General features: G+C 70.7%; 106 protein-coding genes and 1 pseudogene (2 of these 107 only partly in view). 59 read left to right on the top strand and 48 right to left on the bottom strand.

What is annotated here, in order from left to right:
* From ACWD35_RS19300 to ACWD35_RS19270, 7 genes are all read left to right on the top strand, one after another.
* Positions 1 to 610: the final stretch of a M20 family metallopeptidase gene (locus tag ACWD35_RS19300; RefSeq protein ID WP_451352462.1), read on the top strand. Its footprint begins 632 nt before the window's first position; only the last 610 of its 1,242 coding nucleotides appear in the window; its start codon lies beyond the left edge, outside the window; it ends in the stop codon at positions 608 to 610.
* A 311-nt stretch (positions 611 to 921) separates the two neighbouring features.
* On the top strand, positions 922 to 1,974 hold the full coding sequence (locus ACWD35_RS19295) for a BMP family lipoprotein (RefSeq protein WP_451352461.1): 1,053 nt from the start codon (positions 922 to 924) through the stop codon (positions 1,972 to 1,974).
* A gap of 165 nt (positions 1,975 to 2,139) precedes the next feature.
* Complete coding sequence (locus tag ACWD35_RS19290) at positions 2,140 to 3,699, top strand: ABC transporter ATP-binding protein (protein ID WP_451352577.1); 1,560 nt, start codon at positions 2,140 to 2,142, stop codon at positions 3,697 to 3,699.
* Positions 3,696 to 4,823, top strand: coding sequence for an ABC transporter permease (locus ACWD35_RS19285; protein WP_451352460.1), 1,128 nt, complete (start codon positions 3,696 to 3,698; stop codon positions 4,821 to 4,823). The genes ACWD35_RS19290 and ACWD35_RS19285 overlap by 4 nt, the downstream gene beginning before the upstream one ends.
* Positions 4,823 to 6,109: an ABC transporter permease gene (locus ACWD35_RS19280; RefSeq protein ID WP_451352459.1), complete on the top strand. Its 1,287-nt coding sequence runs from the start codon at positions 4,823 to 4,825 to the stop codon at positions 6,107 to 6,109. The genes ACWD35_RS19285 and ACWD35_RS19280 overlap by 1 nt, the downstream gene beginning before the upstream one ends.
* Positions 6,106 to 6,510 (top strand): cytidine deaminase, encoded by a 405-nt coding sequence (locus ACWD35_RS19275; protein ID WP_451352458.1) that lies wholly within the window; start codon positions 6,106 to 6,108, stop codon positions 6,508 to 6,510. The genes ACWD35_RS19280 and ACWD35_RS19275 overlap by 4 nt, the downstream gene beginning before the upstream one ends.
* A gap of 84 nt (positions 6,511 to 6,594) precedes the next feature.
* Positions 6,595 to 7,878, top strand: coding sequence for a thymidine phosphorylase (locus ACWD35_RS19270; RefSeq protein WP_451352457.1), 1,284 nt, complete (start codon positions 6,595 to 6,597; stop codon positions 7,876 to 7,878).
* A gap of 85 nt (positions 7,879 to 7,963) precedes the next feature.
* Here ACWD35_RS19270 and ACWD35_RS19265 read toward each other — a convergent pair whose 3' ends face one another.
* Together ACWD35_RS19265 and ACWD35_RS19260 are read right to left on the bottom strand one after the other, a co-directional pair.
* Positions 7,964 to 8,884, bottom strand: coding sequence for an AEC family transporter (locus ACWD35_RS19265; protein WP_451352456.1), 921 nt, complete (start codon positions 8,882 to 8,884; stop codon positions 7,964 to 7,966).
* A 60-nt stretch (positions 8,885 to 8,944) separates the two neighbouring features.
* Complete coding sequence (locus ACWD35_RS19260) at positions 8,945 to 9,574, bottom strand: hypothetical protein (RefSeq protein WP_451352455.1); 630 nt, start codon at positions 9,572 to 9,574, stop codon at positions 8,945 to 8,947.
* A 92-nt stretch (positions 9,575 to 9,666) separates the two neighbouring features.
* Between ACWD35_RS19260 and ACWD35_RS19255 the strand changes: the two genes are divergently transcribed.
* Entirely contained in the window at positions 9,667 to 10,053 is a 387-nt protein-coding gene (locus tag ACWD35_RS19255; RefSeq protein WP_451352454.1) for an STAS domain-containing protein, read from the top strand.
* On the opposite strand, the gene ACWD35_RS19250 is transcribed toward ACWD35_RS19255, so the two are convergent.
* Positions 9,937 to 10,950, bottom strand: a complete 1,014-nt coding sequence (locus tag ACWD35_RS19250; protein WP_451352453.1) for a sigma-70 family RNA polymerase sigma factor — start codon at positions 10,948 to 10,950, stop codon at positions 9,937 to 9,939. The genes ACWD35_RS19255 and ACWD35_RS19250 overlap by 117 nt on opposite strands.
* Before the next feature lie 200 nt (positions 10,951 to 11,150).
* A complete protein-coding gene (locus ACWD35_RS19245; RefSeq protein ID WP_451352452.1) occupies positions 11,151 to 12,452 on the bottom strand; it encodes an MFS transporter in 1,302 nt (433 codons plus the stop codon).
* Positions 12,453 to 12,515: 63 nt separating this feature from the next.
* On the opposite strand from ACWD35_RS19245, the gene ACWD35_RS19240 reads away from it, so the two are divergent.
* Positions 12,516 to 13,475, top strand: coding sequence for a LysR family transcriptional regulator (locus ACWD35_RS19240; protein ID WP_451352451.1), 960 nt, complete (start codon positions 12,516 to 12,518; stop codon positions 13,473 to 13,475).
* Here ACWD35_RS19240 and ACWD35_RS19235 read toward each other — a convergent pair.
* Entirely contained in the window at positions 13,472 to 14,236 is a 765-nt protein-coding gene (locus tag ACWD35_RS19235) for an alpha/beta hydrolase (RefSeq protein WP_451352450.1), read from the bottom strand. The two genes, ACWD35_RS19240 and ACWD35_RS19235, sit on opposite strands and share 4 nt — an antisense overlap.
* Positions 14,237 to 14,369: 133 nt before the next feature.
* Here ACWD35_RS19235 and ACWD35_RS19230 point away from each other — a divergent pair, with 133 nt between their 5' ends.
* Together ACWD35_RS19230 and ACWD35_RS19225 are read left to right on the top strand one after the other, a co-directional pair.
* Positions 14,370 to 15,545 carry an adenosine deaminase gene (locus tag ACWD35_RS19230; RefSeq protein WP_451352449.1) on the top strand — a complete coding sequence of 392 codons (1,176 nt, stop codon included), beginning with the start codon at positions 14,370 to 14,372 and terminating at the stop codon, positions 15,543 to 15,545.
* A gap of 149 nt (positions 15,546 to 15,694) precedes the next feature.
* Positions 15,695 to 16,051, top strand: a complete 357-nt coding sequence (locus ACWD35_RS19225) for an ATP-binding protein (protein WP_451352448.1) — start codon at positions 15,695 to 15,697, stop codon at positions 16,049 to 16,051.
* 78 nt (positions 16,052 to 16,129) lie between these two features.
* Here ACWD35_RS19225 and ACWD35_RS19220 read toward each other — a convergent pair whose 3' ends face one another.
* The 5 genes from ACWD35_RS19220 to afsQ1 all read right to left on the bottom strand — a co-directional run bounded on the left by ACWD35_RS19220 (position 16,130) and on the right by afsQ1 (position 19,987).
* Positions 16,130 to 16,333 carry a PspC domain-containing protein gene (locus ACWD35_RS19220; protein WP_451352447.1) on the bottom strand — a complete coding sequence of 68 codons (204 nt, stop codon included), beginning with the start codon at positions 16,331 to 16,333 and terminating at the stop codon, positions 16,130 to 16,132.
* A gap of 112 nt (positions 16,334 to 16,445) precedes the next feature.
* Positions 16,446 to 17,021, bottom strand: coding sequence for a VanZ family protein (locus ACWD35_RS19215; protein ID WP_451352446.1), 576 nt, complete (start codon positions 17,019 to 17,021; stop codon positions 16,446 to 16,448).
* 68 nt (positions 17,022 to 17,089) lie between these two features.
* Complete coding sequence (locus ACWD35_RS19210) at positions 17,090 to 17,710, bottom strand: hypothetical protein (RefSeq protein WP_451352445.1); 621 nt, start codon at positions 17,708 to 17,710, stop codon at positions 17,090 to 17,092.
* On the bottom strand, positions 17,700 to 19,313 hold the full coding sequence (locus ACWD35_RS19205; RefSeq protein WP_451352444.1) for an ATP-binding protein: 1,614 nt from the start codon (positions 19,311 to 19,313) through the stop codon (positions 17,700 to 17,702). Before ACWD35_RS19205 ends, ACWD35_RS19210 begins: the two co-directional genes overlap by 11 nt.
* Complete coding sequence (gene afsQ1 / locus ACWD35_RS19200) at positions 19,310 to 19,987, bottom strand: two-component system response regulator AfsQ1 (RefSeq protein WP_451352443.1); 678 nt, start codon at positions 19,985 to 19,987, stop codon at positions 19,310 to 19,312. The genes ACWD35_RS19205 and afsQ1 overlap by 4 nt, the downstream gene beginning before the upstream one ends.
* Positions 19,988 to 20,235: 248 nt before the next feature.
* Here afsQ1 and ACWD35_RS19195 point away from each other — a divergent pair, with 248 nt between their 5' ends.
* Positions 20,236 to 20,973: a SigE family RNA polymerase sigma factor gene (locus tag ACWD35_RS19195; protein ID WP_451352442.1), complete on the top strand. Its 738-nt coding sequence runs from the start codon at positions 20,236 to 20,238 to the stop codon at positions 20,971 to 20,973.
* A gap of 244 nt (positions 20,974 to 21,217) precedes the next feature.
* On the opposite strand, the gene ACWD35_RS19190 is transcribed toward ACWD35_RS19195, so the two are convergent.
* The gene (locus ACWD35_RS19190; RefSeq protein ID WP_451352441.1) at positions 21,218 to 21,862 is read right to left on the bottom strand and encodes a uridine kinase family protein; all 645 of its coding nucleotides are present in this window, start codon (positions 21,860 to 21,862) and stop codon (positions 21,218 to 21,220) included.
* Between the two features lie 127 nt (positions 21,863 to 21,989).
* On the opposite strand from ACWD35_RS19190, the gene ACWD35_RS19185 reads away from it, so the two are divergent.
* Positions 21,990 to 22,415, top strand: coding sequence for a hypothetical protein (locus ACWD35_RS19185; RefSeq protein WP_451352440.1), 426 nt, complete (start codon positions 21,990 to 21,992; stop codon positions 22,413 to 22,415).
* Between the two features lie 102 nt (positions 22,416 to 22,517).
* Here ACWD35_RS19185 and ACWD35_RS19180 read toward each other — a convergent pair whose 3' ends face one another.
* The 3 genes from ACWD35_RS19180 to deoC are packed head-to-tail and all read right to left on the bottom strand — an operon-like array spanning position 22,518 to position 25,817.
* On the bottom strand, positions 22,518 to 23,423 hold the full coding sequence (locus ACWD35_RS19180) for an aldehyde dehydrogenase family protein (RefSeq protein WP_451352439.1): 906 nt from the start codon (positions 23,421 to 23,423) through the stop codon (positions 22,518 to 22,520).
* Positions 23,416 to 24,852 carry an aldehyde dehydrogenase family protein gene (locus ACWD35_RS19175; RefSeq protein WP_451352438.1) on the bottom strand — a complete coding sequence of 479 codons (1,437 nt, stop codon included), beginning with the start codon at positions 24,850 to 24,852 and terminating at the stop codon, positions 23,416 to 23,418. The genes ACWD35_RS19180 and ACWD35_RS19175 overlap by 8 nt, the downstream gene beginning before the upstream one ends.
* A 5-nt stretch (positions 24,853 to 24,857) precedes the next feature.
* A complete protein-coding gene (gene deoC / locus ACWD35_RS19170; protein ID WP_451352576.1) occupies positions 24,858 to 25,817 on the bottom strand; it encodes a deoxyribose-phosphate aldolase in 960 nt (319 codons plus the stop codon).
* Positions 25,818 to 25,930: 113 nt separating this feature from the next.
* On the opposite strand from deoC, the gene ACWD35_RS19165 reads away from it, so the two are divergent.
* Positions 25,931 to 26,620, top strand: coding sequence for a PH domain-containing protein (locus ACWD35_RS19165; protein WP_451352437.1), 690 nt, complete (start codon positions 25,931 to 25,933; stop codon positions 26,618 to 26,620).
* Between the two features lie 74 nt (positions 26,621 to 26,694).
* Here the strand turns inward: ACWD35_RS19165 and ACWD35_RS19160 are convergent, their stop codons facing one another.
* The 3 genes from ACWD35_RS19160 to ACWD35_RS19150 form a co-directional block, all read right to left on the bottom strand.
* Positions 26,695 to 28,326 carry a phospho-sugar mutase gene (locus ACWD35_RS19160; protein WP_451352436.1) on the bottom strand — a complete coding sequence of 544 codons (1,632 nt, stop codon included), beginning with the start codon at positions 28,324 to 28,326 and terminating at the stop codon, positions 26,695 to 26,697.
* A gap of 66 nt (positions 28,327 to 28,392) precedes the next feature.
* Positions 28,393 to 29,217 carry a purine-nucleoside phosphorylase gene (locus ACWD35_RS19155; protein WP_451352435.1) on the bottom strand — a complete coding sequence of 275 codons (825 nt, stop codon included), beginning with the start codon at positions 29,215 to 29,217 and terminating at the stop codon, positions 28,393 to 28,395.
* A 130-nt stretch (positions 29,218 to 29,347) separates the two neighbouring features.
* On the bottom strand, positions 29,348 to 29,785 hold the full coding sequence (locus tag ACWD35_RS19150; RefSeq protein WP_451352434.1) for a gamma-glutamylcyclotransferase: 438 nt from the start codon (positions 29,783 to 29,785) through the stop codon (positions 29,348 to 29,350).
* Between the two features lie 86 nt (positions 29,786 to 29,871).
* Here ACWD35_RS19150 and ACWD35_RS19145 point away from each other — a divergent pair, with 86 nt between their 5' ends.
* Entirely contained in the window at positions 29,872 to 31,320 is a 1,449-nt protein-coding gene (locus ACWD35_RS19145) for an NAD(P)H-quinone dehydrogenase (RefSeq protein ID WP_451352433.1), read from the top strand.
* A 204-nt stretch (positions 31,321 to 31,524) separates the two neighbouring features.
* Entirely contained in the window at positions 31,525 to 32,430 is a 906-nt protein-coding gene (locus tag ACWD35_RS19140; protein WP_451352432.1) for a DeoR/GlpR family DNA-binding transcription regulator, read from the top strand.
* Positions 32,431 to 32,530: 100 nt separating this feature from the next.
* Here ACWD35_RS19140 and ACWD35_RS19135 read toward each other — a convergent pair whose 3' ends face one another.
* Positions 32,531 to 34,303, bottom strand: coding sequence for an acetyl/propionyl/methylcrotonyl-CoA carboxylase subunit alpha (locus ACWD35_RS19135; protein ID WP_451352431.1), 1,773 nt, complete (start codon positions 34,301 to 34,303; stop codon positions 32,531 to 32,533).
* 375 nt (positions 34,304 to 34,678) lie between these two features.
* Here ACWD35_RS19135 and ACWD35_RS19130 point away from each other — a divergent pair, with 375 nt between their 5' ends.
* Entirely contained in the window at positions 34,679 to 35,287 is a 609-nt protein-coding gene (locus ACWD35_RS19130) for a hypothetical protein (RefSeq protein WP_451352430.1), read from the top strand.
* Here ACWD35_RS19130 and ACWD35_RS19125 read toward each other — a convergent pair.
* The 4 genes from ACWD35_RS19125 to ACWD35_RS19110 are packed head-to-tail and all read right to left on the bottom strand — an operon-like array spanning position 35,259 to position 37,926.
* Positions 35,259 to 35,876: a Maf family protein gene (locus ACWD35_RS19125; RefSeq protein WP_451352429.1), complete on the bottom strand. Its 618-nt coding sequence runs from the start codon at positions 35,874 to 35,876 to the stop codon at positions 35,259 to 35,261. The genes ACWD35_RS19130 and ACWD35_RS19125 overlap by 29 nt on opposite strands.
* A gap of 26 nt (positions 35,877 to 35,902) precedes the next feature.
* Positions 35,903 to 36,031 carry a morphogenic membrane protein MmpB gene (gene mmpB / locus ACWD35_RS19120; RefSeq protein WP_451352428.1) on the bottom strand — a complete coding sequence of 43 codons (129 nt, stop codon included), beginning with the start codon at positions 36,029 to 36,031 and terminating at the stop codon, positions 35,903 to 35,905.
* A 47-nt stretch (positions 36,032 to 36,078) separates the two neighbouring features.
* Positions 36,079 to 36,288 carry an acyl-CoA carboxylase epsilon subunit gene (locus ACWD35_RS19115; RefSeq protein ID WP_451352427.1) on the bottom strand — a complete coding sequence of 70 codons (210 nt, stop codon included), beginning with the start codon at positions 36,286 to 36,288 and terminating at the stop codon, positions 36,079 to 36,081.
* 42 nt (positions 36,289 to 36,330) lie between these two features.
* Positions 36,331 to 37,926, bottom strand: a complete 1,596-nt coding sequence (locus ACWD35_RS19110; RefSeq protein ID WP_451352426.1) for an acyl-CoA carboxylase subunit beta — start codon at positions 37,924 to 37,926, stop codon at positions 36,331 to 36,333.
* Positions 37,927 to 38,037: 111 nt separating this feature from the next.
* On the opposite strand from ACWD35_RS19110, the gene ACWD35_RS19105 reads away from it, so the two are divergent.
* Both ACWD35_RS19105 and ACWD35_RS19100 read left to right on the top strand, forming a co-directional pair.
* The gene (locus ACWD35_RS19105) at positions 38,038 to 38,898 is read left to right on the top strand and encodes a biotin--[acetyl-CoA-carboxylase] ligase (protein ID WP_451352425.1); all 861 of its coding nucleotides are present in this window, start codon (positions 38,038 to 38,040) and stop codon (positions 38,896 to 38,898) included.
* Between the two features lie 263 nt (positions 38,899 to 39,161).
* A complete protein-coding gene (locus ACWD35_RS19100; protein WP_451352424.1) occupies positions 39,162 to 40,268 on the top strand; it encodes an adenylate/guanylate cyclase domain-containing protein in 1,107 nt (368 codons plus the stop codon).
* Positions 40,269 to 40,275: 7 nt separating this feature from the next.
* On the opposite strand, the gene ACWD35_RS19095 is transcribed toward ACWD35_RS19100, so the two are convergent.
* Positions 40,276 to 40,896 carry a hypothetical protein gene (locus tag ACWD35_RS19095; RefSeq protein WP_451352423.1) on the bottom strand — a complete coding sequence of 207 codons (621 nt, stop codon included), beginning with the start codon at positions 40,894 to 40,896 and terminating at the stop codon, positions 40,276 to 40,278.
* Between the two features lie 201 nt (positions 40,897 to 41,097).
* Here ACWD35_RS19095 and ACWD35_RS19090 point away from each other — a divergent pair, with 201 nt between their 5' ends.
* The 3 genes from ACWD35_RS19090 to hutH all read left to right on the top strand — a co-directional run bounded on the left by ACWD35_RS19090 (position 41,098) and on the right by hutH (position 44,801).
* Entirely contained in the window at positions 41,098 to 41,892 is a 795-nt protein-coding gene (locus tag ACWD35_RS19090) for an enoyl-CoA hydratase/isomerase family protein (RefSeq protein ID WP_451352422.1), read from the top strand.
* 79 nt (positions 41,893 to 41,971) lie between these two features.
* The gene (locus ACWD35_RS19085; protein ID WP_451352421.1) at positions 41,972 to 43,114 is read left to right on the top strand and encodes a diguanylate cyclase domain-containing protein; all 1,143 of its coding nucleotides are present in this window, start codon (positions 41,972 to 41,974) and stop codon (positions 43,112 to 43,114) included.
* Between the two features lie 148 nt (positions 43,115 to 43,262).
* Complete coding sequence (gene hutH / locus ACWD35_RS19080; protein ID WP_451352575.1) at positions 43,263 to 44,801, top strand: histidine ammonia-lyase; 1,539 nt, start codon at positions 43,263 to 43,265, stop codon at positions 44,799 to 44,801.
* Positions 44,802 to 44,907: 106 nt separating this feature from the next.
* On the opposite strand, the gene ACWD35_RS19075 is transcribed toward hutH, so the two are convergent.
* On the bottom strand, positions 44,908 to 45,234 hold the full coding sequence (locus tag ACWD35_RS19075; protein WP_451352420.1) for an LPXTG cell wall anchor domain-containing protein: 327 nt from the start codon (positions 45,232 to 45,234) through the stop codon (positions 44,908 to 44,910).
* A 109-nt stretch (positions 45,235 to 45,343) separates the two neighbouring features.
* Between ACWD35_RS19075 and ACWD35_RS19070 the strand changes: the two genes are divergently transcribed.
* The 7 genes and pseudogenes from ACWD35_RS19070 to ACWD35_RS19040 all read left to right on the top strand — a co-directional run bounded on the left by ACWD35_RS19070 (position 45,344) and on the right by ACWD35_RS19040 (position 53,374).
* Positions 45,344 to 45,688, top strand: a complete 345-nt coding sequence (locus tag ACWD35_RS19070) for a hypothetical protein (protein WP_451352419.1) — start codon at positions 45,344 to 45,346, stop codon at positions 45,686 to 45,688.
* A 214-nt stretch (positions 45,689 to 45,902) separates the two neighbouring features.
* On the top strand, positions 45,903 to 47,150 hold the full coding sequence (locus tag ACWD35_RS19065) for a L,D-transpeptidase (RefSeq protein WP_451352418.1): 1,248 nt from the start codon (positions 45,903 to 45,905) through the stop codon (positions 47,148 to 47,150).
* 335 nt (positions 47,151 to 47,485) lie between these two features.
* Positions 47,486 to 47,803: pseudogene (locus ACWD35_RS19060) on the top strand (RNA-guided endonuclease TnpB family protein); the annotation flags it as partial.
* Between the two features lie 115 nt (positions 47,804 to 47,918).
* The gene (locus ACWD35_RS19055; RefSeq protein ID WP_451352574.1) at positions 47,919 to 48,260 is read left to right on the top strand and encodes a zinc ribbon domain-containing protein; all 342 of its coding nucleotides are present in this window, start codon (positions 47,919 to 47,921) and stop codon (positions 48,258 to 48,260) included.
* A gap of 387 nt (positions 48,261 to 48,647) precedes the next feature.
* Positions 48,648 to 51,953, top strand: a complete 3,306-nt coding sequence (locus ACWD35_RS19050) for a S8 family peptidase (RefSeq protein ID WP_451352573.1) — start codon at positions 48,648 to 48,650, stop codon at positions 51,951 to 51,953.
* A 91-nt stretch (positions 51,954 to 52,044) separates the two neighbouring features.
* The gene (locus ACWD35_RS19045; protein WP_451352417.1) at positions 52,045 to 52,815 is read left to right on the top strand and encodes a globin domain-containing protein; all 771 of its coding nucleotides are present in this window, start codon (positions 52,045 to 52,047) and stop codon (positions 52,813 to 52,815) included.
* Between the two features lie 46 nt (positions 52,816 to 52,861).
* A complete protein-coding gene (locus ACWD35_RS19040; protein ID WP_451352416.1) occupies positions 52,862 to 53,374 on the top strand; it encodes a hypothetical protein in 513 nt (170 codons plus the stop codon).
* Here ACWD35_RS19040 and ACWD35_RS19035 read toward each other — a convergent pair.
* The gene (locus ACWD35_RS19035; RefSeq protein ID WP_451352415.1) at positions 53,371 to 54,270 is read right to left on the bottom strand and encodes a helix-turn-helix domain-containing protein; all 900 of its coding nucleotides are present in this window, start codon (positions 54,268 to 54,270) and stop codon (positions 53,371 to 53,373) included. The genes ACWD35_RS19040 and ACWD35_RS19035 overlap by 4 nt on opposite strands.
* Positions 54,271 to 54,474: 204 nt before the next feature.
* Between ACWD35_RS19035 and ACWD35_RS19030 the strand changes: the two genes are divergently transcribed.
* Positions 54,475 to 55,515 (top strand): NAD(P)-dependent alcohol dehydrogenase, encoded by a 1,041-nt coding sequence (locus tag ACWD35_RS19030; RefSeq protein WP_451352414.1) that lies wholly within the window; start codon positions 54,475 to 54,477, stop codon positions 55,513 to 55,515.
* Positions 55,516 to 55,581: 66 nt separating this feature from the next.
* On the opposite strand, the gene ACWD35_RS19025 is transcribed toward ACWD35_RS19030, so the two are convergent.
* From ACWD35_RS19025 to ACWD35_RS19000, 6 genes are all read right to left on the bottom strand, one after another.
* Positions 55,582 to 56,307, bottom strand: a complete 726-nt coding sequence (locus ACWD35_RS19025; RefSeq protein ID WP_451352413.1) for a hypothetical protein — start codon at positions 56,305 to 56,307, stop codon at positions 55,582 to 55,584.
* Positions 56,308 to 56,430: 123 nt separating this feature from the next.
* Positions 56,431 to 59,052, bottom strand: coding sequence for an amino acid permease (locus tag ACWD35_RS19020; RefSeq protein WP_451352412.1), 2,622 nt, complete (start codon positions 59,050 to 59,052; stop codon positions 56,431 to 56,433).
* A gap of 156 nt (positions 59,053 to 59,208) precedes the next feature.
* The gene (locus ACWD35_RS19015) at positions 59,209 to 59,688 is read right to left on the bottom strand and encodes a DUF6114 domain-containing protein (protein WP_451352411.1); all 480 of its coding nucleotides are present in this window, start codon (positions 59,686 to 59,688) and stop codon (positions 59,209 to 59,211) included.
* 86 nt (positions 59,689 to 59,774) lie between these two features.
* Positions 59,775 to 60,416, bottom strand: coding sequence for a DUF6230 family protein (locus ACWD35_RS19010; protein WP_451352410.1), 642 nt, complete (start codon positions 60,414 to 60,416; stop codon positions 59,775 to 59,777).
* Between the two features lie 139 nt (positions 60,417 to 60,555).
* A complete protein-coding gene (locus ACWD35_RS19005) occupies positions 60,556 to 62,985 on the bottom strand; it encodes a SpoIIE family protein phosphatase (protein WP_451352409.1) in 2,430 nt (809 codons plus the stop codon).
* A gap of 202 nt (positions 62,986 to 63,187) precedes the next feature.
* Entirely contained in the window at positions 63,188 to 64,306 is a 1,119-nt protein-coding gene (locus tag ACWD35_RS19000; protein ID WP_451352408.1) for a hypothetical protein, read from the bottom strand.
* Positions 64,307 to 64,471: 165 nt separating this feature from the next.
* On the opposite strand from ACWD35_RS19000, the gene ACWD35_RS18995 reads away from it, so the two are divergent.
* A complete protein-coding gene (locus ACWD35_RS18995) occupies positions 64,472 to 65,626 on the top strand; it encodes a cystathionine gamma-synthase (RefSeq protein ID WP_451352407.1) in 1,155 nt (384 codons plus the stop codon).
* A gap of 47 nt (positions 65,627 to 65,673) precedes the next feature.
* Here the strand turns inward: ACWD35_RS18995 and ACWD35_RS18990 are convergent, their stop codons facing one another.
* From ACWD35_RS18990 to ACWD35_RS18980, 3 genes are all read right to left on the bottom strand, one after another.
* A complete protein-coding gene (locus ACWD35_RS18990; protein ID WP_451352406.1) occupies positions 65,674 to 65,922 on the bottom strand; it encodes a hypothetical protein in 249 nt (82 codons plus the stop codon).
* Between the two features lie 25 nt (positions 65,923 to 65,947).
* Positions 65,948 to 66,451 (bottom strand): sigma factor-like helix-turn-helix DNA-binding protein, encoded by a 504-nt coding sequence (locus ACWD35_RS18985; RefSeq protein ID WP_451352405.1) that lies wholly within the window; start codon positions 66,449 to 66,451, stop codon positions 65,948 to 65,950.
* 130 nt (positions 66,452 to 66,581) lie between these two features.
* A complete protein-coding gene (locus ACWD35_RS18980) occupies positions 66,582 to 67,088 on the bottom strand; it encodes a MarR family winged helix-turn-helix transcriptional regulator (protein ID WP_451352572.1) in 507 nt (168 codons plus the stop codon).
* 163 nt (positions 67,089 to 67,251) lie between these two features.
* Between ACWD35_RS18980 and ilvA the strand changes: the two genes are divergently transcribed.
* The 3 genes from ilvA (at position 67,252) to ACWD35_RS18965 (ending at position 70,570) form a co-directional block, all read left to right on the top strand.
* Positions 67,252 to 68,481 carry a threonine ammonia-lyase gene (ilvA, locus tag ACWD35_RS18975; RefSeq protein ID WP_451352404.1) on the top strand — a complete coding sequence of 410 codons (1,230 nt, stop codon included), beginning with the start codon at positions 67,252 to 67,254 and terminating at the stop codon, positions 68,479 to 68,481.
* A gap of 194 nt (positions 68,482 to 68,675) precedes the next feature.
* On the top strand, positions 68,676 to 69,704 hold the full coding sequence (locus ACWD35_RS18970) for an ATP-binding cassette domain-containing protein (RefSeq protein ID WP_451352403.1): 1,029 nt from the start codon (positions 68,676 to 68,678) through the stop codon (positions 69,702 to 69,704).
* Positions 69,701 to 70,570: an ABC transporter permease gene (locus ACWD35_RS18965; protein ID WP_451352402.1), complete on the top strand. Its 870-nt coding sequence runs from the start codon at positions 69,701 to 69,703 to the stop codon at positions 70,568 to 70,570. The genes ACWD35_RS18970 and ACWD35_RS18965 overlap by 4 nt, the downstream gene beginning before the upstream one ends.
* Positions 70,571 to 70,649: 79 nt before the next feature.
* Here the strand turns inward: ACWD35_RS18965 and greA are convergent, their stop codons facing one another.
* Both greA and ACWD35_RS18955 read right to left on the bottom strand, forming a co-directional pair.
* Positions 70,650 to 71,150 carry a transcription elongation factor GreA gene (gene greA, locus ACWD35_RS18960; protein WP_451352401.1) on the bottom strand — a complete coding sequence of 167 codons (501 nt, stop codon included), beginning with the start codon at positions 71,148 to 71,150 and terminating at the stop codon, positions 70,650 to 70,652.
* Between the two features lie 200 nt (positions 71,151 to 71,350).
* Positions 71,351 to 71,749, bottom strand: a complete 399-nt coding sequence (locus tag ACWD35_RS18955; RefSeq protein WP_451352400.1) for a DUF4307 domain-containing protein — start codon at positions 71,747 to 71,749, stop codon at positions 71,351 to 71,353.
* Positions 71,750 to 71,897: 148 nt separating this feature from the next.
* Here ACWD35_RS18955 and mca point away from each other — a divergent pair, with 148 nt between their 5' ends.
* Positions 71,898 to 72,779, top strand: a complete 882-nt coding sequence (mca, locus tag ACWD35_RS18950; protein WP_451352399.1) for a mycothiol conjugate amidase Mca — start codon at positions 71,898 to 71,900, stop codon at positions 72,777 to 72,779.
* 1 nt (position 72,780) lies between these two features.
* A complete protein-coding gene (locus tag ACWD35_RS18945; protein ID WP_451352398.1) occupies positions 72,781 to 73,017 on the top strand; it encodes a hypothetical protein in 237 nt (78 codons plus the stop codon).
* 9 nt (positions 73,018 to 73,026) lie between these two features.
* Here ACWD35_RS18945 and ACWD35_RS18940 read toward each other — a convergent pair whose 3' ends face one another.
* Entirely contained in the window at positions 73,027 to 76,230 is a 3,204-nt protein-coding gene (locus ACWD35_RS18940) for a tetratricopeptide repeat protein (protein WP_451352397.1), read from the bottom strand.
* A gap of 76 nt (positions 76,231 to 76,306) precedes the next feature.
* Positions 76,307 to 76,738, bottom strand: a complete 432-nt coding sequence (locus tag ACWD35_RS18935; protein ID WP_451352396.1) for a hypothetical protein — start codon at positions 76,736 to 76,738, stop codon at positions 76,307 to 76,309.
* 174 nt (positions 76,739 to 76,912) lie between these two features.
* On the opposite strand from ACWD35_RS18935, the gene ACWD35_RS18930 reads away from it, so the two are divergent.
* The 10 genes from ACWD35_RS18930 (at position 76,913) to ACWD35_RS18885 (ending at position 90,346) form a co-directional block, all read left to right on the top strand.
* Positions 76,913 to 77,503, top strand: a complete 591-nt coding sequence (locus tag ACWD35_RS18930; protein WP_451352395.1) for an ArsR/SmtB family transcription factor — start codon at positions 76,913 to 76,915, stop codon at positions 77,501 to 77,503.
* On the top strand, positions 77,484 to 79,511 hold the full coding sequence (locus tag ACWD35_RS18925; RefSeq protein ID WP_451352394.1) for a thioredoxin domain-containing protein: 2,028 nt from the start codon (positions 77,484 to 77,486) through the stop codon (positions 79,509 to 79,511). Before ACWD35_RS18930 ends, ACWD35_RS18925 begins: the two co-directional genes overlap by 20 nt.
* 107 nt (positions 79,512 to 79,618) lie before the next feature.
* Positions 79,619 to 80,350, top strand: coding sequence for a Mut7-C RNAse domain-containing protein (locus tag ACWD35_RS18920; protein ID WP_451352393.1), 732 nt, complete (start codon positions 79,619 to 79,621; stop codon positions 80,348 to 80,350).
* Positions 80,351 to 80,860: 510 nt separating this feature from the next.
* Positions 80,861 to 81,748 (top strand): 2-dehydropantoate 2-reductase N-terminal domain-containing protein, encoded by an 888-nt coding sequence (locus ACWD35_RS18915; RefSeq protein ID WP_451352392.1) that lies wholly within the window; start codon positions 80,861 to 80,863, stop codon positions 81,746 to 81,748.
* 114 nt (positions 81,749 to 81,862) lie between these two features.
* Complete coding sequence (locus ACWD35_RS18910) at positions 81,863 to 83,092, top strand: glycosyltransferase (protein ID WP_451352391.1); 1,230 nt, start codon at positions 81,863 to 81,865, stop codon at positions 83,090 to 83,092.
* Complete coding sequence (locus ACWD35_RS18905) at positions 83,089 to 84,915, top strand: right-handed parallel beta-helix repeat-containing protein (RefSeq protein ID WP_451352390.1); 1,827 nt, start codon at positions 83,089 to 83,091, stop codon at positions 84,913 to 84,915. The genes ACWD35_RS18910 and ACWD35_RS18905 overlap by 4 nt, the downstream gene beginning before the upstream one ends.
* A 253-nt stretch (positions 84,916 to 85,168) precedes the next feature.
* Positions 85,169 to 87,208 carry a right-handed parallel beta-helix repeat-containing protein gene (locus tag ACWD35_RS18900; RefSeq protein ID WP_451352389.1) on the top strand — a complete coding sequence of 680 codons (2,040 nt, stop codon included), beginning with the start codon at positions 85,169 to 85,171 and terminating at the stop codon, positions 87,206 to 87,208.
* An 80-nt stretch (positions 87,209 to 87,288) separates the two neighbouring features.
* Positions 87,289 to 88,164 carry a polysaccharide lyase gene (locus tag ACWD35_RS18895; RefSeq protein ID WP_451352388.1) on the top strand — a complete coding sequence of 292 codons (876 nt, stop codon included), beginning with the start codon at positions 87,289 to 87,291 and terminating at the stop codon, positions 88,162 to 88,164.
* Between the two features lie 27 nt (positions 88,165 to 88,191).
* On the top strand, positions 88,192 to 88,956 hold the full coding sequence (locus tag ACWD35_RS18890) for a nucleotidyltransferase family protein (RefSeq protein ID WP_451352387.1): 765 nt from the start codon (positions 88,192 to 88,194) through the stop codon (positions 88,954 to 88,956).
* A 40-nt stretch (positions 88,957 to 88,996) separates the two neighbouring features.
* Positions 88,997 to 90,346: a phosphomannomutase/phosphoglucomutase gene (locus tag ACWD35_RS18885; protein WP_451352386.1), complete on the top strand. Its 1,350-nt coding sequence runs from the start codon at positions 88,997 to 88,999 to the stop codon at positions 90,344 to 90,346.
* A 51-nt stretch (positions 90,347 to 90,397) separates the two neighbouring features.
* Here ACWD35_RS18885 and trhA read toward each other — a convergent pair whose 3' ends face one another.
* The gene (trhA, locus tag ACWD35_RS18880) at positions 90,398 to 91,081 is read right to left on the bottom strand and encodes a PAQR family membrane homeostasis protein TrhA (RefSeq protein WP_451352385.1); all 684 of its coding nucleotides are present in this window, start codon (positions 91,079 to 91,081) and stop codon (positions 90,398 to 90,400) included.
* 290 nt (positions 91,082 to 91,371) lie between these two features.
* Between trhA and ACWD35_RS18875 the strand changes: the two genes are divergently transcribed.
* A complete protein-coding gene (locus ACWD35_RS18875) occupies positions 91,372 to 93,195 on the top strand; it encodes a phosphoenolpyruvate carboxykinase (GTP) (protein WP_451352384.1) in 1,824 nt (607 codons plus the stop codon).
* 147 nt (positions 93,196 to 93,342) lie between these two features.
* Here ACWD35_RS18875 and ACWD35_RS18870 read toward each other — a convergent pair whose 3' ends face one another.
* Positions 93,343 to 93,777 (bottom strand): GtrA family protein, encoded by a 435-nt coding sequence (locus ACWD35_RS18870; RefSeq protein ID WP_451352383.1) that lies wholly within the window; start codon positions 93,775 to 93,777, stop codon positions 93,343 to 93,345.
* Positions 93,778 to 93,905: 128 nt separating this feature from the next.
* Here ACWD35_RS18870 and ACWD35_RS18865 point away from each other — a divergent pair, with 128 nt between their 5' ends.
* Positions 93,906 to 94,931 (top strand): glycosyltransferase family 2 protein, encoded by a 1,026-nt coding sequence (locus tag ACWD35_RS18865; protein ID WP_451352382.1) that lies wholly within the window; start codon positions 93,906 to 93,908, stop codon positions 94,929 to 94,931.
* A gap of 90 nt (positions 94,932 to 95,021) precedes the next feature.
* On the opposite strand, the gene ACWD35_RS18860 is transcribed toward ACWD35_RS18865, so the two are convergent.
* Positions 95,022 to 96,302 (bottom strand): hypothetical protein, encoded by a 1,281-nt coding sequence (locus tag ACWD35_RS18860; protein WP_451352381.1) that lies wholly within the window; start codon positions 96,300 to 96,302, stop codon positions 95,022 to 95,024.
* A 137-nt stretch (positions 96,303 to 96,439) separates the two neighbouring features.
* Here ACWD35_RS18860 and rfbA point away from each other — a divergent pair, with 137 nt between their 5' ends.
* From rfbA to rfbD, 5 genes are all read left to right on the top strand, one after another.
* Entirely contained in the window at positions 96,440 to 97,369 is a 930-nt protein-coding gene (rfbA, locus tag ACWD35_RS18855; RefSeq protein WP_451352380.1) for a glucose-1-phosphate thymidylyltransferase RfbA, read from the top strand.
* Positions 97,370 to 97,400: 31 nt separating this feature from the next.
* Positions 97,401 to 98,045 carry a dTDP-4-dehydrorhamnose 3,5-epimerase family protein gene (locus tag ACWD35_RS18850; protein ID WP_451352379.1) on the top strand — a complete coding sequence of 215 codons (645 nt, stop codon included), beginning with the start codon at positions 97,401 to 97,403 and terminating at the stop codon, positions 98,043 to 98,045.
* 210 nt (positions 98,046 to 98,255) lie between these two features.
* A complete protein-coding gene (locus ACWD35_RS18845; protein WP_451352378.1) occupies positions 98,256 to 98,894 on the top strand; it encodes a hypothetical protein in 639 nt (212 codons plus the stop codon).
* A gap of 271 nt (positions 98,895 to 99,165) precedes the next feature.
* Positions 99,166 to 100,140, top strand: coding sequence for a dTDP-glucose 4,6-dehydratase (gene rfbB, locus ACWD35_RS18840; protein WP_451352377.1), 975 nt, complete (start codon positions 99,166 to 99,168; stop codon positions 100,138 to 100,140).
* Complete coding sequence (gene rfbD / locus ACWD35_RS18835) at positions 100,137 to 101,048, top strand: dTDP-4-dehydrorhamnose reductase (protein WP_451352376.1); 912 nt, start codon at positions 100,137 to 100,139, stop codon at positions 101,046 to 101,048. Before rfbB ends, rfbD begins: the two co-directional genes overlap by 4 nt.
* A gap of 54 nt (positions 101,049 to 101,102) precedes the next feature.
* Here rfbD and ACWD35_RS18830 read toward each other — a convergent pair whose 3' ends face one another.
* Positions 101,103 to 101,552 carry a tetratricopeptide repeat protein gene (locus tag ACWD35_RS18830; RefSeq protein ID WP_451352375.1) on the bottom strand — a complete coding sequence of 150 codons (450 nt, stop codon included), beginning with the start codon at positions 101,550 to 101,552 and terminating at the stop codon, positions 101,103 to 101,105.
* A 445-nt stretch (positions 101,553 to 101,997) separates the two neighbouring features.
* Between ACWD35_RS18830 and ACWD35_RS18825 the strand changes: the two genes are divergently transcribed.
* Positions 101,998 to 102,309, top strand: coding sequence for a hypothetical protein (locus ACWD35_RS18825; protein ID WP_451352374.1), 312 nt, complete (start codon positions 101,998 to 102,000; stop codon positions 102,307 to 102,309).
* 80 nt (positions 102,310 to 102,389) lie between these two features.
* Here ACWD35_RS18825 and ACWD35_RS18820 read toward each other — a convergent pair whose 3' ends face one another.
* The 4 genes from ACWD35_RS18820 to ACWD35_RS18805 all read right to left on the bottom strand — a co-directional run bounded on the left by ACWD35_RS18820 (position 102,390) and on the right by ACWD35_RS18805 (position 106,261).
* A complete protein-coding gene (locus ACWD35_RS18820) occupies positions 102,390 to 103,664 on the bottom strand; it encodes a glycosyltransferase (protein ID WP_451352373.1) in 1,275 nt (424 codons plus the stop codon).
* 52 nt (positions 103,665 to 103,716) lie between these two features.
* A complete protein-coding gene (locus ACWD35_RS18815) occupies positions 103,717 to 104,271 on the bottom strand; it encodes a tetratricopeptide repeat protein (protein WP_451352372.1) in 555 nt (184 codons plus the stop codon).
* Positions 104,272 to 104,523: 252 nt separating this feature from the next.
* On the bottom strand, positions 104,524 to 104,946 hold the full coding sequence (locus tag ACWD35_RS18810) for an SCO4983 family protein (RefSeq protein ID WP_451352371.1): 423 nt from the start codon (positions 104,944 to 104,946) through the stop codon (positions 104,524 to 104,526).
* A 103-nt stretch (positions 104,947 to 105,049) separates the two neighbouring features.
* A complete protein-coding gene (locus ACWD35_RS18805; protein ID WP_451352370.1) occupies positions 105,050 to 106,261 on the bottom strand; it encodes a pyridoxal phosphate-dependent aminotransferase in 1,212 nt (403 codons plus the stop codon).
* Between the two features lie 126 nt (positions 106,262 to 106,387).
* Here ACWD35_RS18805 and ACWD35_RS18800 point away from each other — a divergent pair, with 126 nt between their 5' ends.
* Positions 106,388 to 107,122, top strand: coding sequence for a hypothetical protein (locus ACWD35_RS18800; protein WP_451352369.1), 735 nt, complete (start codon positions 106,388 to 106,390; stop codon positions 107,120 to 107,122).
* Positions 107,123 to 107,305: 183 nt separating this feature from the next.
* Positions 107,306 to 108,181, top strand: a complete 876-nt coding sequence (locus ACWD35_RS18795; RefSeq protein WP_451352368.1) for a S1 family peptidase — start codon at positions 107,306 to 107,308, stop codon at positions 108,179 to 108,181.
* Positions 108,182 to 108,204: 23 nt separating this feature from the next.
* Here the strand turns inward: ACWD35_RS18795 and ACWD35_RS18790 are convergent, their stop codons facing one another.
* Together ACWD35_RS18790 and ACWD35_RS18785 are read right to left on the bottom strand one after the other, a co-directional pair.
* Positions 108,205 to 109,815 (bottom strand): N-acyl-D-amino-acid deacylase family protein, encoded by a 1,611-nt coding sequence (locus ACWD35_RS18790; RefSeq protein WP_451352367.1) that lies wholly within the window; start codon positions 109,813 to 109,815, stop codon positions 108,205 to 108,207.
* Between the two features lie 7 nt (positions 109,816 to 109,822).
* Positions 109,823 to 111,088, bottom strand: a complete 1,266-nt coding sequence (locus ACWD35_RS18785; protein WP_451352366.1) for an alanine racemase — start codon at positions 111,086 to 111,088, stop codon at positions 109,823 to 109,825.
* Between the two features lie 199 nt (positions 111,089 to 111,287).
* Here ACWD35_RS18785 and ACWD35_RS18780 point away from each other — a divergent pair, with 199 nt between their 5' ends.
* The 3 genes from ACWD35_RS18780 to ACWD35_RS18770 form a co-directional block, all read left to right on the top strand.
* Positions 111,288 to 112,061, top strand: a complete 774-nt coding sequence (locus tag ACWD35_RS18780; protein ID WP_451352365.1) for an IclR family transcriptional regulator — start codon at positions 111,288 to 111,290, stop codon at positions 112,059 to 112,061.
* Positions 112,062 to 112,472: a RidA family protein gene (locus ACWD35_RS18775; protein WP_451352364.1), complete on the top strand. Its 411-nt coding sequence runs from the start codon at positions 112,062 to 112,064 to the stop codon at positions 112,470 to 112,472.
* Positions 112,473 to 112,536: 64 nt separating this feature from the next.
* On the top strand, positions 112,537 to 112,987 hold the 5' portion of the coding sequence (locus ACWD35_RS18770; RefSeq protein WP_451352363.1) for a hypothetical protein. It continues 122 nt past the right edge of the window; 451 of the gene's 573 nt are visible here — the first part of the coding sequence; the start codon lies at positions 112,537 to 112,539; its stop codon lies beyond the right edge, outside the window.

Below are 112,987 nucleotides of genomic sequence, written 5' to 3'. Positions count from 1 at the left end.
CGACGGGCCCGGCGGGCACACCGCCCGGCCCCACCTGACCACCGACCTGGTCACCGCTGCCGCCCGTGTCGCCGTCGACGTGCCCGCGGTGATCGCCCGCCGGGTCGACACCCGCGCCGGTCTCGCCGTCACCTGGGGGCGGATCGAGTCGGGGCACGCCCCGAACGTGATCCCGCAGCACGCCGAGCTGTCCGGGACGGTGCGCTGCCTGGACCTGGACGCCTGGCGGCAGGCGCCGGACCTCGTGCACGCCGCGATCGACGAGGTCGCGACCCTGCACCGGGCCAAGTCCGAGATCAACTACGTGCGGGGCGTGCCGCCCGTCGTCAACGAACGCGAGTCCACCGAGCTGCTGCGCCGCGCGATGGTCGCCCGGCGCGGCATGCACTCCGTCGAGAGCACCGAGCAGAGCCTCGGCGGCGAGGACTTCTCCTGGTACCTGGAGCGGGTGCCGGGGGCCATGGCCCGGCTCGGCGTGCGGCGGCCCGGTGAACGGACCGTGCGCGATCTGCACCAGGGCGACTTCGACGCCGACGAGCGCGCGATCACGGTCGGGGTGGAGCTGTTCACCGCGGCGGCCCTCCTGGAGGCGGACTCGGCGCAGCTGTGAGCGGGCGGCCCTGCGGGGCCGTTGCTCGCTCTGACCTGGAGGTCCCTGCGGAGTCATTCCCCTGTCTGGCGCAACAGACCCTCCAGCCATTCCCACACCGTGCGCACCAGTGCCGTGTCAGGCCGAAGATCCCGAGTTCAGCCGCTGTTTGCCTCGAATAGATAACGGCTTTGCGAGAGGTGTTTTTCTGACATCTACGCGCGTTACGATTCCGCGAAGCCGACGCCGCCGGGGCGTTTCGGCTCGAGCACTGGCATGGTGCTCACATCAAGCGCCGACATGGCGCTCAGGTCAGGTGAAGGAGCCTTCCCGTGCGCCGGGTAGCCAAGCTTTCTGCTGCGTGTATCGCGACCGCAGCCCTCGCCGTGACTGCCACTGCCTGTGGCAGCACCTCCTCGGACAACACCAAGCCGTCGGCCTCGGGCGGCGGCAAGGGTGTCAAGATCGGTCTGGCCTTCGACGTCGGCGGCCGTGGTGACCGGTCCTTCAACGACTCCGCCGCGCGCGGTGCCGACCAGGCCAAGAAGGAGTTCGGCGGCGACATCAAGGAGCTGACCGCCAAGACCTCGGACACCGAGGCCGACCGCGAGCAGCGCCTGTCGGACCTGGCGGACGCCGGCTACAACCCCGTCATCGGCGTCGGCTTCTCCTACGCCGCCTCCATGACCAAGGTCGCCGCGAAGTACCCGAAGGTCAGCTTCGGCATCGTCGACTCGGTCGTGGACGCCAAGAACGTCGACAGCATCACGTTCACCGAGGAGCAGGGCTCCTACCTGGCGGGTGTCGCCGCGGCGCTGAAGTCCAAGGACCACCACGTCGGCTTCATCGGCGGTGTCGACGTCCCGCTGATCAAGAAGTTCGAGGCGGGTTACGTCCAGGGCGCCAAGGCCACCGACCCGAAGATCAAGATCGACACCCAGTACCTGAGCCACGGCTCGGACATGTCCGGCTTCGCCAGCCCCGACAAGGGCAAGGAAGCCGCGCAGGGCATGCTGGACAACGGCGCCGACGTCATCTACACGGCGGCCGGCTCCTCCGGCAACGGTGCGATCGAGGCCGTCAGCGGCAAGAAGGGCGCCTGGGCCATCGGCGTCGACTCGGACCAGTACAACATCCCGGGTCTGGCCAAGTACAAGAACGCGATCCTGACCTCGATGGTCAAGAACGTGGACGTCGGTGTCTACGACTTCATCAAGTCCGTCCACGACGGCAAGCCGCTGACCGGCGTCAACGCCTACTCGCTCGGCAAGGGCGGTGTGTCGCTCGCCACTAGTGGTGGCTTCATTGCCGACATCCAGGGCAAGCTGGACGCAGCGAAGAAGCAGATCGTCGACGGCACCATCAAGGTCAAGACCACCCCGTGACCTGATGGGTCCGCTCGGACCCCGGCTCGGCGCGGGGGCCTCGCAGCCCCCTCGCCGAGCCATAACAATGTGTCAACTCTACGCGTGTAGCGTGGAGTTGCCGCGCTAGCGTCGCCGACGCCCAGCCCCCTCCCCGCAGCCCCTTTTCCCCGAGGAGAGTGCGCCATCAACGCGTCCAGCCCTCCCGCTGCCGTCGAACTGCGCGGCATCACCAAGCGCTTCCCCGGTGTCGTTGCCAACCGCGACATCGACATCACCGTCCGCACCGGCACCGTGCACGCCCTGTGCGGTGAGAACGGCGCCGGCAAGTCCACCCTGATGAAGATCCTCTACGGCATGCAGCAGCCGGACGAGGGCACCATCACCGTGAACGGCGAACGGGTCACCTTCCACAACCCCGGCGATGCCATCGCGCGCGGCATCGGCATGGTGCACCAGCACTTCATGCTGGCCGACAACCTCACCGTGCTGGAGAACGTCGTCCTCGGCGCGGAGAAGCTGTACGGCATCGGCGCCAAGGCCCGCGCGAAGATCAAGGAGATCTCCGACGCGTACGGCCTGAACGTCCGGCCCGACGTGCTCGTCGAGCAGCTCGGCGTCGCCGACCGCCAGCGCGTGGAGATCCTCAAGGTCCTCTACCGCGGTGCCAAGACCCTCATCCTGGACGAGCCCACCGCCGTCCTGGTGCCGCAGGAGGTCGACGCGCTCTTCGACAACCTGCGCGAGCTGAAGGCCGAGGGGCTCACCGTCATCTTCATCTCCCACAAGCTGGGCGAGGTGCTGTCGGTCGCCGACGAGATCACCGTCATCCGGCGCGGCACCACCGTCGGCACCGCCGAGCCGCGGTCCACCACGCCCAAGCAGCTGGCCGAGATGATGGTCGGCAGCGAACTGCCCACGCCGGAGACCGAGGAGTCCACGGTCACGGACGTCCCGATGCTGAAGCTGGCCGGGGTGCACCTGGCGCAGACCGACCTCGACGGCATCGAGCGCATCATCCTCGACGAGATCTCCCTCACCATCCACAAGGGCGAGGTCCTCGGCATCGCCGGTGTGGAGGGCAACGGCCAGTCCGAGCTGGTCGAGGCGATCATGGGCATGCGCCACCCGGACACCGGTGTCATCACCCTCGACGGCACCGACATCTCCCGCGCCGCCACCCGCCACCGCCGCGAGGCCGGCATCGGCTACATCCCCGAGGACCGCCACCGCCACGGCCTGCTCCTCGAAGCGCCGCTGTGGGAGAACCGCATCCTCGGCCATGTCACCGAGAAGCCGAACTCGCGCGGCGGACTGCTCGACCTCAAGGCCGCCCGCACCGACACCGAGCGCATCGTCGAGGCCTACGACGTCCGCACGCCCGGCATCGAGGTGACCGCTGCCTCGCTGTCCGGCGGCAACCAGCAGAAGCTCATCGTCGGCCGCGAGATGAGCCACAACCCCAAGGTCCTCATCGCCGCCCACCCCACCCGTGGCGTGGACGTCGGCGCGCAGGCCGCGATCTGGGACTACATCCGCGAGGCCCGCCGCGAGGGCCTGGCCGTGCTGCTGATCTCGGCCGACCTGGACGAGCTGATCGGGCTCTCCGACACCCTGCGGGTGATGTACCGCGGCCGTCTGGTCGCCGACGCCGACCCCGCCACGATCACCCCCGAAGAGCTGGGCTCCGCCATGACGGGTGCGGCCTCCGGCCACCTGGAGCACACAGAGGACGACGAGCGATGAACAAGCTGACCTCACGGATCGACAAGGAGCGGCTGTTCCTCGGGATCGCCGCGCCGCTGCTGGCGATCGTCGCCGCGCTCGTCGTCACCACTCTGGTGATACTCGCGACCGGCAAGAACCCCGGCGACGCCTTCAGCGACATGACGACCTACGGCTTCGCCAGCGACAGCCAGGTCTACATCCTGAACAAGGCGACGACGTACTACCTTGCCGGTGTCGCGGTGGCCATCGGCTTCCGTATGAACCTGTTCAACATCGGTGTCGACGGCCAGTACCGGCTCGCCGCGTTCATCGCCGCGGTCCTCGGCGGCGCACTGACCGCGCCCGGCTGGATCTCCATCCCGCTGATCATCCTGTGCGCCATGGCGACCGGTGCCCTGTGGGCGGCCATCGCCGGCATCCTCAAGGTGACCCGGGGCGTCAGCGAGGTCATCTCGACCATCATGCTGAACTCGATCGCCACCGCGATCATCGCCTACCTGCTGCAGCCCGGACGGCTCGCCGAGCTCTCGCAGGGCGGCACCGTCATCTCCACCAAGCCGCTGCCGTCGTCGTCGTACTTCTTCAGCATCGACACGGGCCCGGCCGGCGAGCTGTGGGGCTTCATCGTCGTCGCCGCGCTCGTCGGCATCGCGTACTGGTTCGTGCTCGGCCGCACCCGGTTCGGCTTCGACCTGCGCACCGTCGGCCAGTCCGAGACCGCCGCCTCCGCGAGCGGTGTGTCGGTGAAGAAGATGGTCGCGACCAGCATGATCATCTCGGGTGCGGTGGCCGGTCTCGTCGGTATGCCGACCCTCCTCAACGACAGCCACCAGTTCAGCAACGACTTCCCGGCGGGCATCGGCTTCACCGGCATCGCCATCGCGCTGCTCGGCCGCAACCACCCGATCGGCATCGCGCTCGGCGCCCTCCTGTGGGGCTTCCTGGAGCGCACCACCAACCACCTGGAATTCCAGGGTTACGACAAGGAAATCCTCGGCGTCATCCAGGGCGTCATCGTCCTGTGCGTCGTCATCGCCTACGAGGTCGTGCGCCGCTACGGCCTGAAGCGCCAGCAGCAGAAGGTCGGCGCCGAACTCGCCGCCCAGGCCGCCGCTCCGAACGGGAAGCAGGAGGTGGCGTGATGACTGCCACGATGACCGACGCGCCGCCGCCCGCGGCGCCCAAGGCGGATTCCGCCGCGAAGGCCTCCGGCCGCTCGCTCGGCCAGATCCTCATACTCGTAGCCGGGGCCCTGCTGCTCCTGGCCGCGGTCCGCGTGATCACCGACGCGAACCAGCTCGACTCCGCCGGACAGGTGAGCGCCGCCATCGGCCTCGCCGTGCCGATCGGTCTCGCCGGTCTCGCCGGCCTGTGGTCCGAGCGCTCCGGCGTGGTCAACATCGGCCTCGAAGGCATGATGATCCTCGGCACCTTCGGCGCCGGCTGGATCGGCTGGCAGACCAACCCCTGGCTCGGCCTGCTGTGCGGCATCGGGTTCGGTGTCCTCGGCGGCCTGGTGCACGCCGTCGCGACCGTCACCTTCGGTGTCGACCACATCGTCTCCGGTGTCGCGGTCAACCTGCTCGCGCTCGGCGCGACCCAGTACCTGGCCAAGCTGTTCTTCGCCGGCGGCAAGGCGGCGGACGCGGGCGGCAACCCCAAGCAGTCCCCGCCCGTGGACTCGCTGCCCGACGTCACCGTCCCGGGTCTGTCGGACGGCCTGTCCTCCATCGAGAAGCACCACTGGTTCCTGGTCTCCGACCTCGCGGGCATCCTCGGCGGTCTGGTCACCAACCTGTCCGTGGTGACGATCCTGGCCGCGCTGCTGTTCGTCGGCACCTGGTGGGTCCTGTGGCGGACCCCGTTCGGTCTGCGGCTGCGCTCCTGCGGTGAGAACCCGACCGCGGCGGAGTCCCTCGGCGTCAACGTCTACAAGTACAAGTACGCGGCCGTGGCCGTCTCCGGCGGCCTCGCCGGCCTCGGCGGCGCCTTCCTGGCGCTGGTCACCTCGCACACGTACCTGGAGGGCCAGACCGGCGGGCGCGGCTACATCGGCCTCGCTGCCATGATCTTCGGCAACTGGCGCCCCGGCGGCCTCGCGATGGGCGCGGGCCTGTTCGGTTACTCCGACGCGCTCCAGCTGCGCAACGGCGGCGTGACCGTCCACGCCCTGCTGCTCCTCCTGGTCGTCCTCCTCGCGGGGCTGGCCGGCTGGAAGCTGTACAAGAAGGCCCTGTGGCAGGGCGTCATCAGCGCCGTCATGGCCGCGCTCGTGCTGGTCTGGTACCTGTTCACGGACGAGGTCCCGAGCGACTTCGTCGGCGCCACCCCGTACGTCGTCACCCTGCTCGTGCTGTCGCTCTCCGCGCAGCGCCTGCGGATGCCGAAGGCGGACGGCATGCGGTACCGGAAGGGTCAGGGCAAGTGACGACGCCGGCCGCCGAGTTCGACTGGGAGACGCTGCGGGCCCAGGCGCGGGAGGCGATGTCCCACGCCTACGCCCCCTACTCCGGCTTCCCGGTCGGCGTGGCGGCCCTGGTCGACGACGGGCGCACGGTCTCCGGCTGCAACGTCGAGAACGCCTCGTACGGGCTCGGCCTGTGCGCCGAGTGCGGGCTGGTCTCGGAGCTGCAGCGCTCGGGCGGCGGCCGGCTGACGCACTTCACCTGCGTCGACGGCACCGGCGGCCTGCTGGTCCCGTGCGGTCGCTGCCGCCAGCTGCTCTACGAGTTCGGCGGCCCCGACCTGCTCCTGGACACCCCCGCGGGCGTCCTCCCGCTCTCCGAGATGCTGCCCCAGGCCTTCGGCCCGGACCATCTCGCCAAGTAACTCCCGTACGGCCCTCCTGACCCGCTCAGGAGGGCCGTACACCTTCGCACCACCTTCGCACCTCCCGGAAGGAAGCCATCAGCCATGGCCATGGACGCCATCTCCGTCATCCGCACCAAGCGGGACCGCGGTGAGCTGACCGACGCGCAGATCGACTGGGTCATCGACGCCTACACCCGCGGCGAGGTCGCCGACGAGCAGATGTCTGCGCTCGCCATGGCGATCCTGCTCAACGGCATGAACCGCCGTGAGATCGCCCGCTGGACGGCGGCCATGATCGCCTCCGGCGAGCGCATGGACTTCTCGTCCCTGTCCCGCCCGACGGCGGACAAGCACTCGACGGGCGGCGTGGGCGACAAGATCACCCTGCCGCTGGCGCCGCTCGTGGCCGCGTGCGGGGCTGCCGTCCCGCAGCTCTCGGGCCGGGGCCTCGGCCACACGGGCGGCACGCTGGACAAGCTGGAGTCGATCCCGGGCTGGCGCGCCCTGCTCTCCAACGAGGAGATGCTGTCCGTGCTGGACGGCGTCGGCGCGGTGATCTGCGCGGCCGGTGACGGCCTGGCCCCCGCCGACAAGAAGCTCTACGCCCTGCGTGACGTGACCGGCACGGTCGAGGCGATCCCGCTGATCGCGTCCTCGATCATGTCGAAGAAGATCGCGGAGGGCACGGGCAGTCTGGTCCTGGACGTGAAGGTGGGCACGGGAGCCTTCATGAAGACGATCGAGGACGCCCGTGAGCTGGCGTCGACGATGGTCGGCCTCGGCACGGACCACGGGGTGAAGACGGTCGCGCTCCTCACGGACATGTCCACCCCGCTCGGCCTCACGGCGGGCAACGCCCTGGAGGTCCGCGAGTCGGTCGAGGTCCTGGCCGGCGGCGGCCCCGCGGACGTGGTGGAACTGACCATCGCCCTGGCCCGCGAGATGCTGGACGCGGCGGGCGTGAAGGACGCCGACCCGGCGAAGGCCCTGTCCGACGGCTCGGCGATGGACGTCTGGCGCCGCATGATCGCGGCCCAGGGCGGCGACCCCGACGCCGTGCTCCCCACGTCGAAGGAACAGCACGTGATCAAGGCGCCGTCCTCGGGTGTCCTGACCCGCCTGGACGCCTACGACATCGGCATCGCCGCCTGGCGCCTGGGCGCAGGCCGCGCCCGCAAGGAGGACCCGGTGCAGGCGGCGGCCGGCGTGGAGATGCACGCCAAGCCGGGCGACACCGTGACGGAGGGCCAGCCCCTCCTCACCCTCCACACGGACACCCCCGAACGCTTTGACTACGCCCTCCAGGCGGTCGAGGGTTCGTACGACATCGCGGCCGAGGGGACCGAGTTCACGGCTACGCCGGTGGTGCTGGAGCGTATTGCCTGACCTGCAGTTTCCTCTTGCGGGTGAACGGGATCGGTGGACCTCCGCCGGTCCCGTTCGGCATGTTGGCCGGGTCTGCGGCTGACCCTCACCCCAACACCGTCGCCACCCCCACCAGTACCGGCACCGAGACCACCGTCGACAGCAGGATCGACTCGCGGGCCAGGGACCTGGCCACTCGGTAGCGGCTGGCGTAGGTGAAGAGGTTCTGGGCGGAGGGGAGGGCCGAGGTGACCACGACGTCGCGGAGGGGGGCGCCGTGCAGGCCGAAGAGGGCCGTTGCCAGGGCCCAGGCCGTGGCCGGCTGGCCCAGGGACTTCAACGCCACCGAGAGCAGGACCAGTTGACGGTCCCGCCCGGGGCTGAGGGGCGCGTTGCCGTGCAACGACATGCCGAAGGCGAGCAGGGCTGCCGGCACGGACATGTTGCCGATAAGGGTGACGGGGGCCATCACCGGGCCGGGGACCCGTAGGCCCGCCGCCGACACCACGACGCCCGCGAGGGAGCCCATCGCCACCGGATTGCGCAAAGGCGTCAGCAGGCGCTGCCACACCGTGGCCTTCTCGCCCATGCCGGACAGGTCCAGGATCGTCACGGCGACGGGCGCGACCAGGACGACCTGGAAGAGCAGCACCGGTGCCACCAGGGACGCGTCGCCCAGCACGTACGCGGCGATCGGGATGCCGAGGTTGCCCGAGTTGACGTAACCGGAGCACAGGGCGCCGATCGTGGTGCGGCCCACCCCCCAGCCCCGTACCGCGCCGACGGCCACGAACACCCCGGAGACCGCCGCCGTGCTCAGCGCCGTCACCACCAGGCGGCTGGAGAACAGCACCGCGAGGTCGGCCTTGGCCAGGGTCGTGAAGAGCAGTGCCGGTGTCGCCACCGAGAAGGCCAGCCCGGTCAGCACCTCCTGGCCCTGACCGCCGAGCGAACCGCGCCGCCCGAGCACATACCCCACCCCGATGACGACGGCGATCACCGCGAACCCGCTCAGTACCCCCTCCACGGGATCCAACCCTCCGGCCGACCCGGGGTACGGGTCAATGTGATCTCGGTCGGAGTTGCCTCAGCCGCGCAGCCGCAACGGCAGTTGCTGGGGCGGGAGCGGGACCTCTCCCGCATCGTCGATGGGGGTGCCCTTGGGCACGCGAGTGCATTCCGAGCGGGCGGACACTTCGAGGCGGTCACCCGGGTCGGCGGCCAGGCGAACGGTCGCGCCGCCTTCCGGCGGGGTCGCCGCCAGGTCGATGTCCCCGCCGAGGGTCTTGTACGTGGTGACGTGCCAGCCCCGCTCCTCCAGCGTGCCCCGGGCCCGCCGCAGCGCCGCCTGCCCCGCCTGCGCGGTGACGCCCTTCAGGGCCCACTCGGTGCGTACGACGACCACACCGGGCACGCTCGGCGGCGCCGCGTCACTTATCTGGTCGCCGAAGTGGCTCAGGCCGCGGTAGTAGCACTCGCCCTCTTCCGCCGCCCGGCCGGTCCCGGACCACTCGGTGTCCAGCCGCGCCTCCGGCAGGCCGAGGGCGTCGTAGGTCTCCTGGGTGCTCTCGTCCAACTGCTGTGCGGTGGCGGCCGGATCGGCGACCGGGAAGGGCTCGCCCGTCCAGAGCAACCACGCCTGCCGCCCCAGCCAGAGGGACACCGCCGCGGCCCCGGTCACGGCCAGGACCCTCACCGCCATGCGCGTTCTCGTCATGCACAGCATCCTGCGCCGCGCGGCACGGGCAGGACCTGAGCGCTCGTACTCAGCCGGAGTACTCAAGCGAGAGCGGACCGCGCGGGGCTTCGATGAGTTCCGCCCGCCCCGCCGGTCTACCGCCCGTGGACACCAAGAAACCTGCTGTGCTCGTGCTGCCCGGCCCCGTCGACCGGGACGAGGTGCCGAGGCTGTGTGCCTCCGCGCGGGCGCTGCTGGAGGCGGGAGGGGCCGGGGTGGTGGTGTGCGACGTGGGCCGGCTCCGGCCGCCCGGGCTGGCGGCGGTCGATCTGCTGGCGCGGCTGCAGCTGGCCGCCCGCCGGGCCGGCGGGCGGATACGGCTGCGTGATCCCGACCCGGCGCTACTCGCCCTGCTCGACCTCGTCGGCCTCACCTTCGAGGTGGAGGGGCAGGCCGAACAGGGGGAACCAGCGCTGGGTGTCGAGGAAGAAGTGGAAACCGGTGATCCGGCCGCCTGAGATCTCCAGCACCTGAACCGCCCAGGGCGTGAAACCGCCCTTCTCCTCGTCCGGCTTGTAGTGCGCGAAGCCCGGCAGGCCGTTCGCCTGGACCGACAGCAGACGGGAACCGGCGCAGGAGGCACCGAGGGTGGTCATGAAGCCGGTGATGTCGGACGTGCCGCGCAGCCACAGGTCGAACGGCGGCATCGTCATGATGGCGTCCTCGTGGAGCAGGGCCGTCAGCGCCGTCATGTCATAGCCCTCGAAGGCCTTGACGTACCGCTCCAGCAGCTTCTGCTGCTCCTCGTCCAGCGGGTCGGACACCGCGCCCTCGGCGCCCTGGTCCGCGCGCTCCGCGAGCGTCGCCCGCGCCCGCTGCAGCGCGCTGTTGACCGAGGCGACCGAGGTGTCGAGCAGCTCGGCGACCTCGCTCGCCTTCCACGCCAGCACCTCGCGCAGGATCAGCACCGCCCGCTGCTTGGGCGGCAGTTGCTGGAGCGCGGCCATGAAGGCGAGCCGGATCGACTCCTTGGCGACCGCCGCCTCCGCCGGGTCCTCCACCGAGGGCAGCACGCGCGCGTCCGGCACCGGCTCCAGCCAGGTGTTGTCCGGGCGGGGGGCGAGCGCGGCCTGGGCGAGCGGGGTCGACTCCGTCAGGTCCATCGGCCTCGCCCGCTTGTTGCCCGCCGTCAGCATGTCCAGGCACACGTTCGTCGCGATCCGGTACAGCCATGAGCGCAGGCTGGAACGGCCTTCGAACTTCTCGTAGTTGCGCCAGGCCCGCACCAGGGTGTCCTGCACCGCGTCCTCGGCCTCGAAGGAGGAGCCGAGCATCCGGTAGCAGTAACCGGTCAGCTCGGTACGGTGCTTCTCCAGTGCGACTTCGAGGTCCGCCGTCGCCGTGCCGTTGCCCATCGTCCACTCACCCCTGTGGCCGTTCCGTTCGCGCGCTTGTGCGCCCCAGTAATCGGGAAGGTACAGCGGCTCACTGACAATGGCCCGGGGAGTGCGAAAGAGCGCAGCTCAGAGCGGTCCGGTTCAGTTTCTTACGGACCTGAACGGATGCCGCAGGGCGCGCGGTCCGGTGAACCGCGCGCCCCAGCGAACCGGCTTCCTCAGTGCGCCGGCACCGGTTCCCGGCGGGCCGCCACCCGGGCCGCCCGGGAGCCGAGCACCGTGATCGTGACGACGCCGAGGACCGCGAGCAGTCCGACGCCGACCGTGCCCGACCAGCCGCTCGCGTGGAAGGCCATCGCGCCCACCGTGCTGCCCGCGCTGGAGCCGATGTAGTACGTCGACTGGTAGAGCGCCGCGGCCTGGGCGCGGCCGTGCGTGGCCGTCTTGCTGACTGCCGAGGAGGCGACCGCGTGACCCGCGAAGAAGCCCGCCGTGATCAGGACCAGGCCCAGCAGGACCAGCGGGAGGGAGTCGGCCAGGGAGAGGAGCAGGCCCGCCGCCGTCGTGCCGCCCGCCAGGTACAGGGCGCCCCGGCGGCCGAGGCGGCCCACCAGGCGGCCCGCCGTCGACGCCGAGACCGTGCCGACCAGGTAGACCAGGAAGATCGAGCCGACGATGCCCTGCGGCAGCCCGAACGGCTCTTCCGTCAGCCGGTACCCGATCACCGTGTACACGCCGCCGAACACCGTCATGAACAGCGCGCCGATCGCGTACAGACGGCGCAGCAGCGGGTCGGAGAGGTGGTCGCGGACCGTGCCGAGCAGGACGCGCGGGCGCAGCGAACCGGCCCTGAAGTGCTGCGGGGCGGGCAGCAGCAGCCGGAAGGCCACCGCACAGACCACCGCGACCACGCCGATCACGCCGACCGCGACCCGCCAGCCCCACTCCTGCGCCACCCAGCCGGTGATCACCCGGCCGCTCATCCCGCCGACGCTGTTGCCCGCGACGAACAGGCCGATCGCCGTGACCAGCGCCTTCGGCCGGACCTCCTCGGCCAGGTACGCCGTCGCCGAAGCCGGCAGACCGGCCAGCGCCGCGCCCTGCACCGCCCGCAGCACCACCAGGGCGCCGATGGACGGAGCGAACGGCACCAGCAGGCCTACGGCCACCGCGACCGCCAGCGAACCCGTCATCACCGTACGGCGGCCGAAGCGCTCCGACAGGGCGCTCATCGGCAGCACGCACAGCGCCAGACCGCCGGTCGCGGCGGCCACCGTCCAGCTCGCCTCGCCCGCCGCGACCCCGAACTCCCCGGAGATCAGCGGCAGCAGGGCCTGCGTGGAGTAGAGGAGGGCGAAGGTCGCGACACCGGCGAGGAAGAGGGCGAAGCTCATCCGGCGGTAGCCGGGGCCGCCCGGAGTCATGCGCGAGTCGGACGCGAGGTCGGACACGGCGTCGGAGGAACGGACGGGCACAACGGCGTCCACGGTGGTGGACGCCCCGGTACTGGCGGGATTCATACCCAGAAGCTTTGTACGATCCCGCTCATCCGTCCAATGCATGGAATCGCCATAATCGTTCCCATGGTGCATCAGCAAAGCTCACAGCCTCGACTGTCACCGTCCGGTGACACAGAAGACACGTCTGCGATGTCGATGGTGCTGGCTCCGCGCCTCGCGTACTTCGCCGGAGTGGCCCGTACCGAGCACGTCACCCGGGCCGCCCACGAGATGAACGTCCCGCAGTCGACCCTCTCCCGCGCGATGGCCCGCCTGGAGCAGGACCTGGGCGTCGACCTGTTCGCCCGCCACGGCCGTACGGTCTCCCTCACCCCCGCCGGCCGCACCTTCCTCGGCTCCGTCGAGCGCGCCCTCGCCGAGATCGAGCGCGCCGCCGAGGAGGTCCGCGCAGACGCCGACCCGGCCACCGGCAAGGTCGCCTTCGGCTTCCTGCACACCATGGGCGCCGAGACCGTGCCTGGCCTGATCCACGCCTTCCGTGCCGACCATCCGCGCGTCCGCTTCAGCCTCGTCCAGAACTACGGCGAGGCGATGCTGGAGGGGCTGCGGGTGGGCGAACTGGACCTGTGCCTGACCTCCCCGGTCCCGGACGCCCCCGACCTCGTCGCGCGCCGCCTGGACGAGCAGAAGCTGCGCCTGGTCGTCCCCGCCGACCACCGCCTCGCCGCCCGCCGCCGGATCCGCCTGGCCGAGGCCGCCGAGGAGACGTTCGTGACCCTGGAAACGGGTTACGGCCTGCGCCGCATCACCGACGCCCTGTGCCGGGAGGCGGGCTTCAAGCCCCGCGTCGCCTTCGAGGGCGAGGAGGCGGAGACCCTGCGGGGCCTGGTCGCGGCCGGCCTCGGGGTCGCCCTCCTGCCCCCGCCGACCGTGCCGAGGCCGGGGGTCGTGGAACTGACGGTGACGGCCCCGAGAGCGGTACGAGAGATCGGCGTGGCGTGGCTGGCCGACCGCCCGGACACCCCGCCGGTGGCGGCATTCAAGAAGTTCCTGCTGTCGAGAAGAGGCAGCCTTCTGCCCTAGACCCTGTGCAGCGACTGTCCGAACCCCGCGGCCAAGGGCATCCGCAACCCGATCGGCGGCGGAGCGGCCAGCGCATCCTCCACCGGGCGCGACACCGGCCACCCGAACAGCGCCCCCATCGTGAAGTCGGCCACCAGGCAGAGCACTTCCTCGCGGTAGCCGTGCAACCGGTGTCCGTCGGTGTGCACTTCGAACCGGCAGACCTCGCGGTTGGCCTTCTTCGCCCGTGCCGCCAGCCGGAACGACAGCTCGGGGTCGGTCCGTTCGTCGTTCGTGCCGTGCACGATCAGCACCCGCCGCCCCGCCAGCTGTCTGACCGGTTCGGCGGGGGCGGCCACGTCGTCCTCCGGCAGCCAGGGGGCCAGTGCCACGACGGAGTTGACGGCCTCGTGGCCTCCGGCGTGCAGGGCGGCCCGCCCGCCCATGTCCTGCCCGACCAGGCACACCGGGACGTCGCCGTACCGCCGTTGGATCTCGTCGGCGGCCCAGGACGCGTCCGCCGCGAGGTGCGCCTCGCTGCCGTTCCAGCCCCGGTACCGGTAGTGGACGGTGTGCACGACGAGTCCGTCGGCGCGGCCCGCGCGTGCGAGCCTGCGGCCCAGGGAGCGGACGAGGGCTGTCGCCCGTACGAGGGACGGCCTGCGGGCGGAGACCTCCTCCCCTCCGGGGAGCAGGAGTACCGCTCCGCTCACGGCGTTCGGCTCCTGGCCGACTGCCCTGCCCAGCCTGGCCGTTCGGACCGGCGTCGGTTGCTGTCCCATGACAGAACAGTTTCAGAAGGATCGGTGTACGAAACCCGTCCCTGCGGTCACCGTTCCGTATCGACGGAAAACGTGCGGAGCGATTCGTGCCATTTGAGGGGTTCTCTACGCGCGTAGGCGTTAGAGTGCGGAAATGACGAGCCAGACTGCTTCGACTGGGACCGTCCCGACGAACGTTCCGACGCCGGACCAGATCCGCCGGGCGCCCAAGGTTCTGCTGCACGATCACCTCGACGGCGGGCTCCGCCCCGGAACCGTCGTCGAACTGGCCCGCGAGGCGGGCTACACCCAGCTCCCCGAGACCGACCCCGACAAGCTGGGCATCTGGTTCCACGAGGCCGCCGACTCCGGCTCGCTGGAACGGTATCTGGAGACCTTCGCGCACACCGTCGCCGTGATGCAGACCCGGGACGCGCTGATCCGGGTCGCCCGGGAGTGCGCCGAGGACCTCGCCGAGGACGGGGTCGTCTACGCCGAGGTGCGGTACGCCCCCGAGCAGCACCTGGAGGGCGGGCTGAGCCTCGAAGAGGTGGTCGAGGCCGTCAACGAGGGCTTCCGGCAAGGGGAGCGGCTCGCCCGGGAGAACGGTCACCGCATCCGGGTCGGCGCCCTGCTGACCGCCATGCGGCACGCGGCCCGTGCCCTGGAGATCGCCGAACTCGCCAACCGCTACCGCGACTCGGGCGTGGTCGGCTTCGACATCGCCGGTGCCGAGGCCGGCTACCCGCCCACCCGGCACCTGGACGCGTTCGAGTACCTCAAGCGCGAGAACAACCACTTCACCATCCACGCCGGCGAGGCCTTCGGGCTGCCGTCCATCTGGCAGGCGCTCCAGTGGTGCGGCGCCGACCGGCTCGGGCACGGCGTGCGGATCATCGACGACATCGAGGTCCAGGAGGACGGCTCCGTGCGGCTCGGGCGGCTGGCGTCCTACGTCCGCGACAAGCGGATCCCGCTGGAGCTGTGCCCCAGCTCCAACCTGCAGACCGGGGCCGCGCCCTCGTACGCCGAGCACCCGATCGGGCTGTTGCGCCGGCTGCACTTCCGGGCCACGGTGAACACCGACAACCGGCTGATGTCGCACACCACCATGAGCCAGGAATTCGAGCACCTGGTCGACGCATTCGGCTACACGCTCGATGACCTGCAGTGGTTCTCCGTCAATGCGATGAAATCAGCGTTCATTCCTTTCGATGAACGACTCGCCATGATCAATGACGTCATCAAGCCCGGATATTCCGAACTGAAGGCCGAATGGCTGTTCCAGCAGACCGCTTCCACCAGCGGTTCCGCAGGCTCGGAGGGGTGACGGCGGCCTGATCGGTCGTACGGAATGCGGACGCGCTTTCGCGAGCCGTCCGCATTTCGGTGTTTGCGGCGGGTGGCACGGCATGTTTACGGTCGTGGACCGATCGGATCGTTTTTCTCTCCGTCTCCGCATTCAAGGACGCATTCACCATGAAGCAGTCTGCTGCCAAGACCCTCGGTGTCGCCGCCCTCGGTGCCGCCTTCGCCGCCCTCGGCGCGGGAGCGGCCAACGCGGCCCCGGCCGTCCCGGACGCCACGCAGACCCTGGACGGCGTCACCAAGACGCTGCCGGCCGAGAACGTGGGCAAGGCGCTGCCGGGTGCCGCCGAGACGCTCGCCCAGGGGCAGGGTGGCCTCGGCACCGGTCTGGCCGCCGCGCAGCCTGTCGCCGAGCGGGTCCTCGCCGACGGGCCGACCAAGCCGGTCGCCGGGCTGCTCGGCGGACTGCCGATCGGCAAGGGGCTGCCCACGCACGGTCTGCCGGTGAACGGGATCCCGCTCGGCTGAGCCCACCCCCCACCACCGTTGGGGCGCACCGGTGCCTTCCGGGAGCGCCCCAACGGCGTTCGCACGCCCGGCCGGAGGTCACCAGTCGGTGGAACGGACCTTGTCCTCGGACGGCAGCAGGATCCACAGGGCTATGTAGAGCAGGAACTGCGGGCCGGGCAGCAGGCAGGAGACCAGGAAGATCACCCGCATCGTCGACGCGGAGGTGCCGAAGCGCCGTGCCAGCGCTGCGCACACTCCGCCGAGCATGCGGCCGTGGGTGGGGCGGGCGAGAGCGGTCATGTCGGCTCCTCCGTGGTCGTCGGCTCGCTGGTGAGCCGCTCGTTCGGGGCCGCCGGTGTGGCCGCCCCAACTGTGTTCCACCGTACGGAGCCGAACGGGACGAAACGTCCCTCTACGGAGCTATGCCGACCCTGGGAATCGTCGGGGTGCGCCCCTGAGGGCGGTCCTCGAAGACGGTGACCGGCTCGGCCTCCCGGCCCTCGGCCGCACGGCCCTCGCGTTCGCCCCGCCGCCGAAGCCAGGCACGGCCCGCGGGCACCACGGCCACATGGGCCAGCAGCACGCCCGTCGTGTTCAGCAGCAGCGAGTCGACGTCCACGACCCTGCCGGGCACCCCGGTCTGCAACAGGGCGATCCCCACGGAGATCAGGGCGCCCGCCGCGGTCGTACGGACCAGGGAGGAGAGCCGGGACACGGCGAGCCTGCCGTGCGCCATCGGCAGCAGCACGCCCAGCGGCGCGAGCAGCGCCAGCCCCTCGCCGATGCGCCGGGCCGCCTCCGGCCAGCCCAGCGCCAGGTCGGCCCGGATGCCGGCCAGCGGGCGCAGGTTGGCGGGCATCACCCAGGGCACGTCCAGGGGCCGCAGCATCAGCCAGGCGACGAGCGCGAGATGGGCGACGAGGAGGACACCCCCTGTCACACGGATGCGGATCGCGGCGCTGCCGCCGATGGAGCCTTGAAGCTGCACGCACCCGTAGACGCGCCCACCCGCACGAACGGTTCCCCGAGGCCACACAGTCGTGCCCCCGAGCCCCGCTAGCCCCGCGCGACCCCGCTCGACGGCGGCTCGGTCGTGCCGGGGCGGCTGCGGACCTCGTCGGTGCACTCGTAGCGGCGCAGTGGACCGGCGGACGGACCGCCCAGGATCACCGAGCCGTTGCCCTCGGTCGCCGCCGAGTCGGAGAGGGTGCACACCACCTGCGCGAGGGCGTAGGAGGTGAGCCGGTCCGGGGCGGTGCTCAGCCGCAGGGTGTCCTCGGGGTCCAGCGGGCCCGGCCCGGTCACGCTCATGCCGCCCGGCACGTACGTGCTGTACCCCGCCTCCTTCTCCGCGGCCGACGGGGACTGCGCGAGCTGGTCCAGCAGGCCCTGCGCCACGATCACCCGGCGCTTGGCGTCCGGGGTGCCGTCCGGGACGTGCACGGTCCGGTCGACGGTCACCAGGGACGAGGCGCACAGCAGGAACACCTGTACGGGCACCCCGTGCGAGGACTGTGTCGACACGTCGGGTCCGGCCAGCGAGCACGGTACCCGCGAGGGCGCCCCGCCGAAGTCGGTCGGCACCTGCGTGGCCCGGATCCCGCACCCGGTGACCAGCGCGCCCAGGAGGGACAGTGCCAGCAGCCGCCGTACACGTCCAGCGGTTCTAGCGGTCATCACCCCTCCTTTCCGTTCCCTTGTCATCCTGCTTGCCGTTGTCGCTGTTCTCGCCGTTCTCGCCGTTCTCGCCGTCCTCCTCCGTCACCCGTGAGGTGTCCCTCGGCAGCCGCAGTGTGAACACCGCGCCGCCCTCGGGGGAATTGGCCGCGGTGATCTCGCCGCCGTGGATGTGGGCGTTCTCCAGGGCGATGGACAGGCCCAGGCCGCTGCCCTCGGAGCGCGGCCGGGAGGCGCTCGCCTTGTAGAAGCGGTCGAAGACGTGCGGGAGGACGTCCTCGGGGATGCCGGGCCCGTGGTCGCGCACCGCGATGACCATGTCGTCGCCGTCGATGCGCACCGACACCCGCACCGGCGACCCGCCGTGCTTGAGCGCGTTCCCGATCAGGTTGGCGAGTATGACGTCCAGGCGGCGCGGGTCGAGGACGGCGTGGATGCCGCGCTCGGCGTCCAGGTCCACCGCGTCCAGCCAGGCGCGGGCGTCGATGCAGGCGGTGATCTGGTCGGCGACGTCGACGTCGTCCACGACCAGCCGGGCGGTGCCCGCGTCGAAGCGGGTGACCTCCATCAGGTTCTCGACCAGGTCGTTCAGCCGTCGGGTCTCGCTGACCACGAGCCGTACGGCCGGCTCGATCATCGGGTCGATGCTCCCGGACTCGAACTCCAGCTCCTCCTCCAGCACTTCCGTCACGGCGGTGATGGCGGTCAGCGGGGTGCGCAGCTCGTGCGACATGTCGGCGACGAAGCGGCGCGAGGCCTCGTCCCGGGCGGCCATGTCCGCGACCCGCTTCTCCAGCGCCTCGGCCGCGTTGTTGAACGTCCGTGACAGATCGGCGAGTTCGTCGGTGCCGGACACCCGCAGCCGGGTGTCCAGCTTGCCCTCGCCGAGCCGCCGGGCGGCCACGCCCAGCCGGTGCACCGGCTTGAGCACGGTCGTGGCGGCGGCCTGCGCGAGCAGCGCGGCGCCGATCAGCGCGAGGCCGGTGGCGATCCCCAGCGACCAGGCAAGGGAGTTGAGGTCCTTGGCCTCCGGCTGCAGCGACTTCGCCATGTAGCCCGCCGGACCGCCGCCGATCAGCCGCGTACCGGCGACGAGATAGGGCGTACCGCGCTCCTCGGTCCGCTGCCAGTAGAGGTGGTACGGCGAGGTGTTCTCGTCGGTCACCTTCTGCCGCCGGTCCACCGCCTTGCGCAGCGACTCGGGCACGTCCTCCAGGGCGAAGCCGTTGATACCGCCCGAGTTGCCGTACACCGTCTTGCCGCTCGCGTCCTGGCCGACGAGCAGCACGCTGAAGTGCTGGCTGCCGGAGGCCATCTGACCGGCCGTGCGCTGGAGTTCGTCCTGGGTGGGGTGCACGGGCAGCGCGCCGGCCCGGTTCTGCATCTCCTGCTGGAAGTCGCGCAGCACCGCGTCCTGAGCGCGCGTCAGCACCGCTTCCCGGTTCAGCCAGTAGGCGATGCCCGAGGCCGACACCGCGGCGGTCAGGGCGACCAGGCCGAAGACCACCACCAGTCGCAGCCGCAGGCTGGTGAAACGCAGCCGCGCCAGACTTCCCACACGCCCCGCGGCCCAGCCGCGCAGCCCACCTTGCTTGTCGGTCACTGAGGAACGTCCAGGCGGTAGCCGACACCACGGACGGTACGGATCAGGGTCGGGGACGAGGGCACGTCCTCCACCTTGGCGCGCAGCCGCTGCACACACGCGTCCACCAGGCGCGAGTCGCCCAGGTAGTCGTGCTCCCACACCAGCCGCAGCAACTGCTGCCGCGACAGCGCCTGACCGGGACGCCGGCTCAGCTCCAGCAGCAGCCGCAGCTCGGTCGGGGTCAGTTGCAGATCCTCGCCGTTCTTGGTGACGGTCATCGCCGAACGGTCGATGACCAGGCTCCCGAACGTCGCCGAGTCGTTGGACTCGCGCTCCCCGCGCCGCAGCACGGCCCGGATCCTGGCGTCCAGCACCCGGCCCTGCACCGGCTTGACGACGTAGTCGTCGGCACCGGACTCCAGCCCCACGACCACGTCGATGTCATCGCTGCGCGCGGTCAGCAGGATGATCGGCAGCTGGTCGGTGCGCCGGATGCGCCGGCACACCTCGAACCCGTCGATGCCGGGCAGCATCACGTCCAGCACGATCAGATCCGGGCGCTGTTCGCGCAACAGCTTCAGTCCGTCCTCACCGCTGGCAGCGGTGGCCACCCGGTGTCCCTGGCGCGTCAGGGAGAGCTCCAGGGCCGTACGGATGGCGTCGTCGTCCTCGATCAGCAACAGGGAAGGCACGGGCTCATTCTGGCCCATGAAGGGGGTGTCGTACGACCTGATGACACCAGGCCTTCGCTACCGGAACCACCTGTGCGCTTTCTGTGACGACGCTCGGACCGGCCCCTGTGACAGGTCTGTGACAGTCGACGGACACGGCCATGAAGTGGCCCCGGCAGTCTTTTGGGCACAGGCAGGGCGGCGAAACGAGCAGGCCGGCCCGGCCCGAACAAGCCGAATTTCCGGACGTCCACGACGGGGAGCGCGAGATGAACACGCTGCACAGCATGAGCACCAGCGCAGTTGTCACGCGTCTGCACGACGTGCACCGGGGTTCCGAGAAGTCCGGTGCCGTGAGCGGGCGGGGGTGCGCTCGCGGCACCGGACGTCAGCACACCGCGATCATGACGGTGGTTGACGGTTTCACGGGGGAAACGCACGGGGGAGCCGCGTACAGGGAGGACTCGGGGGAGCGTCGTTCGCTGACGGAGGCGGAATTCACCGCCTACGTCCAGGAGCGCCGCGCCTCCCTGTACGCCACCGCCTACCACCTCACCGGTGACCGCTTCGAGGCCGAGGACCTGCTGCAGAGCGCGCTGTTCTCGACGTACAAGGCGTGGGACCGGATCAGCGACAAGGCCGCGGTCGGCGGCTACCTGCGCCGCACCATGACCAACCTGCACATCAGCGCCTGGCGGCGGCGCAAGCTCAACGAGTACCCGACCGAGGAACTGCCGGAGACGGTCGGCGAGACGGACGCGATGCGCGGCACCGAACTGCGCGCGGTCCTGTGGCAGGCGCTGGCCCGGCTGCCCGAACTCCAGCGCACCATGCTGGTCCTGCGCTACTACGAGGGCCGCACGGACCCGGAGATCGCGGAGATCCTCGGCATCAGTGTCGGCACGGTGAAGTCCAGCATCTGGCGGTCGCTCCGCCGGCTGCGCGAGGACGACGTCCTCAGCTTCGGCCGTGACGAGGAGGATGCCTTCGGCGAACTGGTCGCCTGAAGGTGGACGGGCCGCTGGGGGGCGGCCCTACGGGGGAAACACGGGGGAATACGGGGAAACACGGGGGAACACGGGGGACCACTGGGGGGTGGGCCCGAGAGGGGGTACACGGGGGAGACCACGGGGGAACACGGGGGAGCACAGAAGCGGGACTGGAGGGCCGGGGGGTCCGTCCAGTCCCGCGCCTTTTTGCGCCTGAACCGGCGCCGCTCTCGCGGACGTGGCCGATCGCCGTCGTGGTTCCTCAGTTGATGGTTGCGGTGCTCTTCGTGGACACATGGCGCCCCGCCGCGGCAGTCGCCAGCCGGCCCAGCGCCTCGTCCCGGTCGCAGGCGTGGGCGCCCAGGGAGACCTGGCGGGCCACGATCGACCGCTCCGCGCGCATCAGCCGCCAGCCGCGGCGCAGCAGGAACGGCACCGACTTGCGGCCCTCCTTCAGGTCCCGCAGGAAGCGCCGCCGGAAGGTGGTGACCGCCCCGCGGGTCAGGCACAGCGCGTCCGCGAGCAGGCCCAGTTCCCGGCACCGCTGCACGATCTCCGCGGCGAAGATGCCCTCCGCGATGAACAGCGGGGTGCGGCCGATGTGCAGGGTCTCCTCGCCGGTACGGGCGCTCTGCGCGATGTCGTACACCGGCACCGGCGTCGACCCGGTGGCGCACAGCCGGGCGATGGCCTCGACGGCGACGTCCGCGTCCCAGGACCCGGGGTGGTCCCAGTCGATGTCCGAACTCCCCGCCACCAGGGGCAGAGTCGGGTCGTCGCCTTCCTTGTAGAAGTCGTCAAGGCGCAGGACAGGGAGCCCGGAACGGGCGGCGACGAGGGACTTGCCCGAGCCCGAGGGGCCGCACAGCAGCACGACACGGGCGGGGGACGGGGGATGAATGCTCACGGAACACCAGTTTGACGTATGGGGGGCCGCCTGCCGACCCCGCGGGTCGGCTTTTGAGCGTGAGCCGTACCTCAACTACTCTACGTGTCGACCTCATTACTCTGCGCACCAGAAGGTGGCACCAGCGATGGCCCGACACACCTCCCCCCAGCACCCCACCGTGCAGCGCGCCCTGATCGCCCTCGCGACCGCCGGAGCGGCCCTGGGGGCGGGCGCGGCGACGGCCCACGCGGAGGCCGCCGCACCGCTCGTGGACGTGCCGTCGCGGCCCACCTCGCTCGGCAGGATCGACCCGCAGACGGGCCTGGCCGCCCTCACCGGCACGGTCGGCTATGTCACGGGCCCGGTCGCCGGCCTCAAGCCCAATCCGCTGGCCGGCACGGGGGCCGACCCCTTGGACAACGGGCTGGGCACACAGGTGGCCGACTTCAAGCCGGTCGACTCACGGATGCTGACAGGCCCGGTCGCCCAGGCCCAGTCGCTCGGGGCGGTGCCGGGGGCGGGGCTGGTGACGGGGCTGCTGGGCGCCGGCCAGGGCGCCCCGCTGGGCTGACCCGCACGGCAGGTGCGCAGGCGAAGAGCCGCGCCGCCCCCGGACGGAGGGGCGACGCGGCTCGTTCGCGGGTGGGTCCGGTACGGCCGCGGGACGGACGGCTCAGTACGACGAACCCGACGCGCCCAGCGACCCGGTGGGGTGCCAGACGGTCTTGGTCTCCAGGAAGGCCGTCATGCGGTCGATGCCCGGCGTCGCCGACCAGTCGTCCACAGGCTGTGGACGCAGGACGCGCTTCAGGTTGTCGGCCGCCGCGATCTCCAGCTCCTTCGCCAGCACCTCGTCGGCGCCCGCGAGGTCGATCGCGTTGACGTCCTGGTGCGCGGCCAGCGGGGCCGCGAGCTCCGCCGTACGGCCGGACAGGACGTTGACGACACCGCCCGGCACGTCCGAGGTGGCCAGCACCTCGCCCAGGGAGAGGGCCGGGAGCGGGGACTTCTCGCTCGCGACCACGACCGCCGTGTTGCCGGTGGCGATCACCGGGGCGAGCACCGAGACCAGGCCCAGGAAGGACGACTCCTGCGGGGCCAGGACGGCGACCACGCCGGTCGGCTCGGGGGAGGAGAGGTTGAAGTACGGGCCCGCGACCGGGTTGGCGCCGCCGATCACCTGGGCGATCTTGTCGGTCCAGCCCGCGTACCAGACCCAGCGGTCGACGGTCGCGTCCACGACGGCGGCGGCCTTCGACTTGGACAGCCCCTCGGCCTCGGCGACCTCGCGGACGAACTGGTCCTTGCGGCCCTCCAGCATCTCCGCGACGCGGTACAGGACCTGGCCGCGGTTGTACGCCGTCGCGCCGGACCAGCCGCCGAACGCCTTGCGCGCGGCCACGACCGCGTCACGGGCGTCCTTGCGGGAGGACTGCGGTGCGTTGGCCAGCCAGTTGCCCTTTGAGTCCGCCACCTCGTACACCCGGCCGCTCTCGGAACGCGGGAACTTCCCGCCGACGTACAGCTTGTAGGTCTTGAAGACGGAGAGTCGCTCAGTCTTTTCGGTCTTCTCAGACATCGAGGTACGCCTCCAGGCCGTGACGACCGCCCTCGCGGCCGAAGCCCGACTCCTTGTAACCGCCGAACGGCGAGGTCGGGTCGAACTTGTTGAACGTGTTGGACCAGATCACGCCCGCGCGGAGCTTGTTCGCCACCGCCAGGATGCGCGAGCCCTTCTCCGTCCAGATGCCCGCCGACAGGCCGTACTGCGTGTTGTTGGCTTTGGCGACGGCCTCGTCGGGCGTGCGGAAGGTGAGGACCGACAGCACCGGGCCGAAGATCTCGTCGCGGGCGATGGTGTGGGCCTGGGTGACGTTCGTGAACAGCGTCGGGGCGAACCAGTAGCCGGAGGAGGGCAGTTCGCAGACCGGGGACCAGCGTTCGGCGCCCTCCGCCTCGCCCTGCTCGGTGAGCGCGGTGATCCGGGCCAGCTGCTCGGCGGAGTTGATCGCGCCGATGTCGGTGTTCTTGTCGAGCGGGTCGCCGAGGCGCAGCGTCGACAGGCGGCGCTTCAGGGAGTCCAGCAGCTCGTCCTGGATCGACTCCTGGACGAGGAGGCGCGAGCCGGCGCAGCACACCTGGCCCTGGTTGAAGAAGATGCCGGTGACGATGCCCTCTACGGCCTGGTCGATCGGGGCGTCGTCGAAGACGATGTTGGCGCCCTTGCCGCCCAGTTCGAGGGTGAGCTTCTTCCGGGTGCCCGCGACGGTCCGCGCGATCTCCTTGCCGACCGCCGTGGAGCCGGTGAAGGCGACCTTGTTGACGTCCGGGTGCGCGACGAGCGCGGCGCCCGCGTCGCCGTAGCCCGGAAGGATGTTGACGACACCCTTGGGCAGGCCCGCCTGGCGGCAGATGTCCGCGAAGAACAGGGCGGAGAGGGGGGTCGTCTCGGCGGGCTTGAGGACGACCGTGTTGCCGGTCGCGAGCGCCGGGGCGATCTTCCACGCCAGCATCAGCAGCGGGAAGTTCCAGGGGATGACCTGGCCGGCCACGCCCAGCGGACGCGGGTTGGCACCGAAGCCGGCGTGGTCGAGCTTGTCGGCCCAGCCTGCGTAGTAGAAGAAGTGCGCGGCGACCAGCGGGAGGTCCGCGTCGCGGGTCTCCTTGATCGGCTTTCCGTTGTCCAGCGTCTCCAGGACGGCCAGCTCACGGCTGCGCTCCTGGATGATCCGGGCGATGCGGAACAGGTACTTGGCGCGCTCGGAGCCGGGCAGCGCCGACCACTTCTCGAAGGCCTTGCGGGCGGCCTTCACCGCGCGGTCGACGTCCGCCTCACCCGCCTGGGCGACCTCGGAGAGGACCTCCTCGGTGGACGGGGAGACCGTCTTGAAGACCTTGCCGTCGGCCGCCTCGGCGAACTCGCCGTCGATGAACAGGCCGTAGGAAGGGGCGATGTCGACGACCGAGCGGGACTCGGGCGCCGGTGCGTACTCGAATGCGGAAGCCATGGTGATCAGTCCACCGTCACGTAGTCGGGGCCGGAGTAGCGGCCGGTGGCCAGCTTCTGACGCTGCATGAGCAGGTCGTTCAGCAGCGAGGAGGCGCCGAAGCGGAACCAGTGGTTGTCCAGCCAGTCCTCGCCCGCGGTCTCGTTGACCAGGACCAGGAACTTGATGGCGTCCTTGGTGGTGCGGATGCCGCCGGCCGGCTTCACGCCGACCTGGATACCGGTCTGGGCGCGGAAGTCGCGTACCGCCTCCAGCATCAGCAGGGTGTTGGCGGGGGTGGCGTTGACCGCGACCTTGCCGGTGGACGTCTTGATGAAGTCCGCGCCCGCCAGCATGCCCAGCCAGCTCGCCCGGCGGATGTTGTCGTACGTCGACAGCTCGCCGGTCTCGAAGATGACCTTCAGCCGGGCGCTCGTCCCGCAGGCCTCCTTCACGGCGACGATCTCGTCGTACACCTTCAGGTACTTGCCCGCGAGGAACGCGCCCCGGTCGATGACCATGTCGATCTCGTCGGCGCCCGCGGCGACGGCGTCACGCACGTCGGCCAGCTTCACGTCGAGCGCGGCACGGCCGGCCGGGAAGGCGGTGGCCACCGAGGCGACCTTGACGCCGGAACCGGCGACGGCCTCCTTGGCGACGGCCACCATGTCGGGGTAGACGCAGACCGCGGCCGTGGTCGGGGTCGTGCGGTCCGTCGGGTCGGGATGGACGGCCTTGGCGCCGAGCGCCCGGACCTTGCCCGGGGTGTCCGCGCCTTCCAGCGTCGTCAGGTCGACCATCGAGATGGCGAGGTCGATGGCGTACGCCTTCGCGGTGGTCTTGATGGAACGGGTGCCGAGAGACGCGGCGCGCGCCTCCAGGCCGACCGCGTCGACGCCGGGCAGCCCGTGGAGGAAGCGGCGCAGCGTGCTGTCGGACGCGGTGACGTCTGCGAGAGCGCTAGCTGTGGGTGCAGTACTGGGCATGGTCACCAGACGAGCATATCTACGCGCGTAGCGGCTGTACAGTCCCGGGCGCTCATCTCGTCATCGCGCACCACGTATGAGCGTTTCCCCGGGCGTCGGGCAGAATCGGCGACATGACGACGCCGGACCACCAGTCACCCGCGCCACAGCCGCCGCAGCCCGCTGCCAAGGACCTGATCTACCGCTCGCCCATGGCGCTCGTGGGCGGTGTGCTGCTGCTCGCGCTCGTGGGCTGGCTGGGCATCGACGCGCTGATCAGCGGGCACGGGCGGACGCCGTGGCTGGCGCTCGCCGGGCTGATCCTGATCGTGCCGCTGACCGTAGCCTTCACGCTCCGCCCGGCCGTCTTCGCGAACGAGGACCGGCTGCGGGTCCGCAACCCCTTCCGGGTCATCACCCTGCCCTGGGGCGAGATCTCCGTCCTGCGCTCCGGCTACTCCAACGAGGTCGTCGCCAAGTCCGGCACCAAGTACCAGCTGTGGTCCATCCCGGTCTCGCTGCGGGGCCGCAAGAAGGCGGCCGACCGCAGGGTCCGCGCGGCGGCGGAGGCGGCCGGTGGCGGCCCCGCCGGGCGGCTGGGGTTCGGCCGTCCGGGCTTCGGCGGCCTGGGCGCCGGTGCGGGCGCGACGGGCCGTACGCGGGCCCAGAGCGACCAGATCATGACCGACCTGCGCGACCTCCAGGAACGCCGCGCGACGGCCGAGTCGGCGCAGGGCGAGGTCACGGTCCGCTGGGCCTACGAGGTGATCGCGCCCGCCGTGGCCGGCGCGGTGCTGCTCGCGATTCTGCTCGCGGTGGGGTGAGCGAAGCCCCCGGAATGCCGTAGGGGTGCCCCCGGACTCGGGAGCACCCCTGCTGGGCCCTTACGGGCGGAACCTCAGATGCCCGCCGCGGCGGACAGGTCGCGCTTGACCGCTGTGAGCAGCTCGGCGGCGCGGGCCCGGGCGGCCGGCAGACCGGCGTGCTCGGCGACCGGCACGACGACCTCCAGGTAGCACTTCAGCTTGGGCTCGGTGCCGCTGGGCCGCACGATGACACGGGCGCCGTCCAGCGTGTAGCGCAGGCCGTCCGTGGGCGGCAGCCTGTCGGTGCCCTGGGTGAGGTCCTCGGCCCTGGTGATGGCCAGACCCGCCAGCTCGGTCGGCGGCTGCTCGCGCAGGCGGCGCATCGCGTCGGCGATGAGCGAGAGGTCCTGGACGCGCACCGACAGCTGGTCGGTGGCGTGCAGGCCGTGCTCCACGGCGAGGTCGTCGAGGAGGTCCAGGAGGGTACGGCCCTCCTCCTTCAGCACCGAGGCCAGCTCGGTGATCAGGAGCGCGGCGGTGATGCCGTCCTTGTCCCGTACGCCCTCGGGGTCCACGCAGTAGCCGAGGGCCTCCTCGTAGCCGTAGCGCAGGCCCTCGACGCGGGCGATCCACTTGAAGCCGGTCAGGGTCTCCTCGTACGGCAGTCCCGCCTTCTCGGCGATACGGCCGAGCAGGGAGGAGGAGACGATCGACTCGGCGAAGGTGCCCTGCACGCCGCGCCGGACCAGGTGGGCGGCGAGCAGCGCGCCGACCTCGTCGCCGCGCAGCATCCGCCACTCGCCGCCGTCCTTGACGGCGACGGCACAGCGGTCGGCGTCGGGGTCGTTGGCGATGACGAGGTCCGGGTCGGTCGCACGGGCCTGGGTGAACGCCAGGTCCATCGCGCCCGGTTCCTCCGGGTTGGGGAAGGCGACCGTCGGGAAGTCCGGGTCGGGCTCGGCCTGCTCGGCGACCAGCACCGGCTCGGGGAAGCCGGCCCGGGCGAACGCGGCCAGCAGGACGTCCTTGCCGACGCCGTGCATCGCCGTGTAGACGGTGCGGGCGGTGCGGGGCGAGCCTTCGGCCAGGACGGCGTCCGTACGGGCCAGATAGGCGTCCAGGACCGTGTCGTCCAGGATCTCCCAGCCGGCCTCCGGGCGCGGTACGTCGTTCAGCGAGACGATCGCGTCGATCTCGGCGGCGATCTCCGCGTCGGCGGGCGGGACGATCTGGGAGCCGTCGCCGAGGTAGACCTTGTAGCCGTTGTCCCGGGGCGGGTTGTGGCTGGCGGTGACCTCCACGCCCGCGACCGCGCCCAGGTGCCTTATCGCGAACGCCAGGACGGGGGTGGGCAGGGGGCGGGGGAGCACGGCGGCACGCAGACCGGCGCCGGTCATCACCGCGGCGGTGTCCCGGGCGAAGTCGGCGGACTTGTGGCGGGCGTCGTAGCCGATGACGACGACGCCGTTGGCGTGACCGTTCTTCTTCAGGTACGCGGCGAGGCCCGCGGCGGCGCGGATGACGACGCTGCGGTTCATGCGCATGGGGCCGGCGCCGAGTTCGCCCCGCAGGCCGGCGGTGCCGAACTGCAGGGTGCCGCTGAAGCGGGCCGACAGTTCCGTCACGTCACCGGCCTCGATCAGCTTGGCCAGTTCGTCGCGAGTCTCCTGGTCGGGGTCCTCGGCGAGCCAAGCCTCGGCCCTGGCGATGAGATCGTCGTGCACGTCGTGGTCAACCTTTCGTTGGTCGTGCCCACCCGCCCACCTGACTCGGTGGGCCGGAAAGGTCGCTTACAGCCGGCCCAGCACCTGCGCCAGCAGCTGGCCCATCCGTGCCGCCGAGTCGCGGCCCGCCTGGAGGACCTCCTCGTGGTTGAGGGGCTCGCCGGTCATGCCGGCCGCGAGGTTGGTGACCAGGGAGATGCCCAGCACCTCGGCGCCTGCCTCGCGCGCGGCGATCGCTTCCAGGACCGTGGACATGCCGACCAGGTCCGCGCCGATGACACGGGCCATGCGGACCTCGGCCGGGGTCTCGTAGTGCGGGCCGGGGAACTGCGCGTAGACGCCCTCCTCCAGGGAGTCGTCGATCTCCTTGCACAGGGCGCGCAGGCGGGGGGAGTACAGGTCGGTCAGGTCGACGAAGTTGGCGCCGACGATCGGCGAGGTCGCCGTCAGGTTGATGTGGTCGCTGATCAGGACCGGCTGACCGGGGCGCATGCCCTCGCGCAGACCGCCGCAGCCGTTGGTGAGGACCACGGTCTTGCAGCCCGCGGCCACGGCCGTACGGACGCCGTGCGCGACGGCGGCCACACCGCGGCCCTCGTAGTAGTGCGTGCGGCCCAGGAAGACCAGCGCGCGCTTGTCACCGAAGGCGTACGAGCGGATCTTGCCGCCGTGGCCCGCGACGGCCGGCGGCGGGAAGCCGGGCAGCTCGGTGACCTGGAACTCAGCCTCGGGGGCGCCGAGGGCGTCGACGGCCGGGGCCCAGCCGGAGCCCATCACGAGGGCGACGTCGTGGGTCTCGGCGCCGGTCAGTTCGCGCAGGCGCGCGGCGGCGGCGTCGGCGGCGGCGTAGGGGTCGCCCTGGATGTCGTCCGGAAGAAGAGATGCGTTCACGTGAACGAGAGTAACCGCTCTTCGCCTACGCGCGTAGATGACAGAGCCCACGGGATCGGGATCGTTGTCTTGTCGTTTCCGACGAGGACATCCGTCGGCAAGCCCGTCGTCAGGTCGGTCCGCAGGTCCGTCAGCACGGACGCTTGCGCAGCTCCATCACGTAGTCGTGCGGAGCCCCCGCGGACTCGGCCGCGTCCGCGATCTCGCCGAGGTAGCGGGCCGAGGGCAGGCCGCCCTCGTAGCCGTTCAGGACGTACGTCCAGGCGGCTTCCTCGCCGTCCAGGGTGTGTACGCGGATCCGGACCCGGCGGTAGATGCCGAGGCCCACGCCTTCCCACCGGTCGAGTGACTCCTCGTCCATGGGTGCGAGGTCGTACAGGCCGAGGAAGACCTGCGCCCCGGGCGCCTCGACGATCGTCGCCAGCGCGCCTTCCCAGCCCAGCTGCTCGCCTCCGAACGTCAGCCGCCAGTCGTTCAGCCAGCCCGTGGCGCGCAGCGGGGAGTGCGGGGCGCGGCGGGACATCAGCCGCGCGTCGAGGTTGCCGGCGTACGCGGCATAGAGCGACATGGGGAGAGGGTACGGCAGCCGGAAACTCCCGCCCCACCGGTCTCACGGACGCCCCCGGGCAGTGGCACCTTGAGGCGTGCGGGACAATGGGGTACGTGACTCGGATCGTGATCATCGGTGGCGGACCCGGCGGATACGAGGCGGCCCTGGTAGCCGCCCAGCTCGGTGCGGAGGTGACCGTCGTCGACTGCGACGGTCTGGGCGGAGCGTCGGTGCTGACCGACTGCGTGCCGTCGAAGACTCTGATCGCCACGGCCGAGGTGATGACCACCTTCGATTCGTCGTACGAGGAACTCGGCATCATCGTCGCCGACGACACCCCGCCGCTGGAGCAGGCGGCCCGGGTGGTCGGCGTGGACCTCGGCAAGGTCAACCGCCGTGTGAAGAGGCTCGCGCTCGCCCAGTCCCACGACATCACCGCGTCCGTGACGCGCGCCGGCGCCCGGGTCATGCGCGGTCGCGGCCGGCTGGAGGGCATGCAGGCCCTCGACGGCTCCCGGAAGGTCGTCGTCAGCGCTGCCGACGGCACCGAGGAGACCCTCACCGCCGACGCCGTGCTCATCGCCACCGGCGGTCACCCGCGCGAGCTGCCCGACGCCCAGCCCGACGGCGAGCGCATCCTCAACTGGACCCAGGTCTACGACCTCACCGAGCTGCCCGAAGAGCTGATCGTGGTCGGCTCCGGTGTGACCGGTGCCGAGTTCGCCGGTGCCTACCAGGCCCTGGGCTCCAAGGTCACCCTGGTCTCCTCCCGCGACCGCGTGCTGCCGGGCGAGGACCCGGACGCCGCCGCCGTCCTGGAGGACGTGTTCCGGCGCCGTGGCATGAACGTCATGGCCCGCTCCCGCGCGCAGGCCGCCAAGCGCGTCGGCGACCGGGTCGAGGTGACGCTGGCCGACGGGCGCGTCATCAGCGGCACGCACTGCCTCATGGCGGTCGGCGCCATACCGAACAGCGCGGGGCTCGGCCTGGAGGAGGCCGGCGTGAAGCTGCGCGAGTCGGGCCACATCTGGACCGACAAGGTGTCGCGTACGACCGCGCCGGGCGTGTACGCCGCCGGTGACGTGACCGGTGTCTTCGCCCTCGCCTCGGTGGCGGCCATGCAGGGACGTATCGCCGTGTACCACTTCCTCGGCGAGACGGTGACCCCGCTGAACCTGAAGACGGTCTCGTCCAACGTCTTCACCGACCCCGAGATCGCCACCGTCGGCTACACGCAGGCCGACGTGGACGCGGGCAAGATCGACGCGCGCGTCGTCAAGCTCCCGCTGCTGCGCAACGCGCGCGCCAAGATGCAGGGCATCCGGGACGGCTTCGTCAAGATCTTCTGCCGGCCGGGCACCGGGATCGTCGTGGGCGGTGTCGTGGTGGCGCCGCGCGCCTCGGAACTCATCCACCCCATCTCGATCGCGGTCGACAACAATCTGACGGTCGAACAGATCGCGAACGCATTCACCGTGTACCCCTCCCTTTCGGGGTCGATCGCGGAGGTCGCGCGGCAGCTCGCCACCCGCAAGGCGGCCGGCGAAGCCTGACGAGCCCGGCGCGAACTCCCCGCTGGTCACGGGGAGTTGCCGCGCGTGCATGCGGCATAGTCGGGGCGGGTAGGTCCTATACCACTTCCCGCCCCACCGTGCGGTCATCTTCTGTTATTCGGCGCAAACTGCTGAAACCAGACGGTCGTCGGGGTTACTGTCAGTTTCGTGTTCGCTGCTGAACGTCGCCAATTGATCCTTGAAATGGTGCGAGCGAACGGAGCCGTGTCGCTCCGTGAGCTCGCCCGCGTCGTCCAGACCTCCGAAGTGACCGTACGGCGGGACGTGCGGGCACTGGAGGCAGAAGGACTCCTCGACCGCCGGCACGGCGGTGCGGTACTGCCGGGCGGGTTCACGCGGGAGTCCGGCTTTCCCCAGAAGTCACATCTCGCGACCGCCGAGAAGACGGCCATCGCCGATCTCGCCGCCGGCCTCGTCGAAGAGGGCGAGGCCATCGTGGTCGGGGCGGGGACCACCACGCAGGAGCTGGCCCGCCGGCTCGCGCGGGTGCCCGGGCTGACCGTCGTCACCAACTCCCTGCTGGTGGCCCAGGCGTTGGCCCACGCCAACCGGGTGGAGGTCGTGATGACCGGTGGCACCCTGCGTGGTTCCAACTACGCCCTCGTCGGCTCCGGCGCGGAGCAGTCCCTGCAGGGGCTGCGCGTGTCCAAGGCCTTCCTCTCGGGCAGCGGCCTGACCGCGGAACGCGGGCTGTCCACGTCCAACATGCTCTCGGCGTCCGTCGACCGGGCGCTGGTGCAGGCCGCCGCGGAGGTCGTCGTCCTCGCCGACCACACCAAGCTCGGTACGGACACGATGTTCCAGACGGTGCCGACGGATGTCATCACGCGGCTCGTGACCGACGAGCCTCTGGCCCACGACGACCGCGCCGCGACCGAACTCCAAGCCCTTGCGGATCAGGGGGTGCAGATCGCTGTGGCCGGGGCCGGATCCCTCCCGGGGGGTGAGCAGGGGGCGGCAGCGAGGCGTGCCGCCTCCCTGCCGGGGCCTCGGCGAGGGCAGGTGCCCGGGGGTGGGTTGCGGGGGATGCTGGGAGAGCCGTCAGCTGGGGCTGAGCGGGGGCGCGTTGCCGACCTCCGGCGGCGCTGATACAGCTCCGCGCCCCCAAGGGTGTTGCAGCTTGCCTGTGGTGAAAACGAAACGCCCGGCCGACCGTAGAGGTCCACCGGGCGTGTCGTAGAAGGTTCCGTCAGTCCTTGATCTCGCAGATCGCCGCGCCGGACGTGACCGACGCGCCGACCTCGGCGGTCAGGCCCTTGATGGTGCCCGCCTTGTGGGCGTTGAGGGGCTGCTCCATCTTCATGGCCTCCAGGACGACGACCAGCTCGCCCTCCTTGACCTCCTGGCCCTCCTCGACCGCGACCTTGACGATCGTGCCCTGCATCGGGGAGGCGAGGGTGTCGCCGGACGCCACCGGGCCGGACTTCTTGGCCGCGCGGCGCTTCGGCTTGGCGCCCGCCGCGAGGCCCGTGCGGGCCAGGCTCATGCCCAGGGAGGACGGGAGGGAGACCTCGAGGCGCTTGCCGCCGACCTCGACGACGACCGTCTCACGGCCCGTCTCCTCCTCCGCCTCGGCGTCGGCGGGAGCGGTGAACGGCTTGATCTCGTTGACGAACTCCGTCTCGATCCAGCGGGTGTGGACCGAGAAGGGGTCCTCGGAGCCGGTCAGCTCGGGGGCGAACGCCGGGTCCCTGACCACCGCGCGATGGAAGGGGATCGCCGTGGCCATGCCCTCGACCTGGAACTCCTCCAGGGCGCGGGCGGCCCGCTCCAGGGCCTCCTTGCGGGTGCGGCCGGTGACGATCAGCTTGGCGAGCAGCGAGTCCCAGGCCGGGCCGATGACCGAGCCGGACTCCACGCCCGCGTCCAGGCGGACACCGGGGCCGGCCGGCGGGTCGAACTTCGTCACCGTGCCAGGGGCTGGGAGGAAGTTGCGGCCCGGGTCCTCGCCGTTGATGCGGAACTCGAAGGAGTGACCGCGCAGCGCCGGGTCGTCGTAGCCGAGTTCCTCGCCGTCGGCGATGCGGAACATCTCGCGGACCAGGTCGATGCCGGTGATCTCCTCGGTCACCGGGTGCTCCACCTGGAGACGCGTGTTGACCTCCAGGAAGGAGATCGTGCCGTCCTGGCCGACCAGGAACTCACAGGTGCCGGCGCCCTCGTAGTGGGCCTCCTTCAGGATGGCCTTGGAGGCGCGGTACAGCTCGGCGACCTGCTCGTCGCTCAGGAACGGCGCCGGGGCCTCCTCGACCAGCTTCTGGTGGCGGCGCTGCAGCGAGCAGTCACGGGTGGAGACGACGACCACGTTGCCGTGCTTGTCGGCGAGGCACTGGGTCTCCACGTGGCGCGGACGGTCCAGGTAACGCTCGACGAAGCACTCGCCACGGCCGAAGGCGGCGACCGCCTCGCGCACCGCGGACTCGTAGAGCTCCGGGACCTCTTCGAGGGTCCGGGCGACCTTCAGGCCGCGGCCACCGCCACCGAAGGCGGCCTTGATGGCGATGGGCAGGCCGTGCTGCTCCGCGAAGGCGACGACCTCGTCGGCGCCGGAGACCGGGTCGGGCGTACCGGCGACGAGCGGGGCGCCCGCGCGCTGCGCGATGTGACGCGCGGCGACCTTGTCACCCAGGTCGCGGATGGCCTGCGGCGGCGGGCCGATCCAGATCAGGCCCGCATCCAGCACCGCCTGCGCGAAGTCGGCATTCTCGGAGAGGAAGCCGTAGCCGGGGTGGATGGCGTCCGCGCCGGATTCGCGCGCGGCGTTCAGGACCTTCTCGATGTCCAGGTAACTGGTGGCCGGAGTGTCACCGCCCAGGGCGAACGCCTCATCCGCGGCCCGGACGTGCAGAGCGTCCCGGTCCGGGTCGGCGTAGACGGCCACGCTCGCGATCCCGGCGTCCCGGCAGGCCCGGGCAACGCGGACAGCGATTTCGCCACGGTTGGCGATGAGCACCTTGCGCACGATTGAGGCTCCCTCCTTGAAACAAGCCGAGTTTAGGGACTGCCGACACGGCGCATCGACCCATCCCCAATGGTGAGCTTGCCCACACGGAGTGTGATTCGAGGCCCGCTCGACCTGCGAAAGTCCTTGTCGTACCTCGGTACGCAGGACTCCTCCGGAAAACCCTAGCCCTGTCATGTGGCCAAGGTCTCTGTGAGAGCGTGCTGCGCCCCACTCGGTTTCTTTGTCGAGTCCCTACGAATGGCCCAACGATTCTTTGCTGCGGTACAGACCCTTGTCCCTGGGTTTACCCGTTAGTAGCGTTCGCGATGACTCGAACGTACTTCAGGTAACAGCAGCTCTGCTTGGGCTGAGGTCGAAAGTGGGTGGGGGCCGGTGGTGCGCAGACCGGTGGCGTTGGCCGTGGCGGTCGTCCTCTTGGCGGAGGCCCTCGGCATCGCCGCTCTGAACTGGTTCCTCGGAGTGGTCGTGGACCGGCAGAGGATGTCGCTGGCCGGCCTCGACCCTGACGTCATGTCGACGTCCTCGAAGGTCGGTGGAGTCGTCTTCGGCCTCTACTTCGCGCTGTGCGCCCTGGTGGCCGTCCTGGTCGCGATACGCGACCGCGCGCCCGCCGGCTTCGGGCGCATCCTGCTGATCAGCATGGCGGTGGTGCACGGCCTGCTCGGCGCGTTCGCCTGGGGCCTGGTCGGCTGGACGGCGTTCCTGTTCATGGTCGTCGTCCTCGGGCTGATAGTGCTGCTCCTGGTGACGTACGACCGCACGGCCGGCCCGGAACAGGCCGCCTCCGGCGGTGCCCCGGGCGCGGGCGGCGACCCGAAGGCCGAGACCGAGCCGGTCCCGCCGGCCGCGGCCCCCAGCGGGGCGGGCGAGCCGGAGGGCCGTACGGGTGAACCCCAGGACGGGGACGACGAGCCGCAGGACTCGGTCCCGCCCCAGGTCGTTCCCGAGCAGGTCACTCAGCTGGTGCCCACAACTCCGTGATGCCGATCCCCAGTTCGGCCAGCAGGCGCCGTACGAGGGGCAGGCTGATACCGATCACGTTGCCGTGGTCGCCGTCGATGCCCTCGATGAACGGCGCCGAAAGGCCGTCCAGGGTGAACGCCCCGGCGACGTAGAGGGGTTCGCCGGAGGCCACGTACGCGGCGATCTCCTCGTCGGAGGGCTCGCCGAAGCGGACGACGGTGGAGGCGACCCCGGCGACGAACCGCTTGGCCGTCGTGTCCCAGATGCAGTGCCCCGTCTGAAGGGTCCCCGCCCGCCCGCGCATCGACTTCCAGCGGGCGGTGGCCTCCTCGGCGTCGGCGGGCTTGCCGAGCGCCTGGCCCTCCAGCTCCAGCACGGAGTCGCAGCCGATCACCAGGGCGCCCTGCACCTCCGGCTTGGCCGCCACGACGGAGGCCTTCGCCTCGGCCAGGGCGAGCGCCAGCTCCGCCGGGGTGGGCGCGGTGACGGCGTCCTCGTCGACCCCGCTGACGATCACCTCGGGGGTGAGTCCGGCCTGCCGGAGCAGGCCCAGCCGGGCGGGGGACGCGGAGGCGAGGACGAGGCGCCTGCGGGGCTTAGCAGTCATGCCGCCAGGTTAGCGGTGTCGCTGCGCTACCTCAGGCCGATCACGATCATCGTCAGCACCATGGCCAGAGCCATGAGGAGGCCGAGCCGCCGCAGCATCTCCTGCATGTCGCGCAGTTCTTCGGGGGGCTCGTTCTCGGGGTCTGACCACAGCATCCCTCCAGCGTGGCCGGAGGGAGCTGCGAGTGCCTGAGTACGCGTACTCAGCTTGGCCAGTAAGTGCGCGTCCACGACGCCGGGCCCGGCTTCGGCAGGTGGGCCGCGGCGATGCGGGACGGGTCGGACCACGCGTCGCGCGGTCCTGTCGCGCCGGACGGCGTCACCGCTGCCGCCGCGGCGCGGGCGCGGACCACCGCCAGGGCGGCGGCCAGCTCCTCCGGGGTGGGATTGCCTCGTACGACCTTGATCGTCATGACGGCTTTCTCCTCGATCCTCTCGATCGGCCGGGGCCAGGGCTAGAGCGGGATGTTGCCGTGCTTCTTCGGGGGCAGGGATTCCCGCTTGGTGCGCAGCTGACGCAGGCCGCGGACGATGTGGGAGCGGGTGTCGGACGGCATGATCACCGCGTCGATGTAACCGCGCTCGGCCGCCACGTACGGGTTGAGGAGAGTGTCCTCGTACTCCCGGATCAGCCGGGCGCGCACGGCCTCCACGTCCTCCCCGGTCGCCTCCGCCTCGGCGAGGGTCCGGCGGTGCAGGATGTTGACGGCGCCCTGCGCGCCCATGACGGCGATCTGGGCGGTCGGCCAGGCCAGGTTGAGGTCGGCGCCCAGGTGCTTGGAGCCCATGACGTCGTAGGCGCCGCCGAAGGCCTTGCGGGTGATGACCGTGATCAGCGGGACCGTCGCCTCGGCGTAGGCGTAGATCAGCTTGGCGCCGCGCCGGATGATGCCGGTGTGCTCCTGGTCGACGCCGGGCAGGAAGCCGGGCACGTCGACGAAGGTGATCACCGGGATGTTGAAGGCGTCGCAGGTGCGCACGAAGCGCGCGGCCTTCTCGGACGCGTCGATGTCCAGGCAGCCCGCGAACTGCATGGGCTGGTTGGCGACGACACCCACCGGGTGGCCCTCGACCCGCCCGAAACCGGTGAGGATGTTCGGCGCGAACAGGGCCTGCGTCTCGAAGAACTCGGAGTCGTCCAGGACGTGTTCGATGACCGAGTGCATGTCGTACGGCTGGTTCGCGCTGTCCGGGACCAGCGTGTCCAGCTCGCGGTCCTCGTCGCTGAGGGAGAGGTCCGCCTCCTCCGGGAACACCGGCGCCTCGGAGAGGTTGTTGGACGGCAGGTACGACAGCAGCTGCTTGACGTACTCGATGGCGTCCTTCTCGTCGCCCGCCATGTGGTGGGCCACACCCGAGGTGCTGTTGTGGGTGCGGGCGCCGCCCAGCTCCTCGAAGCCGACGTCCTCGCCGGTGACGGTCTTGATGACGTCGGGCCCGGTGATGAACATGTGCGAGGTCTGGTCGACCATGACCGTGAAGTCGGTGATCGCGGGGGAGTACACCGCACCGCCCGCACAGGGTCCGACGACCAGGCTGATCTGCGGGATCACACCGGAGGCGTGCGTGTTGCGGCGGAAGATCTCGCCGTAGGCACCGAGGGAGGCGACACCCTCCTGGATGCGGGCGCCACCGGAGTCGTTGATGCCGATGACCGGGCAGCCGGTCTTCAGCGCGAAGTCCATGACCTTGACGATCTTCTGGCCGTAGATCTCGCCGAGGGCACCGCCGAAGACGGTGAAGTCCTGCGAGAACACGGCGACGGGCCGCCCGTCGACGGTCCCGTACCCGGTGACGACGCCGTCACCGTACGGGCGGTTCTTCTCCAGCCCGAAGTTGGTGGAGCGGTGCTGCGCGAACGCGTCCAGCTCGACGAACGATCCTTCGTCGAGCAGCAGCTCGATCCGCTCACGGGCCGTCAGTTTGCCCTTGGCATGCTGCTTTTCTACGGCGCGTTCCGAGCCGGCGTGCGTCGCCTCGTGGTTACGGCGCTCCAGATCCGCGAGCTTGCCCGCGGTCGTGTGAATGTCGATCTGTACCGGCTCGGACATCGGGATCGCGGCTCCCTGCCTGCTCAAATGGGGGAACGGTTACTCAGCCGTAGAGTAGTGGCGCGCCTGCCGGTCAGCAGTGCGGCGTTTCCCACACCTAGGGTGACTTGCATGACGCCGCACAATGCAGCAGACGACAACCGTTGGTCCGATCTGGACCGCCCTCCGCTGAACGCCACGGCACTGCGCCGGGGCCTGCTGCGGGAGGGGAGCCTGTGGTCGCAGCTCGACGTGGTTCCGCGTACCGGCTCCACCAACTCCGACCTCGTGGCCCGCGCCAGGGCCGGTGAGGCGGGCGAGGGTGCGGTCCTGGTCGCCGAGGAGCAGACCGCCGGGCGGGGCCGGCTGGACCGCCAGTGGACGGCACCGGCCCGCTCGGGCCTGTTCTTCTCCGTCCTGCTGAAGCCGGCCGAGGTGCCGGTGGCCCGCTGGGGCTGGCTGCCGCTGCTCACCGGCGTCGCGGTGGCGACGGGCCTGTCCCGGGCGGCCGGGGTCGACACGGCACTGAAGTGGCCCAACGACCTGCTCGTGACCGTCGGCGGCGAGGAACGCAAGGCCGGGGGCATCCTCGCCGAGCGGGCCGGGGAGGACGGCGTCGTCGTCGGCGTCGGCATCAACGTCACCCTGCGCACCGAGGAGCTGCCCGTACCGCAGGCGGGCTCGCTGGTGCTGGCCGACGCGGTGAGCACGGACCGGGACCCGCTGCTCCGGGCGATGCTGCGCGAACTGGAGACCTGGTACGGCCGCTGGCGCGCGGCGGGCGGCGACCCGGCCGCGAGCGGCCTCCAGGAGACGTACGCGGCGGGCTGCGCCACGCTCGGCCGCTCGGTACGGGCCGAGCTGCCCGGGGGCCGGGCGGTCGTCGGGGAGGCCGTCGCGCTCGACAGTGACGGGCGGCTGGTCATCGCCACGGCGGACGGGGTGCAGGAGCCGGTGGGGGCGGGCGACATCGTCCACCTGCGCCCGGCGTGAGCGCACCCCTTGCGACCCTCGTGGGCGCACCCGTGCGACCGGCGTGCGCCACCGTGTGACTCTCGTGAGCCGCCCTTTGCGACCGGTGCGCGCGGCCCCTCGCGACCGGCGCGAGTGCGGCTTGCGACCTGCGTGAGCGGCCCTTCGGCCCAGATGAGTGCACCTGAGGCGACGCTCGCCTCCCGGGAGTGAGCTAACCCACACCTGCCGTAGAGTTGAGGCCGGTCGATACGTGACCGCGGCAGATCGGAAGGGCAGCAGGCGTGACCGTCGACGACACGGGCTCCGGCGCGGGCGCGGACGCCGCCGACACCGGCGAGGACCCGCTGGCCCTGCGTCTCGAACAGCTCATCCTGGGCGCCGAGCGGCGCTACACGCCTTTCCAGGCCGCGCGCAGCGCCGGCGTCTCCATGGAGCTGGCCTCGCGGTTCTGGCGGGCGATGGGCTTCGCGGACATAGGCCAGGCCAAGGCCCTCACCGAGGCCGACGTACTGGCCCTGCGCCGGCTCGCCGGCCTGGTCGAGGCGGGCCTGCTGAGCGAGGCCATGGCGGTGCAGGTGGCCCGGTCCACGGGGCAGACCACCGCCCGGTTGGCCGAATGGCAGATCGATTCCTTCCTGGAGGGCCTGACCGAGCCGCCCGAGCCCGGCATGACCCGCACGGAGGTCACGTACCCGCTGGTCGAGCTGCTCCTGCCCGAGCTGGAGGAGTTCCTCGTCTACGTCTGGCGCCGTCAGCTCGCCGCCGCGACCGGGCGGGTCGTCCAGGCAGGGGACGACGAGGAGATGGTGGACCGGCGGCTCGTCGTCGGCTTCGCCGACCTCGTCGGGTTCACCCGGCTGACCCGCCGGATGGAGGAGGAGGAACTCGGCGAGCTGGTCGAGGCCTTCGAGACCACCGCCGCCGACCTGGTGGCCGCGCGCGGCGGCCGGCTCATCAAGACCCTCGGCGACGAGGTGCTGTACTCCGCGGACGACGCGGGGACGGCCGCGGACATCGCGCTGCGGCTGGTCGAGACGATGGCCAACGACGAGACGATGCCGGAACTGCGCGTCGGCATGGCCTTCGGCACGGTGACGACCCGGATGGGCGATGTCTTCGGTACGACGGTGAACCTGGCCTCCCGCCTGACGTCCATAGCCCCGCGCGACGCCGTCCTCGTCGACAGCGCCTTCGCCGAGGAGCTGATCCGCACCGGTGAGGCGCCCGCCTCGGAGGCGGAGGCGGCCGAGGCGGCGGCAGCCGCGGAGAAGGAGGGCGAGGAGCCGCCGACGTACCGCTTCGCACTCCAGCCGATGTGGCAGCGCCCGGTCCGTGGCCTCGGCGTGGTGGAACCGTGGCTGCTGGCGCGCCGCGAGGCGCAGCAGTAGACGCCCTCTACTTCTGCTGTTTCTTCTGTTTCTTCGCGCTTACCGGCAGGTCCAGGTCCACGCACAGTCCGAGCACCGGCAGGCACACGTCGCCCGGGTCGGGCGCGGCCGTGCTGTGGCTCGGGGCCGGGGCGGGCGTCGGCGTGGCGGCGGGAGTCGTCGGGGCCGGGCGCGGGGCGGACGTCGTCGCAGGGGGCCGCGGTGTGGTGCTCGGCGCGGGCTGGGCCGCGGTCGGGGCGGTGGTCGGTACGGCGCTGCCGGCGGGCGCTGCCGTGGGCGCGGCGCCGGGCGCGGTCGGCGTGCTGTCCGGGGACGTCGGTACGGCGCTCACGCCGCCCATGACGGAGGTCGCGGAGGGCACGGCCGAGGGGCCGGCGGCGACGGTGGCGACGGGCTTCGCCGAGCCGTCCGTGGCCCCGGCGTCCGGCCCGAGCCGCGGCTCGGCCTCCGCGGTGCCGGGGGCGCCGACCCCGGACTCCGGCGAGACCCGCACGAGGCTGAGCACGCCCGCGGCCAGGGCGAGCCCCCCGGCGGCGAGCAGCACCTTGCGGGGCCGGGGCTTGCGGTGCCGCCCGCGTCGTACGTCGGACTCGGCCGTGGACGGTGCACCTGTGCGTATCGGTGTCATGGTTCCCTCCCCGCCGCGCGCCGGGGGCGCGTCATGGCGCAGCGCACGCTATGCGGTGCCGTGGGCGGTGTGGGGTGAGAAGGGCGGGATGTCACTCGAACGGGCGTAGGGGTGGCGACAGGGGCGGCTCTTCCGCGGGGCGGGGTACGGCTGCGATGATCAGGCCGACAGTGAGTTAACCCGCGTTAACCGGAGGGTGCCATGAGCGAGGAGCGGTTCGGGGAGTTCGTGCTGGTACGGCGGCACGGACACGTGGCAGAGCTGGTGCTGGACCGGCCCAAGGCCATGAACGCCGTCTCGACGGAGATGGCCCGCTCCATCGCGGGCGCGTGCGCGGCGCTGGCCGCGGACCGGGACGCGCGGGTCGTCGTCCTGACCTCGTCGCACGAGCGGGCCTTCTGCGTCGGCGCGGACCTGAAGGAGCGGAACTCCTTCAGCGACGCGGACCTGGTGCGGCAGCGGCCGGTCGCCCGCGGTGCGTACACCGGGGTGCTGGAGCTGCCGATGCCGACGATCGCGGCCGTGCACGGCTTCGCGCTGGGCGGCGGCTTCGAACTGGCCCTGTCCTGCGACCTGATCGTGGCCGACCGTACGGCCGTGGTGGGGCTGCCGGAGGTGTCCGTGGGTGTGATTCCGGGCGGCGGCGGTACGCAGCTGCTGCCGCGGCGGGTCGGCGCGGCGCGTGCGGCCGAGCTGATCTTCTCGGCGCGGCGGCTGGAGGCCGAGGAGGCGCGCGAGCTGGGCCTGGTGGACCAGCTGGTGGAGGCGGGCCGGGACCGCGAGGAGGCGCTGGCGCTGGGTGAGCGGATCGCCGGGAACTCGCCGGTGGGCCTGCGCGCGGCCAAGCGGGCGCTGCGGCTGGGGCATGGGCTGGACCTGCGGGCCGGCCTCGAGGTCGAGGACGCGGCGTGGCGCTCGGTGGCGTTCTCGGGGGACCGGGCGGAAGGCGTGGCGGCGTTCAACGAGAAGCGGAAGCCGGAGTGGCCGGGGGAGTAGTAGGCCGCTCTGCGGCACGACTGTCCGCAGCTGCACATCAATGCACCCGTTTGTCTGATTTACTCCCTAACCTGGAGTGATGGGTGAGGACAAGCGGCTCGCCGGCGTCGTGGCACTGGCTCAGTGGATGGCGGGGGCGCACACTCCGCGGGAGGCGTGGCGGGCCGCCGCGCTCGGTGCGTGCCGGGCGCTGGACGGGAGCTTCGCCGCGCTGTCGGTGTGGGAGCGGGGGCTGGGGCGGCTGCGGGTCCTCGTGAACGTGGGGGACCGGCGCCCGGACGAGGAGGAGTTCCCGGAGGCCGAGACCTATCCGGTGCACCAGTTCCCGGAGATCACCGAGTTCCTGCACGAGCGGTGGGCCGGCGGGGGCGGCCCCAACGCGTGGGTGGAGACCGCCGAGGGGACCGCCGCCGGGACCCCCGGGTACCACCACCGGCGCGTCGCCGCCCTGCGCCGCCGCGGCCGTGGCTGCTGTGTCGTCGCGCCCGTCGTGCTGCACGGCCGGGCCTGGGGCGAGCTGTACGTCGCCCGCCCGGTCGGCGAGCCCGTGTTCGAGCGGGCCGACGCCGACTTCGCCACCGTCCTGGCCGCCGTCGTCGCCGCGGGCATCGCGCAGACCGAGCGGCTGGAGGAGGCCCGCAGGCTCGCGTACACCGACGCCCTGACCGGGCTCGCCAACCGGCGTGCCGTCGACGTGCGCCTGGAGGAGGCCGTCGAGCGCCACCGTGCCGAAGGGGCGGTCGTCAGCCTGGTCGTCTGTGACCTCAACGGGCTCAAGCGGGTCAACGACACCCAGGGCCACGCCGTCGGCGACCGGCTCCTCGAACGCTTCGGCTCGGTGCTGTCCCTGTGCGGGGCGATGGTGCCGGGCGCGCTCGCCGCGCGGCTCGGCGGGGACGAGTTCTGTCTGCTCGCGGTCGGCCCGTCCGCCGACGACGTCGTCAAGGCGGCGGAGGAACTGTGCCGCCGGGCGGCCGAGTTGGAGCTGGGTGAGGGCGTGGCGTGCGGTATCGCCTCGACCGCGGATCCGATCGGCACCGTACGCTCCGCGCGCCGGCTGTTCCGGCTGGCGGACGCCGCGCAGTACCGGGCGAAGGCGATGCGGGCGCGGCGGCCGGTGGTGGCGGGCCGCGAGGGCCCGGACGACCCGGTCCTACGGCTGGCGGACGAGCCCACGCCCGCGCAGGCCGAGCGGCGCACGTTCCGCGGCCGGCAGCCATGAGGTCTTCGTGGCCGGAAGTCATGAGGTGTCCGAGGCCGGAAGGCATGAGATGCCTGTCGCCGGCGGTAAGGGGCACTCCCGTTCCCCACTAGTGACATCCACCCTAGTGACATCCCCGCATTCAATGCGTACGCTCCTGAATATGGATATGCACACTGTGGTGGTGGGGACGTCCGGTGTCACGGCGTCCGACGTTCTCGCCGTGGCGCGCGGCGGCGCCCGCGTCGAGCTGTCTGCTGAGGCGGTCGCGGCACTCACGGCGGCCCGGGAGATCGTGGACGCGCTGGCGGCCAAGCCGGACCCGGTCTACGGCGTCTCCACCGGTTTCGGAGCCCTGGCGACCCGGCACATCAGCCAGGAACTGCGCGCCCAGCTGCAGCGCAACATCGTCCGTTCGCACGCCGCCGGCATGGGCCCGCGGGTGGAGCGGGAAGTCGTCCGCGCCCTGATGTTCCTCCGGCTCAAGACCGTCTGCTCCGGGCACACCGGCGTCCGGCCCGAGGTCGCCCAGACCATGGCCGACGTGCTCAACGCCGGGATCACCCCGGTCGTGCACGAGTACGGCTCCCTCGGCTGCTCCGGCGACCTGGCCCCGCTCTCCCACTGCGCCCTGACCCTCATGGGCGAGGGCGACGCGGAGGGCCGCGACGGCGTCGTACGCCCCGCCGGCGAGCTGCTCGCCGAGCACGGCATCCAGCCCGTCGAGCTGCGCGAGAAGGAGGGCCTGGCCCTCCTCAACGGCACCGACGGCATGCTCGGCATGCTGATCATGGCCCTCGCCGACCTGGACACCCTGTACAAGTCCGCCGACGTCACCGCCGCCCTCACGCTGGAGGCGCTGCTCGGCACCGACAAGGTCCTCGCGCCCGAGCTGCACGCCATCCGTCCCCACCCGGGACAGGGCGCCTCGGCCGCCAACATGCTGGCCGTGCTGAAGGGTTCCCAGCTCACCGGGCACCACCAGGACGACGCGCCCCGCGTCCAGGACGCCTACTCGGTGCGCTGCGCCCCGCAGGTCGCCGGCGCCGGCCGCGACACCATGGCCCACGCCCGGACCGTCGCCGAGCGTGAGCTGGCCTCCGCCGTCGACAACCCCGTCGTCCTGCCGGACGGCCGCGTCGAGTCGAACGGCAACTTCCACGGCGCCCCCGTCGCGTACGTCCTGGACTTCCTCGCCATCGCCGCCGCCGACCTCGGCTCCATCGCCGAGCGTCGCACCGACCGGCTGCTGGACAAGAACCGCAGCCACGGCCTGCCGCCGTTCCTCGCCGACGACGCGGGTGTCGACTCCGGCCTGATGATCGCCCAGTACACGCAGGCCGCGCTGGTCAGCGAGCTGAAGCGGCTCGCCGTACCGGCCTCCGCGGACTCCATCCCGTCCTCCGCCATGCAGGAGGACCACGTGTCCATGGGCTGGTCGGCCGCGCGCAAGCTGCGCACCGCCGTCGACAACCTCACCCGGGTCGTCGCCATCGAGCTGTACGCCGCCACGCGCGCCATCGAGCTGCGCGAGGGACTCACCCCGGCGCCCGCCTCCCAGGCCGTCATCGCGGCCACGCGCGCCGCCGGCGTGCAGGGCCCCGGCCCGGACCGCTTCCTGGCCCCCGACCTGGCCGCCGCCGACGCCTTCGTGCGCGGCGGACACCTCGTCACCGCGGCGGAGTCGGTCACCGGCCCGCTGCAGTAACGTCCCCGCACAAGGAGAGGGGCCCCGCCGCGCGCGGGGCCCCTTCGTCTGTTCCTGCTTCACTTCGGCCTGGCCGCCTGCGCCTTGACGACCGGCACAAGTGGGACTAAAAACCCAGGCGTTCCCGGCGTACCGAATACGCCACGAAGCCGGCTCCCAGGGCGAGGAAGGCGGTGCCGCCGACGACGTACGGGGTGGTGTCGAAGCTTCCGGTGTCGGCGAGTTCGGCTCCGTCGGTGGCGGTTCCGGCGGCCTCGGCGGTCACCGTCGACACTGCCTTGGCCTGCTGGGTGACCTGTGTCGACGCGACTTCCGTCACCACAGCTCTCGCCGGGTCGTCCTGCGACGCGTTGGCGGAGGGGACGAACCACAGGGCGCACAGCAGGGTGCCGGCGGCGGTGGCGGTCAGCAGCGGGCGGCGAGCGGATGACACGGAATATCGATCCCCTTGTGACGCTGGTGAATTGGCCGTGTGAGGTGATGTTAGTGAAAGTCGCGGGTCACGGGAAAGTCACGGGAGGTTTCAGTCGTACGCTCGCGCCATGAACGTCGAAGAGACAGCACAGTTTGTACGGCTTCGTGTGGAGCTGGTCCTCGAAGTGCAGGACGCGGACGAGGTGACCAAGGCGGCACTGCGCAGGCTCGCCGCCGATCCCGAGGTGCCCGAGGAGGAGCGGGCGCACGCGGAGACCGCTGTGACGGAGGACACCGCGGAGGCCCTCGCCTATCTCGTGGACCCGTTCGACCTGGTCAGCGAGGTGCCCGGACTGGAACTCCAGCAGGCGTCCTGGTCCAGCGAGCACATCGAGTACGACCCCGATGCGCCCGACTGGGAGCGGGACGAGGATGATGGGGAGGACGACGACGAAGAAGACGGCATCGGCTGAGCGTCACGGGGCACCTGTCACCCCGGACGGCAACCGCCGTCCGGGGTTTCGTCGTCTCGGGCACTACACGGACCACTCCTGCGCCACCCGCCGGACTGAGGCGTGGTGTGCCCCACAAAGGGGTGTGGAAAGGGACGAAACGTCCTTAGCGTTGATGGCTCGTAACGGGGACTCTCGGGGATTTCGCGGATCGGCAACGATGGAGAAGCTTGTGATGACGGACAGTATGCGGCGCAAGGGTCTGATGACCGCGTCCGCACTGCTCGGTGGCGTGCTCGTGCTCACGGGCTGTTCCGGCGGCGGTGACGCCAAGGCCGCCGACAACGGCGACACCTCTCAGGCCAAGGTCGACGAGGCAGCGGCCAAGAAGTCGTCCGAGGCGCAGATCACGATCACGCCGAAGGACGGCTCGAACAACACCTCCATCAACAACTCGGCTGCCGTGACGGTCAGTAAGGGTACGCTCACGGGCGTCACGATGACCACCGAGGACGGCAAGGCCGTCGCCGGTCAGCTCTCCGCCGACAAGCTGAGCTGGAAGCCCAGCGTCCAGCTGGAGCGGTCCACCACCTACAAGCTCGCCGCCGAGGCCAAGGACTCCGCGGGCCGCATAGCCCACGAGAACGCCTCCTTCACCACGGTCTCCCCGGCCAACAGCTTCATAGGCAACTTCACGCCGGAGGACGGTTCCACCGTCGGCGTGGGTATGCCCGTGTCGATCAACTTCAACAAGGCGATCACCAACAAGGCGGCCGTGCAGAAGGGCGTCACGGTCACCTCCAGCAGCGGCCAGGAGGTCGCCTGCCACTGGTTCAACGCCAACCGCATGGACTGCCGCCCCGAGACCTACTGGAAGGGGGGCTCCACCGTCACGCTGAAGCTGGCGCTCGACGGTGTCGAGGGCGCCTCCGGTGTCTACGGCGTGCAGCAGAAGACGGTCACCTTCCACATCGGCCGCAACCAGGTCTCCTACGTCGACGCGAAGACCAAGCAGATGAAGGTCACGCAGGACGGCAAGGTCATCCGGACCATCCCGATCTCCGCCGGCGCCCCCGAGCACACCACGTACGAGGGTCAGATGGTGATCTCGGAGAAGTTCAAGGAGACCCGCATGAACGGCGCCACGGTCGGCTTCACCGACGACGACGGCAAGGGCGAGTACGACATCAAGGACGTGCCGCACGCCATGCGCCTGACCAACTCCGGCACCTTCATCCACGGCAACTACTGGGGTGCCCCCTCGGTGTTCGGCAGCGTCAACACCAGCCACGGCTGCGTCGGCCTGCAGGACAAGAAGGGCGCGGGCGACGCGAACATGCCGGCCGCCTGGTTCTACGGCCACTCGCTCGTCGGTGACGTCGTGGTCGTCCAGAACACCGGCGACAAGACCGTCTCTCCGGACAACGGCCTGAACGGCTGGAACATGGACTGGACGCAGTGGAAGGCCGGTTCGGCCGTCTGACAGGCCGTCCACAGCTTCTCCGATGCCGCCCCCAGGGGCGGCATCGGTGTTTCCGGGGCTTTGTCGGGCCGGCCCTGGCCTTCTCCCTGAAGTCGGTGTTCGGGCTGTCGGCTCAGCCGGCGGTGCGGGTGGTGAAGAAGGTGGTCGACGCCTACGCGGCTCTGAAGGCCAACCTGCAGGCCGGGAACCTGGGCCCGCCCACGTCGAGGCGGTACCGCAAGGCCACCGGCACCCCGATTGTCTTCCGTCTGGAGGCGGCGCAGCCGTTCGACGACCGTTGCCTGTCCTGGCAGTACGACGCGCGCACCGTGTCGATCTGGACGGTGGACGGGCGGATGAAGGGGGTGCGGTTCGCCTGTTCACCGGACCAGTTCAAGACTCTCGTGCAGTACCGCAAGGGCGAGAGCGACCTGGTGTCGAGGGGCGGGAAGTGGTTCCTGATCGCCACCTGCGACATCCCGGATCCCGAGCCGTATGAGCCGGTCGACTGGATCGGGGTGGACCGGGGCATCGTCAACCTGGCCACCACGTCCGACGGCAGCAATCACCAGGGCCGTGGTCTGGGCCGGTACCGGCGTTGGCAGGCCCGCAAACGCGCCGAACTCCAGCAGAAGCAGACCCGTTCGGCCACCCGCCGCCTCGCGCGCCGTGCGCGGAAGGAGAAGCGTCATGCCACGCAGGTGAACCACCGGATCAGCAAGGAGATTGTGTCCGTCGCTGGGGGTACCTCCCACGCCCTGAAGGCAGTGGGGGAGCACCGGTCGAGGGATCGCCGTCGAGGAACTCGGCGGGATCCGCGAGCGGGTACGGCTTCGCCGCGACCAGCGGGGCACCCTCTCCTCCTGGCCTTTCCACCAGCTCGGACAGCACCTCGCCTACAAGGCACGCAAGGTCGGGGTGCCGTTCTTGGAGGTGGACGCGCGCCATACCTCGCAGCGCTGCCCGCGCTGCGGCCACACCGGTCGGGCCAACCGGCCTGACCGGGACCGTTTCCGCTGTCGTCGGTGCGGGCTCGCTGGCTCAGCCGACCACGTCGCCGGGGTCAACGTGCGCGACCGCGCACGCTCGGCGTGGGTATTCGTCACCATGCCCGTCCCGTCACCGGCCTAGCCGGAGCTGGGAGATGCGACCCGTGACCGTCCTGCCGTAGGGGACAGTCGGGAGCGCGACAAGGTGTGAACGACCGAGTGCACAGGCTCGGGCGTTCACGGCTGAGAAGGTGACCTACCTGAGGCGCGAACTCGCCACGGAGGCGCTGAAATCCGTCGGACTCGGCGAACGCCTCGAACATCTGCCGTCGGAAACGTTGCCGACGAGCTGACGGAGAACGTTGGCTCGTAACCTCCCGGTTGTGTAACGGAATTCATCCGCACGAACAGCCCCCCGGCATACTTTGTGATCCGGGGGGTGTCGCACATGTGCACGAGACCACCTCCGGCCGGGTGAAGGGGAATTCGCCTGGTACGCCATCTCCAGGGGGAGAACTTGCGCACACAAGTGAAGAGAGCAGCTGCGGCCACCGTGGCCACCGCCGCAGCCGTCGCCCTCGCGGCGGGCATGACCACCCCCGCGTCGGCGAAGCCCGAGCAGCGCGCCCTTGCCGCTGCCTCCGCGCACACCGCCACGCACCACGTCACGCTGATCACCGGCGACCGCGTCGCCCTCGACGCCAAGGGCCGGGTCGTCGGCCTGGAACGGGCCAAGGGCCGCGAGCACATACCCTTCCAGGTCCGCAAGGCCGAGGGGCACACCCTGGTCGTCCCCGCCGACGCGGCCCACCTGCTCGCCTCCGGCAGGCTGGACCAGCGGCTGTTCGACATCACCGAGCTGAACAAGGCCGCCACCCGCAGGGCTCAGCAGAACGGCCTGAAGGTCATCGTCGAGTACCGCGGTGCCGCCGAGGCGGCCAAGGCCGGCGTCCGCGGCGCGGGCACCCTGCGCCGCAGCCTCAAGGCGCTGAACGCGGACGCCGTGCAGACCCCGGCCAAGGACACCGCCGAGCTGTGGCACGCCGTCACCCACGGAGACCAGGCCGCCTCCGGCATCGCCCACGTCTGGCTCGACGGCGTCCGCAAGGCCGCCCTCGACCAGTCCGTGCCGCAGATCGGCGCCCCCACCGCATGGGCGGCCGGCTACACCGGCAAGGGCGTGAAGGTCGCGGTCCTCGACACGGGCGTGGACACCAGCCACCCGGACCTCAAGGACCAGGTGATCGCGTCCAAGAACTTCACCCACGCCGCCGACGCCACGGACCACTTCGGCCACGGCACCCACGTCGCCTCCATCGTGGCGGGCACCGGCGCCAAGTCGGGCGGCAAGTACAAGGGCGTGGCCCCGGACGCCAAGCTCCTCAACGGCAAGGTCCTGGACGACACCGGCTCCGGCGACGACTCCGGCATCCTCGCGGGCATGGAGTGGGCGGCCGACCAGGGCGCCTCCGTCATCAACCTGAGCCTCGGCGGCTACGACTCGCCCGGCATCGACCCGCTCGAGGCCGAGGTCAACAAGCTCTCCGCCGAGAAGGGCGTCCTGTTCGCGATCGCCGCGGGCAACGAGGGCCCCCAGTCGATCGGTTCGCCGGGCAGCGCGGACGCCGCGCTCACCGTCGGCGCCGTCGACAAGAAGGACAAGCTGGCCGAATTCTCCTCCACCGGACCGCGGGTCGGCGACGGCGCGATCAAGCCGGACGTCACCGCGCCCGGCGTGGACATCACGGCCGCCGCGGCCAAGGGCAGCGTCATCGACAAGGAGGTCGGTGAGAAGCCCGAGGGTTACCTGACCATCTCCGGCACCTCGATGGCCACCCCGCACGTCGCGGGCGCCGCCGCGATCCTGAAGCAGGAGCACCCCGACTGGGGCTACGCCGAGCTGAAGGGCGCCCTCACCGGCTCCGCGAAGGGCGGCGACTACACGCCGTTCGAGCAGGGCTCGGGCCGTATCGCGGTCGACAAGGCCATCAAGCAGTCCGTGGTCGCCGACCCGGTCTCGGTGAGCTTCGGCACGCAGGCGTGGCCGCACACCGACGACAAGCCGGTCACCAAGAAGGTGACGTACCGCAACCTCGGCGCCGAGCCCGTCACCCTCGACCTCGCGGCCACCGCCAAGAACCCCAAGGGCCAGGCGGCTCCGGCGGGCTTCTTCAAGCTCGGCGCGACCAAGGTGACCGTCCCGGCGCACGGCAAGGCGTCCGTCAAGCTCACGGTCAACACCAAGCTGGGCGGCACCCTCGACGGCGCGTACTCGGCGTACGTGACCGCGACCGGCGGCGGGCAGAGCGTCCGCACGGCCGCCGCGGTGCAGCGCGAGGTGGAGTCGTACGACGTCACGCTGAAGTTCGTCGGCCGTGACGGCAAGCCGGCCAAGTTCTACAACGCCGACCTGAACGGCGTCGCCGGCCTGGCGAACGGCACCGACCTGAACCCGTACGACCCGTCCGGCACGGTGAAGGTGCGCGCGCCCAAGGGCACGTACATCCTCAACAGCTCCGTCTTCGTGGACCCGGCCGACGCCGCCAAGGGCACCGACTGGATCGCCCAGCCGAAGCTGACCATCGGCAAGAAGCAGACCATCACGATCGACGCGCGCAAGGCCAAGCCGGTGGACATCACCGTCCCGGCCACGCACCTCAAGTCCGAGTTCGACGCGCCTGAGTACGACGTCACGATCGGCAACAACCAGTACGGCTACGGCTGGTTCCTGGACTCGTACAAGAACTTCCGCTCCGCCCACCTGGGCCCGCAGCTGCCCGCCGGTTCGCTGTTCCAGCAGTGGGACGGCCACTGGACCAAGGGCACGGCCGAGGAGTACGACGTCACCAGTGGCGGTCCGGTCACCCAGCTCGCCACCGGCTACACCAAGCACTTCAAGGCGGGCGACCTGGCCACCGTCAAGGTCCGCATGGGTGCCGCCGCGAGCGGCAAGAAGGGCTCCGTCGGCGCGGTCGGGTGGCTGCCCGGCAGCTCCGGCGCCTCCTCCATCGGCATCCAGCAGACGCTGCCCGGCACCCGTACCCTGCACCTGTCCGCCCGGGGCGGGGTGAGCTGGGGGCTGGAGTTCGAGCAGGCCGGCGGCGCCGACCAGGACGGCTTCCCGGTCACCGAGGCGGGATACGCGCTCGGCGACCAGGTCTTCAAGGCCGGTGAGACCTACACGAAGACGGTCAACACCGCGGTCTTCGGCCCGCACCTGGGCGCCGGCCTCGGTCTGTACCGCTACGGCAACGAGATCTCCGGCTCGCTGCCGCTGTTCGCCGACTCCGCCAAGCACGCCGGGTACTCGGAGTTCACCTCGGTGACCACCACCCTGTACCGCGACGGCGTCAAGGTCGGCTCCAACGACGACCCGCTGTTCGGCGAGAAGTCCTTCAAGGTCCCGTCCGGTGACGCCGCCTACAAGCTGACCACCTCGGTCAAGCGCTCGGCGAAGGTCGCGGCGGCCTCCTCGCGGATCGACGCCACCTGGACCTTCCGCTCCAGGAAGCCGGCCACCAGCTCCGCCAAGCTCCCCGCCTCCGCCCTGCACTTCGGCGCCGCGACCGGCCTGGACAGCCGCGTCGAGGCCGGAAAGACGGTCAGCTTCCCGGTCACCGTGGAGGGCTCGGCCGCGGGCGACAACCTGAAGTCGCTGGCGCTGTACGTCTCCTACGACGGCAAGACCTGGAAGAAGGTCGAGGTCCGCGGCGGCGAGAAGGTCACCGTGAAGAACCCCGCGAAGGGCAAGTCCATCTCCTTCCGCGCCAAGATCGTCGACAAGCAGGGCAACACGTCGACGATCACGATCCACGACGCGTACTACGGCAAGTGAGCCGCCGTACCCGCGTGGCCTGAGTAGGCCGTGAGCGAACGGCCCGCCGGAGGGGCAGCTTCCGGTGGGCCGTTCGTGTTTGTGTGCACGCATGACGGCTCACACGGTCGAGTACATCCGTTATCGCGTCCCCGAGCAGCAGTCGGCGGAGTTCCTCGCCGCCTACACCCGCGCCGCCGGTCAGCTGGCGGCGGCCCCGCAGTGCGTCGACTACGACCTCGCGCGCTGCGAAGAGGACCCAGAGTCCTGGATTCTGCGGATCACCTGGACGTCGGTGGAGGAGCACGTGCAGGGCTTCCGCACGTCCCCGTTCTTCCCACCGTTCCTCGCGGAGATCCGCCCGTACGTCGAGAACATCGAGGAGATGCGCCACTACGCGCCGACCTCCGTGCGCGGCACCGGCGCGGCGGTCCCGTCGCTGTACGACTGGGCGGGCGGCGCCGAGGCCTTCTCCCGCCTCACGGAGGTCTTCTACGCCAAGGTGGCCAAGGACGACCTCCTCGCCCCGCTCTTCGCCGGCCTGGCCCCCGAGCACGCCGCCCACGTGGCTCTCTGGCTCGCCGAGGTCTTCGGCGGCCCGGCAGGCTATTCGGAGACCGAGGGCGGCCATGGTCACATGGTGGCCAAGCACTTCGGCAAGCACATCACCGAGCCCCAGCGCCGCCGCTGGGTCAACCTCATCCAGGACGCGGCGGACGAGGCAGGCCTCCCGACGGACGCCGAGTTCCGCTCGGCCTTCCTCGCCTACGTGGAATGGGGCACCCGCCTGGCCCTCTACTTCTCCGGCCCCGACGCGAAGCCTCCGGCGGAGCAGCCGGTGCCGAGGTGGACGTGGGGGGCGATGCCGCCGTATCAGGGGTGAGGAGGCCGTACCGGGGCTGGGGAGGCGGCGGCGTAGGGTCCCCTTCGTGACCGCCGCACTCTCCGCCATGATCACCGCCGTCGTCGGTGTCCTCGGTACGCTCCTCGCCCCGGTGCTGAGCCAGCGCCACGCGGTACGCCGGGAGGACCGGGAGGCCGAACGCGCCGAGCACAGGCGGCTGTTCGAGGAGCGGCGCGCCGCGTACACCGCGATGAACCGCGCCTCCCGGCAGTTCCACACCCTCCTGAAGGACGCCCTGCACCGGCTCCGGGACGGCGTCTACACCGATCACGACCGCGAGCAGCTGGAGGAGGTACGCCGGGAGCACCGGGATCGCTATGCGGAGGCGCAGATGGTCGTACCGGAGCGGATCCTGGATGCCTCGCGGGACCTCAACCGTGTGCTCGCCCGCATCGACGCCGTCGTCAAACGGCTCGACCGGGACTTGGCCCGCGAGGGCGAGAGCGCTGAGCGGGCCCTTGTGGACCTGAAGGAGGCCGAGCCGCAGCTGACGGCCATGCGCCGGCTGATGCGGGCCGACCTGGGCGTCGAAGACTAGTAGGGCTGCGACACCGGACGGGAGGCGTCCGCCCCCCAACTCGACAGCAGGCGCAGGGACTCGGCCGAGGGGGAGGCGGGTTCTGCGTGGTACGCCACCATGACCTGGTCCGTGTCGCCCGACAGGCGGAAGCCATCGAAGTTCAGGGACAGGTCGCCCACCAGCGGATGGTGCAGGCGCTTGACGCCGTGGTTCTTCTCCTTGACGTCGTGCGTGGCCCACAGCCGCCGGAACTCCTCGCTCTTGACGGAGAGTTCACCGACGAGCGCGGACAGCCGCGGGTCGTCCGGGTGGCAGCCGGCGTCCATGCGCAGGGCGCAGACGATGTCGATCGCCTTCTGCTCCCAGTCGACGAACAGCTCGCGGTACTCGGGCTTCAGGAACACCAGCCGCGCCCAGTTGCGCTCGGCGGCCGGCAGCTCCCCCCAGTCGCCGAAGAGGGCCGCCGCCATATGGTTCCAGGCCAGGATCTCCGCGCGCCGCCCGACGACGTACGCCGGCACCCCCTCCATCGAGTCCAGGAGGTTCCGCAGCGAGGCCCGCACCTGCTGCTGCCGCTCCGCCGGCTTCTTCTTGTGCCCCTTCGGCTTGGCCAGATGCGTCAGATGCGCATGCTCCGCGTCGGTCAGACGCAGCGCCCGCGCGATCGAGTCCAGCACCTCCGCCGACACGTTCCGGCCGTTGCCCTGCTCCAGGCGCGTGTAGTACGCCACCGACACCCCGGCCAGCTGCGCCAGCTCCTCGCGGCGCAGCCCCGGCACCCGGCGGTGCCGGCCGAAGTCGCGCAGCCCCACGTCCTCGGGCTTCAGCCGGGCCCGTCGGCTGCGCAGGAACTCGCTCAGCTCGGCCCGCCGGTCCAGGGGCCGGCCGGCGGCTGCTTCCGGCTGTTCGTCCATACCGCCAGTATCGGCCGTCCCGGCTGGTCGTACGCCCGGGAGCCTGACCCCGCCAGTAGTAGGCACGGCAGTCGTACGCAAAGGCGTGGTCTGGGTGCCGTACGAGCGTTCCGGCAGGCTGGAAGCCATATCCGGTCGAACTACCTGGTTGAACCATGACAACCGGGCACGAGACCCCCGCCAGTCCGCTAGGAGAACCCCGGCATGACCACTGTTGCTGCGTACGCCGCGCCCGCCGCGAAGGCCCCGCTGGAGCGGACGACCATCGAGCGGCGAGCGGTCGGCGAGTTCGACGTCCTGATCGACATCAAGTTCGCCGGCATCTGCCACTCCGACATCCACCAGGCCCGCGAGGGCTGGGGCGAGGCGATCTTCCCGATGGTCCCCGGCCACGAGATCGCGGGCGTCGTCTCCGAGGTCGGCTCCGGTGTCACCCGGTTCGCCGTCGGCGACCGCGTGGGCGTCGGCTGCCTGGTCGACTCCTGCCGCGAGTGCGAGAACTGCCAGAAGGGTCTGGAGCAGTACTGCCTCAAGGGCGGCGTCGGCACCTACAACGCCATCGGCAAGGACGGCGAGCCCACGTACGGCGGCTACGCCGAGAAGATCGTCGTCGACGAGAACTTCGTCGTCCGCATCCCGGACGGCCTCTCCCTCGACGTGGCCGCCCCGCTGCTGTGCGCCGGCATCACCACGTACTCCCCGCTCCGCCACTGGAACGCCGGCCCCGGCAAGAAGGTCGCGATCGTCGGCCTCGGCGGCCTGGGCCACATGGCCGTCAAGCTCGCGCACGCGATGGGCGCGGAGGTCACGGTCCTCTCGCAGTCCCTGCGCAAGAAGGACGACGGCCTGAAGCTGGGCGCCGACCACTACTACGCCACCAGCGACCCGAAGACCTTCGAGGAGCTGCGCGGCACGCTCGACCTGATCATCTCGACGGTGTCGGCCCCACAGGACTTCGGCGCGCTCCTGTCCCTGCTGAAGGTGGACGGCGCGGTGGTGAACGTGGGCGCCCCCGAGGAGCCCGTCTCCCTGAACCTCTTCTCGGTGATCGGGGGCCGCAAGACCCTCGCGGGCTCCATGATCGGCGGCATCCCCGAGACCCAGGAGATGCTCGACTTCTGCGCGGAGCACGGCCTGGGCGCGGAGATCGAACTGATCAACGCCGACCAGATCAACGAGGCGTACGAGCGGGTCCTGTCCAGCGACGTCCGCTACCGCTTCGTGATCGACACGGCGACGATCTGACGGGACTGTTCACAGCAGTAGTCAGCGCCGAGGCCGCCCTTCACCGGTTCACCCGGTTCACCCGGTTCACCCGGCCTCGGCGCTGAAGCTGTCCCCCTCCCCGTACGACCGCACGAGCACGCCTGCCTCCCCACCGGGCCGTACGACATGAACACGCCCGCGCCCCGTCACCCGGGCCCTCGTACCGGCCACCTCCAGCAGGGTGTTCTCGTCCACGGCGACCCCGTACGGCACGTCACCGCGACCGACCGCCGCGACCAGCCGCGCCAGCGTCCCCCACTGAGCAGCGTGGACATCCACAGCGAACGGGACGAGCCCCAGCCCCGCCCGTACGTCGATCTCCGCCAGGTCCTCCCCGGTCTCCTCCGGACACACGGGCACCCCGTCCAGCAGCCACCCGCCGACCACGGCCCGCCGCGCGGCGAGGGCGGCGCCGGCGGAGAAGCCCGCGTACGGCACACCGCGCTCCGCGAGCAGCTGCGGCAACCGGTCCAGGCACCCGGCGAACGCCTCCTGGTAGGCGGGCGTCAGCCCACCGCACACCAGCAGCCCGTCGATCCCGTCCAGCGCCGGTTCCGGCTCGAACCGCCCGCCGAGCGGCACGAGCAGCGGCACGGGCGCACCCGTCGCACCGGCCTTCCGCAGCGCGCCCGCATACCGCTCGAACTGCGCGCCCCCGTCCCCCTCGTCCACGACCACACACCCGATCCGCGCCCCGTCCCCACCCGCGGCCCGCACGAACGGCGCGTACAACTCGGCGGCGTCCCACCCACCGCCTACCAGGAACACCATTCTCACTCGCCTCCCCCTCACACACGCTCCCTGCGTGAGCGGCGAATGTACGACGCGGCCCCGGAAGCCGTCGCCTGATTTCCACGCTCGGCAGCGGTCTGAAGTCTCCTGACGGCCGTCCGGTCACTGCAGATCCTGCTCGGTCCAGAGCGTCTTGCCGGTGGCGGTGTAGCGCGTGCCCCAGCGGTGGGTCATCTGGGCGATGATGAACAGGCCCCGGCCTCCCTCGTCGTCACTCGCCGCGTGCCGCAGATTGGGCGTGGTGTGGCCGGTGTCGGAGACCTCGCAGATCAGGGTCCGGTCGCGGATCAGGCGTACCTGGATCGGACCGCCGACGTAGCGGATGGCGTTGGTGACCAGTTCGCTGACGATCAGCTCACTGGCGAACGCCAGGTCGTCCAGCCCCCAGTCGCCGAGCTGCTTGCCGACGGCGGCGCGGATGGTGGACACCGCCGCCGGGTCCGGTCGCAGCGCCCACTCGGCGAACTGGTTCCGGTCGAGCCGGCGGGTGCGGACCACGAGCAGCGTCGCGTCCACGTCCACCGCCCCGGGCAGCAGGGTGGCCACCGCCCGGTCGCACAGCTCCTTCAGGGAGCTTCGGTCGTCGGCGAGGACCTGGGACAGCTGCGCGAGCCCGGCGTCACGGTCGACGGCCGCCTGGAGGAGGCCGCCCGTGAAGAGGACGACGAGGCTGCCCGGCGAGAGCTCCAGTTCCATGCTCTCGTAGGGCGGGCCACCGATGCCCAGCGGTGGTCCGGGCGGCAGCTCCGGACGGTCGACGACGCCTGTGGGCCGTTCGACGACCACCAGCACCGACTCCCCGGCCCGGGCCAGGCTGCACATCCCCGAGACGGGGTCGTACACCGCGTACAGGCAGCTCACGCCCAGGGCCTCGTCGGTGTGCGGCCTCAGGCGGCCCGGGCCGTGGCCTGGCCCGGTCTCGTGCGCGGTCTGCTCGACCAGGTCGGCCATGCGGGACAGCAGCTCGTCCGGGCTCAGGTCCAGCCGGGCCAGCACGCGCACACCCGTGCGCAGGCGTCCCATGGTGGCCGCGGCACGCAGGCCGTGACCGACCACGTCCCCGACGACCAGGCCGACCCGGGTTCCCGACAGGGGGATGACGTCGTACCAGTCGCCGCCCACCCCCGACCCGCTGTCGGCGGGCTGATAGCGGCTCGCCGAGTCGCAGGCGACGTGCGCCGGCAGGCGGCGCGGAAGCATGCTCTGCTGGAGTCTGAGGGCCACGCTGTGGCCACGGGTGACCACCGGCATCAGCAGGAGGCCGATCAGCAGGGCGCCCAGGCCCAGGACGGTGACCCCGCCGGTCCTGCCGATCAGCGGCAGGTCTACGGCGGTCGTGCCGTAGCGGGGGTTCGCGTAGACCACGAAGGCGGCGTAGAGGAACAGCAGGACCATCATCAGCCCGCCCAGCCCCGGCAGCACGCCCTTGAAGACCAGGTCCCCGACGCTGCGGGTGAGGACCCTGCGGTGGTACCAGACGCAGGCGAAGCCGGTCAGCCCGTACTGGAACGCGATCGCCAGACCGACCGAGTCGACCGTGTCGGCCAGGACGTTCTGGCTGAACGAGGTCAGCAGGACGAACAAGGCGGTCGAGACCGCTCCCATGCCGATGGTCCCCCAGGTCGGGGTGAGGAACCTGCGGTGGATCCGGGCGAACCGGGCCGGGACGGCCTTGTGGACCGCCATGGAGAAGACGGTCCTGGCCAGGGGCAGGATGGTGGTCTGCGCGGAGGCCAACGCGGAGGTCAGCACCATCAGGATCAGCAGCCGCGCCAGGAGCAGGCCCGTGTCGTGGCTCCCGAAGACGGCCTGGCCAAGTCCCGAGAACACGTCGTCCGCGTTGGCCGCGTTGCCGAGCCCGATGCCCGACGTGCCGACTCCCGCGAACGCCTGTGCGGACGTGGACACCAGCCCGTACACGACCAGGAGCAGGACGATGGAGACGACCGCGGCACGCCCGGGGACCCGCTTGCTGTCGACGGTCTCCTCGTTGACCGAGAAAGCCGTGTCCCAGCCCCAGTACAGGAAGACCCCCGCGAGGACACCCGAGGTCAGGGCCGATGTCGATGGCACCTCGAAGAGGTTGAACCAGGAGGCGGACACATGGATCGCCGTCGGAGGAGGTTTGGTGTAGACCCTGACCAGCGCGGAGACGGCGAGCAGGATCAGCATCACCACTTCCAGACACAGCAGCCAGCGCTGGACAGCCGCCGAGAACTCGATGCCCACGTAGCAGACCACGGTCAGCACGGCGATCCAGACGACGCCCGCCGCCGTGGTCCACAGCCGGTCCTCCGCCAGTCCGTACAGGCCCACCAGCCGGAAGGCGTAGACAGCGGCGATCTGGGCGAGGCTCGCCATGACGAGGACGTCGGCGACGATGATGCCCCAGCCGCCCATCCAGCCGGTGCGCGGGCCGAAGGTGCGGGTGGTCCAGGCGAAGGTGGTCCCGCAGTCGGCGTTGCTCGCGTTGAGCTCCCGGAAGGCGTACGCGACCAGCAGCATCGGGACGAACGCCAGCATCGTGACGATCGGGGCCTGCAGTCCGACCCCGGCCACGATGATGCCCAGCGTCGCGGCCAGGCTGTACGCCGGGCCGGTGGAGGCAAGGCCCATGACCACCGAGGAGAACATGCCCAGCGCGTCGTTCTTGAGCCCCTTCCGGCCGGGCCCCGTCCCGGGGGCGGGGCGGCCTGGGGACTCGGCGCCGCCAAAGTGCCTCACACTTGATTCCAACGCCGGGCCGCTGCCCTCCGCAACAGCGCAGGGCCACCTGACGGGCCCTGGTCCGCGATCGGATCCCAGCATGCGGTCGGGCGGCTGGGTGCGGCCCTGGTGGCGGGGCTCGGGGCGGGGGAGTCCGTGGTCCGACTGGCGTGGTCAGTCGCCACGTCGGCTTTCTCCTGCCGGAACGGCCGTGGACGCGCAGTCCGCCGGCGCCGTCGACGGTTCGGTGGCGACGGGAGTCCAGGAGCAGGCCAGGGAGCCGCCGATCAGACCGGTGATCAGTCCGAGGAAGAGGCCGCCGAGGTTCGCGACGGGGAAGGAGATGAGGCTGAGCAGAAGAGTGGCAATCCCGGAGAACACGCGGAGGTGCGGGTGGTACCAGAGGGTGAGCCCCAGGGTGATGAGCAGAACTCCGATGACCAGGGCTCCGGCACCGGACGTGGTCGACATGGCCAGCGGGATTCCGCCCAGGTCCAGATGCGCGTACGGCCAGTACAGGATGGGCAGTCCCGCCATCGAGGTAAAGAGTCCGGCCCAGAAGGGACGTTCGCCACGCCAGGTTCTGAACCTGTGCCGGGCGCGCGCCGCGGTGACGCGCAGTCGGGGCCGTCCACCGAAGAGATTGGTGATCACGTGTCTTCCTGATCGGCGGTGCGGCGTGCGCACGGGCCGCGTGAGGCGGCTGCGAGGGCGTTCGGCAGGTTCGGCCCGCCCAGGACTCAGAAGCATTCGTGACGGCCGTGCTCGATCTGCACGCGCAGGCCGGGGATGTTGAACGTACCGGCAGACAGCGCGACCGCGGTCACGCGCACGTCGGTCAGGGCGACCGACGTGGCCTGCTGCCCGAAGCCGTTGGGGTCGAAGAAGCGCGAGCTCCTGTCGCCCGGATTGATCGGACCCTTGGTGATCTCCCCCTGCGCGATTCCCTGGTCGAGGCCCCTGAAATCCGCCTGCCTGGCCGACTGGAATGTCGTGTCGAGGAACAGGTTCGACGCTTCGACCGGTCGTTCGTTTCCGCCGGTGAGCTTCAGCGTCTGCACGCCCAGCACCGGGACCTCGACCAGTACGGACTGACACAGCCTGCTGATCGTCGAGTGCCGGGATCCGGTGACCTGGACCGGCACAAGCTGGCCCTGCCTGGTCACGTCCACCATGCCGTAGATGCTGAGTCCGCGAGCGGTCAGGGTGCGCGCGGTGACCTGGAACCTTTGGCCGGAAATGAGGAACGACGCGGCCAGTGCCCCCTGTCCCATGGCGATGCCGAGGGCTGCGCAGGCTGCGACGCTGGGTACCAGGACTGCCGCAAAGCGCCGCCAACGGGTTCTGCCGGCGCAGTGCGACATCCCGTCTCCTTCGCTCATGGCGCGAGTCCGCCCACATTGTCACAAAGCGGATATTTTCCTCGTTATCCAGTGACGGATCCTAGGCTTTCGGCCGGAGTAACCGGCTGCACGCCAGGGCCGCCGTACGGGTGACGCACATGTTGTTCGGGGTCGCGGGTCATGCGGGCGGCAGAGGCTGTTCCGTCCACACGGTCTTGCCGTCGCGGGTGTAGCGGGTGCCCCACCGCTCCGTGAGCTGCGCGACCAGGAAGAGCCCGCGTCCGCCCTCGTCCGTGCTGAGGGCCCGTCGGAGGTGTGGGGAAGTGTGGCTGGTGTCGGACACCTCGCAGATCAGACAGTGCGTACGGATGAGGCGCAGGGTGACGGGGCCGGCCGCGTACCGGTAGGTGTTGGTGACGAGCTCGCTGGCCACCAGCTCGGTGGTGAAGGCCAGTTCCGCCAGCCCCCATTCGGTCAGTTTCGCCGTGGTCAGCTCCCTGGCACGGGCAGCAGCGGTCGCTTCCAGGGGCAGCTGCCATGAGGCGACATTCTCTGGCCGTAGCGCCCGGGTACGGGCGATGAGCAGCGCGATGTCGTCGGCGGGGAGGTGGTCCTTGGGCAGCAGCGCTTCGACCACGGTCTGGCAGGTCTGGTCCAGAGGTTCTGTGGCGTCGGCGAGACAGGTGCGAAGGTTCTCCAGCGCGGCGTCTATGTCGCCGTTGCGTGCCTCCAGGAGGCCGTTGGTGTAGAGCGCGAGCAGGCTGCCCTCGGGGAGGTCCAGATCGTACGTTTCGAACGGCAGTCCGCCCAGGCCCAGCGGTGGACCCCCGGGGAGATCGAGCACGGTCACCTCGCCGTCCGGGGTGGACACCATCGGCGCCGGGTGGCCGGCGCGTGCCAGGGAGCAGTGCTGGGAGACCGGATCGTAGACCGCGTAGAGGCAGGTGGCTCCGAGCACCTGCTCAATCGCCGACCCGTCAGTGTTCGCCTCCAGTTCGGTGGCCAGCAGGCTGACCAGATCGTCCAGCCTCGCCACTACCTCGTCCGCTTCCAGGTCGAGGCTGGCCAGGGTGCGCGCCGCGGCGCGCAGACGCCCCATCGAGGCCGCCGCGTGGATCCCGTGGCCCACCACGTCTCCCACAACGAGGGCGACCCGGGCCCCTGACAACGGGATCACGTCGAACCAGTCACCACCGATGCCTGGTTCACCGCTGGCCGGGAGGTACCGGCAGGCCACCTCCACGGCCGGCAGGTCGGACGCCGCGCTCGGCAGCAGACTGCGCTGAAGAGTCAGAGCGGCGCTCTGCTGCTGGGTGAAGCGGCGCGCGTTGTCGATGCAGACGGCCGCTCGCGAGGAAAGCTCCTGGGCCACCGCAGCATCCTCGCCCTCGAAAGGCTCCGAATTGCGCGACCGCCACAGGCTCACCACGCCCAGTACCAGGCCGCGCGCGATCAGGGGCACCGCGATCAGCGAATGAACGCCGAGACCCAAGGCGATCTCGATCCGCCGGTGGTCCATGGCGTACCACTCGGGGCGGAGGGACAGCTGTTCTTCGAGAATCGGGCGGCGCTCGGCCAGGCACCGCGCCTGCGCAGATTCCGGAAGCAGCGGGACCACATCGCCCTCCCGGAAAGGGACGCGGTGTTCCGGTGGTGAGAGGGCAGCCCGGAGCAGCGGACCTGCTGAACCGGCAACTGGTTCGTCACCAAGTGCCACGGGCTTGAGGAGGTCCACCGAGCAGTGGTCGGCCAAGCCGTGGGCGGCCACCTCGGCCAGTTCCCGAGCGGTCTGTGTCACGTCCAGTGAGGTTCCGATCCGGGCGCTCGCCTCGTTCAGCAGGGCGAGCCTGCGTTGCGCCCGGTGTCGGTCGGTCACGTCCTCGATCGTCTCGGCCACGCCGAGAACCCGGCCCGAGGGGTCTTCCATCCGGAACGCCGAGACGGACACGAACCGTTCCCGACCTGGATCGTGGCGTGCCCGGGCGGACTGCTCTGTGAAGATCAACGGCTCGCCGGTCTCCAAGACGCGCCGTACCCGTTCCTCTGCCGGACCTGCGTCCTCGTCGACCATGAATTCGCGAGGGCGACGGCCTACCGGCGCCTCGGCCGGGACGCCGCTTGCCTTTTCGACCGCACGGTTGACCCGGATCACTCTCCTGTCCGGGCCGTGGACGACCAGGCCGATCGGGGACCGGTGGTACAGGCCGTCCAGCAGCGCACGGTCCCGCTGCCAGGCAACGACCTCCGCGGCAGGAGCACCGACCAGCAGCCACTCCTGACTGCCCCCCTCCCGGGTGACCGCACGGGCCCGGAGGCCCAACTCCAGGCGGCGTCCGTCGCGGTGTCGGACGGGCAGGACGCCGAACCAGCCCCCCGTCTTCACGGCGTCCACGACGACGGACCGCGCGACAGGCAGGTCATGGGCGTCGACCAGGAGGCCCTGCCACGGCTGTCCGAGCACTTCCTTGGCCGGATAGCCGAGCAACTCCTGTGCGCGTGCGCTCCAGCCGACCACAGTGCCTCGATCGTCGAGCACGGCCGAGGCACCACGCCCGAGGGCGAACGGATCCTCAGGGCTCTCGCTGAAATGCATCGACGGCGTCCCCATAGCCACCACCTTGCCTCCGTGACTCCGATGTTCCTCCCCGCCGTCTGCGTCCGCGACTCTCCCGTTCCCCTCGACCGGAGCTTCGGCAGGAGTGCCACGGCGACGCTCAGCGCGTGCAATGAATGGGGTGGCCACGCGCGGCTACTTCTCCGGCACTTCCTGCGCAGACGCGGTGCCCGTCGGACTCCGGTCAGGCGTGGCCTCAGCCGGGCAGCGTCGCCGGGCTGCCGCCGTTGGCCTCGTAGCCGGCCACCGCCAGGGCGCGGTAGAGCGCGAACTCGGCGGCCGGGTCGGCGCACAGGGTCCAGGGCAGCGCGCCGATATGGCCGTCGACGTGTATGAGCTGGTCCATGGCCTCCGCCCAGCGCTCGGACCGGACCAGGAAGAACGTCAGCAGGTGGCGGACGTGCGACAGCATCGGGTCGTCCGGGCGGGCCGCGTGCACCGCGTGCAGCGCGCCGTGGATCGCCTTGGTGACGACCTCGCTCTGGTAGAAGCTCGCGACCAGGTTCACCTCGGGGAGGTGCTCGAACACCGCGAACAGCGGCAGCGCGGCGAGCAGCGAGCCCTGCGGGGCGCGGGCCGCCGCGCTCTCGGCGAAGGAGTACGCCAGCTCACGCGAGCCGTGCCACTTCTCGCACCAGTAGTGCAGCGCCGCCAGATGTGCGCCCATGTGGTTCGGCGCGCGGTCGAGGATCTTCAGCCACAGCTGCTCGAACTCCGGCTGCGGGTGGGCGAGGCCGCGGGCGACGGACAGCTCCACGATGTACGGGACCGGGTCGCCGGGTGCCAGCAGCGCCGCCTGCCCGCACGCGTCCCGGGCCTCCTCCATGATGATCCGGAACTCGTCCGTGCCCGGCTGTGACGTCCGCCAGGCCTGCTGCACCAGGAACTCGGCGTGCACCGCCGCACCGCCCGCGTCCTTGGGCTGCTCGGCCCGCCACACCCTGAGCCACTGACCGCCGGGCGTCTCGTGCACCCCGCCGGGCCGCTGCTGCAGCTCCAGGGCCGCCGCACCGGCGAACGCCTGCACGCGCTGCCAGCGCAGCTCCCCCTCCGTCTCCGTACCCGCCAGCAGCTGGGCCGCCGCGCGGTAGTCCCCCGTACGCTGCACCAGGTCCAGGACGTCCAGCAGGTCCTGGTCCGGGCCGGGCATGCGCACGTCCAGCTCCTCCTGGCGTACGAAGCCGTAGTCCGCCGGGTCGGCGGCGTCGGGGTGGTCCGGCGTGACCTGTTCGATCAGCCCGCGCCTGCGCCGGAGGACCGGGAGCAGCGCGAAGCTCAGCATGAGCAGGGCAATCAGCAGCCAGAGAATCACCATGACTCAAGCGAACCAGACGCCGCCGACAAATGGCCAACCCCGCCCGCCTGCCCTGTGGAAAACTTCGGGCCGGTTCATGACAGGGGGCGTGCGACACCACCGTACGGCCGGGCTAGCCCGTCGTCCGTGCGTCATCATCCGGCCAGGCGCACTACGCTCGGTGCAATGAGCGACACTCATATCAGTCAGCACTTCGAGACCCTCGCGATCCATGCGGGCAACACCGCGGATCCCCTCACCGGCGCGGTCGTCCCGCCGATCTATCAGGTCTCGACCTACAAGCAGGACGGCGTCGGCGGGCTGCGCGGCGGCTACGAGTACAGCCGGAGCGCCAACCCGACCCGGACCGCCCTGGAGGAGAACCTCGCCGCGCTGGAGGGCGGGAGCCGCGGCCTCGCGTTCGCGTCCGGCCTGGCGGCCGAGGACACCCTGCTCCGGACGCTGCTCACGCCCGGCGACCACGTGGTGATCCCCAACGACGCCTACGGCGGCACCTTCCGTCTCTTCGCCAAGGTGGTCAGCCGCTGGGGCGTGGAGTGGTCCGTGGCCAACACCAGCGACCCGGCCTCCGTGCGCGCCGCGATCACCCCGAAGACCAAGGCCGTGTGGGTGGAGACCCCCTCCAACCCGCTGCTCGGCATCACCGACATCGCCGCCGTCGCTCAGATCGCCCACGAAGCGGGCGCGAAGCTCGTCGTCGACAACACCTTCGCCACGCCCTACCTCCAGCAGCCGCTGGCGCTCGGGGCCGATGTCGTCGTGCACTCCCTGACCAAGTACATGGGCGGCCACTCGGACGTGGTCGGCGGTGCGCTGATCGTCTCCGACGAGACGCTCGGCGAGGAACTGGCCTACCACCAGAACGCGATGGGCGCCGTCGCCGGTCCCTTCGACTCCTTCCTGGTGCTGCGCGGCACCAAGACCCTCGCCGTGCGCATGGACCGGCACAGCGAGAACGCCACGAAGGCCGCCGACATGCTGACCCGGCACCCGCGCGTGACGCGCGTTCTCTACCCGGGCCTGCCGGACCACCCCGGCCACGAGATCGCCGCCAAGCAGATGCGCGCGTTCGGCGGCATGGTGTCCTTCCAGGTCGAGGGCGGCGAGGAGGCCGCCGTCGAGGTGTGCAACCGCGCCAAGGTGTTCACCCTGGGCGAGTCGCTGGGCGGCGTCGAGTCCCTCATCGAGCACCCGGGCCGCATGACGCACGCCTCCGCGGCCGGCTCCGCCCTCGAGGTCCCCGCCGACCTGGTGCGCCTGTCCGTGGGCATCGAGAACGTCGACGATCTGCTGGAGGACCTCCAGCAGGCCCTGGGCTAGCGGAACCTGTGCTGGTGGGCGGCCCAGGCCCTGAGCCGGCGGGCCGGTCACCAGCCGGTGACCTCCGGAGTCGTCTGCGACGGCGGCTCCACCCACGGGTGCGCCTGCGCCGCCCACACGGTGAACGCCACCACGGCGGCGCACAGCAGCAGCCACAGCACCCGCTGCGCGAGCCGCCGGCGCCGCAGCAGACGGGTGCCGCGGCGCACCGCCTCCGGGTACAGATCCGGCGGCACCGGCGGCGGCGTCCGCTCCATCAGCCGCCGTGCGGCGGCCTCCCGCTCGGGCCGGTTCACCGGGGCCTCCCCGCGTGCCGTGGGCTCATGAGGGTGCGACCTTCGTGCCCACCGCGCGCGGGGCGGCCGGCCGTACCGGATGCAGCAGGGTGGCGGTCGCGCGGTCGCAGATGGTGTGCACGCGCTCCGTGGGCATCCCGAGCAGGGCCGCCGCCTGTTCCGCGGCGACGCCTTCGTACAGCCGCAGCACCAGGATGAGCCGCTCCAGCGGCCCCAGGACGGCGAGCGGGCTGTCCGGATGCGGGCGGGCGCGGCCGAAGGCGCCGTACTGCTGCCACATCCCGCGCGCGAAGCGCGTGGCCAGGTACTGGCGGGCGCAGTCGTAGGGGTCCTCGCCGCGCAGCCGGTCCCAGCGGGCGTAGGTGTGGGCGAGCGCCAGTGTCAGCAGGCGCCGCGCGCGCGGGTTGGCGTCCGGCGCCTCCGCGGTGAGCAGCGTGGCGGCATGCAGCAGCCGCCCTGCCGCGCCCGCGACGAACGCCTCGAACTCCCGGGCCCGACGGGCACCACGCAATGCCTGCCGATCACGCACCGCGCCTCCCCCTGGACGGGGCCCTGCCCGGTACGGGACAGGCGGACCGCGTACGACGCAGGACCCGGTCTCATATGAGGCCAGTGGCGGCCCGGGGTCAAGAGTCCGGAACCCATCTCCCGCGCGGGGCTCAGGAAGCCGGCGTCTGCTCCGCCGACGGCACGACGTGAACCGCCATCCGCGAGGAGAGCGCGGTGTTGAAGCGCGTCAGGAGCGTGCAGAACTGCTCGCGCTCCTCCGGCGCCCAGTCCTGCGTCAGCTCGGCCATCAACTGACGCCTGGAAGAGCGCACTTCCTCCAGCCGGGAGACACCGCGCGGGGACAGCTGAAGCACCACCGCGCGCCCGTCCTCCGGGTGCGAGGTGCGCTTGACGAGCCCGGTGTCGACCAGCGGAGCCACCTGCCGGGTGACCGTGGAGGAGTCGATCCCCATGCTCGCGGCGAGCGCCTTGACGCCCATCGGGCCCTCGTTGTCGAGGCGGTTGAGCAGCAGGTACGCGGCGCGGTCCATGGAGGTGCGCACCTGCCCGACGCCGCCGAGCCGGGTCTGTTCGGCACGGCGCGCGAACACCGCCACCTCGTGCTGGAGGGTGTCGAGGAGACCGGTGTCACCGACGGTCGTCATGTCCATCGACATTCCTGGTGTTGTGGGCATGGCCGGGGGCTCACTTCATGAAGGGTGCTGTGGGTTGGGGGACAGGGTACGCGGCCCGGAGCCAGGCCGTACCGGCGCTGCACGAACCGGTCTCGGAGGTTGGTCGCCACCGTCGTTCGGCACCGTCGGCTGCGAGACTTGAGTCATGAGCTACGGCACCACTGGCTTCTTGCGTTCCGTCACCCTCGACGACGTGCGCGGAGCCCAGAAGATGCTCTCGGGTGTGGCACGGGTGACCGCCATGGAGGGCAGTCGGCACCTGTCCCAGCTGGTCGGCGCGCCGGTGCACTTCAAGTGCGAGAACCTCCAGCGGACCGGCTCGTTCAAGCTGCGCGGCGCCTATGTGCGCATCGCCGGGCTGCTGCCGGAGGAGCGGGCGGCCGGAGTGGTGGCCGCGAGCGCCGGGAACCACGCGCAGGGCGTGGCCCTCGCCTCCTCGCTGCTCGGCGTGCACGCCACGGTGTTCATGCCGAAGGGCGCCCCGCTGCCGAAGATCAGCGCCACCCGGGACTACGGCGCCGAAGTGCGCCTGTACGGCCAGGTGGTGGACGAGACACTGGCCGCCGCCCAGGACTACGCCGCCGAGACCGGCGCGGTGTTCATCCACCCCTTCGACCACCCGGACGTCATCGCCGGCCAGGGGACGGTCGGCCTGGAGATCCTGGAGCAGTGCCCGGAGGTGCGCACGATCGTCGTCGGCATGGGCGGCGGCGGGCTCGCGGCCGGTATCGCGGTCGGGGTGAAGGCGCTGCGGCCGGACGTCCGGATCGTCGGCGTGCAGGCGGAGGGCGCGGCGGCGTACCCGCCCTCGCTGGCGGCAGGGCACCCGGTGTCCGTGCAGAACCCGACGACGATGGCCGACGGCATCAAGGTGGGGCGGCCGGGCGTGGTGCCGTTCGGGATCGTCGAGGAGCTGGTCGACGAGGTGCGCACGGTCAGCGAGGACCAGCTGTCGGCCGCGCTGCTGCTGTGCCTGGAGCGGGCCAAGCTGGTGGTCGAGCCGGCCGGGGCGAGCCCGGTCGCGGCGCTGCTCGGCGAGCCCGGCGCGTTTCCCGGACCGGTCGTCGCGGTGCTCTCCGGCGGCAATGTCGACCCGGTGCTGCTCCAGCGGGTGCTGCGGCACGGCATGGCCGCGCAGGGCCGCTACCTGGCCGTCCGGCTCCTGCTGACGGACCGGCCGGGCGCCCTCGCCACGCTCCTCGGGGTGTTGTCAGTGGTCGACGCCAACGTCCTCGACGTGAGCCACGTACGAACCGACCCACGGCTCGGGCTCACGGAGGCGGAGGTGGAGCTGCACCTCGAGACGAAGGGTCCGGCGCACTGCGCCGAGGTCGGCCAGGCCCTGCGCGCGGCCGGTTACACGGTCATCGACTGAGGCCGGGCAGCGCGGAAAGCAGTTGTGTCACTCGTTCGTGGAAATCCATTGAGAGACGCGATACATCGCGTTACTGTGTGTCCTGTTGCGCTCGCCGACCGCCTGCCCGCATCCGGAAAACCGAAGGCGGATCCGGGCGCGCGAACCTAGCCTTTCCCTTTCCCGATGAAATCCCCGACGACGTGGAGACTCACATGCCAGGCGCCATCTATGCCGAAGGCCTGGTGAAGACCTTCGGCGACGTAAGGGCACTGGACGGCGTCGACCTCGATGTCCCCGAGGGCACGGTCCTCGGCCTGCTAGGGCCGAACGGCGCCGGCAAGACGACGACCGTCCGCTGCCTGACGACCCTGCTGCGCCCCGACAGCGGCAAGGCGGTCGTCGCGGGCGTCGACGTGCTCAAGCACCCCGACACCGTCCGCCGCTCCATAGGCCTGTCCGGCCAGTTCGCGGCGGTCGACGAATACCTGACCGGCCGGGAGAACCTGCAGATGGTCGGGCAGCTGTACCAGATGAGGGCCAAGGCGGCCAAGGCGCGCGCGGCGGAACTGCTGGAGCGGTTCAACCTCGCGGACGCCGCCGACCGCCCCGCCAAGACCTACTCCGGAGGCATGCGCCGCCGGCTCGACCTTGCCGCCGCCCTCGTGGTCTCGCCGCCCGTGATGTTCATGGACGAGCCGACCACCGGCCTCGACCCGCGCAACCGGCAGCAGCTGTGGGACGTCATCAACGAACTCGTCTCCGGTGGTACGACCCTGCTGCTCACCACGCAGTACCTGGAAGAGGCCGATCACCTCGCCCATGACATCGCGGTGGTCGACCACGGCCGCGTCATCGCCAAGGGCACCTCCGACCAGCTCAAGGCCCGCACCGGCGGCGAGCGCGTCGAGGTCGTGGTGCACGAGCGCGCGCGCATCGCGGGTGCCGTGGAGGTGCTGCGCGGCTTCGGCAAGGGCGAGGCCACGGTCGAGGAACACACCCGCAAGCTCACTGTCCCCGTCACCGGCGGCGCCAAGCTGCTCGCCGAGGTCATCCGGGAGCTGGACACCCGCGGGATCGAGATAGACGACATCGGACTGCGCCGCCCCACCCTCGACGACGTCTTCCTGTCCCTGACCGGACACGTGGCCGAGGTGAAGGACGAGGAGAACGGTGCGGCGAAGAGCGACAGCAAGGGCGCCAAGGGTGCCAAGGGTGCCAAGGGCGAGGAGGCCGCGAAGTGAGTGCCGTCAGCGAAGCCGTGCGAGGCGTGCCTCCGGCCGCACCGTCGACCAACCCGGTCGCCCAGTCCTTCCGCGACTCGATGGTCGTCGCGAAACGCAACCTGATCCGCATGTCCAGGATCCCCGAGATGATCATCTACGGGCTGATCCAGCCGATCATGTTCGTGGTGCTGTTCACCTACGTCTTCGGCGGTTCCATGAAGATCGGCGGCAGCACCAGCGCCGCGGACTACAAGAACTTCCTCATGGCGGGCGTCTTCGCGCAGACCGTCACGTTCGCGACCGCCAGCTCCGGCGCCGGTATCGCGGACGACATGCACAAGGGCCTCATCGACCGGTTCCGGTCCCTGCCGATGGCGCGCGGTGCGGTGCTGACCGGACGCACGCTCGCCGACCTCGTGCAGACGGCCCTGACCCTGGTCGTGCTCGCCGTGGTCGCCCTGCTGGTCGGCTGGCGCGTCGGCACCGAGGGCGACACGAACGTCGGCAAGGTCCTCGCCGCCTTCGGCCTGCTGCTTCTGCTCGGCTATGCGTTCACCTGGATCGGCGCCCTGATCGGCATGTCCGTGCCCACCCCCGAGGCGGCCACGTCCAGCGGACTGATCTGGCTGTTCCCGGTCACGTTCATCTCGAACGCCTTCGTGGACACCGGTCACATGACCCCGTGGCTGCGGCACATCGCCGAGTGGAACCCCTTCTCCGCCACCGCGCAGGCCTGCCGTGTGCTCTTCGCCAACCCGGGCCAGTCCCATTCGCACGCCTGGCCCATGGAGCACCCGGTCTGGGCGTCGCTTATCTACTCGTTCCTGATCATCGCGATATTCCGCACCCTCGCGGTACGCAAGTACCGCTCGGCCACGGCCTGAGGACGCCCCTGGCATGACGATGCCCCCGGCGTCCGATGGGCGGACGCCGGGGGCATCGACGTGGATCAGGGGGCCGGGATCAGCCCGAGTAGGGCTCGGCCTTCAGGATCCTCACCGAAGCCTTCTTGCCGTTCGGCAGCTCGTACTCCGCGTCCTCGCCGACCTTGTGGCCGATGACGCCGGACCCGAGCGGGGACTGCGGGGAGTAGGTCTCGATGTCGGTGCTCGCGTACTCACGGGAGGCGAGCAGGAACGCCAGGGTGTCGTCCTCGTCACCGTCGAAGGCGATCGTCACGACCATGCCGGGTGCCACGGTGCCGTCCGCCGAGGCCTGAGCCTCGCCGACCTGGGCGCTTTCGAGGAGCTGGGTCAGCTGGCGCACACGCAGCTCCTGCTTGCCCTGCTCCTCCTTGGCCGCGTGGTACCCGCCGTTCTCGCGCAGGTCGCCCTCCTCGCGCGCGGCGGCGATCTTGGCCGCGATCTCGGTGCGCGCAGGACCAGTAAGGTACGCAAGCTCGTCCCTGAGCTTGTTGTACGCCTCCTGGGTCAGCCAGGTGACGTTCTCGCTGGTCTGGGTCACAGGGTGCTCCTCGTCGGTACTGGGAATACAAAGCATCGCCCTACCCAGAAGAATGTTCCCTCTCGGGTGGGCGAAACCACGAGCCTAACAATTCACGAGCGAAAGGGGGAGGACATAAGCCGCATGAATTGCATCAATGCAGGTCGGCCGGGCCGTATTCCGGGTGAGATCCGGTCATGTCCCCCGGTGCTCCGGCAGCGTCAGCCGGCGTGACAGCCGAGCAGCTCGGCGGTCGTGCCCGGGGCCGTCGTACGGAGCGTGACGACCTTGTCGATGCGCGTGGCCGAGCCGGTGAAGCGGAAGTCCGCCCGGCCCACCTCGGTGCCGTCGGCCGCCTGGGACCGCAGCGTGCAGTAGCCGGAGGCGCCCGCGTCCTTGTGGACCTCGAGGTGGATCTTCACCGCGTCGTCGGAGGCCCGGAACGTGATCACCTGGGCACTGATCTTGTTCTGTACGACGTAGTGGTAGCCGAAGTAGCCGACCAGGGCGAGCAGCACCGCGCCGAACGCCGCCCCGGCGATCTTGAGCCTGCGGTCGGCACGCTCGTCCGAGGAACGGCCGTAGCGGCCCTCGGGCAGCCCGGTGCTCGCCGTACTCATGATCGTCCTCTCGGCAGGGACGGGACGGATGTCCCGAAAGGGGCCCCGAAGCAGCACCCCGGAATTATTCGCCCCCCGATTCGGTCACTATAGAAGCCGCCAATCGCGCCCGGAGCCACGGGGGCGCCGAGTTACCGAGGATTGAGTCTTGACTGACCAGCTGCGACTGATGGCCGTTCACGCCCACCCCGACGACGAGTCGAGCAAGGGCGCGGCCACCATGGCGAAGTACGTGTCCGAGGGGGTGGACGTGCTGGTGGTGACCTGCACCGGCGGAGAGCGTGGGTCCATCCTCAATCCCAAGCTGCAGGGCGACAAGTACATCGAGGAGCACATCCACGAGGTACGCAAGAAGGAGATGGACGAGGCCCGCGAGATCCTCGGCGTCAAGCAGGAGTGGCTTGGCTTCGTCGACTCCGGTCTGCCCGAGGGCAACCCGCTGCCGCCGCTGCCCGACGGCTGCTTCGCCCTGGAGGACGTCGACAAGGCGGCCGGAGAGCTGGTCCGCAAGATCCGCGCCTTCCGCCCGCACGTGATCACCACCTACGACGAGAACGGCGGGTACCCGCACCCCGACCACATCATGACCCACAAGATCACCATGGTGGCGTTCGAGGGCGCGGCGGACGCCGAGAAGTACCCGGAGTCCGAGTTCGGCCCGGCGTACCAGCCGCTGAAGCTCTACTACAACCAGGGCTTCAACCGCCCCCGCACCGAGGCGCTGCACAACGCCATGCTGGAGCGCGGCCTGGAGTCGCCCTACGGGGAGTGGCTCAAGCGCTGGAAGGAGATCCAGCGCGTCGAGCGCACGCTGACCACGCACGTCCCGTGCGCGGACTTCTTCGAGATCCGTGACAAGGCGCTGATCGCCCACGCCACGCAGATCGACCCCGACGGCGGCTGGTTCAGGGTGCCCATGGAGCTCCAGAAGGAGGTCTGGCCGACGGAGGAGTACGAGCTGGCGAAGTCCCTCGTCGATACCTCCCTCCCCGAGGACGACCTCTTCGCGGGCATCCGCGACAATGCCTGACATGACTGCAAGCCTGGCACTGACGCATCTCGTCCCCCTCGCCAAGGAGGTGGACGAGAACAAGGTCACCCCCGGCGTCCTCGGCTTCATCGTCTTCGCGGTGATGGCCCTGGCCGTGTGGGGCCTCATGAAGTCGATGAACAAGCACATGCACAAGATCGACTTCAAGGAGGCCCCGGACGCCGAGACCGGCGCCGAGGCCGGCACCAAGGCGACGCCCAAGGCCCAGCGGGGCTGACCCGGCGGGTCAGTGCCCGGCCGGCACGGCGACCCCCATCACCTCGCGCGCGTGGCGGCTCGGCACCATGCCGAGCCGCCAGGCCTGCCAGCCCGCCTCCAGCTGCACGCCCCGCTCCAGCAGCAGGGCGTACGCCGTCACGCAGTCGTCCAGCTTCTCGTCCCGCAGCGGATGCGCGGCTCCGGCCAGCTGGGTCAGCTCCTCCTGGGCGACCGCCGTGCCCACCTCCACCCCGCCCGGCGCCGCGTACGGCAGCAGGGTGCAGCGCAGGAAGCGCGCCCAGTCCTCGCCCCGCCGGTCGCCGTACGAGGTGAACAGGGCCAGCGCCTCGTCGCACAGGGCCAGCGCCTGCTGCGTACGGGCGTTGCCCGCGTCCACCACCGCCAGCTCCAGGCACGTCCACGCCTCGCCGTGGGCGACACCGATGCGCTGGAAATCGGCGCGGGCGTCCACCAGCAGCTGCCGGGCGAAGCCCGAGTTGCGCAGCGAGCCGGTCTGCGCGGCCCGCTGGTCGCGGGTGACCCGCGCCGAGTGATGCCGGGCACAGGCCAGACCATAGACATCGCGCATCCGGGAGAACATCGTGCGGGAGCGCTCCAGCTCACGGACCGCCCGGTCCGGGCTCCCGGCCTCCTCCAGCGCCTGCCCCAGGTAGTACAGCGTCCACGCCTCGCCCCGCGCGTCCTCGTTCTCCCGGTGCCGGACGGCCGCCTGCCGCAGGCTCTCGGCGGCAGCGGGGGCGTCGCCGCCGACCAGCCGCGCCCGGGCCAGCTGCGTCAGCGCCCATGCCTCCCCGCGGGCGTCGCGCGTCTGTCCGTAACGGTCCAGTGCCGCCCGCAGCTCCGTCTCCGCCCGCGGTACGTCGCCCATCCGCAGCGCCAGCTGGCCCAGCTGGAAGTGGGCCCACGCCTCGCCGTGCAGCGAGCCGCCCTCGCGGTGCAGGACCAGGGAGCGGGTGAGCAGGTCCAGCGCCTCCGGCAGGCGCGCCCGGTCGCGCTGCACCGCCGCCAGCGCGTGCATCGTCCAGGCCCGGTCCGTCGCCAGAGCGGGTGCCGCCTGAAACTCCAGGGCCTCCTGGAGTTTGGCGGCGGCCTCGGTGAGGTTGCCCTGGTGGTGCAGCGTGATCCCGAGCGAGCACAGGGCACGGGCCGCGCCCGCGTCATGATGGGCCTCCCGGTAGAGGTCCACCACGGAGGCCAGCGTCGTGCGGGCCTTGTCCAGCTCACCCAGCTGCCGGGCCGCGATACCGGTCCGCCACTGCACCGAGCGCACCAGCAGACCCTGGTCCACGGACTGCGCCAGCTCGCTGATCTCGCCGAGCCGGTACAGGTCGCCGCGCAGCAGGCAGTAGTCGCACAGCGCACCCAGCAGGTTCAGCACGGCCGCCTGGTCCACGCCCTCCGTCTGCCGCAGGGCCGCCGTGATGAAGCTCGACTCGTCGTCCAGCCAGCGCAGCGCCTCGTCCAGCGAGGTGAAGCCGTGCGAGCCGAACCGGTCCGAGCGCGTCGACATGTTGCCGTCGACCAGCCGCAGCACCGACTCGGCCAGCTCCGCGTAGTTCACGATCAGCCGCTCCTGCGCCGCCGTACGCTCGGCCGGCTCCTCCTCGTCCAGCAGCCGGGCCTGCGCGAAGGCACGGACCAGATCGTGCAGCCGGTACCGGCTGCCGCGCACATGGTCGAGCAGACCGGCCCGCGCGAGCGCGCCCAGATGCCGGCCGGCCTCCTGCTCGTCGGTGGCGAGCAGCGCGGCGGCGGCTGCCGCGCCGAGCGAGGCACGCCCGGCCAGGGCCAGCCTTCTCAGCAGCCGGCGCGCGGGCTCGGGCTGGTCGGTGTAGCGCAGCCACAGCACCCGCTCCACCGGCTCCACCGGACCGTACGCGGCCAGGTCCGCCGCCAGCCCGCGCGGCGAACGGGGGCCCAGCGAGGAGCCCGCGATCCGCAGCGCCAGCGGCAGACCCCCGCACAACTGACGGACCCGGTCGGCGGATTCGGCGTCGTACGGCCCCGACGCGTCCTCCGCGGACGCGTTCAGCAGTTCCTCGGCGCCCGCCGTGTCCAGCGGCTCCACCGGGAGGTGATGGACCCAGGCCGACAGGTCCGCGGGCAGGTCGAGAGCCGTGCGGGCGGTGACCAGGACCAGACTGTCGGAGCGCTCCGGGACCAGCGCGCGCACCTGCTCCGGGTCCGAGGCGTCGTCCAGCACGATCGTCACGGGCAGACCGGTCAGCTGCCGGTGGTACAGCTCGCCGAGCCGCTTGACCTGCTGGTCGGGGGAGGAGCGCTCCCGGAACAGCAACTGCTCCCGGGGCGCGCCGAGTCGGTTCAACAGGTGCAGCAGGGCGTCCCGGGTGGGCAGCGGCGACTCCTCCCGCCGGTTGCCGCGCAGGTCCACGACGACCGCGCCACGGAAGTGGTCCCGCAGCTCGTGCGTCGCGCGCACCGCGAGCGTCGTGCGGCCGGAGCCCGGCTCACCGTGCAGCACGACCACGGTCGGCCGGGTGTCCGTGGCCGCCCGGGCCGCCTGCGCCCACTGCCTGATCCGCGCCAGCTCCGCCCGGCGCCCCGCGAACGGTCCATCCGGCTCCGGGAGTTGACCGAACGACTGCTCAAGCACCGTGCGCCTGCGCGCCGCCGCGCTCTTGTCCGAGCCTCGCAGCGAAGGCGCGCCCGTCTTCTTCGGGCCCGTGGAAGCGCTGAGCACCCGCTGCTGGTCGAGGAACGGGCGGATGCCCCGTACCTCCAGCGCCGTCAGCCACTCCAGCCGCAACTGCTCGGGCCCGCCCGGCTGCCCCGCCTCGCCCGCGCGGTGATGGGCGGCGGGCAGATGGGACCCGGCGACCTTCACCACCGTGGCGGCGGCGCCCGCCACGCCCGCGGCGACGCCCGCGCCGACGGCCGTGCCCGCGCCGGTGCCGAGGGACAGGTCGGCCACGGCGGCGGCGCCCGCGGCAACGACGGCCGCCAGCAAGGCGGTTCCGGCACCCTCGCGCGCGTACCGCTGGCCGAAGGTCAGCCGGCCGGCCTGGGACTCGTCCAGCGCCCGGGTGTAGGCGTCGTACTCCTCGGCGGCCGTTTGCCCCATGGCGTCCAGCGCGTCCCGCGCCCGCGACAGCAGCAGCTGCCCGTCGACCCGCCCGCCCGAGCGCCGTACTTCCTCCTCCACGGCCCGCACCAGGAGACGCTCGGCCTCCGCCCGATGGCTGTCCCGCATGTTCCGTCCCCCTCCGGCGGCAACTCCTCCGCGTACGAGTGTCCTTCGGGGGCGGCGGGATGGGGAAGGGTGGCGATCAGGGGGCAGGTGGGGGTTTCGTGCTGAATTGCCGTGCGCCATGTGGCGAGCGGCGCGGCGACACCGCCAGGTGCACACAGACGCCGGCCAGGGCCGCCTCCGCGATGGCGCAGGCCAGGGCCTGGGTGAGGGCGGTCCCCGCCTGGGCCGTCGTTATGTCGAACCAGGCGTCCAGCACCGCTATCGACGCGGTCGCGGAGGCGGTGAGGCGGGCGCGGGGGTCACCGCGCAGGCCCAGCAGAGCCGTGGCCGCGCAGCCCGCCGCCATCAGCACGTCCAGGCCGATCCAGGCCAGGGACCAGTGCCGTACCTCCGTGTCGCCCGGGAGGGTCAGGGCGAGCATCACCGTCCACGGCACGAGCAGCACGGCTCCCGCGCCGAGCAGGATCAGCGTCCACCTCTTGACCGTCGCCTTCCACACCATCCCCATCCCCGTCCCCGCTCAGCCGTTCGTCTGCCGTCTGCCGTCTGCCGTCTGCCGTCTTCCGGCGGTCGTCGTCCCACCCACAACGCTAGAACGCCGAGAAAATTCTGCAAAGAAAATTCGGCAGACATCAGGGACGGGTCAGGGACGGCTCAGGGTTCTCAGGGTTACCGTGGCCGCATGACCGACGGCATGCCCGAGATGACCAGCCTGGAGCGCACCGCGCTCTACAAGTCCCTGGGCAACCCGCTGCGCCGCCGGATCCTCGAATACCTCGGCCGGCACGGCGAGGCGAACTCCACGGGCCTCGCCCGCGAACTCGGCGAAAGCTCCGGTACCACCAGCTACCACCTGCGCAAACTCGCCGAGCAGCGGCTCATCGAGGAGATCCCGGAGAAGTCCGGCGGGCGCGAGCGCTGGTGGCGGGCGCTGCCGTTCAGCCACGACACCCCCGACCCGGCCACGATGCCCGCCGAGGAGTACGCAGCCGCCGCGCAGCTCGCCCACCTGAAGATCGAGGTCGACACCGCCCTCTTCCGCCGCGCCCACCAGGAGTACCGCGGCCCCGAGGGCTGGGCCCAGGTCCAGCGCAGCGGCACCTGGCTGACCAGGGAGGAACTGCTCGCGTTCATGCGCGAGTACCACGCCCTGCTGGGCCGCTACGGCCACCCGCGCGAGGAGGCACCCGAGGGGGCGCGCCCGGTTTCGATGCGCTTCTACGCGGTGCCGGAGGCCATGGGAGAGTGGAACGGTGAACCGACTGGCCCATGAGACGTCCCCGTATCTGCTCCAGCACGCCGACAACCCCGTCGACTGGTGGCCCTGGTCGGCCGAAGCCTTCGACGAGGCCCGCAGGACGAACAAGCCCGTCCTGCTGAGCGTCGGGTATTCGAGCTGTCACTGGTGTCATGTCATGGCCCACGAGTCCTTCGAGGACCAGGCCACCGCCGACTACCTCAACGAGCACTTCGTCAGCGTCAAGGTGGACCGCGAGGAACGCCCCGACGTCGACGCCGTCTACATGGAAGCCGTCCAGGCGGCCACCGGGCACGGTGGCTGGCCCATGACCGTCTTTCTCACCCAGGACGCCGAACCCTTCTACTTCGGCACCTACTTCCCGCCCGAGCCCCGGCACGGCAGTCCCTCCTTCCGGCAGGTGCTGGAGGGGGTCCGGCAGGCCTGGGCCGAGCGGCGGGACGAGGTCGGGGAGGTCGCCGGGAAGATCGTGCGGGATCTCGCGGAGCGGGAGATCGGCTATCAGGCCGCCGAGGTCCCCGGGGACCAGGAGCTCGCGCAGGCGCTGCTCGGGCTCACCCGGGAGTACGACCCGCAGCGCGGCGGATTCGGCGGCGCGCCGAAGTTCCCGCCGTCGATGGTGCTGGAGTTCCTGCTGCGCCACCATGCGCGGACCGGTGCCGAGGGTGCGCTGCAGATGGCCCAGGACACGTGTGAGCGGATGGCCCGGGGCGGGATCTGCGACCAGCTCGGGGGCGGCTTCGCGCGGTACTCCGTGGACCGCGACTGGATCGTGCCGCACTTCGAGAAGATGCTCTACGACAACGCCCTGCTGTGCCGGGTGTACGCGCATCTGTGGCGGGCCACCGGATCGGATCTCGCCCGCCGGGTCGCGCTGGAGACCGCCGACTTCCTGGTCGGTGAACTGCGTACGAACGAGGGCGGGTTCGCCTCCGCCCTGGACGCGGACAGCGACGACGGCAGCGGCCGGCACGTCGAGGGCGCGTACTACGTGTGGACCCCCGAGCAGCTCCGCGAGACCCTGGGGGACGATGCCGAACTCGCCGCCCAGTACTTCGGGGTGACCGACGAGGGCACCTTCGAGCACGGTCAGTCCGTGCTCCAACTCCCGCAGAGCGAGCGCGTGTTCGATGCCGCCAAGATTGCGGACATCCGGCGGCGCCTGCTGGAGCGGCGCGCCGAGCGCCCCGCGCCCGGGCGGGACGACAAGGTCGTCGCCGCCTGGAACGGGCTCGCGATCGCCGCGCTCGCCGAGACCGGCGCCTACTTCGGCCGGCCCGACCTCGTCGAGGCCGCGGTCGGCGCCGCCGATCTCCTCGTGCGGGTGCATCTCGACGAGCACGCGCGGCTCGCCCGGACCAGCCGGGACGGCCGCGTCGGCCCCAACGCCGGTGTGCTGGAGGACTACGCGGACGTCGCCGAAGGCTTCCTTGCGCTCGCCTCCGTGACCGGGGAGGGTGTCTGGCTGGACTTCGCCGGGCTGCTCCTCGACCATGTGCTCGCCCGCTTCACCGACTCCGAGAACGGGGCGCTGTACGACACCGCCTCCGACGCCGAGCGGCTCATCCGCCGCCCCCAGGACCCCACCGACAACGCCACGCCCTCCGGCTGGACCGCCGCGGCCGGTGCCCTGCTGGGCTACGCCGCGCACACCGGGTCGGAGGCTCATCGGACCGCCGCCGAGCGGGCGTTGGGCGTCGTCAAGGCGCTCGGGCCGCGCGTGCCCCGGTTCATCGGCTGGGGGCTCGCCGTAGCCGAGGCGCTCCTCGACGGGCCGAAGGAGGTCGCGATCGTCGGGCCGTCCCTCACCGACGAGAAGACGGCCGCCCTGCACTGTACGGCACTTCTGGCCAACGCCCCGGGGGCCGTCGTCGCCGTCGGCGCTCCGGAGAGCGGCGAGTTCCCGCTGCTTGCCGACCGGCCGCTCGTGGGCGGTGAACCGGCCGCGTACGTCTGCCGCAACTTCACGTGCGACGCCCCGACGACCGATCCGGAGCGGCTGCGCAGCGCGCTCGACGGCTGACACGCATCGGGGAGGGGTTTTTCTACGTCTCGTCCACTGAAGGGGAGGGGCCTGCCGCCGGAGGAAAATTCAGGCGTCCCGAGTCGTCCCCATGGGATCCTGATCAGGTGAGCAGGCCCGAGATCCATGTCGAGTTCGCCCCTGAGCTGGGGCTCTTCGTCCCGCACGGGCGGCGCGGGCGCGCCACGAAGGTCGTCACCGACGGCGCCTCCTCGCTCGGCCATGTCGTCGAGTCGCTGGGCGTGCCGCTGACCGAGGTCGGCGCGCTCGTCGTGGACGGCCGTGTCACACCCCCTTCCCATGTGCCGGCCGACGGCGAGTGCGTCGAGGTCCGCCCCGTGGAGCGCCCGCAGCGGGTGCCCGGCGCTCCGCTCCGTTTCCTCCTGGACGTCCACCTCGGCACTCTCGCCCGCCGGCTGCGGCTGCTCGGTGTGGATGCCGCGTACGAGTCCACGGACATCGGCGACCCGGCCCTCGCCGCTCGCTCCGCCGCCGAGAGCCGGGTGATGCTCAGCCGCGACCGGGGGCTGCTGCGCCGCCGGGAGCTGTGGGCGGGCGCGTTCGTCTACCACACCCGGCCGGAGGAGCAACTCCGGGACGTGCTCGACCGGTTCGCGCCCGAGCTGCGGCCGTGGACGCGGTGCACCGCCTGCAACGGTCTGCTGTCCGACGCCACGAAGGACGAGGTCGCCGACCAGCTCGCACACGGCACGCTGCGGACGTACGACGTCTTCGCCCGCTGCCGGGAGTGCGGTCGCGCCTACTGGAAGGGCGCGCACCACGACCAGCTGGAAGCCATCGTGGAGCGCGCCCTCACCGAGTTCCCGAGCCGGGGCTAGTCAGCGCCCCTGTCGTCACCTCGCCTTTTCCGCGTGCAGTGCGGTGCACTGCTATCCGCTGGCATATGCCTGGCGCATGGCTGTCGCGAGATCCGGGGCGACCTTTAACTTGTGACATGGGAAATTAACAGTCGTTCGCCCCCGCATGTGTGTAGATATCGTGTATAACTCTTACTGTCTGACCTCGAAGGGCGGGCGCCGGTTGGGGGATTGGCGCCCGATGCAGCAGTGATGACAGGGGGGTTGAGGGGGGTGTAGTCGACGGCGTCCTGTCGCGCCGTCGGCGCCGTCGGTCATGCGCTTTACGGGGATGCGCATTGACGTCGGACGGATTCACATCAATGCACGGTGAACTGCACTTGTGTTGCTCCGGTGCGGTTTTCCGGCGGTCGCCATTGCATTTTTTCGTGGGGCCGCACCTTTCTCTGCCATCGGACTTCCGTATTCCGCATTCCGCTTCCGTATTCGCGTGTGCTCTGTGCGCCCGAATTCGAATAGGAGAAGATTCAAATGACCAGGATCTTCATTGTTGGCTCCGGTGTCGTCGGTACGGCCACGGGCAAGGGGTTCCTCCACGCCGGGCACCAGGTGACCTTCATCGACGTGGCGCCGCAGCGCCTCGACTACCTGCGCTCCCAGGGCCTGGACGCGCGCGACGAACTGGATCTCAGGGCCGAGCAGGACGCGTTCCTCTTCCTCACGCTCCCCACGCCCAACGTCGGCCACCGCTATGACCTGTCCGCCTTCGAGGCGGGCACCGCCTCGGTGGGCGAGGCGCTGGCCGACGCCGACGACACGCACACCGTCGTCGTCCGCTCCACGGTCCCGCCGGGCACGGCCGAGGGCCTCGTGCAGCCCCTGCTGGAGAAGCACTCCGGCAAAACCGTCGGCGAGGGCTTCTCCCTCGCCAGCAACCCGGAGTTCCTCCGCGCGGCCACCGCCGTCGAGGACTTCCGCCACCCGTGGATGACCGTCATCGCCTCGCGCAGCGTCCGTACCCGGGAGCGGCTCGCCGAAGTGCTGGCGCCCTTCGGCGGCGAGACGCGCATGTTCTCGAACCCGGCCGAGGCCGAGTTCGTCAAGTGCGCGCACAACATCTACAACGCCACGAAGATCAGCTTCTGGAACGAGATGTGGCTGGTGGGCCAGCACCTCGGCATCGACCTCGACCCCATCGCGCAGACCGTGGCCCGCTCGGCCGAGGCCTCCTACAACCCGTCCTACGGCATCCGGGGCGGCGCCCCGTACGGCGGCGTCTGCCTCCCGAAGGACACCCAGGGCTTTCTCGGCCTCGCCTCCTCGATCGGCGTCGAGATGCCGCTGCTCAAGGCGGTCGTCGCGGTGAACGACAAGCTCGCCGAGGTGGCCGAACTGGAGGCGGAGGCCCTCACCGCCTAGGGCCTTCCTCCGGATCAGGCCGGCTCCGGCCGGACGGCACTTTCCTGCGCTGCCGCACGACGGCGCGGCAGCGCAGGTCGTCAGACACCCGAGGCATTCAGTGAGAACAGGCCCATGAGCGGACTCATCGACAACACCCTGCTGGACTTCCGGTACTACCTCGTCTATCTGCCGCTGGGCATACTCGGCCTGGTCCGCTGGACCTGCTGGCTCCTCCGGCGCGCACCCGCGGCTCTGTACCAGCCCGTGAAGAACGACCACTCCCTCCCGCTCAGCGTCGTCGTGCCGGTGTACCAGGAGGACCCGGAGATCTTCGCTCACGCGATCGAGTCGTGGCTGGCGAACGAAGTGGACGAGGTCGTCCTGGTCATCGACGTCACCGACAAGGCCTGTCAGGACATCGCGGCGCGCTATCCCGTCACCGTCGTCATCACCGACGTGCCCGGCAAGCGCGACGCCCTGCGCAAGGGGTGGGAGGCGTGCTCCACCGACCTGGTGGCGCTGGTCGACTCCGACACCATCTGGGCGCACGACGTCGCCCGGGAGGTCTGCAAGCCCTTCGCCGATCCCCGGGTCGGCGGGGTGGGGACCCGGCAGAACGTCTACAACCCCAAGGGTTTCCTGCAGCGGGTCAACGACATGTACCTGGACTACCGGTACTTCGACGAGAACGCCGCGCAGACCGTCATGGGCCGTGCCGTCTCGTGTCTGTCCGGGCGCACCGCCGTCTACCGGCGCGAACTGCTGCTGGAGATCTCCGAGGACTTCATGCAGGAGACGTTCTGGGGCGTCCCCTGCATGTCGGGCGACGACAAGCGGCTGACCACGCTGATCCTGGAGCGCGGTCACCTCAGCTACATGCAGCGCTCCGCCCGCGTGTGGTCGACCTTCCCCGGCACCCTGCGGATCTTCGTCAAGCAGCGGCTGCGCTGGGCCCGCAACACCTGGCGATCGGACCTGAGGGCGCTGTCGAGCCGCTGGGTCTGGCGGCACCCCTTCCTCGCCTACACCATGATCGACAAGGGGGTCAGCAGCTTCACCCTGCTGTTCTCCCCGTTCTTCATGACCTGGGCGATCATCCGCCAGGACTGGTTCTTCGTTGCCTGCCTGTTCGGCTGGTGGTGGGTGAGCCGGTCGATGAAGATCCTGCCGCACCTCGTGCGCAAGCCGTCGTCGCTCCTCCTGGTGCCCGGATTCGTAGTGATCTCCTTCGTGATGGCGGTCGTCAAGCTCTGCGCCCTCGCCACCATCCGCAAGCAGCGCTGGCTGACGCGGCAGGTGTCCGTGGAGAACGGCGTCGTCGTCCGGACGACGCAGACCACCGGGGCGGAGGCCGCCGCATGAGCCCCGTCACCCGCGTCGCACGCGCAGGCCGCGTCGCACGCACCGCCCTCGCCGCGGTCGCCGTGCTGGCGGCCGTCGCACCCGCCGCCCACGCCGCTGACGCCACCGGGACCGACCCGGACGTCGCCGCCTGGCAGCGCAGCGGCAGCCCGGACCGGCTCATGGTGATCAGGCCCGGCACGGTCGCGCTGGTCAGCCAGGGCACCGTCGTGCGTCGGCTGAACCCGCCGTACGGACCGCTCACGCTCAGCTGGCTGGCCGCCAACGCCGGCCGTGACTGGGTCGGTTACGCACCGGTGAAGGAGGGCGAGCCGACCACCGTCAGGATCAACGCGGCCGTGCTGCTCACTCCCCGCACCACTCTGCGGATCGGCCGCCACACGCCCACCGTGCTGCTGACCGCCGGGAAGACCGCCGCCTCCGGCACCTGGATCAGCGGAAGCCAGGCCACCCTCGACATCGACGGTGTCACCCTGGCCTCCGCCACCGCGGACGGGACCAGCCCGGCCCCCGCGGACCTGGCCGGACGCCCGTATCTCGCCATGGGCGCGGGCGGCAGCATGACGATCAGTGACACCACGGTGAAGGGCTTCGGCCGGGCGGGCGACGCCGCGCCCCGGGAGTCCGGGGTGACCTGGGGCCGGGCGAGCGGCGGGTCCGCCACCGGCTCCACGTTCCAGGGCGACCGCACCGGCCTGCGGCTCAGCGGGGCCACCGGCGTGACCCTGAACAAGGTCACCGTCAAGGACTCCGCCCAGGACGGCGTCGTACTGGCCGGCGACCGGGGCACCGCCGTACACGGCCTGACCGTCGAGGGCAGCGGCGGCAACGGCGTGGCCGTCGGCGGCACCGACGGCCGCAGCCTGTCCGGCGTCACCACCAGCAACAGCAAGGGCGCCGGGATCAAGGCCACCGCCCAGCACGGCCTCACCCTCACCGGCACCGCCTCACGCCACGACGCCGCCGGCGGTGTCCGGCTGGTCTCCTGCGTCTCCTGCACCGTCGCCAAGGCCGTGGTGGACGACGCGCCCACCGCGATCAGCGTCTCCGGCCCGAATGCCCGGGTGACCGTACGCGACGCCCGGCTCGACGGCGGCGACAGCGGCGCCGGGGTGGCGCTCGCCGCGGACATCGCCGGTGCCACCGTCACCGGCGGCACGATCGACGGCTTCGACCGGGGCATCGCGATCGACGGCCCCGACGTCCGGGTGCACGGCACGACCGTCACCGGGGCCCGCACCGGCGTCGCGGTCTACGGGCGCGCCCGCCAGGTCGCGCTGGACGGCGTCGTCGTCCGCGGCGGCCGTGCCGGGGTCACCGCCTCCGGCACCACCAAGAACGTCGCCCTGTCCGGCGTCCGGATCAGCGGCACCTCCAGCAAGGGCCTGGCCTCCGCCTCTCCCGGCCTGACGGTGACCGGAGGGTCCGTCTCCGGCGCCACCACGGCCGTCGATCTCGGCGCAGCCGCCAGCCTGGACACGCTGGACGTGAGCGGTGCCCGCCGGGGAGTGCACCTGGCCGCGGGAGTGCACGCCACCGGAAAGGGCCTGGACATCCTGGCCGAGCGCAAGGGCATACAGGCGGACGACGGTGCGTGGATCAGCATCGAGGACTCGCGGGTCCGGGCGCCCATAGCCCTCTCCGGGGGCGGCACGATCAAGCGGCTCGGGCACACCGAGGTGACCCTGCCGCCGTTCCCCTGGCTCGGGTTCGCGGCACTGGTCGCGCTCACCCTCGCCGTCGTGCTGCAGACCATCCACCAGGTCCGCCACCGCAGGACACCGCGGCCCCAGGTGGCGGCCCACGTGCGGAACACCGCATGACCCGCGAGCGCGGGGAGGCCCGGTGACCGGGAGGGACTGGTTACCGGGCCGCCACCGGCCCGCCCCGCCGAAGAGGCCACCGTGGCCGCCGCCGTACGAGAGACGGCCGGCCACGGACGGACAGCGCGCCGCCCCGTCGGACACGGCGCGCACCACCGGGCGGCCGGGGATCCTCCCGGCACGCGCTCCGCCCGTCTCCCCACCGCACACGCAACTCCGCCGTTCAGCGCGGAACGGCGGGACAGGAGCCCGCATGAACGACCAGCCACGCACCCCGGACGCCATCGCCCCGGCCGACAGGCCACGGGCGAGTCACCCGCCGCACCTCCTCACCCGGCGGGCCGGGAGCGGTACCCCCACGGGCCGCCGCGCCCACCGCCTCCCCGCCGCCCTCACCGTCCTCACCCTGCTCACCGGTTCGGTGGTGCTGGCCGGAGCGACGGCCCAGGCCGCCACGTGCACCGGCCAGGTCCGCTACGTCGCCAGCAGCAACACCATCTACGTCACCTCCGGCACCGTGAGCCTGTCCGACATCGACACCCTGTGCCCGGCCGCGCCCCTCGCCGAGACGGACCCCGCGACCAACACCTGGGAACTCAGCGCGGACCTGGACGTCCAGAACGGCGCCGCCCTCACGCTGCACGGCACCTCGGTGGGCGGCGACGTCGACACCCTGCGGCTGCGCAGCCTGTCGGACAACGTCGCCACCCACGTCAGCGTCATCACCGCGCAGTACGGCAGCATCGACATCGACAAGGTCAACATCACCTCGTGGGACGACGCGACCGGCGCCCCGGACACGGACCCGTACCTGCCCGCAAACGCCCCGTCCGACGCACGGGCGCGTGCGTTCATCCGAGCGGTCTCGTACCTCGACACCGACGGCACGCCCCGCGAGTCGCGGATGGACATCAAGGACAGCGACCTCGGCTACCTCGGCTTCCACGACGCCGAGAGCTACGGCGTGTCCTACAAGGGCCGCGGCTGCGACGCCACGCACCTGAGCGTCTGCGCGGCGCTGAACGTCTACGGCTCGGAGACCAACAGCCGGTTCCACGACAACTTCATGGGGACGTACACGTTCAACGCGTACGCCATGCACTTCACCGGCAACGAGTACGACCACAACGTCATGTACGGGCTCGATCCGCACGACGACTCCGACTACCTGACGATCACCCACAACCACGCGCACGACAACGGCGACCACGGGATCATCTGCTCACAGCGGTGCGACCACCTGGAGATCGCCTACAACGAGGCCGATCACAACGGCATTCCGCCGTACACGCCGGTCGGCGACGACGACCCCTCGGACAACCAGATCCACGGCATCATGATTCACCGTGGAGTCACCGATTCCGTCATCGAGAACAACTACGTCCACGACCAGCCCAACGGCGCCGGCATCGCGGTCTTCGACAGCAGCGGCGACACCATCCGCAACAACAGGATCACCGGCGCGAAGTACGGCCTGCGCTACAGCGTCGGCTCGACGGACATCACCATGACCCGCAACACGGTGACGGACAGCAGCCAGTACGCGGTCTTCGCCTACGAGGGCTCGGACGACCCGGCGTACACCAACAGCACCGGCAGGCCGACCGGCCTGACCTTCACCGGCAACACCTTCGACACGACCTCCAGCAACGCGATCAAGCTGAACCAGACCGACGGGACGGTGTTCTCCGGTAACACCTTCACCGGCACGTTCTCCTCCGGTGTGCTGACGCAGTGGAGCACGGGCACGGTGTTCTCCCGCAACACCGTGCCCACCTCGCTGACGTACTCGGTCAAGGGCGACTCCGTCACGCCGGGCGACATGACGTTCAAGGACATCAAGCAGGCCACGAAGGTGGCGGTGGACTCGGTCAGTTCGGCGTCCTTCACCGGCTCCGGCGGCACCGTCTACAAGGTGAGCGGCTACCCGGCCGTCACCACGCAGCTCGCCCCCTCCGCGACCGGCAGCTCGGCGACGCTGACGGCCGCCGCCGTCGGCACCTCCTCGGTGAGCGTGACTCCGCAGTCGGTCGGGGTGGTGCCCGCCTCCGGCACCGCGACCGGCCGCGTGCCCTCCGGCGCCGGAGCCTACGAGGTCCTGGTCGCGCCCGGCACCGCCGGCACCAACCTGGCCTTCACCGCCACCCGGCTGACGCCCGGCAACCGGTACGCGCTGACGGCCGGCGGTGCCACGCTCGCCACCGGCACGGCCGCGGCCGACGGCACCCTCACCCTGCACACGGTGCCGGGCACGAAGAGGGAGGTGGACTACCAGATCGTGAGCGCGAGTTGAGCGACCTTCCCGAGCGACCTCAAAGAGCGGGCTGACCCGCAGACCGACAGTTCCACACCAGGAGATGGAGAGCAGAGGCAATGCGTAGACGGCAGTTCGTCACGGCCACAGGGGCCGCGATGATCGGTACGGGCCTTGCCGCCTGCTCCTCCGGACCGGGGACCCGGACATCCGCATCCCCGGTCCGCTCCTCCGGCTCGGCCGACACGCTGGGCGCGAACCTGTCCGCTGCGGCCCGCTTCTTCGGCCCCCGGCTGACGGCGCGCCCAGGTGGTTCGTTCGGCCTCTCCCGCGCCGAATTCCTGCCGGGAAGCCACCCGGCGCTGGGCCGCCTGCTGCGCGTGCACTACCCGGCACGTTCCGCCAGTCCCACCGTGATGCGGCAGTACGGCCGGCCCCAGGGAGGGGCGCAGCTCTACCTGAAGCTGCGCTCCGGCCCCGTCGACTTCCTCCACCTCCGGTACTACGTGCGGTTCCCGGACGACTTCGACTTCGTCAAGGGCGGCAAGTTGCCCGGCCTCTACGGCGGGACGGTGACCAGTGGCCGCCACATCCCCGACGGCGAGAACGGGCTGTCCACCCGCTACATGTGGCGCGCGCACGGCGCCGCCGAGGTCTACGCCTACCTGCCGACGTCGGTCGAGCACGGCACCTCGCTCGGCCGTGGCTCCTGGAGCTGGCCGCTCGGCCGCTGGACCTGCGTCGAACAGGCCGTACACCTCAACCGGCCAGGCAGCCTCGACGGTTCCGTGACCGTCTACGTGAATGGCCGGCAGGTGCTGAGCCGAGGCGGCCTGGAATTCCGGACCACCGACCGGCTGGGCATCGACGGGGTGCTGTTCTCGACCTTCTTCGGCGGCAGCGACGCGACCTGGGCGACACCGCGTTCGCAGTACGCCGACTTCGCGGCGTTCGCAGTGTCCGACCGGCCGATCAACCCGCTGTCCGGCATCTGAACATCTCGTCCTAGGAGAGATCCCACCATGACCACCACCCATGACACGGCTCTCGCCATCACCGGCTGGGGCGGCTCGCACGTCCGGCAGGCCGTCATCCTCGCCGGAGGCCAGGCCAGCAGGCTGCGCCCCTACACCGACCACATCCCCAAGGCCCTCGTGGAGGTGGCCGGCCGGCCCCTTTTCGAGCACCAGGCGCACTGGCTGGCGGCCGAGGGCATCGAGGAGGTCGTCATCTCCTGCGGCTACAAGGCCGACGTGCTGCGCGAGTACGTGGACGGGAACCATCTCCCGCTGCACGTACAGGTCGTCGTCGAGGACGAGCCGCTCGGCCGCGGCGGCGGCCTGAAGTACGCCGCCGCCCATCTCCCGTTCCCCGGGGAGCGGTGGGCGGGCCTGAACGGCGACATACTCACCCGTTTCTCGCTGCGCGACCTGGCGCGGGCGCACGTCGAGCGCGACGCGCTCGCCACGCTGGCGGTCACGCCGCTGAAGTCGCCGTACGGGATCGTGGAGTTGACCCACTCCGACCGGGTGACGAGCTTCACCGAGGCGCCGGTGCTGCCGCACTGGATCAACGCGGGCGTGTACCTGTTCGAGCCCGAGGTCACCGCGCTGCTGCCGGACCTGGGCGACCACGAGGACACCACCTTCCCCGAGCTGGCGACGCAGGGCCGGCTGTCGGCGTACCGGATCAACGGGTACTGGCGCGGGGTGGACAACGCCAAGGACCTGAAGACGGCGACGAAGGAGATCACGGCGTTCGGCTGGGTCCGCGCCGTTCCGGCCTAGACAGGGCCCTGGACCGCTACCGACAACGAAAGGGTTTCCCTTGCCCGACTACTCCCGGCTCGTCAAGGCCTACGACATCCGGGGCGAGGTCCCCGCACAGCTGAACGCCGATCTGGCCCGCAAGGCGGGCGCCCTCTTCGTCCGGCTCACCGAAGCGCCGCGGATCGTGATCGCCCGCGACATGCGCGACAGCAGCCCGGAGCTGGCGGCGGCGTTCGCCGCCGGGGCCAACGCGGCCGGGGCGGACGTCGTGGACGCCGGGCTCGGCTCCACCGACTACCTCTACTACGCCTCCGGCAGCCTCGACCTGCCCGGCGTGATGATCACCGCCAGCCACAACCCGGCCAAGGACAACGGCATCAAGCTGTGCCGCGCCGGAGCGGCACCCATCGGGGAGAGCTCCGGGCTGGCGCAGATCCGGTCCTGGCTGGAGGCCGACGACATCCCGCCGGCGGCTGCCCGCCCCGGCACCACCACCTCCCGGGACCTGCTCGGCGACTACGCCGCCCATCTGAACGCCCTCGTCCCGCTCAAGGGCAACCGCCGCCTGACCGCCGTCGTGGACGCCGGCAACGGCATGGCCGGCCACACCGTCCCCGCCGTCTTCGACGGGCTGCCGGTCGACGTCGTCCCCCTGTACTTCGAACTCGACGGCAGCTTCCCGCACCACGAGGCCAACCCGCTGGACCCGAAGAACCTGGTCGACCTGCAGGCCCGCGTCCGCGCCGCCGGAGCCGACATCGGCCTCGCCTTCGACGGCGACGCCGACCGCTGCTTCTTCGTCGACGAGCGGGGCGAGGCGGTCTCCCCCTCGGCCGTCGTCGGTCTGGTCGCCGCCCGCGAACTGGCCCGTCACCCGGGCTCGGCCGTCGTGCACAACGTGATCACCTCCGCGGCGGCCATCGAGATCGTCCGCGAGCACGGCGGCACCCCGGTGCGTTCCCGGGTCGGCCACTCGTTCATGAAGGCCGCGATGGCCGAGCACGACGCCGTCTTCGGCGGCGAGCACTCCGGCCATTACTACTTCCGGGACTTCTGGCGCGCCGACACCGGCATGCTGACCGCCCTCCACGTGCTGGCAGCCCTCGGCGAGCAGGACCGCCCGCTGTCCGAGCTCGTCGCCGGCTACTCCCGCTACGCGGCCTCCGGCGAGATCAACTCGGTGGTCGCCGACGTGGCCGGCACCCTGGACCGGGTCGAGGCCGCCTACCGCGGGGACGGCGTCACCACCGACCGGCTGGACGGGCTCACCGTGGACCTGGGCGACGGCCGCTGGTTCAATCTGCGACCGTCGAACACCGAGCCCCTGCTGCGGCTGAACGTCGAGGCGCCCTTCCAGGAGGCCGTCGACGAGCTGCGCGACCGGGTGCTGGCCCTGGTGCGCGGCTGACGGCGACGACCTGCGCGCCGGGCGGCCCGCCGCACCGGCGCCCCGCAGGGGTCACGCGTGCTGGTAGGCGACCAGCGAGATGCCGACGTAGTGGACGACGAAGGCGGCGAGGGTGAAGGAGTGGAAGACCTCGTGGAAGCCGAACCAGCGCGGTGACGGGTTCGGCCGCTTGATGCCGTAGATCACTCCGCCCGCGCTGTAGAGCAGTCCGCCGACGACCACCAGGACCAGGACGGCGATCCCGCCGCTGCGCATGAAGTCGGGCAGGAAGAAGACGGCCGCCCAGCCCATCGCGATGTAGCAGGGCGTGTACAGCCAGCGAGGGGCGCCCACCCAGAAGACGCGGAAGACGATTCCGGCCGCCGCGGCGCCCCAGATGCCCCACAGCAGCCATTGGCCCTTGGCGCCCGGCAGGAGCAGCATGGTGAGCGGGGTGTAGGTGCCCGCGATGATCAGGAAGATGTTGGCGTGGTCGAGGCGGCGCAGGATGCCGTCCATGCGGGGGCTCCAGTTGCCCCGGTGGTACAGCGCGCTGACGCCGAAGAGCAGGCAGGCCGTCAGAACGTAGATTCCGCAGGCGATCCGGCCCCGGGCGGAGTCGGCGAGGGCGGTGAGCACCAGGCCCGCGACGAGCACGGCCGGGAACATCCCGAGGTGCAGCCAGCCGCGGAGCCTGGGCTTGATCTGGCGCTGCACGGAGGGCGCGGCAGGCGCGGCGGGGACGGGCGCAGTCATGGGCCGCATCGTACCTACGTGACCGTAAGTCGGCTGTCAGTACCCCGCGGTGACCCCTCGAACGCAAAAAGACCTTCAGTTGAATCCAACATGGACGCAAAGAATCACGGAAACCGTGGCATTCCTCACGTCGCTCACCTGTGAGGCCCCCTGGACAGATGCGCATCCACGTCGGATGATCAAATGAGTGCGGTCGGCACCGGATGAGCGCCAATCAGTCGACACTGTGAAGCATCCGGGTCGCGGCCCCCACGGGGCGACAAGACAAAATCCCTCACTTAGGAGCAATCGTGGCGCGCGACAACGCGGCTCCCTCCGTCCTTCCCACCAATCACCGGGAACTGATCTCGTGGGTCAACGAGATCGTCGAACTGGCGCAGCCGGACAACGTGGTCTGGTGTGACGGCTCCGAGGCCGAGTACGAGCGGCTGAGCGAGGAGCTGGTGGCCAAGGGCACCTTCAAGAAGCTGGACCCGGTCAAGCGCCCGCACTCCTACTACGCCGCCTCCGACCCGACCGACGTCGCGCGCGTCGAGGACCGGACCTTCATCTGCTCCGAGAAGGAGGAGGACGCAGGCCCCACCAACCACTGGAAGGCCCCCGCCGAGATGCGGGAGATCTTCGCCGGTGAGAAGGGCCTGTTCCGTGGCTCGATGCGGGGCCGCACGATGTACGTCGTCCCGTTCTGCATGGGCCCGCTCGGCTCCCCGCTGTCCGCGATCGGCGTGGAGATCACCGACTCCGCGTACGTCGCCGTGTCCATGCGCACCATGACCCGCATGGGACAGGCGGTCCTGGAGGAGCTGGGCGACGAGGGCTTCTTCGTCAAGGCCGTGCACACCCTCGGCGCCCCGCTGGAGGAGGGCCAGCAGGACGTGCCGTGGCCCTGCAACCAGACCAAGTACATCTCCCACTTCCCGGAGTCCCGCGAGATCTGGTCCTACGGCTCCGGCTACGGCGGCAACGCGCTGCTCGGCAAGAAGTGCTACGCCCTGCGCATCGCCTCCGTCATGGCCCGTGACGAGGGCTGGCTGGCCGAGCACATGCTGATCCTCAAGCTCACCCCGCCGCAGGGCGAGGCGAAGTACGTGGCCGCCGCCTTCCCGAGCGCCTGCGGCAAGACCAACCTCGCCATGCTGGAGCCCACGGTCTCCGGCTGGACGGTGGAGACCATCGGCGACGACATCGCCTGGATGCGCTTCGGCGAGGACGGCCGCCTGTACGCGATCAACCCCGAGGCCGGCTTCTTCGGCGTCGCGCCCGGCACCGGTGAGCACACCAACGCCAACGCGATGAAGACGCTGTGGGGCAACGCGGTCTTCACCAACGTCGCGCTGACCGACGACGGCGACGTGTGGTGGGAGGGCATGACCGAGCAGGCGCCCGCGCACCTGACCGACTGGAAGGGCAACGACTGGACGCCGGCCTCCGAGGCCCCGGCGGCCCACCCCAACGCCCGCTTCACCGTGCCCGCGTCCCAGTGCCCGATCATCGCGCCGGAGTGGGAGGACCCGAAGGGCGTGCCGATCTCGGCGATCCTCTTCGGCGGCCGGCGTGCCAGCGCGGTGCCGCTGGTCACGGAGTCCTTCGACTGGAACCACGGCGTCTTCCTGGGCGCGAACGTCGCCTCCGAGAAGACCGCCGCCGCCGAGGGCAAGGTCGGCGAACTGCGCCGCGACCCCTTCGCGATGCTGCCCTTCTGCGGCTACAACATGGGCGACTACATGGCCCACTGGATCGACGTGGCCAAGGACAAGGACCAGTCCAAGCTGCCGAAGATCTACTACGTCAACTGGTTCCGGAAGAACGACGAGGGCAAGTTCGTCTGGCCGGGCTTCGGCGAGAACAGCCGCGTCCTGAAGTGGATCGTGGAGCGCCTCGACGGCAAGGCCGAGGGCGTGGAGACCCCGATCGGCATCCTGCCGACGCGGGACGCCCTCGACACCAACGGCCTCGAACTGGCCGAGTCCGACGTGGACTTCCTGCTCACGGTCGACAAGGAGGTCTGGCGCGAGGAGGCGGCCCTCGTCCCCGAGCACCTCAACACCTTCGGCGACCACACCCCGAAGGAGCTGTGGGACCAGTACCGCGCGCTGGTGGAGCGCCTGGGCTGATCCCCGCCCGAAAGGCTCCGCGGCCGGTCCGGATGTGCCCTGACCAGCGATCGTCACGACCGGCCGCGGTGACAGCACCGGCAAAGGGTCCGGGGCCCGTTCCGTACAACGGCGTACGGAGCGGGCCCTGGGCCCTTTCGCCTGGAGTCACGGTTCTCGGAACACCCACAGCCGCAGCAACAGGAAGCGCAGCGCCGTCGCCGCGGCATTGGCCAAGATCAGTGCGCCGACCTCGATCTTCGCCGTGTGCGGCAGGATCCGGTGCGCCACGGCGAGGGCGCCGCTGCTCAGCGCGAGTCCGGCGAAGAAGGCCACCAGCCCCTGGAGTTGATGCCGGGCCGCCCCCTGCGCGCCGCGCACCCGGAAGGTGAACCGGCGGTTGGCGGCGGTGTTCGCCACGGCCGTCACCAGCAGTGTGACCAGATTGGCGAGCTGGGCGTCGAGCACCGGCCGCAGCGCCATGTAGAGGCCCAGATAGGCGGCGGTGGAGAGCACGCCGATGATCGCGAACACCGGCAGCTGCCGGGCGACCCCGGCCTCGGGCACGTCGGCGGCGGTGGCGGGTTCGGTGAGGTTCGGCATGGATTGCGGCACCCGGGGTTCGAGAACGTGTGTCTGCGCGCACTGGAACAGCCTCAGACAGTACCGTATGTGAGCAAAACGGGCACCTAGTTGCGCCGTCCCGCTCCAGAATGGGCTGGCATCACCGAATGATTGATGTGCTCCACGACCCGACCGACCGGATCGGGTCGGCGGTTGAGTTGTCGGTCGTGATCCCGATGTTCAACGAGGAAGAGGCGTTGCCGGCGCTGGTGGGGCGGCTGCGGCCGGTGCTGGACGGTACGGGCGAGCCGTACGAGGTCGTCGCGGTGGACGACGGCTCCGGGGACAGGACGGCCGAACTGCTGGTGGAGCTGCGGGCCACCTGGCCGCAGTTGCGCGTGGTGCGACTGCGCCGCAACAGCGGACACCAGGCCGCGCTGACCGCCGGCCTGCACCACGCCCGCGGTCACTACGCCGCGAGTCTCGATGCCGATCTCCAGGATCCCCCGGAGAAGATCCCCGAGATGCTCGCCCTGGCCCGCTCCCGGCAGCTGGACATCGTCTACGGCGTACGCGCCAACCGCTCCACCGACACCGGCTTCAAACGCCGTACCGCCGGGGCCTATTACTGGCTCATGCGTCGCCTGGTCGGCAACCACGTCCCCGCCCAGGCCGGCGACTTCCGCCTCCTGTCGCGCAACGCGCTCGACGCGCTGAAGGCCCTGCCCGACCAGCCGCAGGTCTACCGGCTCCTGGTGCCCTGGCTCGGCTTCCCCAGCGGAGAGGTCGCCTACCACCGCGACGAACGCGTCGCCGGTCACACGAAGTACCCCCTGCGCAAGATGGTCCTGCTGGCGGCCGACAGCGTCATCGGCTTCTCCGTCGCCCCGCTGCGCCTGGCCATCTGGCTCGGCGCCCTTGCCTTCTGTGTCTGCCTCGGCGCGCTCGTGTACACGCTGGCCGTGTACGCGGCGGGCGACACCACCCCCGGCTGGACTTCCCTGATCATCGCCGTCCTCTTCATCGGCGCCGTCCAGCTCATCTGCCTGGGCGTGCTCGGCGAGTACCTCGGCCGCGTCTATTCCGCCGTTCAGCAACGACCGACCTATTACGTCGCCGAGGACACCGGCACGGCGATCGCCCCCACGCCGGGCAGGATTCCCTCGGCGGCCATGTCGTCCCCTGATTCGTAAGACCCGGTCTCCCACGGTGACGGCCCGGCGCGCTCGGTCAGCGCGCCGGGCCGTCACCGTGGGGGCCATTGCCGTGCGGGGGCGTGTCCGCTACATCCGGGCCGGCTCGACCATGGTCCTGTCGACGACCTGTTGGCCGGGCACGGCCGGAGCCTCGGACCCGTGGCGGAACTCGTGGATGGTGGTCCGGAGCAGGGCGATCAGCGCCAGCAGCATCAGCACACCGTGTGCGGGCATCGACAGATACGGAGCCAGGCCCGGGAAATTGCAGTACAGGTAGCTGCCGAACGAGGCGAGCTGCACCAGCACCGGCACATACCAGAGCCGGCGGGGCAGCTGGAACGCGGCCATCACGGTGAGCACGTCCGCCGCGTAGAAGTACCGCTCGTGCATCGAGGGCAGCAGGAACGGCACCACGACCGCGCAGCAGGTGGCCAGCAACACCACCCGGGTAGCCGTGAGCCCCGGCACGCCCGGACCGGAGTCCGGCACGCCGCGTCGGCCGCGCCGCAGGGACCACACCGCCAGCCCGATCAGGAGCGCCACCAGCAGCCCCGCGACCAGAACACCGGCGCTGCGTACGGCTCCGGTATCACCGGGCACCGACACGAACTGGTAGACGGACGGTGCGTTGATGGTGAGGCCGCGATACGTGTCCGCCTGACGGGCGTAGACCGTCAGCAGCCGCCCCGGGTCGGCGCCGAGCACGAAGGCCGGGACATCGAGTGCGAGGTACGCCACGGGAACGGCGAGCAGGCTCCGCCACGGCACCCGCCCCACCAGCACCAGGACGAGCAGGAGGGGGAAGAGGAAGACCGCCTGGAACTTGAACGCGAGCGCGATCCCGAAGAAGACGCACGCCCACCACGACCGGCGGCGCAGCACGTAGTAGATCCCGCCGGTCAGGAAGGCCGTGTAGATGGCGTCGCACTGCCCCCACCAGCCGCTGTTGGTGACGACGGTGGGCAGGAAGAGCACGACCGTGGCCGCACCGAAGGCCGCCCAGCGGTGCGTGGGCCGGAGCAGGGACACAATCCGGAAGGTGTAGAACGCCAGTGCCAGGTCGAACAGCATCGAGAGGCATTTGATGCCCACCAGCGACGGCAGCGGCAGGTAGGTCAGCGCGGCCAGCAGGTAGAGGTAGGGGACGTTGTAGTCCGAGAAGCTGGGGTCGACGAGAGCGTGGAACCCGCCGTAGCTCACGATGTGCCAGTACCAGGGCTGCAGAAAGGTGATGTAGTCCTGCGACTTGCCGGACAGCAGGAGGATGCGGACCGAGAGGGCCACCGCCACCGTGGTGCACGCGGCCAGCGTCATCACCATGGGATCGGCCGTGCGCCGAGGTAGATCTTCGGCGGCTGTTTCGGGCATTCCGGACTCCGTTCAGGTTGCGCTCGATCGCGCCGAGCGGACTCCATCCGGGCGCGACGGTGATCAGTATGTCCGAAGCATCCAGCGATGACATGCAAAAAGCGGGTATTTACGGGCAATTCGCCTATGGTGCTGCCATGCGTGGAATTCTCCTGGCCGGGGGCACCGGCTCGCGACTGTGGCCAATGACCCGCTCGGTGTCGAAGCAACTGCTGCCGGTTTTCGACAAACCGATGGTCTATTACCCGCTTTCCACACTGGTGATGGCCGGTGTTCGCGAAATCCTGATCATCACCAACCCCGAAGACCAGTACCAGTTCCGTCGCTTGTTCGGTGACGGCAGTCAACTGGGCCTGCGGCTGGAGTACATGGTGCAGGAGCGGCCGGAGGGAATCGCCCAGGCCTTTCTTCTGGGGGCCGACTTCATCGGCGGCGAGTCGGTGGCTCTGATCCTGGGCGACAACATCTTCCACGGGAGCGGCCTCGGCACCCGGCTGGCCCGCCACGACGACGACCTCAAGGGCGGGAAGGTGTTCGCCTACCAGGTCGCCAACCCCTCGGCCTACGGCGTGGTGGAGTTCGACGAGTCGGGCCGGGCGCTGTCCATCGAGGAGAAACCGGCCCGGCCGAAGTCCCGCTACGCCGTGCCTGGCCTCTACTTCTACGACGATCACGTCGTGGAGATCGCCCGCGGTCTGCGGCCCAGCGCCCGGGGCGAGCTGGAGATCTCCGACGTCAACCGGGCCTACCTGGAGGCCGGGGCGCTCCATGTCACCCGGCTGGACCGCGGCACCGCATGGCTGGACACCGGGACCTTCACTTCCCTCATGCAGGCTTCGGAGTTCGTCCGGGTGATCGAGGAGCGCCAGGGCTTCAGGGTCGGGTGCGTGGAGGAAGCGGTGTGGCGTGCCGGCCTGATCGGAGACGACCAACTCCGGGAACTGGCCCAGCCCCTGCTCAAGAGCGGATACGGCCACTACCTGCTGGGGCTGCTGGAGGACTACCGACCTGTCGTCGTGCCCCAGAGGAGTGGCGGACCGCGCCACGAAGAGACGGGCCGACCCTGAACCGACCGCGCGGCAGAAAAGGAGCATGCACATGGAGCCACTTGGCATCGAAGGGGCCTGGGTGGACACGCCCAAGGTGTTCACGGACGGCAGGGGCAGATTCCATGAGTGGTTTAAGGGGCAAGAGTTTCGTGATTCCACCGGCCAGGAAGTCCGACTTGAGCAGGCCAATTGCTCCCGCTCCGTTCTCGGCACTCTCCGCGGCATCCACTACGCATCGGTCCCACCGGGCCAGGCCAAGTTCGTCACCTGCGTCAGCGGCGCCGTCCTCGACGTGGTGGTCGACATCCGCACCGGGTCTCCGAGCTTCGGAAAGTGGGAGGCGGTCAGGCTCGACGACATGACACACCGCTGCGTCTACCTCTCGGAAGGGCTGGGCCACGCCTTCATGGCGCTGGAGAACAATTCCACCGTTGTCTACCTCTGTTCAGAGGGATACGCGCCGCGGCGCGAACACGGGATCAACCCGCTCGACCCCGATTTGGCCATCGCCTGGCCCGAGGAACTCGCCCCGCGTCTTTCCGAAAAGGACGCCGCCGCGCCCACGCTGGAGGAAGCCGGGCGACAAGGTCTGCTGCCTTCCTTCGAGGACTGCACCGCATATCGCAGAGCGCTCACCGAAGGGATCCGCGAGGGAGGCACCGAGAAAGTAGGGCAATTGAGGCCGCTCGGGTGATCATTGCGCAAGTTGTGGCGTGATCCGTGACCTTTCCGTTGCTGCGAGTTTAAGAATGGACTTGTCCGTAGCCAGAGGCGACGTGACGCGCATGCGAATAAAGCGCACCGGGGTGCGCGCGCTTGCGGTCTGATTCCCTCCCAGTTCCTGAGGAAGGTTCTCTTGAACCGTAGAACGATCCGAAGCTCACGACTGAGGTCGTCCACGCTGGTGTCCGCGGGCGCTCTCGCGGTGGCGCTCAACGTCGCGCCGAGCTCGGTGGCCATCGCCGACGCGATCCACCGGTCGGGCTCTGTGCCCCATGCGGCGTCTGCCAGCAGCACGCACGAAGAAAGGGCCGGCGGCCGGGGCGGCGACCGGGGCCCCCAGGGCAAGCCGGGCCGTGACGGCCATGACGGCCATGACGGCCATGACGGCAAGCAGGGTCCGCAGGGACCGCAGGGACCGCAGGGTCCGCAGGGTCCGCAGGGTGCCCAGGGTGCCCAGGGTCCCCAGGGTCCCCAGGGTGAGGAGGGCGAGGCGGGCGAGGAGGGCGCTCAGGGTGCTCAGGGCGCTCAGGGTGCTCAGGGCGCTCAGGGCGCCAGTGGTGTGGGTTCGATTTCCACCTACATCGTCCCCGGCCCCGTGGTTCATGGCACGGGCTTCCAGACGTCGGAGGCCTTCTGCCGAGACAGCAACGATGTCGTCACCGGCGGCGGATACATTGAGGGCCCCCCCAACCCTGTCTCCATGGCGATCAGGAACGTCCCGATCGCCACCTTCCCCAACGGATGGCAGGCCGCCGGCACCCTCCCGGACGGCACCACCCTCCAGGCCTTCGCGGTCTGCAGCCCGGTTCCCGGCCCGTGACACGCATGTGAGCGGCGGTGCCGCACCGGCTGTTCGCTTTACTGGGAATGAGCGACGGTGCCCGCGAGGCTTCGGTCTCGCGGGCACCGTCCGCATTCCGCCCACGCCCGCGGAATCGAGGAATGCGCCGGCTCTTCATCGACAACACCAGCGTGAATTGGTCCTGCCTGCCAGGGAGATGCCGCAGCCCTGAGTAGCGTAGTGGTGCACATAGTGGGTGACCAGGCACCCCCGGTGCTGAACGCCGGGCAGCAAGAAAACTCGGAGAAATATGCGCATCCTTGTGACCGGCGGAGCTGGATTCATCGGTTCGGAATACGTCCGTCGGCGGCTTGACTCGGATCTGACAGCGCGGATCACCGTCCTTGACAAACTCGCCTACTCGGGAGTCGAGGCCAATCTGGCACCGGTGGCAGAACATCCGGGCTACACCTTCGTCCGGGGCGACATCTGTGACCCGGACGTGGTCGACCAGGTGATGGCGGGCCAGGACGCGGTGGTCCATTTCGCGGCCGAGTCGCACGTGGACCGGTCGATCGGCGGGGCCGGTCCGTTCGTCCGCAGCAATGTGATGGGTACGCAGGTGCTCCTGGACGCGGCCCACCGGCACGGTGTCGGCCGCTTCGTCCACGTCTCCACCGACGAGGTCTACGGCTCGATCAGCGAAGGCTCATGGACCGAGGGGTGGCCTCTCGCGCCGAACTCTCCGTACTCCGCGTCGAAAGCCGGCTCCGACCTGCTCGCGCTCGCCTACCACCGCACCCACGGCCTGGACGTGGTCATCACCCGGTGCTCCAACAACTACGGGCCGTACCAGTTCCCCGAGAAGGTCATGCCGCTCTTCATCACCAACCTCATCGACGGGAAGACGGTCCCCCTCTACGGAGACGGCCGCAACATCCGCGACTGGGTGCACGTCTCCGACCACTGCCGGGGGATCGATCTGGTCCTGCACGGCGGCAGGGCCGGGGAGGTCTACAACATCGGCGGCGGGACCGAGCTGAGCAACCACAAGCTCACCGGACTGCTGCTGGACGCGGTCGGCGCGGGCTGGGACCGGGTCGAGTACGTGGCCGACCGCAAGGGCCACGACCTGCGCTATTCGCTGGACGACAGCAAGATCCGTGAGCACCTCGGCTATGTCCCGCAGGTGTCCTTCACGGAGGGCCTGGCCGCCACGGTCGCCTGGTACCGCGCACACCGCTCCTGGTGGGAGCCGCTCAAGAAGAGGGCCGCGCTGCGATGACCACGAGCTGGCTGGTGACCGGTGCGCGCGGGCTCCTCGGCCAGGACGTGCTGGCCGAGCTCGCCGGCGATCCGGACGCCAGGGTGACGGGACTGAGCCGGGACAGGCTCGACATCACCGCCCCGACAGCCGTCCGCGCCGCCGTCGCCGGTCACCGAGTGGTCGTCAACTGTGCCGCATGGACGGACGTCGACGGCGCGGAGCGGTCCGAGGCGGAGGCCACGGCCGTGAACGGTACGGGCGTCCGCCACCTCGCACGCGCGTGTGCAGACGCCGACGCCATCCTGCTGCACATCTCGACCGACTACGTGTTCCCGGGCGACGCCCGCCGCCCGTACCCGGAGGACGCGCCGACGAGGCCCGTCAACGCATACGGGCGAAGCAAACTGGCGGGGGAGCGGGCGGTCGCCGAACTCCTCCCGCGCACCGGCTACATCGTGCGCACGGCCTGGCTCTACGGTGCGCACGGCCCGAACTTCGTGGCCACCATGCTCGAACTCGCCGCCCAACGCGAGATGTTGAACGTGGTGGCCGACCGGCACGGCCAGCCGACCTGGTCCCGGGCGCTCGCCCGGCAACTGGCCGCGCTCGGCCGCGCGGCGCTGACCGGACAGGCACCGGCCGGCATCTACCACGGCACGGCGGCCGACCGCACCACATGGTGCGGTCTGGCGCGTGAGACCTTCCGGCTCAGCGGCCTCGATCCCGAGCGGATCCGCCCGGTCGGCTCGGACAAGTTCCCGCGTCCGGCCGCCCGCCCGGCCTTCGGTGTCCTCGGCCACGGCAACTGGCCGCGGGCCGGCCTGGCGCCCCTTTCCCGATGGGACGACCAGCTGACGGCCGCCCTGAAGGTGCCCGAGTTCGCCGCGCTGGCCGCCGCGGCGCGCACCAGTACCCGGCGCACATGACGGGCGCCCGGCGGAACCTCACGGTCCGTCGGGCGCCTGCCGGGCGCCAGTCACTCATCGGCTCACGGCGTCCCGGAATTCTTCCGGCACTTGGGAGAGGGACTTGGGATCGGCGGCCACCGCACGACGGAACGCGGCCTCGGCCTCGCCCTTGCGGTTGTTCTCCGCCAGGAGCTGACCCAGTTGCAGTTGGGTCATCCCCGCCTTGGGGTCGATGGCAGCGGCACGCTTGAGGAGTTCCATGGCCCGGTCGGGGTCACTGGTTCTCAGCATGTACGCCTCGGTGCAGAGAGCGGACATGAAGTCGGGATCGATTTCGAGCGCCTTGTCGAAGTCTGCCCGGGCATCCGCCGTCCTGCCGGACTGCTGATCGACGAGCCCGAGGCCGTACCAGGCGCGCTTGTTCTTGGGGTCCAGTTCCAGAGCGTGCCGGTAGTCCTGGCCGGCCCCACGGGAATCCTGCTGAATCTGGTGCTGAAGGCCGGACTTCAGCAGCGCCTCCACCGACTTCGCGTTCCGGGCCACGGAAGCGGCCTTGGAATCCGACCGCTCGGCCGACGGGGAATGAGTCGCCCAGACGGTCACCCCGGTGGCGACCGCCGCCGTCACGGCGAGCCCTGCCCACAATCTCGTAGGTTTCACTTGGTCACTTTTCGTGGAAGGCGGCGGACCGATGGAGTTCGCCTGTCTCGGGTCGTCGGCACCGACGTTACGAGGCGCCCCCAACGGTGCTGTCGTACGGCAGGCGCGAAGGGCCTTCAGACCACTCGAATGCACGAGTCCCGAGAAGCGTCATCCGCGACGTCTACAGCGACCTGCCGGGCGAACTGTACGAACTACCTCGACTGCGGTTCGCAGTACAGCCTCGGGAACCTGGAAGGCGCCACCATCGTCGTCGTGGGCGGCGGGGGACGCGGAGGTCTTCTGCTCCCGCCTGTTCGCCGCACAGTTGGCCGAGAAGCTGGAGCGGTCGCCGGCCGAGGTGATGGACCGCTACCTCGGTGCGCACGAGAGCCGCCCCACACGCGCCGAAGCACTCGGTGAGCTCGCGCGCTGGTGCCGCCTCAATGGGCAGCGGTGGCTGCTCGCCCACCTGTTCGCGCGGCAGGCGGCACGCCTCCCGTATCCCAGGAAGGACCACCTGTTCGTCGAGTCCGACTGGTACCACTGGGGCGCACTCGACGAACTCGGGGTGTCCGCCTACTGGGTCGGGGAGTGCGCGAACCAACTTGCCGGGGCGAAGCAACGCGTCGGAGTCTGACGCGGTGTGAGTCCGGCCCACAGACGTCGAAGACGCCCGGCGGAACCTCACGGTCCACCGGGCGCCGCTGTTTCGGGTGGCTAGACGAGCAGCTTTCCGCCGCACCGCGCGGTGCCGTCCTTCATCGCGATGAGGTTGGCGATCACGTACGAGATGTCGTTCTTGGAGTGCCACTGGCTCGGGAAGTACGTGAGCAGCCGCGACGACTGGAACCGGGCCTCAAGGTCGGGCACGAAGGCGCGGTACTGGTTGTCCGTGTAATACCAGAACGAGTTCTCGTTGTAGTAGGCGAGGTGTGTCGGGTCCTGGTAGGCGCCGCGGCCGTCGGAGCTGGGCGTCATGGACAGGAGCATGCCGCCGGGCGCCAGCAGCCGGTACAGCTCGTTGATCAGCGGCACCTTCGCGGGCACGTATTCAAGGAAGTCCACCGCCCGCATCAGACCGACCGAGCCGTCGGGCAGGTCCAGCTTGCCGGGCAGGGTCGCGACGATGTCGACGCCCTTGCCCGGCCTCTGGTCCACGCCCACGTAGCCCGGCGGCTTGCGGTGCGCCGCGCCGAGGTCCAGCGCGAGCAGTCCGCGCCGGTAGGTCCAGGCGAGGGCGTTGGCCTCGATGTACTTGTCGTACAGGGCGACCGTCTCGCGCTGGATGTGCGCGTTGATCTCCGGGTCGCTCTGGGTGTTGCCGGGGTGAACGCGCTGAAGATAGAGGCAGCGGTTGATGTGGTGGAAGTCGCCGACGTGGAAGAGGCGACACATCAGGTCCTGGTCGTCCAGAACCGTACGCGCGGCGTCGTACCCGCCGGCCTTCTCGTAGCTCTCCTTGCGGAACGCCCGCACGTGGTTGGGCGCGTACCAGATGTAGGCGACGTTGTGCGGCGTCGGCGCCAGGGAGACGACCTGCAGCAACTTGCGGCCGTCGACCTTCACCTCCTCGTACTGCCAGCCGAACGTCTCGTCGAAGCGGCTGTCGTCCCGCTTCCCGTCCTCGGTGATCTGAGCGGTGTTGCTGTAGACGAACACGGCCTCGGGATGCGCGTCGAACGCCTTGCCGAGCTCCGCCAGGCACGCCTTCGCGAGCAGGTCGTCGTGGTCGAGTTCCACGAGGATCTCGCCGCGCGCCAGTTCGCAGGCCCTGCGCTTCGCAGCTCCCACCCCGTCGACGTCGTCCGCGATCTCGATGCGGATCCGGTCGTCGGGTCGCTCCGGCCGCCACCGCGCGCCGTTGTTGAGCAGGACGATCCACTCCCAGTCCGGACAGGTCTGCGCCTGCAGGGTCGCCAGGCACTCATCGAGGAAACGGGGCCGGTGGCTCGGGGTGAAGACGGAGAACCTCGGTGTCGCGGTCGACGTCATCTGTTGCTCCCTGCTTGGCTCGATGTCGGTGAGGGGGGTGAGAAGTCAGGAATCACCGGAATTCCTCCGGCACTTGAGAACGCAGTGAGGGATCGGCGGCGACCGCATGACGGAACTCGTCCGCGGCGTCTTTGCCATGGTTCTGCTGCGCCCGGATTCGTCCGAGGTGCAGATGTGCCGCGCCCGCCTTGGGATTGCCGGCGATGACACGCTTCAGGAGCTCGCCGGCCCGGTCGGGATCGCTCGACTCCAGCAGAAGCCCCTCGTTGAAGAGAGCCGACGTGAACGCCGGATCGATCTTCAGGGCCTTGTCGTAGTCCGCACGGGCAACGGCCGCCCGGCCGGCCTCGTGCGCCATGACGCCCAGGTTGTACCAGGCGTACTTGTTCTGCGGGTCCAGCTCCAGGGTGCGCCGGTAACTACGGTCGGCCGCTTCGACGTCGTGGTTCTCCTGCTGCGCGATGCCGGCCTGCAAAAGCAGATCGGCATCCCGCTTGTTCTGGTCCGTTGATGACGGGGCCTTGGAATCCGGGGGCACTGCCGAATAGGAATGGATCGCCCACGACGTCGCTCCGGTGGCAACTGCAGCCACAGCGAAGAGCCCCATCAACAATTGCCTACGTTTCACTTTGTCACATCTCGTGGAATAGTGAGGGACGATGGGGTGTCGGAGTCCGAACCACCGTCATTTCCACCGACGTTACGAGGCAGTGGTGATGCAGCCGCCGTTTGGCGGGCATGAGGGACGCGCAGTCCACCCGAATGTACGCGTCGTATCAGAAAAAAATGGCGCCCGGTCCGCGCGTCGCTGCGGGTGCACGCGGACCGGGGCCGTCGAGGGGATCCCGGGGGTGAGGGGTCAGTGGGTGGCGCTCAGTTCCTTCGGTCCGGCGAGGGCGGCGGCATGCGCGTCCATGCGCTCCGCCGACAGGATCGCCGCAGCGGTGTCCGCGCGGGACGCCGCGACGACGAGAGCGCGGCCGGCGAGGGCGTGTGCCCGCTCGTGCAGGGCGGCGACGCGGGGGTCGCCCGCGGTGCCGGACGCGCGGGCCGGCGTACGCCCACCCCGCAGCCGGGTCACCTCTCCGGTGAGCCGTTCGGCCGCCGTGTCCAGGTCGGTGGACGGCGCGAGCGCGCGCAGCTCGTCGGTGACGGCGAGCAGCGCGGCGAGATGCCCGGCGAGCTGGATGTCCAGCTCCTCCTCGCGCGACCGGTGGGGAAAGTCGGGGGTGGGGCCGGCCATCGTGCTGTGGACCGACTTCGTGCGGATCGGTTCGTACATGGGGATGGCCTCCTGTGCTCTGACAGGAAGCCATCCTAGCTTGGATTTCGTCTAAAGTTGAGCCGTGCCACGGATCGCGGTCCGCCGACTACGGTCGGCTCGGCTACGTCTGGCTGTAACCGTCCAGGAAGTTCCCGATCCGCGTCACCGCGTCCCTGAGGTCCCCGACGCTCGGCAGTGTCACCACGCGGAAGTGGTCCGGCTCGGGCCAGTTGAAGCCGGTGCCATGGACGACCATGATCTTCTCCTGGCGCAGCAGGTCCAGGACCATCCGCCGGTCGTCCTTGATCTTGAAGACCTGCGGGTCGAGACGCGGGAAGAGATACAGCGCGCCCTTGGGCCGTACGCAGCTCACGCCCGGGATCTGCGTCAGCAGCTCGTACGCGGTGTCCAGCTGCTCCTTCAGCCGGCCCCCCGGCAGCACCAGGTCGTTGATCGTCTGGCGCCCGCTGAGCGCGGCGACCACCCCGTGCTGGCCCGGCATGTTCGCGCACAGGCGCATGTTCGCCAGGATCGTCAGGCCCTCGATGTAGGAGTCGGCGTGCGCGCGCGGGCCGGAGATCGACATCCAGCCGACGCGGTAGCCGGCCACCCGGTACGCCTTCGACATGCCGTTGAAGGTGAGGGTGAGCAGGTCGGGGGCGACCTTCGCGGTCGGGGTGTGGGTCGCGCCGTCGTAGAGGATCTTGTCGTAGATCTCGTCCGAGCAGACCAGCAGGTTGTGCCGGCGGGCGATGTCGGTCAGACCCTTGATCATCGCCTCGTCGTACACCGCGCCCGTGGGGTTGTTCGGGTTGATGATGACGATGGCCTTGGTGCGGTCGGTGACCTTGCGCTCGACGTCGGCGAGGTCGGGCATCCAGTCGGACTGCTCGTCACAGCGGTAGTGCACCGCCGTACCGCCCGACAGCGACACCGCCGCCGTCCACAGGGGGTAGTCCGGGGCCGGGACCAGCACCTCGTCGCCGTCGTCCAGCAGGCCCTGCATGGCCATCACGATCAGCTCGGAGACGCCGTTGCCGATGAAGACGTGCTCGACGTCCGTCTCGATGCCGAGGGTCTGGTTGTGCATGACGACCGCGCGGCGGGCGGCCAGCAGGCCCTTCGCGTCGCCGTAGCCGTGTGCCGTGGAGACGTTGCGGAGGATGTCCTCCAGGATCTCCGGCGGGCACTCGAAGCCGAAGGCGGCCGGGTTGCCCGTGTTGAGCTTCAGGATGCGGTGACCAGCCGCTTCCAGCCGCATCGCCTCTTCGAGCACCGGGCCCCGGATCTCGTAACAGACGTTGGCGAGCTTGGTCGACTGGATCACCTGCATGTCAGGCAGCTTACGGACCCGTAACGCACCACGGGTCGTGTTTTCCGCCACTTGAGACGCGGAAGTTTGCGCTGTTATCGCCGGTAGCTGTCTCACGGGCCACTTGCGTCCCTAGAATCCACGGTCATGTCCACCGAAAGCGAGTACGGGGCGGGGGCGTACGGCGCACACCGACCGGTCGGTTCGGCCGAGGGCCTGCCGAACGTGTACCACCCGCAGCAGGCGACGGCCCCGTCGTACGAGGAGTACGCCGACCCCGCCGCCGCCCACGGCTGGCAGAACGCCTACGACGAGACGCGCAACCTTCCGCCCGTCCCGCCGGCCGACGCCTACCCCGAGGCCGACGCCTACCCCGACACCGGCGCCGACGCGGACGCCGCGGCGTTCGGCGGGCCTGGCGAGGGGCACGGCCGTGCCGATCGCAGGCGGCAGCGGAGGCGTGGCGGTCGTCGCCGGGTGGCCGTCGCCGCGGGTGCCCTCGGCGTGGTCTGCGCGGGTGTCGCGGTGATCGCGGGGCTGGCGGACTCCGGGTCCTCGTCCGGGCCGCGCTCCGACGGGCGCCCCAGCACCTCCGGCGGCGCTCCGGACACCGCGAGCGCCCGCCCGGACGCCGCGACTCCGGGCGCTGCCGACGGCAGCCCTGAGGTCTCCGCGTCCGCTGCCGCCCCGGCCACCGGCACGCCGACGGGCGGAGCCGCAAGCAGCGCCACCGGGCAGCCGACCTCGGTCACCACCTCGCCGGCCGCGAAGACCTCCGAGCCTGCGACGCCGACGGCCACCCCCACCGTGTCGGCCACCACCGTCGCCCCCGACGGTCCGGGCAATGGGCGCGGGCACCGTCCCCCGTGGAAGCCCAAGTAGGGGGGCAGGCTCGCTCTTCTCGTACGTCAATCGAACGCTGCGGACCGATATGTGACACGCTGTCAGTCAGCGCAAGTCGCATACAAGTCCTTGCCCGGACACCCCTCTCTCATGAGAATGCTCATGACAAGACAGGCGGCCGGAAGATCTCCGGTCGCTCACGTCTGAATGAGGGGACCCCACATGCACAAGCCTCTCCTTGCCGCGATCTCCGCCCTGGCCATCGCCGGGCTCGGCGCGGCCCCCGCGGTCGCCGCCCCGCACGCCAAGGCGGCCCCGTCGGCTCACTCGGTCACGGCGGCCAAGGCGACCAAGTCGGTCAAGGCGACCGTCGACTTCGCCGGCACCGTCTCGCTCAGCAACTGCTCCGGCTCGGTGATCCGCTTCCCCAACTCCGCCGACACCGACCCGGCGCTCGTCATGACCAACGGCCACTGCCTGGAGACCGGCTTCCCGAACCCCGGCCAGGTCATCACCGGCCAGTCCTCCAGCCGCACCTTCGGCCTGCTGAACTCCGCCGGCACCAAGATCGCCACGCTCCGCGCCAACCAGGTCGTCTACTCGACGATGACCGACACGGACGTCACGATCTACCGCCTGAAGACCACCTACGCGCAGATCAAGAGCTCCTACGGCATCAGCGCGCTCACGATGAGCGACACCCACCCGGTCGCCGGCACCGCCATCAAGGTCGTCTCCGGGTACTGGAAGCGGATCTACAGCTGCAACATCGACGGGTTCGTGTACCGGCTGAACGAGGGCGGCTGGACCTGGAAGGACTCGGTCCGCTACACCTCTGCCTGCAACACCATCGGCGGCACCTCCGGCTCCCCGGTGATCGACACCACCACCGGCAAGGTCGTGGCCGTCAACAACACCGGCAACGAGAACGGCGAGACCTGCACGGTGAACAACCCGTGCGAGGTGGACGCGAACGGCAACGTCACGGTCCGCATGGGCATCAACTACGCCGAGGAGACCTACCAGATCCCGGCCTGCTTCACGACCGGCAACAAGCTGGACCTCACCGCGGCCGGCTGCACGCTGCCCAAGCCGTGACCGGCGCCTAGGTCCGACAGGGCCTAGAGCGGAGTACGGCGGACCGAGCGCCCGGCGAGAACGTCCGTGCGCCGGCCGTCCTCGACGGCGAAACGGCCGTCGACCAGGACGTACGGGATCCCCGTAGGGAGCGTGCGAGGCGCGGCGAACGTGGCGCCGGGGGCGACCGTGCCCGGGTCGAACAGGACCAGGTCGGCCCGGTAGCCCTCGCGCACCAGCCCGCGGTCCGGCAGCCGCAGCCGGGCCGCGGGTCGCGCGGTGAGATGGGCGACGCACTCCTCCAGGGACAGCACGCCCAACTCCCGTACGTAATGACCCAGATAGCGCGGAAAGGTGCCGTACGCGCGAGGGTGCGGCTTGGCGCCCTGGAGGATGCCGTCGGAGCCGCCGGTGTGGGCGCGGTGCCGCATGATCGCGCGGACGTTCTCCTCATGGCCCACGTGGTGGAGGACCGTCGTGCCGAGCCGGTCCTCGACCAGCAGCCGGCGCGCGAACGCCCACGGGGACTCGCCGCGCAGCTGCGCCGCCTCCCGCACCGTACGGCCCACGAAGCAGTCGAGGGCCGGGTCGGTGACACCGGAGATCTCGATCGTGTCCCACTCCACCGGCACGCCGTGGTTGCCGTCCGAGCCGGTCACCTCCAGATCGTGCCGGACGCGCTCGGCGGTCGCCGGGTCGGTGAGACGGGCCAGGATGTCCGCCGGGCCGCCCTCGCTCGCCCAGCTCGGCAGCAGCGCGGCGAGGGTGGTGCAGCCCGGGGTGTACGGGTAGGTGTCCAGGGTGAGGTCCGCGCCCGCGTCCAGCGCCTGGTCGAGGAGGGCGAGGAGTTCGGGCGCGCGCCCCTTGTTGACACCGAAGTTCAGGGTGGCGTGGGTGAGATGGAGCGGACAGCCCGCCTCCCGCGTCACGGCGAGCATCTCGGCGTACGCCGCGAGGGCGCCGGCGCCGTAGGAGCGGTGGTGCGGGCAGTAGTAGCCGCCGTACTCGGCCACCACCCGGCACAGTTCGGTGAGTTCGGCGTCCTCGGCGTACATGCCGGGTGTGTAGGTGAGCCCGGACGACAGCCCGACCGCGCCCTGCTGAAGCCCCTCGGCCACCAACTGCCGCATCCGGTCCAGCTCTTCGGGTGTCGCGGCCCGGTCCGCCCAGCCGACGGCCAGGGCACGGACGGTGCCCTGCGGGACGAGATAGGCCGCGTTGACGGCGATACCGCGGTCGAGCCGGTCGAGGTACTCGCCGACCGTGCGCCAGTCGAAGTCGAGGTCGTCGCCGTACCCGTTCCACCCGGTGATCGCCCGACGCACCTCCTCCAGTGTGCGGTCGTCGACGGGCGCGTACGACAGCCCGTCCTGGCCGATGACTTCGAGGGTGACCCCCTGCGCCACCTTCGCGGTGTGCTCGGGGTCGCGCAGCAGGGCCAGGTCGGAGTGGGCGTGCATGTCGATGAAGCCGGGGGAGAGGACCAGGCCCTCGGCATCCAACTCGCGCATGGCGCGGGGTCGTTGGCAGCCTGCGGCAGCCGCCTCCTTGACGATCGAGACGATACGGCCGCCGTCGACCACCACATCGGCGCGGTACGACGGTGCACCGCTGCCGTCGACGACGTCCGCGTCACGGATGACCAGGTCCTCCACCAGGGATCTAGAAGTAGGTGCGGATGTAGTCGACGACCGTCCCGTCCACCTCGGCCACCGGGATCAGCTGCCACTTCTCGAAGGTCGTGCACGGATGGGACAGGCCGAAGCCGATCCAGTCGCCGACCTCTACGTCCGCCTCCGGGGCGGTGCCCAGCCACAGGTGCTGGTCGGACAGCGCGGTCACCTCGATGCCGTGCGCCGGGTGTTCGCCGCCGTCCCGGCGTACCACGTGGGCCACGGGATAGTCGAGGTCGTAGGCGGCGTCCCGCTTGCCCGCGTTGACGAAGGCCTGCTCGGCGGAGGGGCGGGAGACGACCTGCGTCCACAGCCGGAACGCGGGCTCCAGCGCGCCCTCCTCGGGGATCCGGTTGAACGGGGTGAGCCTCGCGTAGTGCACGTCGTCGTGCGAGACGTACGCGCCCGAGCGCAGCAACTTCAGGACAGGCAGGGAGAGTTCGGGGATCACGGCGAAGACGTCGGCGACCGCGTCGAACCACTCGCTGCCGCCGGCGCTCACCATGATCTCCTCGGCCCCGGCGAACCGGCCCGCCTTGTCGAACTCGGCGGCGAGGGTGACCAGCCGGCCCAGCCAGGCCCGCACCGACTCCGGGTCGGCACCGGGGACTTGAGCCTCGTACCCCGCAACGCCCACCAGCCGCAGCGTCTCCGTGCGGGCCACCGCGTCGGCGACCGCCCGGGCGTCCGCCTCCGTGCGCACGCCGGTACGGCCCCCCTCGCCCGCGGCCAGTTCCACGACGACGTCCACCGGCCGGGCGGCACCGCGCAGCGCCGCGTCCATCAGCTCCACCCCGCGTACGGAGTCGACGTAACAGACGAACCCGAACTCCGGGTCGGCGGCGAGTTCGGCGGCGATCCAGCGCAGGGCGGGGGCGTCCACCAGCTCGTTGGCGAGGAAGACCCGCTGCACGCCGAAGGCCCGCGCCACCCGCACCTGGTGCGGCACCGCGAGGGTGATGCCCCAGGCGCCGTGCTCGATCTGGCGCTGGAAGAGCTGCGGGGCCATCGAGGTCTTGCCGTGCGGGGCGAAGGCGAGGCCGTGCCGGACGATGTACGTCTCCATGAGCGCCAGGTTGTGCTCCAGGCGCTCGGCGGACAGGGCGAGGACCGGGGTGGTGAAGCCGCCGGTGAAGAGGTTGCGGCGCTGGGCGGTCAGCTCGCCGACGGTCAGACCGTCCGCGTCCGGCGGGAGTCCCTTGAAGCGGTGGTCGATGCGTTCCTCGGCCAGGCGGGCGAGCGCTTCGGTGCTCATGGAACCCCTCTCTGCCGTTGCAGTATGTGCAACGGCCATTGCATGCAATGCGTACTGGTGTCTAGCATCTCGCCGACACCCGGTCAACGGCACGGTTGCCGCAACGATAGCGATCGGCCCTGGACCTGGAGGGATGGGAGAGACTCCGACCCGGCCCCGGCCGGACGCAGGCCGAGGTCCAGGAGGAGGCAAGCACCCCATGAGTCAGACCGTCGACCGCGCCCTGAGCATCCTGCCGCTGCTCGCCGAGGGCCCCGCCGACCTCGGCCAGGTCGCCGACCGGCTCGGCGTGCACAAGTCCACCGCGCTGCGCCTCCTGCGCACCCTGCACGAGCACGGCCTGGTCTACCGCCAGTCCGACCAGCGCTACCGGCTCGGCGCCCGCCTCTTCGCCCTCGCCCAGGAGGCGATGGAGAACCTGGACGTCCGCGAGATCGCCCACCCCCACCTGGCCCGCCTGAGCGAGCAGTGCGGGTACACCGTTCACCTGGCGGTGTACGAGGAGGGCGAGGTGCTCTACATCGACAAGGTGGAGAGCAGGTACCCGGTGCGCATGTACTCCCGGATCGGCAAGCCGGTGGCCATCACGGTCGCCGCCGTCGCCAAGCTGCTCCTCGCCGACCTGCCCGAGCCCGAGCGCCGCGCGCTCGCGGAGAAGCTCGACTACCCTCTGTACACGGCCCGTTCCACCCCCAACGCCGTAGCCTTGCTACGGGAGTTGGAGCAGGTGCGCGAACAGGGCTGGGCCGCCGATCTCGGTGGCCACGAGGAGTCCGTCAACTGCGTCGCGGCGCCCATCCGCGGCGTCGACGGCCGGGTGGTGGCCGCGATGTCGGTGTCCGCGCCGAACGTCGTCGTCACCGCCGAGGAACTCCTCACGCTGCTCCCGCAGGTGCGCCGTACGGCGGACGCGATCAGCGGCGAGTACTCCGGAAGAACGCCAGTGACGGACCTGAGACCTGAGGGACCCTGAATGACGGACAAGATCGCAATCACCCCGAAGACCCACACCGCCCCGCCCGCGAAGTTCTCCCACGGCGTGAAGAAGGGCAACATCCTCCAGGTCGCCGGGCAGGTCGCCTTCCTCCCGGCGGAGGAGGGCAAGCCGCGCACGCTCGTCGGGCCGGGCCTGCGCGAGCAGACCCTGCAGACCCTCGCCAACGTCAAGGCCGTTCTCGACGAGGGCGGTGCCTCCTGGGACGACGTGATGATGATCCGCGTCTACCTCACGGACACCGGCCACTTCGCCGAGATGAACGAGATCTACAACTCCTACTTCGACGAGCAGGGCCTGACCCAGGCGCCCGCCGCCCGGACCACCGTCTACGTCGGTCTGCCCGCCGGGCATCTCATCGAGATCGACGCGCTCGCCGTCCTGGGGTGACAGTTCACGGAGTTATGGCTGGGCTGACTGGTTCCGGCACAGGGAAGTCGTCCATACTGCCGCCGTGGAGCAGCGCATAGGATCGAGCAGCAAGCCCCTGAAGGGGGAGCCCGTCGCGGGCGCCGGTTTCGACCCGGCGTTCATCCCGGGACTCACGGGCCCGGCGCCGGCAGCGGCAGAGCCGGAGGACGCGAAGCCGGAGTCGGAGCCGACGTCGGATTCCGCGGAGGTGGCCCCGGTCGCGAAGTCGGTCTCGAAGGAGCCGTCGGCGGAGGAACCCGGGGTCGCCCCCGAGTCCGACGCCCCCGAGTCCGACGCGCCCGGGTCCGAGTCGGAGGACGCGCCGGCGGACGGCGACGGCCCCGTCTTCGAGGCGTCCGACCGCCGGGCCAGGATCGTCGCCGACGGCAAGGGCGTCCGCCTCCGCCTGGACGAGGAGGCGTGCGAGTTCCGCTGGGACGAGATCGCGGCGGTCGAGACGGAGTCCCCCCGTTTCGGCAAGCGCTTCACGATCA

It is taken from the genome of Streptomyces sp. NPDC002671 (assembly GCF_053592475.1).
The sequence above is the reverse complement of the archived record's forward strand: the minus strand, read 5'-3'. Positions and strand labels throughout refer to the sequence as shown.

Coding starts and splice junctions, on each gene's coding strand:
- ACWD35_RS19285 (WP_451352460.1), top strand. CDS start 3,696: ATGAACAAGCTGACCTCACGGATCGACAAGGAGCGGCTGTTCCTCGGG.
- ACWD35_RS19280 (WP_451352459.1), top strand. CDS start 4,823: ATGACTGCCACGATGACCGACGCGCCGCCGCCCGCGGCGCCCAAGGCG.
- ACWD35_RS19270 (WP_451352457.1), top strand. CDS start 6,595: ATGGCCATGGACGCCATCTCCGTCATCCGCACCAAGCGGGACCGCGGT.
- ACWD35_RS19260 (WP_451352455.1), bottom strand. CDS start 9,574: ATGACGAGAACGCGCATGGCGGTGAGGGTCCTGGCCGTGACCGGGGCC.
- ACWD35_RS19255 (WP_451352454.1), top strand. CDS start 9,667: ATGAGTTCCGCCCGCCCCGCCGGTCTACCGCCCGTGGACACCAAGAAA.
- ACWD35_RS19250 (WP_451352453.1), bottom strand. CDS start 10,950: ATGGGCAACGGCACGGCGACGGCGGACCTCGAAGTCGCACTGGAGAAG.
- ACWD35_RS19245 (WP_451352452.1), bottom strand. CDS start 12,452: ATGAATCCCGCCAGTACCGGGGCGTCCACCACCGTGGACGCCGTTGTG.
- ACWD35_RS19240 (WP_451352451.1), top strand. CDS start 12,516: ATGGTGCATCAGCAAAGCTCACAGCCTCGACTGTCACCGTCCGGTGAC.
- ACWD35_RS19235 (WP_451352450.1), bottom strand. CDS start 14,236: ATGGGACAGCAACCGACGCCGGTCCGAACGGCCAGGCTGGGCAGGGCA.
- ACWD35_RS19230 (WP_451352449.1), top strand. CDS start 14,370: ATGACGAGCCAGACTGCTTCGACTGGGACCGTCCCGACGAACGTTCCG.
- ACWD35_RS19225 (WP_451352448.1), top strand. CDS start 15,695: ATGAAGCAGTCTGCTGCCAAGACCCTCGGTGTCGCCGCCCTCGGTGCC.
- ACWD35_RS19220 (WP_451352447.1), bottom strand. CDS start 16,333: ATGACCGCTCTCGCCCGCCCCACCCACGGCCGCATGCTCGGCGGAGTG.
- ACWD35_RS19210 (WP_451352445.1), bottom strand. CDS start 17,710: ATGACCGCTAGAACCGCTGGACGTGTACGGCGGCTGCTGGCACTGTCC.
- ACWD35_RS19195 (WP_451352442.1), top strand. CDS start 20,236: ATGAACACGCTGCACAGCATGAGCACCAGCGCAGTTGTCACGCGTCTG.
- ACWD35_RS19185 (WP_451352440.1), top strand. CDS start 21,990: ATGGCCCGACACACCTCCCCCCAGCACCCCACCGTGCAGCGCGCCCTG.
- ACWD35_RS19180 (WP_451352439.1), bottom strand. CDS start 23,423: ATGTCTGAGAAGACCGAAAAGACTGAGCGACTCTCCGTCTTCAAGACC.
- ACWD35_RS19175 (WP_451352438.1), bottom strand. CDS start 24,852: ATGGCTTCCGCATTCGAGTACGCACCGGCGCCCGAGTCCCGCTCGGTC.
- deoC (WP_451352576.1), bottom strand. CDS start 25,817: ATGCCCAGTACTGCACCCACAGCTAGCGCTCTCGCAGACGTCACCGCG.
- ACWD35_RS19165 (WP_451352437.1), top strand. CDS start 25,931: ATGACGACGCCGGACCACCAGTCACCCGCGCCACAGCCGCCGCAGCCC.
- ACWD35_RS19150 (WP_451352434.1), bottom strand. CDS start 29,785: ATGTCGCTCTATGCCGCGTACGCCGGCAACCTCGACGCGCGGCTGATG.
- ACWD35_RS19145 (WP_451352433.1), top strand. CDS start 29,872: ATGGGGTACGTGACTCGGATCGTGATCATCGGTGGCGGACCCGGCGGA.
- ACWD35_RS19140 (WP_451352432.1), top strand. CDS start 31,525: ATGGTGCGAGCGAACGGAGCCGTGTCGCTCCGTGAGCTCGCCCGCGTC.
- ACWD35_RS19125 (WP_451352429.1), bottom strand. CDS start 35,876: ATGACTGCTAAGCCCCGCAGGCGCCTCGTCCTCGCCTCCGCGTCCCCC.
- mmpB (WP_451352428.1), bottom strand. CDS start 36,031: ATGCTGTGGTCAGACCCCGAGAACGAGCCCCCCGAAGAACTGCGCGAC.
- ACWD35_RS19115 (WP_451352427.1), bottom strand. CDS start 36,288: ATGACGATCAAGGTCGTACGAGGCAATCCCACCCCGGAGGAGCTGGCC.
- ACWD35_RS19110 (WP_451352426.1), bottom strand. CDS start 37,926: ATGTCCGAGCCGGTACAGATCGACATTCACACGACCGCGGGCAAGCTC.
- ACWD35_RS19105 (WP_451352425.1), top strand. CDS start 38,038: ATGACGCCGCACAATGCAGCAGACGACAACCGTTGGTCCGATCTGGAC.
- ACWD35_RS19095 (WP_451352423.1), bottom strand. CDS start 40,896: ATGACACCGATACGCACAGGTGCACCGTCCACGGCCGAGTCCGACGTA.
- ACWD35_RS19090 (WP_451352422.1), top strand. CDS start 41,098: ATGAGCGAGGAGCGGTTCGGGGAGTTCGTGCTGGTACGGCGGCACGGA.
- ACWD35_RS19085 (WP_451352421.1), top strand. CDS start 41,972: ATGGGTGAGGACAAGCGGCTCGCCGGCGTCGTGGCACTGGCTCAGTGG.
- hutH (WP_451352575.1), top strand. CDS start 43,263: ATGCACACTGTGGTGGTGGGGACGTCCGGTGTCACGGCGTCCGACGTT.
- ACWD35_RS19070 (WP_451352419.1), top strand. CDS start 45,344: ATGAACGTCGAAGAGACAGCACAGTTTGTACGGCTTCGTGTGGAGCTG.
- ACWD35_RS19065 (WP_451352418.1), top strand. CDS start 45,903: ATGACGGACAGTATGCGGCGCAAGGGTCTGATGACCGCGTCCGCACTG.
- ACWD35_RS19045 (WP_451352417.1), top strand. CDS start 52,045: ATGACGGCTCACACGGTCGAGTACATCCGTTATCGCGTCCCCGAGCAG.
- ACWD35_RS19035 (WP_451352415.1), bottom strand. CDS start 54,270: ATGGACGAACAGCCGGAAGCAGCCGCCGGCCGGCCCCTGGACCGGCGG.
- ACWD35_RS19030 (WP_451352414.1), top strand. CDS start 54,475: ATGACCACTGTTGCTGCGTACGCCGCGCCCGCCGCGAAGGCCCCGCTG.
- ACWD35_RS19025 (WP_451352413.1), bottom strand. CDS start 56,307: ATGGTGTTCCTGGTAGGCGGTGGGTGGGACGCCGCCGAGTTGTACGCG.
- ACWD35_RS19010 (WP_451352410.1), bottom strand. CDS start 60,416: ATGAGCGAAGGAGACGGGATGTCGCACTGCGCCGGCAGAACCCGTTGG.
- ACWD35_RS19005 (WP_451352409.1), bottom strand. CDS start 62,985: ATGGGGACGCCGTCGATGCATTTCAGCGAGAGCCCTGAGGATCCGTTC.
- ACWD35_RS19000 (WP_451352408.1), bottom strand. CDS start 64,306: ATGGTGATTCTCTGGCTGCTGATTGCCCTGCTCATGCTGAGCTTCGCG.
- ACWD35_RS18995 (WP_451352407.1), top strand. CDS start 64,472: ATGAGCGACACTCATATCAGTCAGCACTTCGAGACCCTCGCGATCCAT.
- ACWD35_RS18980 (WP_451352572.1), bottom strand. CDS start 67,088: ATGTCGATGGACATGACGACCGTCGGTGACACCGGTCTCCTCGACACC.
- ilvA (WP_451352404.1), top strand. CDS start 67,252: ATGAGCTACGGCACCACTGGCTTCTTGCGTTCCGTCACCCTCGACGAC.
- ACWD35_RS18970 (WP_451352403.1), top strand. CDS start 68,676: ATGCCAGGCGCCATCTATGCCGAAGGCCTGGTGAAGACCTTCGGCGAC.
- ACWD35_RS18955 (WP_451352400.1), bottom strand. CDS start 71,749: ATGAGTACGGCGAGCACCGGGCTGCCCGAGGGCCGCTACGGCCGTTCC.
- ACWD35_RS18945 (WP_451352398.1), top strand. CDS start 72,781: ATGACTGCAAGCCTGGCACTGACGCATCTCGTCCCCCTCGCCAAGGAG.
- ACWD35_RS18940 (WP_451352397.1), bottom strand. CDS start 76,230: ATGCGGGACAGCCATCGGGCGGAGGCCGAGCGTCTCCTGGTGCGGGCC.
- ACWD35_RS18935 (WP_451352396.1), bottom strand. CDS start 76,738: ATGGGGATGGTGTGGAAGGCGACGGTCAAGAGGTGGACGCTGATCCTG.
- ACWD35_RS18930 (WP_451352395.1), top strand. CDS start 76,913: ATGACCGACGGCATGCCCGAGATGACCAGCCTGGAGCGCACCGCGCTC.
- ACWD35_RS18915 (WP_451352392.1), top strand. CDS start 80,861: ATGACCAGGATCTTCATTGTTGGCTCCGGTGTCGTCGGTACGGCCACG.
- ACWD35_RS18910 (WP_451352391.1), top strand. CDS start 81,863: ATGAGCGGACTCATCGACAACACCCTGCTGGACTTCCGGTACTACCTC.
- ACWD35_RS18905 (WP_451352390.1), top strand. CDS start 83,089: ATGAGCCCCGTCACCCGCGTCGCACGCGCAGGCCGCGTCGCACGCACC.
- ACWD35_RS18900 (WP_451352389.1), top strand. CDS start 85,169: ATGAACGACCAGCCACGCACCCCGGACGCCATCGCCCCGGCCGACAGG.
- ACWD35_RS18895 (WP_451352388.1), top strand. CDS start 87,289: ATGCGTAGACGGCAGTTCGTCACGGCCACAGGGGCCGCGATGATCGGT.
- ACWD35_RS18890 (WP_451352387.1), top strand. CDS start 88,192: ATGACCACCACCCATGACACGGCTCTCGCCATCACCGGCTGGGGCGGC.
- trhA (WP_451352385.1), bottom strand. CDS start 91,081: ATGACTGCGCCCGTCCCCGCCGCGCCTGCCGCGCCCTCCGTGCAGCGC.
- ACWD35_RS18870 (WP_451352383.1), bottom strand. CDS start 93,777: ATGCCGAACCTCACCGAACCCGCCACCGCCGCCGACGTGCCCGAGGCC.
- ACWD35_RS18865 (WP_451352382.1), top strand. CDS start 93,906: ATGATTGATGTGCTCCACGACCCGACCGACCGGATCGGGTCGGCGGTT.
- ACWD35_RS18860 (WP_451352381.1), bottom strand. CDS start 96,302: ATGCCCGAAACAGCCGCCGAAGATCTACCTCGGCGCACGGCCGATCCC.
- rfbA (WP_451352380.1), top strand. CDS start 96,440: ATGCGTGGAATTCTCCTGGCCGGGGGCACCGGCTCGCGACTGTGGCCA.
- ACWD35_RS18850 (WP_451352379.1), top strand. CDS start 97,401: ATGGAGCCACTTGGCATCGAAGGGGCCTGGGTGGACACGCCCAAGGTG.
- rfbB (WP_451352377.1), top strand. CDS start 99,166: ATGCGCATCCTTGTGACCGGCGGAGCTGGATTCATCGGTTCGGAATAC.
- rfbD (WP_451352376.1), top strand. CDS start 100,137: ATGACCACGAGCTGGCTGGTGACCGGTGCGCGCGGGCTCCTCGGCCAG.
- ACWD35_RS18820 (WP_451352373.1), bottom strand. CDS start 103,664: ATGACGTCGACCGCGACACCGAGGTTCTCCGTCTTCACCCCGAGCCAC.
- ACWD35_RS18815 (WP_451352372.1), bottom strand. CDS start 104,271: ATGGGGCTCTTCGCTGTGGCTGCAGTTGCCACCGGAGCGACGTCGTGG.
- ACWD35_RS18810 (WP_451352371.1), bottom strand. CDS start 104,946: ATGTACGAACCGATCCGCACGAAGTCGGTCCACAGCACGATGGCCGGC.
- ACWD35_RS18805 (WP_451352370.1), bottom strand. CDS start 106,261: ATGCAGGTGATCCAGTCGACCAAGCTCGCCAACGTCTGTTACGAGATC.
- ACWD35_RS18800 (WP_451352369.1), top strand. CDS start 106,388: ATGTCCACCGAAAGCGAGTACGGGGCGGGGGCGTACGGCGCACACCGA.
- ACWD35_RS18795 (WP_451352368.1), top strand. CDS start 107,306: ATGCACAAGCCTCTCCTTGCCGCGATCTCCGCCCTGGCCATCGCCGGG.
- ACWD35_RS18785 (WP_451352366.1), bottom strand. CDS start 111,088: ATGAGCACCGAAGCGCTCGCCCGCCTGGCCGAGGAACGCATCGACCAC.
- ACWD35_RS18780 (WP_451352365.1), top strand. CDS start 111,288: ATGAGTCAGACCGTCGACCGCGCCCTGAGCATCCTGCCGCTGCTCGCC.
- ACWD35_RS18775 (WP_451352364.1), top strand. CDS start 112,062: ATGACGGACAAGATCGCAATCACCCCGAAGACCCACACCGCCCCGCCC.